We start from the raw sequence: 115,343 nt of genomic DNA, 5'->3' as shown, positions 1-115,343 counted from the left end.
ACCCGGTCGGGCATCCGCCGTTCGAGTTCTCGGGCGGCCGCGATCACGGCGTGCCGGACGTCGAGAAACTCGTGCTCGGGGGCGATCGGGGCGAACACGTGCAGACCGCGGTTGCCGCTCGTCTTGATCCACGCCGTCAGACCCGCTTCGTCCAGGACCTTCCGGAGTTCCTGCGCCACGGGCACCGTGTCCGAGAAGTCCGTGCCGGGCTGCGGGTCGAGGTCGATGCGGAGCTGGTCCGGGTGGTCGCTGTCCTCGGCGCGCGAGGCCCACGGGTGGAAGACGACGGTGTTCATCTGCGCGGCCCACACCGCGACGGCCGGCTCGTCGATCACGAGCTGCGGGTGCTTCCGGCCGCTCGGGTACGTCACCGTGACCGACCGCACGTAGTCGGGCGCACCCTTGGGCGGGTTCTTCGAGAAGAACTGCTCGCCGTCGACGCCGCCGGGGAACCGCTGCAGCGAGATGGGGCGGTCGCCGTTCGCGCGGACGAAGGCGCCGCCCACCGTCACCAGGTACTCGGCGAGGTCGGCCTTGGTGATCCCGGCGTCCGGCCAGAGCACGCGGGACGGGCTGCTGATCCGGACCTCGCGGTCCCCGTCGGGACCGGGCACCCGCACCGTCGTCGCTTCGCTCGCCATGCAGCGGAAGGTACTCGGTGCACGATGGACGGGTGAGCGCGTACCTCGGAGTGGACCTGGCGTGGGGGCTCGGCACCGCGAGCCGCGCCCCGAACGAGACCGGACTGGTCGCGATGGAGGCCGACGGCACGATCACCCACGCCGGATGGGCCCGCGGGGTCGACGACGTCACGACCTGGATCGCGGCGCACCTCGGGCCACAGTCGCTCATCGCCGTCGACGCCTCGCTCGTCGTGACGAACCCGACCGGCATCCGCGAATCCGAACGGCAGGTCGGGCAGCGCTACGGCCGGTGGAAGGTGGCGGCGAACCCGACGAACCAGGCCTCTGCGGCGAGCGCCGGCGCCCACCTGCTGGACCGGCTCACCGTGCTCGGCGTCGAGTACGTGTCCGACACGGCGTCGATGCGCGCCAGGACCGGGCCGGCGATGTTCGAGTGCTACCCGTACACGACCCTCGTCGGGGTGGAGGAACTCGGGTACGACGTCGAGCGCCCCCGCTACAAGCGCCTGGACCTCAGGGTGCCGGCCGCCGAAGCCCGGGCGCGCCGGGCCGAGGCCTTCGACGAGCTCGTCCGGCGCCTGCGCGAGACCCCGCTCGACCCGCCGTTGCAGCTCAACTCGCATCCGCTGACTGCCGGCCTCGCCGACCCGTCAGTGCTGCACGGTCCGACGCACAAACACCGCGAGGACCTGCTCGACGGTGCCCTGTGTGCCTGGACGGCGGCGTTCTGGGAGCGTCACGGCGACCAGCGCGTGCAGATCTTGGGAGGTGATCCGGGCCTCCCGTCCGACCCGGTGGACGAGGCGGGCCGCCGGCCCGCCGTCGTGGCGCCTGCGCGCCCGTCGCAGCGGGGCACGCGCGGCTAGGGTTGACCGGTGAGCACGACGAGCGAACCCCTGCACATCGGGCTGGTGTCGCTGCACACCTCCCCCGGAGACGAACCCGGCTCGGGCGAGGTCGGCGGCATGAACGTCGTCGTCCGACACCAGGCCGAGGCGCTGGCCGATCGTGGCCACCACGTCGACATCATCACGCGGCGTTCGGCGCCGACGCAGCCGGACTCGGTCTCGCTCGTGCCCGGTGTGTGCCTGCGGTTCCTGTCGGCGGGTCCGGCGGAGCCGGTGCCGAAGGGCGAGCACGACGCGTTCATCGAGCCGTTCCGCCACGAGCTCGAGCAGCTCGGGCCGTTCGACGTCCTGCACTCGCACCACTGGTTCTCCGGTGCCGCTGCCCTGCCGGTCGCCCGTGAGCGTGGCATCCCCCACGTGCAGTCCTTCCACTCGATCGCGGCCGACCCCGAGACACCGCTGTCCGAGGGTGAGCGGCCGGAGTCCGCCGGGCGCATCACGGGCGAGCAGCAGCTGGCGCGTGCGTCCGACGCGGTCGTCGTGGTGTCCGAGGCCGAGGCCTCGACGGTCCGGACGCGGCTCGGCGGTGCCGACGCGCGCATCTGGATCGTGCCGCCCGGGGTCGACGGGTCGGTCTTCCGTCCGGCGGCCGCCGGTGCGCGCCGGGCCGCCACCCCCTACGTCGTCGCAGCGGCTCGCGTGCAGCCGTTGAAGGGGCTCGACCTGGCCATCGAGGCGATCGCGGGCATCAGCCAGGAGGCCCGTCCCACCTTGGTCATCGCCGGAGACGCTTCGAGCGAGGCGGGTGACTACGTGGACGAACTGCGTCGGCTCGCCGCCGCGCGTGGCATCGCCGACCGCGTCACCTTCATCGGGCCGCAGTCGCGTGCCGACCTGGCGTTCCTGTTCCGTGGCGCGGCAGCCGTGCTGGTGCCGTCGCACTCCGAGACGTACGGCCTCGTGGCACTGGAGGGCTCGGCGTCCGGGGTGCCGGTCGTGGCCGCGGCTGCCGGGGGGCTGCGTGAGGCCGTGGTCGACGGTGAGACGGGTGTCGTGCTCGAGTCCCGTGAGCCGTCGGTGTGGGCTGCCGAGATCGAGCGGATCCTGACCGATTCCGGGTACGCGGCCGCACTGTCCTCGGCCGGGCGGGAGCACGCGGAGCGGCTGAGCTGGGAACGATCGGCTGCGGGGCTCGAGGACGTGTACCGCCGGGTGCTCGGCCGCTCGTGAGCCGCTTCGACGCGTCGAGTTTCTGGGCCGCGCTCGACGCCGTGCCCGTGGAGGCGGACGCCGAGGCGCTGTACGACCTCGGTTCGGCCGAGGGGCGGCTGCGGCGATCGAACCTGCAGCGGTACCTGGAGCAGTTCGGGCCGGCGGCGGACACCCTGCTCGTGGCCGAGGCACCCGGGTGGCGGGGCATGACGAACACGGGCATCCCGTTCACGAGCATGCGCGAGCTCGGGACGGACCGGTTCGGCGCCGACTACCTGGTGCCGCCGGACCCGACAGCCCTGTGGGAGGCCTCATCGCGCGTGGTGCAGGCGGCACTGTCGGACTGGGCCGGGCCGCTCCCCGTGGCGTGGGCGATCTTCCCGCACCACCCGTTCGTTGCACCGGACAGGCTGACGAACCGCACGCCCCGTCCGGCCGAGGTGCGGTGGGGAGCACCCGTCGCACTCGCGCTGCTCGAGGCACTCGGTGGCGTCGACCGGGTCCGGGTCGTCGCCGTGGGTCGGAAGGCCCAGGGTGCGCTCGCGCTGGCCGGCATCGAGGCGATCGCCGTCCGGCATCCTGCGCAGGGCGGCGCGAAGCAGTTCACCGAGCAGTTGCGAGCGTTGGACCGCTCGCTCTAGTTCCCTGAGCCGGCTCGTTCCTCGTGCCGGTTAGTTCCCCGTGCCGGTTCCTTCGCTCAGGCTGAGCGGACCTCGACGCCCTTCGCGCCCAGGGCCTCGGCGACGTGGGCGGGCAGCGGCGCTGCCGCGTACACGGTGCGGAGTGCCGGCAGGTCGAGGACGTCGTCCCAGTTCTGCGGGTCGAAGCGGTCGTCGGAGCCCTCCCACCCGGGGTGCACGTCCTGGAGTACCTCGAGGTCGGTGTCGACGGTGATCTCCGTGACGAGCGACAGGTGCGACGGCAGGAGTTCCAGGTCGTCGTAGTACTCACGGGCCCGGTCGTCCTGGCCGTCGACGTCGAGGTCCTCGTCCGTCTCGTCGGCCGTCTCCGGGTCGTAGGGGTCGAGCACGTCGAGGTCGTAGCAGAGGACGTCGAGCACCAGCAGCTTCGCGTTGAAGTCGGCGAACTCGACGGGCTCTTCGGTGGTGTTCGACTCGTGGTCCATGGCCCGGAGCGTATCCGCCAGGGCACGGGCATGTTGCGATCACCGGGGAGCTTCCTGTGAAACCGGACAGCGTGATGTCCCCCGGAAGAGGTTGTGTGCATGACCACCACCAACACGGACCGACCACAGCAGGAGCAGCCCGAGCTCCGCAGGGTCATCGGTCCCAAGCTCCTGCTGCTGTTCATCGTCGGCGACATCCTGGGAACGGGTGTCTACGCACTCACCGGTCAGGTCGCGGCAGAGGTCGGAGGAGCAGCGTGGCTCCCCTTCCTCATCGCCTTCGCGGTCGCCTTGCTGACGGCGTTCTCGTACCTGGAACTCGTGACGAAGTACCCGCAGACCGCGGGCGCTGCGCTCTACGTGCACAAGGCGTTCGGCGTCCACTTCATCACCTTCATCGTGACCTTCATCGTGATGTGTTCCGGCATCACTTCGGCGTCGACGGCGTCGCGGGCGTTCGCCGCCAACCTCGGCGTCGGGTTCGGCCTCGAGTTGCCGAACGCCGTCGTGATGCTCATCGCCATGGGCTTCATGCTCGCGGTGATGGCGATCAACTTCCGCGGGGTCAGTGAGAGCGTGAAGACGAACGTGGTTCTCACGCTGGTCGAGCTGTCCGGTCTCGTCATGGTGATCCTGATCGGCTTCTGGGCGATCGCGGGCGGCAACGCGGACTTCTCGCGGGTGGTGATGTTCGAGACCCCGGAGGACAAGACCCTGCTCATGTCGATCTCCACGGCGACGTCGCTGGCGTTCTTCGCGATGGTCGGCTTCGAGGACTCGGTGAACATGGCCGAGGAGACCAAGGACCCCTCTCGCATCTTCCCGAAGGTGATGCTCACCGGCCTCGGCATCACGGCCGTGATCTACACGCTCGTGTCGATCTGCGCCGTGGCCGTCGTGCCGATCGGTGAGCTCGCCGGCAACGAGACCCCGCTCGTGACCGTCGTGCAGACCGCCGCACCGGACTTCCCGATCGCCGACCTGCTGCCGTTCATCTCGATGTTCGCCGTGGCCAACACCGCCCTGATCAACATGATGATGGCGTCGCGACTGCTGTACGGCATGAGCAAGCAGGGCGTGCTGCCGGGCTTCCTGGCCCGCATCTCCCCCGCTCGTCGCACCCCGTCGAACGCGATCGTCTTCACCACCGCGATCTCTCTGCTGCTCATCGGTTGGGTCTCGCTCGACCCGGACTCCCCGATCGTGGTCGTCCTCGGTGGCACGACCTCGCTCCTGTTGCTCACCGTGTTCGCCGTCGTGAACCTGACGGTGCTCGTGCTCCGCCGCGACAAGGTCGACCACAAGCACTTCCGAGCCGGCGTGATCATCCCCGTCATCGGCATCATCACGTGTCTGTGGCTCGTGCTGCCGTTCTCGTCCGGACGTGACCCGCAGCAATACCAGATCGCCGGTGCACTGCTGGCCCTAGGTGTGCTGCTGTGGGTCCTGACCTGGTTCACGCACGGTCGCAAGCAGCCCGAGAAGGCTCCGACCGGTTTGGTCACCGAACCGACGAAGGTGCAGCACCCGCCGCACGACCACCGCGACGTCTGATGGACGCGACCGCCGTCATCTGGACGATCGGACGACGCTGACGCCGCGACGACGCTGACGTCGCGGCTGACGGTCCTGGTGCACGAACCCCGTGTTCGGCGCACCAGGACCGTCAGTGCGTCACGGCGGCCCCCAATCGGGCGGGTGCGGTTCCCAGGCGGCGCCCGTACGCTCGTCGTGCTCCGCCTGCCCCACCCCGTCCGTCGAGAGGTCCCGCCATGCGCCGTGTCGGCATCACGCTCGCGTCGGTGTTCGGCGCCAGCATCGTGGTCGTCGGGATCGGCGTCGTGGTGCTCGTCGTGATCGCGGTCAACTCGATCGCCGGCATCGCGAAGTCCAGCGCCGCCGACGCCACGCCCACGTGCCCGAAGGTCGCCGCGAAGACCGTCGGCGGCATGGTCGTCCCCGCCGGCCCCATCGCGGGCTTCTGCCAGGACCGCCTGGTGAACGCCGCGTCGGTGATCCAGGCAGCGAAGGCGGTCGGCATCGGTCCGCACACCCAGGCCGTCGGGGTCATGACGGCGATCGGCGAGTCGAGCCTGGTGAACCTGGACCACGGCGACGCCGCGGGGCCGGACAGCCGCGGCCTGTTCCAGCAGCGCGACAACGGCGCCTGGGGCACGTACGAGCAGCGGATGGACCCGTACACGGCGGCGTCGATGTTCTACGCGAAGCTCGTCAAGGTCCCCGGTTGGAAGACGATGACGCCGACGCAGATGGCGCACGCGGTGCAGATCAACTCGGACCCCGAGCACTACGCGAAGTCCTGGCCCGCTGCGAAGGCCGTCGTCGAGGGCCTGACGGGCGAGACCGTGCCGGACACCGCCCCGCAGGGCTGACCGGTCACGAGACCGCCGGGATCGACGGTCACGCGACTTCCTGGTCCTGGTCGTGCTCGTCGAACTCGATCATCGCGGCACCGCCCTCGTGGACGATCACCTGAGCGCGCAGCCGGATCGCGTGCTCGTCGAGGGCGCAGGCGCACGCGTCGACCCACTCCCAGTCGACCGGGTGCACGCGGTCGACACCGGGCCGCTCCCACGCGAGGACGACGTCGACCGCGCCGAGCTGCCCGACGATCTCGGAGATCAACGACGCGAAATCACTGACGTGCTCGTCCGGTTGGTAGGGCAGGTCCGCGATGGGCAGCAGGAACGGGATCGACATCCCGAGCTCGTCGAGGAACACCACCCAGCACTGCCGGCGCACCGGGCGGTCGACCAGGGCGGCGACGAGTTGGACGACGTCGTCGTCGGTACGGACAGGGGTTCGGATCAGGCGGTCGAGGGTGTCGGTGTCAGGCATGCCTCCAGCGTCGCGAACACCACCCGCTCACTGACGACCATCGTGTGCATCTGTGGACAACCTCGCCGCCGCAGCCTCCTGTGGAGGACGACCTTGAGGCCGCGAGCCGTCCGACTTCGGCGATCCCGACGCCGTGCGGTCGACGGGTGCGGGGATCGCGTACTGGCGTTCGACCAGCGCGAGAACGACGCCGGACGGGCCTCCAGTCCGAGCCCGACCGGCTTGGCCAGGTTCCACGACATGCCGCGCGTTGATCGCCGAGGTTCCAGACCTCGACGAACGGGGCGCCGACATCCCGAGATTTCGGAACCTCGGGACAACTCAGAACCTTGGGACAACTCGGAACCTCGGAACGGCAGCGCCGCTCAGATGCCGTGCGTCACCGAACTCTCGATGAGCAGCAGCGCCGCGAAGAATACGGCCACCACCGCCGCCATCCCCACGAGCACGACCGGCCACGCCAGCCGACGCCGCACCAGTCGCAGGATGCACACCACGATCGAGGCGACCAGCACCAGCGCGATCAGGATCGGCCCGACCGTCACGACCGAGTCACCGAGTCCCACGTTGCACGTGTTCCCCGGAGCAGCGCACGACACGAACGCCAACGACATGAGCTTGATGCCCCACCCCGCTGCCAACGCTTCGAGCGTCAGCACCACGAGCAGGGCGGTGGAGGCGACCATGTCCGCGACGCGGCGGCGCCCTGCCAGGGGGTGACGGGCCTCCCGTCCGAACCGTGCCGGAGCCGAACCGAGCGGATCGAGACGCGCCCCCGGGACCGACTCCGGACCCGAGCCGGGCACCGACTCCGGCCCGGACCCGGGAGCCGAACCGGCGTCAGCCGGACCGGACGACCGGGCGGGCGCGTCCATCAGGACCGCCGGCCGCGCGTGGACCAGAGGGCCGCGGCGATGAGCAGCGGCTGCCCGAACAAGCGCGCGACGCGCTTCTCGTCGGTGTCCAGGCCGAACGCGTCGCGGCGGTTGACCCACTGCGACAGGTTGCCCGGGAAGATCACCGTGAAGAACAGTGCAGCGACGGAACCGACGAAGCGCCGGGCCGGCTTCGGCGCGAGTACGAGCGCCGAACCGAGGGTGATCTCGGCCACACCGGAGGCCAGCACGGTCGTGTCCTCGGAGAGCGGCACGAACTCCGGCACCTGCGCCGTGAACTCCTTGCGCGCGAAGGTGAGGTGACTCGTGCCGGCGAACACGAGCGCCAGGCCGAGCAGGACGCGGAGGAAGGAACGCATGCCTCCATCGTGCCTGCTCCCGGGCAACGGTGCTCGCACGTGTACGGAACCCGACCGGCTCGGTACATTCAGACGTATGGCAGCACCCTCTCGGGACCACGAGCCGCCAGCAGCCCCCGCGACGTTCGCCGTGCTGCTCGGTCCGGTCGCGTTCTACCTCGGCATCATCGTGCCGGCGCAGGGCACGGTCCGGCACGTCCTGCTGGGTGCGGCGTTCGGCGTCGTCTGCGTGCTGAGCGGCTGGCGGGCGATCGCCATCGCCGGTCGCCGTCGCCGGGCGGTGCAGGTCTGGGCGTGGATCGGCATGGTGATCGGCGCGGCCGGCCTGGCCATGATCGTCTGGCAGCTGCTCGTCATCGCGACCGCCGGCGCGTTCCCGCCGCCGTTCTGGTCGCCCTACGCGAACCGCTGACGCGGGTCACCAGCCGAGCGTGCCGGGCGCTCCCTTGAACGGTCCGACGACGTCCGACGTGATCCAGCCGCCGTAGAAGTCGCCGTCCTGCGACTGCACGACCTCGCCGCCGACCTCGCACGAGTCCATCGCCGACGGGTAGATCGCGACGCGGTCCCGGAGCGACTCGTACCCCGGCTCCGGCGTCGGGTAGTTCCACGCGGCGCGGCTCGCGACGGTGCCGTCCCCGCCGACCACGTCGAAGTACCGCGCCCGGCCCTTGAACTCGCACATGCTCGACCCCTGGGCGGGGCGGAGGTCGAGGTCGGCCATCGGCAGGTAGTACACCGGCGGGTGCGAGGTCTCGAGGACCCGAACGGCATCGGTCGTGTCGGCCACGACGGTGCCGCCGAACCGGACGACGACGCGGGCGGTGACGGGCTCGACGGCGGGCGGGCGGGGGTAGTCCCAGACCGATTCTTGTCCGAGGCCGGGTTCGATCCGTGTGGGATGGCGCATGGGTCTTGTCTACGCCGCACGGCTGCGGTCGGGCTGGCGAGCCGGGCGGCCCCGAGTCTCGGCCGGGTGGCCCCGAGTCTCGGGGTGAGCGACACTCCACGGGCCAGGCGGCGCGAGAACTGTCGCTCAGCCCGAGTCTCGGCCCGCCGCCCGCCCGCCGCCCGCCCGCCCGCGCGCGCGAGCCGCCGCAAGGTGCACCATGGGCGGGTGACGACGACGACACGCACGCTCTTCCGACGGAAGCCCATCGAGACGATCGATGACGACACCGGAGCCGAGGGTGGCCTGAAACGGCACCTCGGCCTCTGGCAGCTCACCGCGATCGGCATCGGCGGCATCATCGGCGCGGGGATCTTCACCCTCGCCGGCACCGTGGCGAACGGCGTCGCCGGTCCAGCGGTCCTCATCAGCTTCCTGGTCGCCGGCGTCGCGAGTGCCGCCGCAGCGTTGTCGTACGCCGAGTTCGCCGGCCTCATCCCGAAGGCCGGCAGCGCGTACACGTACGGCTACGCGGTCCTCGGCGAGATCGTCGGGTGGTTCATCGGCTGGGACCTGCTGCTCGAGTACACCGCGATCGTGGCGGTGGTCGCGATCGGCATCTCCGGCTACGTCGGGTTCCTGGTGGGCCAGTTCGGCATCGACCTGCCCGCGTGGATGCTCGGCGCCCCCGGCACCGGCGACGGCCACGTGATCGACGTCTTCGCGATCATCCTGTGCCTCGTCACCGCGTTCGTGCTCACCCGCGGCATCCGCAGCGCCGCCCGGTTCGAGTTCGTCGCCGTCGGCATCAAGGTCGCGCTCGTCGTGCTCATCGTCGTGCTCGGCGTGTTCCACATCAACAGCGCGAACTACTCCCCCTACTTCCCGTTCGGCTTCGGTGGCGTGATGACCGGCGCCGCGACGGTGTTCTTCGCGGTGTTCGGCTACGACGCCATGTCCACCGCGGCCGAGGAGTCCGTCGACGCCCGCAAGCACATGCCGAAGGCGATCCTGCTGTCCCTCGGCATCTCGATGGTCCTGTACGTGCTGGCGACGCTGGTGCTGACGGGGATGCAGAAGTACACCGACATCGACCCGGCCTCGGGCTTCTCGTCGGCGTTCGCGTCGGTCGGCCTGGGTGGTGTCGCGAACGTGATCGCGATCGGCGCCATCGTCGGCATCGTCACGGTGCTCGTCACGTTCATGCTCGGCGCCAGCCGCGTCTGGTTCTCGATGAGCCGTGACGGCCTGATGCCGAAGTGGTTCTCGAAGACCGACCCGAAGCGCCACGTCCCGACCCGCGTCACGTGGATCCTCGGCATCGCGTCGGCGATCCTGGCGGGCGTCCTGCCGATCGGAGTCGTCGCGGAACTCACGAACATCGGGATCCTGCTCGCGTTCGTGGTGGTCTGCTCCGCGGTCATCGTGCTCCGCTACCGCCAGCCCGACCTCGACCGTCAGTTCCGGCTGCCGTTCATGCCGGTCATCCCGATCATCGGCGTCATCGCGTCCCTGTGGCTCGTGACGTTCCTGCAGTGGGAGACGTGGGTGCGGTTCGCGGTCTGGTTCGCGATCGGCTTGGGCGTGTACTTCGGGTACTCGCGGAAGCACAGCAAGCTGGCGGCAGCCGAGCCCACGGACACGGAGAAGCGGTCGGCCTAGCGTCCGCTCCAGCGGACCCAGCCCTGCACCTGCGCCGCAGCGCTCTCGAGCGACGAGTGCGCCCCGGCGATCGAGTTGTCGGGCGAACCGACGGTGAACTGGTCCGTCCGGGTGACGTCGCAGACGACCTCGGAGCCCAGCCACACGTTCCAGTGGTCTGCAGAATCGTGCACCCACCGCAAGCGGTCCGGCATGAGCGTGTCCAATCGAGTGGAGAGCGGCGAGCAGTCGTCGCCCGTCCACGCAGACGGTAGCCCTGTCCGATGTGTGCCGTTCGGGTCCGCTACGACAGGGGCTCGTAGTCCATGACCTGGCCGTCGTCGGTGCACACGGTCGAGGTCGCGCCGGAGTCGTCGATGACGGTGTACTTCGGCGACCACCAGGTCGGGGTGAGTGCGTCGTCCTTCGGGAACGTCCCGACGATCGTGTCCCCCGAAGTCTCGGGTTCACCGTCGATCGGGTCGACCTCGTTCGATCCCTGCGGCATGACGCCGTACGTGGTGCCGGTGACGGTGTCGTACTCGATGTACAGGTCGACGCCGCCCTGCATCTCGTCGTTGCCGAGCTGCACCTCGTAGGTGGTGCGGTTGTCGTCCGAGTCGACGGGGACACCCGACCACTCGATGCGGTACGCGTCGGCGGTCTCCTCGAGTGTCACGCTGCCGCGGCCGGTGACGAGGTCGCAGGCTGCGGTCCCCGGCGTCGTCGCCGCGGTGGTCTCGGTCGGTGTCGGTCCCGCGTCACCGGACCCGTCCGTCCCTCCGGACGCGCACCCCGCGAGCGCAGTGGTCACGAGCGCCGCTCCCGCGAGCAGCATGCCGATCCGTCGGTTCGTCCCCATGGTGTTCCCCCTGTCGTGGTGCGCCGCTCCGGCGCGGTTCCACCGTAGCAACGGACGTCGGTGGCACCTGGCACGATTGACCCGTGCCAGCAGCCCCGATGATCGACGCCGTCGACGTCATCCGTTTCGTCGGGCCGCAGACCTTCGGTCGCGCACGCGACGTCGTGCGCGCCGGTCTGGTCGACGATGCCGTCTGGAACGCCGACGACGGCACCGTCACGGCGACCGTCTCCGGCACCGCCGACGACCCCTACGAGTGCCGCATCGACATGACCGTGGCGCGCGGCGACTTCATCCGCCCGGTCCGCAGCACGTGCAGCTGCCCGCTCGGCGGCGACTGCAAGCACGTCGCCGCCGCGCTGCTCACCATCAACGCGCGTGCCCTGGCCGCCAACGCCGGCCCGCGACCGGAAGCGCCGGCTCCGCCGCCCTCGGACTGGAGGCACGACCTCGCCCGCCTCGCCGGTGACGACGTGCAGGCGGTCACCCCGCAGGGCACCCGGATGGGTCTGCAGTTCGAGTTGCGTGACGCGGTCCCCGCCGCCCTCGCGGCCCGTGCCCGCGCCGCCGGCCGCGCCCTGCCGGCGCCGTCCCGCACGGTCCGGCTCGGGGTCCGACCGGTGACCCGGAGCGACGCCGGCAACTGGGTGCGCGGGCAGCTCACCTGGGGCACGCTCCCCTACTCGCAGAACCGCCTGGGCCTCGGCGCCGAGCAGCACGGGTGGTTCATGCAGCTCGCGGCCCTGCACCGTGCCGGCCAGCTCGCGGGATTGCCCGGCGAGAGCGACTGGCTCCACCTCGACGACTTCCGCAGCCCGCTCCTGTGGCCGTTGCTCCGGCAGGCGTCGGGGCTCGACATCGCCTTCGTCACCGGCAAGCGCGAGGGCGGCGCGGTCCTCGGCGAGCAGGCCCAGGTGCTGCTCGACGTCGCCCGGCACGACGACGCCGTGGTGATCGGCGCGAGCGCGGTGCTCGACGGCCGCCCGGTGGTCCCCGGTGCCGCACGGATGGTCGGCGACCACGGTGTGTACGTGTTCCGCGAGAGCCCGGAGTTCACCGTCGGGCTCGCACCGACCCCGGCGCCCGTGCCCGAGGACCAACGGCGCATGCTCCTCGAGGGCACCCGCATCACGGTGCCGACGGCCGAGGTCGACGAGTTCCTGGCCGACTGGTCGCCCCGGCTGCGCGGTGCCCTCGGGCTCGTCAGCTCCGACGGGTCGGTCGAGCTGCCCGAGCGGACCCCGCCCGAGCTCGTGCTGACGGCGACGTTCGAGCCCGCCCGGGCGCCCCGCACCGACGACCGGGTGCACCTCCACTGGCGCTGGCACGTCGACGGCCGCAAGGACCCGGTGTCGCTGCACGGGCCACTCCCCGACCTGTCCGGGCTCCGCGCCGCGGACGATCCAGCCAGCACCGACGACCCCGCGAGCACCGACGACCCGGCCAGCACCGATGCGGCGACTGCCGACGCCGACGCACCCGCGGCCCTGGAACCCGCCACGTCGACAGCGCGAGCCGACGACGCGACCGCGGGCGAGCCTCCCGTCCGCCCTGCCGGACCCGGTGGCGGACTGGACTGGTTCCAGGACGGCACCATCGACGGGGCCGACGTCGCGGTGTTCGCGAACGAGTTCCTGCCGGAGTTGCCGGCGCTCGGCGTCCGGACCGTCGTGCAGGGCGAACGCCTCGACTACGAGCGGTTGAGCGGGCGGCCGCACATCCGCGTCACGACGATGCCGTCGGACAAGCACGACTGGTTCGACCTCGGCATCATCGTGAGCGTGAACGGCAAGCAGATCCCGTTCACGCCCCTGCTCACCGCGCTGGCCGGCCGGCAGCGACGCCTCAAGCTCGTCGACAACTCGTACCTGTCGCTCGCCGACCCCGCGTTCGACCGACTCAAGGAACTCATCGACGAGGCCCGCGACCTCGACGAGTGGGAGCCCGACCAGCCGATCCAGGTGACGCCGCTGCAGGCCGGGCTGTGGACCGAGTTCGACCTGCTCGCCGACGAGACCTCGCACGACGAACGCTGGCAGGCGATCACTGCGGGGCTGATGGGTGCGACTCCCCCGGGTGACGTCCCGGTGCCGGAGACCGTGCACGCCGAACTGCGGCCGTACCAGCACGCCGGGTACGCCTGGCTGTCGTTCCTGGCGTCGCACGGCATCGGCGGGGTGCTCGCCGACGACATGGGCCTCGGCAAGACCCTGCAGGTGCTCGCGATGGTCGCTGCCCGTCGTGCCGCCGAACCCGACGGGCCGCCGTTCCTCGTCGTCGCACCGACCTCGGTCGTCGGCAACTGGGTGGCCGAGGCGGCGAAGTTCACGCCGTCGCTGCGGGTCGCGGCCGTCACCTCGACGTCGCTGAAGGACCCCGGTCTCGTCGCCCGCACGGCATCGCAGGCAGACGTCGTCGTCACGTCGTACGCGCTGCTCCGGCTCGACTCGCCGGCGTGGACCGACCTGCCGTGGTCGGCGCTCGTGCTCGACGAGGCGCAGTTCGTGAAGAACCCGCAGTCGCAGACCCACCGGGTGGCGTCCGAGCTGCAGGCACCCGTGAAGTTCGCGATCACCGGGACCCCGCTCGAGAACGGGCTGACCGACCTGTGGGCGCTGTTCCACATCGTCGCGCCCGGGCTGCTGTCCACATGGACCCGGTTCGGTGACGACTACGTGAAGCCGCTCGCCTCGCCCGACCTGCGGGGCGAAGCCCGCCAGCAGCTCACCGCGAGGCTCCGGCGGCGGATCCGGCCGCTCATGCTCCGCCGGACGAAGCAGGCCGTCGCCGCCGACCTGCCGCCGAAGCAGGAGCAGGTCGTCCGGGTCACGCTCGACCCCGCGCACCGTGAGCTGTACGAGCGCACGCTCAACCGCGAGCGACTGAAGGTCCTCGACCTGATCGACGACCTGTCGAAGAACCGGATGATCGTGTTCCGGTCGCTGACGCTGCTGCGGATGCTCGCGCTGTCGCCGGCGTTGGTCTCGAGCGGGTCGGACTCGCCCCTGTCGCCGTCGACGCCGATCCCGTCCGCCAAGCTCGACCTGCTGCTCGACGAACTCGAGCAGCTCGCGGCAGAGGGCCGACGCGCCCTGGTGTTCAGCCAGTTCACGTCGTTCCTGCGGATGGTGTCCGATGCCCTCGACGAACGGGGCGTCGGCTACGAGTACCTCGACGGCTCGACGCGCAAACGCCCACAGGTCATCGAGCGCTTCCGGCAGGGCAGCGCGCCCGCGTTCCTCATCTCGCTGAAGGCCGGCGGCTTCGGGCTCACCCTGACCGAGGCCGACACCGTGTTCGTGCTCGACCCGTGGTGGAACCCCGCCGCCGAGTCGCAGGCCGTCGACCGCACCCACCGCATCGGGCAGACCCGGTCGGTCAGCGTGCAGCGCTTCATCGCCGAGGACACCATCGAGGAGAAGGTCCTGGCACTCGCCGCGCGCAAGGCCGAGCTGTTCGCCACGATGATCGACGACGACGCCCTGTTCGCCGACGACCTGACCGCCGACGACATCCGGTCGCTGCTCGCCTGACGCGCCGGAGCGGTCAGGCGAGCGCGAGCGCGCCTGTCAGCGCGCGCGAGCGTCGGCGGGCGAGCGCGTCAGCGTGCGAGCGCGTCAGCGTGCGAGCGCGTCGATCGCCGTGACCTCGTCCGCCGAGAGCTCGATGCGGGCACCGGCAGCGTTCGACCGGATGCGCTCCGGGTTCGACGACTTCGGGATGACGACGAAGCCGTGCGCGACGTGCCACGCGACGATGACCTGGGCGCTGTCCGCGTCGTGCTCGCCCGCGATGTCGAGCAGCGTCGGGTCCTGCAGGTTGCTCGCCTTGAAGGGGCTGTAGCCCTCGAGCACGACCCCGCGCTCGGCCAACCCGTCGGCGATCGTCTTGTCGTACTCGACCGGGCTCCACTTGATCTGGTTCACGGCCGGGGTCGTGCCGGTCGCGGTGACGAGCTCGTCGATCTGGTCGAGCGAGTAGTTGCTCACACCCACGGCTCGGGTCAGTCCGTCGGCCTGCGCCTGGACGACCTGCTCCCACACGTCCGGGCGGGCCTCGCCGTTCGGCGGCCAGTGCACGAGCCAGAGGTCCAGGTGGTCGAGGCCGAGCTGGTCGAGGCTCTCCTCGATCGTCTCGCGCACGCGGTCGGCGTTGTCCGGCGGCAACTTCGTCGTCACGAACACGTCGTCGCGGGCGAGTCCGGACTCGGTAAGGGCCTTGCCCACGCCACGCTGGTTGCTGTAGCCGGTGGCGGTGTCGATGTGGCGGTACCCGGCCGCCAGTGCTTCGCCGACGGCGGCGGGGGCCTCGCCGTCGGGGATCTGCCAGGTGCCGAAGCCCAGGAGCGGCATCGACCCACCGGTGACGGACACGGACGGATTCGCGTAATCGGTCATGCGGACCTGTCTACGCCGTGGTCCCGCATCGGTTCAGAGCGTGGCGGTCCACGGCCATGTCCGAGGTCTCCGCCATGATCGTCGAGGCCACCCCGGCCGGCACAACCGCATCACTGCACCGCCGCACCACCAGGAGTTCCACGCACCCATGACGTCCCGCCGACGCCGCCGCACCCGCATCAGCCTCACCTCCGTCCTCGTCGTCCTGGCCCTCGCGGTCGGGGGCTACGCGCTCGACGCCACCGGCGTCCTCGGACCGGACGCCGACGCGGCTGCCGGTCCGACGGCGGTCGCCACGGCCACCGTCGGCACGGACAGCGACGCACCGGAGCCGAGCCGGGCCTCCAGTCCGACGGGTCCGACGGGTCCGACGGATCCGACCGTCAGCACGTCGACCGACACCGACGCTGCGGACGCCCGCGCGCTCCTCGCCACGCTGCCCGTCAGGGGCAAGGCCGCCGGCACCGGATACGACCGCACGGGCGAGTTCGGCAGCGCGTGGATCGACGTCGACCACAACGGCTGCGACACCCGGAACGACGTGCTCGCGCGCGACCTCAGCGCCATCGTGCGCCAGGGGCCGTGCAAGGTGATGACCGGCACGCTCGTGTCGCCGTACACCGGGGCGACGATCGACTTCGTGCGCGGCAACACGACCTCGACCCTCGTGCAGATCGACCACGTCGTCGCGCTCGAGAACGCCTGGCGCACCGGTGCCCAGCAGCTCAGCCAGTCGGAGCGGGAGGCCCTGGCGAACGACCCGTCGAACCTGTTCGCCGTCGACGGCCGGTCGAACTCGCAGAAGCGCTCGGGTGACGCCGCGACCTGGCTGCCCGCGAACAAGGCCTTCCGCTGCACCTACATCGAACACCAGGTGTCCGTGAAGGCCAAGTACCGTCTGTGGGTCGCGCCGGCCGAGCGCGATGCGATGGAGCGGGTGCTCGGCGCCTGCTGACGTCAGGCGGGCTGCCGCCGCTGAGCGTCGACCTGGAGGCCCGGCGCACCTCCGCCCCGCGTGGCAGGCTGCGGACATGGCTGAGCAACTCACGGTCCCCCAGGCGTTCGCGCTCCTCCAGGTCGAGCCCGACGGCCGCAAGTCCCTCGACGGGCAGACGCTGGACACCGGTCTCGCGGGAGCGGTCCTCGCCGACCTCGCGCTCCGCGGTGCCGTCTCGCTGCAGAACGGCCTGGTCACCGTCGTCGACGGCGCCGCCACGGGCGACCCCGTGCTCGACGGCGTCGTCGGCTCGATCGCTGCGTCCGGCGCGCCGCGCAAGGCGAAGTGGTGGGTGAGCCGGCTCGGGAAGCAGCGGCTCCGCGACGACGTCCTCGCCGGACTCGTCGAGCGAGGGATCATCAGCGTCGAGCAGGGCAAGGTGCTCGGGCTCTTCCCCACCACGAAGCACCCGGAGCGCGACGGGGCCCCGGAGGCACTGCTGCGATCGGGCATCGCGGACGTCCTGGCCCGGCGGGCGACCCCGGCACCGTTCTCCGCTGCGGTCATCGGGCTGCTCGACGCGACGAACACGCTCCGCAAGCAGTTCGGCGCGGTCGACAAGGGACTGGTGAAGGAGATCACCTCGGGCACCTGGGCCAGCCCCGCCGTCAAGGCCGTGCTCGAGGAGATCCAGGCCGCGGCGATGATCGTCATCATTGCGGCGACCACCGCGACGACGACCACGGTCATCACGAGCTGAGGTCGGCACCACCGGGCAGCCCCTCGGCCACCCCTGACCAGCCTGCAAAACGACAGGTGTAGCCTAAAGGGAATTCATCGTCGAAGACCTCAGGAGGCCTCCCCATGCCCGAAACCAGCACCAGCACGTCCCGCTTCGCCGACCGCGTCGTTCTCATCACCGGCGGCGGCTCCGGCCTCGGCCGTGCGACCGCCGTCCGCCTGGCCGCGGAGGGCGCTGCGCTCTCCCTCGTCGACGTCTCCGAGCAGGGACTCGAGGCCTCGAAGGCCGCCGTGCTCGAGGCCACCCCCGACGCCCAGGTCCTGACCACCGTCGCCGACGTCTCCGACGAGGCCCAGGTCGACGCCTACGTCGCAGCCACCACCGAGCGCTTCGGCCGCATCGACGGCTTCTTCAACAACGCCGGCATCGAGGGCAAGCAGAACCCCACCGAGTCGTTCACCGCCGCCGAGTTCGACAAGGTCGTGTCGATCAACCTGCGCGGCGTGTTCCTCGGACTCGAGAAGGTCCTCAAGGTCATGCGCGAGCAGGGCTCCGGCATGGTCGTGAACACCGCCAGCGTCGGCGGCATCCGCGGCATCGGCAACCAGTCCGGCTACGCCGCCGCCAAGCACGGCGTCGTCGGCCTGACCCGCAACTCGGCGGTCGAGTACGGCCGCTACGGCATCCGCATCAACGCCATCGCCCCCGGAGCCATCTGGACGCCCATGGTCGAGAACTCGATGAAGCAGCTCGACGCGGAGAACCCGCGCAAGGCCGCCGAGGAGTTCATCCAGGTCAACCCGACGAAGCGCTACGGCGAAGCCCCCGAGATCGCCGCCGTCGTCGCGTTCCTGCTGTCCGACGACGCGTCCTACGTCAACGCGACGGTCGTCCCGATCGACGGCGGGCAGTCGGCCGCGTACTGAGCCGCCCCGTGACAGCATGGCTGGCGTGAGCAACGACGAGACGAACGGATCCGCCTTCGGCCGAGGCGTCGACAAGGCCCCGCCGTCCGCGGCCGCCGAACTCCGCCGCCGAATGGCAGCCTCGCCGGCGGGCTTCCTGCGCAGCGCGGCGTGGGTGCCGTGGAAGCCGGCGGGTACACCGGAGGCGGGCAGCGTCGCCCACGTCATGATCCGTGACAAGCCGTTCGTGCCCGTCTTCACCGACCCCGCCGAACTCGCCGCTGGCTTGCCCGACGCCGAGGGGCGTCCGGTTCCGATGTCCGAGCTCGTGACCGCGCTGCCCGAGGAGTTCGGCATCGTGGTCGACCCGACCAGTGCCGAGTCGGCGAACTTCCTGCACGCCGACGTCCTCGCCCAGATGCGGGTGCAGATGCAGGGTGGCGTCCCGACGGCCGACGACTGAGGCCTCTTCCGAGCGAGCGCGGGGGCAGATGCCGGCGGCATGCCGTCGCCACTCGACGAACGCTGGAATAGGCATACCAATCAAGCGCCGGGAACCCGTGATCGTACCGGCCCGCAGGGTTCAGTCGTGGCCAGCCCGTCAACCCAGTTCTGGGGATCGCTCACCTCCGCGTCGACCACGAGGATGGGTCCGTCGAACTGAACGGACGGGGGAACGACGATGCCGTTGGGCGGGCCTGGACCACGAGATTGGTCCCCTCCGGAGTACTCGTCAGGACCCTCGCGAAGTGGTGCGCGCAGGCTGCCGACACTCCACGCACCATCGCCGCTGCTGAACGCGACGCCACGCAGGCGGACGAGGCCCTGGGCCTTCGCGACGCTCTCCATGCTGCTCGGCGCCGGCAGCGTGGTCGTCGCACTCGTCGAGCCGCAACAGTCGGGGATCCAGACGGGGTTCATCGTGTCGACCATCGGCACCTCGGCGATCGTGTTCGGCGTGCAGGCCGTCAAGACCGCACGATGGGGATCGGCTGCTTCGCGGGCTTTCGGTCGCGGAGGGGCGATCCTCGGCAGCGTCGGCACGGCGCTCATGGCGTACGCCCTCATCGGGTCGGCCCTGACCGGTTCCGGCATCCACTTGCCGGCGCTCTCGCTCCCCCTCGACAGCCGGGGCACCTCCATCGACGCGGCGGCGGTTCCGCAACGGTCGGCATCCGCCGCACCGGCGGAGACCGCAGCGCCAGCAGTGGCACCAGCACCCGCCATGCCACCGGCGGCGACGACTGCCGAAACCGAGCGGTCGGCCGTCGTGCAGAGCGCCGGAACGCTCGCCTTCGTCATGAAGCAGTCGTTCGGGACCGGTCCGTTCCCACCGTCGCTGTCGGTCGGGATGAGTGCGCCGGAGCGGATCCTGCTGCCCGACGGCACCGGGCTCGCTGCCGTTCCGGACGGCGCCCGCGTGCTCTACTCGGTCGCGCCGGACGGCTCCGCGTGGTCGGTCACGATCATCGGCGCCGAGTTCGGTACCGTCGCGACCTACAGCTCCACGGTCGGCACGGTCGAATCGGGCTGACGCACGCCGGTCAGTGCCGGGGCTCGACCAGCTCGATGAAACGGGACAGCAGCGACAGGCCGGCGATCGAGGGTGGGAGTCCCGTGGTGAGCGCCGGCGAGTGCACGAGGTACGCCGCCCACTTCGCCCGCGAGATCGCCACGTTCAACCGGTTCGGCATGAGCAGGAAGTCCAGCCCGCGCGGGATGTCGGCTGCACTCGACGCGGCCAGGGACACGATCGACACCACGGCCTCGCGGCCCTGGAACAGGTCGACCGTGCCGACCTGGGTACCGGTGAAGCCTGCGCGATCGAGCTCCTGACGGATCAGGGCACCCTGCGCGTTGTACGGGGCGACGACGATGACGTCCTCGTCGGTCAACGACCTGGTGGAGTCGCCGTCGGTCCAGGTCCGCCCGACGACATCGCCGACGAGGGCAACCACGCGGGCGGCTTCCTCCGGTGACGAGGTCGTGTTGCCCGCGTGCACGACCGGCGCGGGGTGCACGCCCGCGTCGATGCCGTCGAGGTGCCGACCGGACACCATCGACGCGAGCTGCCCGTCGTAGGACAACACCGAGACGGACTCGGTGAGCGCCGGCTCCATGCGGCGGGTGCGGGCCAGGAAGTAGCCGAACTCCGGCGGCAGGACGTGCTCGCCGTCTGCCAGCCACCCGAGCGCGGACTCGTCGACGGGCTCCGGGTGGGATCCCTGGGACACCTGCGGGAGCTGCTGCGGGTCCCCGAGCAGCAGGAGTCGGGTCGCGGCGACCGAGGACGCGATGGTCGGCGCGAGCGAGAACTGCCCGGCTTCGTCGACGACGAGCAGGTCGAGGGAGCGGCGCTCGATCGTCGACGCGTTCGCGAACGTCCACGCGGTCCCGCCGACCACGCCGCCGGTGCCCGATGCCTCGCACGAGGACAGGAACGCGGCGACGGCAGCACCGTTCTTCACGGGCGTCCACGCGGCGGCATCGAGTTCGTCCTCGGTCGCACCGGACTTCGGCACCTTCACGACCCGGTCCGCGGGCACGCCGGCGTTCACGACCGAGGACAGGAAGTTCTCGGACGTCGCATGGGACTGCCCGACGACCCCGACGCGCCAGCCGTACTCGCGGACGAGCCGTGCGACGACGTTCGACCCGACGTAGGTCTTGCCCGTGCCGGGAGGCCCCTGGATCGCCAGGTACGAGTGGTCGAGGCCGAGCAGCGTCGCCACCACGGCGGACACCGTGTCGTCGCCCTGCACGGGCACGATCGCCCCGCGCGGCGGTACCCGGCGCAGCAGGTCGAGGGCCGGGTCCGACACCATCGAGGGCAGCGCGTCGAGGACCTGCTGCCCCCACTCGGCGATCGCCTCGGGCTGCGGCTTCGCTCGGGGCGGTGCCGACGGTGCGAGCGCGACCGGGAACTCGTGGTGCGGCTCCGCCCCGACGGGCAGCCCCTCCTTCACGAGCACCTCGACGGCGTCGCCGTTGTCCCACACGTCCACGATCACGGCGCGAGACGACGCGCCCTTCGACCCGGGGCCCGGAGACACGACCGACGGCGGGAGCGGGTCGTCGTAGACGAGGTGGGGCGTGCCTCCCGGCCGGAGCCGCGAACCGGGCGCGAGCGTCCCCGACAACCGGAGTGCCCGCGACTGCGAGCGGGCACGCGGCAGCGTGTCCCAGTCCCGCTCGACGGACGCGCGCTCCACGACGAGGACGTCGCGGGTGTCGGCCCAGTCGTCGATCGGGTTGCGCAGGCGGTCGAAGTGGTCCTGCCAGAAGGTCTTCGCCTCGCGCCGGTGGTAGTCGATCGCGGCTGCGGCGAGCGCCAACGCGGTCTCGTCGGGCGTGCGGTCGAGGGCGTCGACACCCTCGAGGTGCGACGCGAGCGCGACGTAGACCGGGTTGGGTTCGCGCTCGACGGGGATCGGCGGGACCTCGAGCTCGAGTGCCGGGTCGGCTGCGTCCGGGTCGTCGGCGCGCAGGGAGCGGAGCCAGTCACGCAGCCGCAGGGTCGATCGGCAGTCGTAGGCGTTGTAGTCGGCGACCTCGTCGAGCATGTGCTGACCGGCGACGGGGTCGCCGTTGCGGAGCTCCTCGATCGCGTCGACGTAGGCGGTGATGCTGTCGGCCGCGTTCGTCACATCGCTGAGCCGCAGGTCATCGCCCATGTACAGCGGCTCGAGCTTCTTGATCGAGTAGCTGTGGCTGCCGACGACCAGGGCCTTGCGGACGATCGGGTACAGGTCGACCAGGACGCCCGCGCGCAGGAGGTCGTCGACGGCCTCTTCGCCGACCCCGTGCCGGGCGGCGAGCGACAGGAGGTGCGTCCGCTCGTAGGCCGCGTAGTGGTAGATGTGCATGCCCGGGTACTGCTGCCGCCGGGCCTCGATGAACGCGAGGAACTGCTCCAGCGCAACCCGCTCGTCGCGGATCGTGTGCGCCCAGAACGCGGTGAACTCCGCGCGGTCGTCGACCAGGCCGAACAGGTAGTCGAGGCCCCAGTGCACGCCGTCCTCGGTGTGCAGCGGGTCGCCCTCGAAGTCGAAGAAGACGTCTCCGGGGTCGGGTGCCGGGATCGCGTCGAGCGCGCGGGCATCGAGGACCTCGAAGCGCGGCTTCACGGGCTGGTCCGGCCCGTCGGCGCCGTTCCGTCGGGCGGTCTCCGTCTCGATCTGGAGGCTCGCCTGCCGCACCAGCCGATCCTGCGTCGCGCGGGACAAGCCCGGCACTGCCCGGGTGCGGACCGCCAGGTCGTCGATCGTCCGCACCTCGTGCTTGATGAGCTTCGCCCGTTGGTCCAGGCGCATGCCCGCGACGAGGACGAGGTCGCGGTGCTCGGCCACCTGGGTCGAGCAGACGGCGCAGCGGCCGCAACTGGAGTACCGGGGGTCGCCCCACTGCAGTTCGGCGTCGGCGGTGATCCGCTCGGCGATGACCCGCTGCAGTTCGGCGCGCTGCGTGCGGTACACCGGCGCGATGTCGGCGAGGTCGTGCGTGGTCGTCGTCCGGTCGCCGAGCACCAGGTGCACCTGCGCCCCGGTGGGGATGCCGTGTGCCTGCATCTGCTCCGCGTAGGCGGCGAGCTGCAGCAAGGCGCTGATCTTGGCGTGCCGGGCGAGCTTGGTGTCGTAGACCTCGTACTCGCCTTGGTCGTTGCGGATGATGAAATCCGCGAAGCCGATGAAGCCCGGGCTGTCCGTCGAGGGCGCTGCGTGGAACGTCGGCTGGTACAGGACGTCGGCGCCGTCGGCGAAGGCCTGTCGCGCTTCGGCTGCGGCGCGTGCGTAGTCGGGCGGGGCGGGGCGGTCGAACTCGACGACGTCGCGGGTCTGCTTGAGGATGTCGAGGTAGTCGAGCTCGTGCTGGTCCCCCAGCCGGGCGGTGCGCTCGAGCATGTCGTCGTGCGCCTCGGGCAGGGGTTCCCCGCGACCGAGCTTGACGTCGAGCCGGCGCAGGAACGCCCACTCGCAGGCCGACCACGTGCTGAGGTCGCTCGGGCTGAGCAGCACGTGCCCGTCGACGCCGATCTGCATGCGTTCCCCCGTCTCTCTGGTGCCCTGCGAGCCTAGGGCCGCCCGCCGACACCGGCGCCGCGCGCGGTCAGACGGCGGCGGCCGGCGTCAGCGCACCTCCGCGGAGTCCCAAAGGCGGCGCGCCAGCCGACCGGCCTCAAGGACGGCAGGCCAAGCGACCACGGCGAGCAGACAGCCGTCCGTGACGGCGCGCGTCAGCGGAACGAGCATCAACGGAACCTGCGTCCAACTCGCGAGCGTCCAGCAGCCCGCGGCGATCCCGATGATGCACCCGAGACGCCGCAGTGCCGTGGAACCGGCCCGACGGGCGATCACCACGCCGATGGCGAGCGCGAGGACCGGCCCGAGCATGTGCGCAATCGACACCGACCAGTACACGGCCTTTGGTTCCACATCGACAGCCATGCGACCAACCACCTGAACAACCAGGGCACCGAGCGTCCAGCACACGATCCGGTCTCCACGCCAGCTGAGCACGCCCCCGATCAGCAGCAGCACGATGCTCGCACCCGCCACCACGGCGGACGAGCCGGCCATCGGACTCGCGAAGAAGGTGCGGGTGAAGTCATCGGCCGCCTGGATCGTCACTCCGAGAGCCCCCAGCGCCCCGGCGCTTCGTCCGATCGACACAACGCGCATCAGCCCTCCGCTCCAGACCGGAGCAGGTCGTCGTGCCGTGACATGGCTGTCAGACACACTCGTTTCCACGCGGGGCCGCGCTCGGACAGCATCGATGGCCATCGCGCCTCGTCGTCCTCCGCACGGAGGAGCGCGAGATCACGCTGGTCCAACGACGCTCGCACGGCTTCGCCGACGCCAGAGAACGCCCGGTCGTAGTACGCACCGTCCGTCTCCGTCACCCGCTCACCGCGGATCGCACGGACGGCTTCGTCGAACGTGTACTGGGAGCAGTTGGTCAGGAACTCCTCCTGCGCCGTCGGGGCAGGGGCGGATGTCGACGACGACCGCACCTCGGGATCCTCGCGAGGCGGATCGACCTGGGAGATCAGATCGCGCGGTCCGACGACGAACCAGTTCACGCCGCGCCGGGCTCCGCGTCCGTCCACGAGAGCGTCAGCCCATGACGGGAGGATCTGGTCGACGGACCGGCTGCTGCCGTACACACGAACGGAGACCGTGTCGGCCGCGTCCACGCAGTCGTAGCCACGCATCGAGTCCCAGAACGTCAAGTCGTCCTGGTAGTCGTCCCGGTCCTCACAGGGGAGCCCCGCAATGAGCACATCGGCAAGACGCTGCTGCGAAACGGTCTCGATGATCCGGGCACTTTCCGTCGCCGGGCGAACAGTTGTGGTGGTCCGGGGCGTTCGGGTCGTCGTCGGGTCGGGAGCGCCGCACCCGGTCGCGGCGACCGCGACGGCGCAAGCGCCCACCCAGATGAGCGAGCGCCTGCGCCGACGTGTCGCGATCAGCCCCACTGCACGCCCGCGACGCCCGAAGCAGTCATTCCCCGGATCTGCTTCGATGCCGCAACGTTGCCCCAGTTGATGACCACGCCACGGCGACCGGTCCCGCATCCCGACGCGGTCCACGTCGTCTGTGCACGAGCGTTGAAGCCCTTGCTCCACACGCAGACCCCGACCCGGCCTTGGTCGCGGTACCAGCTGTACGTGACCTTCGTCTTCGTGCTCGACCCGATGATGCTGCACCCCGACACGTCGGGTCGACCACCACGTTGTCGGGAACGGCCGACGATGGGTCAGGTTCGGCCGTGACCGCCGGGCCAGCTGCCAGCAACGGTGAGACCACCGCGGCGACCGCGGCGATGACCAGCATTTGCTTCATGGTGTGCTGCACTGCACACCCCCCCTCTCAGTCAGACAACCGCTCTGGTTGCCGCCGCAAGGTATATCAATGTTGTAACTGATATGACAAATCCAGCTGGTCCGCGCTTGGTGCCGGCATGAACCGCGGCCCGTCGTACCCGGCGCGTGTCACGTGCGCCGTGAAGTCAGCGAGCGTGCGGACCCAGTGCCCCCGCTCGCCGTACAGCGCCTGGTAGACGACCACCGGTTCCTCGGTCTCGACGTCACGGGCGACGAACAGCACCTCGTAGTCGTTGCCCTTGAAGTGGCGGTACCGGCCGGGAGTCACGTCGTCGCTCACGCCCCGACACTAAGCGCTCCTACACTCGGGCCATGACCGAGCACGCTCGAACGGACCGCGGCCTCGACCGACTCGTCAACTTCTCGGACGCCACGGTCGCCATCGCGATCACGCTCCTGATCCTGCCGCTGGTCGACATCGCGAGCGAGATGTCCTCGGGCGAGAGCGCCGGCGACCTCCTCCGGGAGCACTGGCCCGCCCTGCTCGAGTTCCTCATCACGTTCTGGCTGATCTCGCGGTTCTGGATCCTCCACCACCAGGTGTTCGAGCACGTCCGCTCGTACAACGCACGGCTGATGCAGCTGAACTTCGTGTGGCTCATCAGCATCGTGTTCCTGCCCTTCGCCGCGAACCTGCTCAACAGCGGCGAGAACGACGACCGGGTGGCACACGCGCTGTACCTCGGCAGCATGGTCGTGACGAGCCTGGCGCTCACCGGCATCGAACTCGTGCTCCGGCGGAACCCCGAGTTGCTCTCGACACCGCTGGGCGACTCGGCGCGGGGGCTCATCGCCGCCGGCCTGCTGTCGCTCGCCCTGATCCTGTCGGTGGTGTTCCCGAGCATCGGCTTGCTCTGGGCGTTGCTCCTCGTGCTGCAGGGCACGGTTGCCCGGCTGCTGCGCCGCGTCTGAGCACGGTACGGTCAGCGCATGGGCCTGGGGGACGCGGAGACCGTACTGGCACGCAAGAACGCGAACTTCGTCATCGACGAAGCGGCAGCGGAAGCCGGCCTCGTCCGTTCGATCGCAGCACCCGGCCCGTTCGGCATGCGCCGCCACGAAGCCGCGGGAGGCCGACTCACCCTGACCCCTGCGGTCCTCTGGTTCCGAGCGCACCCGTTCAACTTCGTCCGGCCGACGTTCGGCATCCCGCTCGACTCGATCGCCGAGCTCCACGACACCTCACGCAACGTCTCGCGGCAGATGCAGGTCGTCCTGCAGGACGGGCAGCGCCTGACCTTCGTCATCTGGGGCGTGCGGGCGTTCATCGAGCGGATCGACCAGGCGCGCGCCGCGCTCTGACGACACGCGAGGCCGCCCCCGTCACGTCTCCGGTCCGCCGCGTCCGGCGACCGCCGCGCGCCGCCCTGGGGGTCGGTCCAGGTGTCGGTCCCGGCCCCTTGAATGGTATGCCGAATCTAGGGGCCGGCGACCGGCCGGCCGGACCTCCGCACGCGAGCCCCTCCACGATCGTTCGACCCCACCGAGACCGTCACGTTCGGTCACGTTGGCGCCCTGCGCACGAGAACGACGTACCGTCACGGCATGACCGTCATCGTGGCCGTCGCCGTCCTGGTGGGAGTCCTCGCACTCGCCACCGTGATCGGCCTGCTCCTGCGCACGAGGACGGGCCGAGCGGTTCCCCAGACCGGCCGCGCGCGCTACACGCCGGCCAGCCCCGACAGCAGCGTCAACGACATCGCTCCCCCGACCGCCTTCGGCACGCGCGCCACCCTCGTCCAGTTCTCCACGCCGACCTGCGCCCGCTGCCCGGCGACGGCCCGCCAGCTCGACGCCCTCGCAGCGCAGCACGCCGGCGTGACCCGGCTCGAGATCGACCTCGCCGAGCACCCGCACCTCGCCACGCGCTTCAACGTCCTGCAGACCCCCACGGTCCTGCTCGTCGACGGTTCCCACGCCGTCCGAACCCGCTTCGGAGGCCCACCCCGCCCACCCGAACTCACCGCAGCGCTCGACACCGTCCTCACCGGCCCACAGGAGTCCCGATGACCACCACCCCCGACAATGCAGGCATCGACCCCCGCTCCCCGCGCTTCGGCGCCGCGATCACCACGGTCCTGCTCGCCCTGACGATCGTTCTGACGCTGATCCCCGCCACGTGGGTCGTCGGCATCGTCCTGCTCGCGGTCATCGTGGTGCTCTTCGCCATCGGCGGCATCGCCGGCATCCGCCGCCACCCCTACGGCGCGCTCTTCCGTCGCTTCGTCCGACCGAGGCTCGCCCCGCCCGCCGAGCTCGAGGCGCCCGAACCGCCGACCTTCGCCCAGCAGGTCGGCCTGTTCGTCACCGCTGTCGCGCTGCTCCTCGCCCTGCTCGGCGTGCCGTACGCAGCCCCGATCGGCGCCGCCGTCGCGCTGATCGCCGCGTTCCTCAACGCCGTCTTCGACGTGTGCATCGGATGCTTGCTCTACGTGTGGCTGGTCCGCGCGGGCGTCTTCCGTCCGCGACGCGGCATCGCCTGACGGCGGACGACCGGGAGGCCCGACCCGCCTCCGCCCCGCCACACGCGCTGCCGACATGGTCGATTCCAGAGCGGTGGGCCGGCCCCCCGAGCACGACCGGCCCGACGGCGGAGGCTCCCCCCACGGCAGCCTCCGACGCCCGGCCGGTCAGACGGCGAGCGCCTGCTCACTGAGCGCGACGAGATCGTCCGCCCGCAGGTTCGGCCAGCCGTGCAGCAGTTCGCGCCACTGGGCCGGCAGCGTCGATGCGCCGTACAGCGCACCCGCGAGCCCGCCGGCGATCGCGGCGACGGTGTCGGTGTCGTTGCCGGTTCGGACCGCACGGACCAGAGCGTCCTCGAGCGAGGAACTCTGGCGCACCGCGGCGTAGGCGGCCTGCAGCGCGGACACCACCCACCCGTTCGACTCCGTGAAGTCGACGGGCTGCGAGTGCTCGGCCGTGACGATCCGGTCCACCCACAGTCGGCGGCGGTCGAGGTCGAGCAGGTCGATGCCACGCAGGAGGTCGAGCTCGCCGGTCAGCACCGCGTGCCGGATCGCCCCGCACCAGAGCACGCACGCGTCCCCCGCGTCGGACTCGTAGTGCGTCAGGTCGCTGATCGCGCGAGCCGCCGAGGCGAGCCGTTCCTCCTCGCCGACGTCGCCGTGCAGGAATGCGAGCACCAGCGGTGCGGTCCGCATGAGCGATCCGTTACCGGCGGAGCGGCCCTTGAACTCGTGCTCCTGGCGGGCCGCAGCCCGCGCGACGGAGGCGATCCGCGCCTCCAGACCGGTCAACACGTTGCGCGTCTGGATGCCGACGTCGGGCGCGTTGACCGACCACGCTGCCCAGGCGGCCACCAGGCCGTCGAGGGCGGGCTCCGAGGCCGGGTCGCCGCCGCGGGCGACCGTGCGGAGGATCGGAACGGCCATGCTCGTGTCGTCGGTCCACTCCCCCGGCGCCCAGCCGAAGGAGCCGCCGCCGGTCATCGTGATCGGGGTCGGCTCGGGCACTGCCGGTCGGAACTCGTACCCGGCGCCGAGGGCGTCGCCGGCGGCGGAGCCGAGGACGGCACCGACTGCTCGGTCGTGGATCTGCGGGGTGGTCATGTGGACCTCCGGATCAGGTTTGCGCGAGATTGCGTAAAACCGATCCTGCACCACTCACCACGTTTGCGCAAGTGTGCGTAAACTCACGAACATGACCGACGAGTACCGCGACGCGAGCGGCCGACGCCTGACGGACTACCCGCGGCCCTCCGTCGCCGTGGACACCGCGGTGCTGACCGTCCCCGCGGGCGGACCACTGTCCGTCGTGCAGGTCCGCGATGCCACCGAGGGCGACTGGCGGCTCCCGGGAACGTTCGTGCACGAGGGTGAGCGGCTGGCTTCGGCCGTCTTGCGGTCGCTCGCCGCGAAGGCAGGGGTGACGGGGCTCGCACCGCAGCAGCTCCACGTGTTCGACGACCCGGCGCGCGACGATCGCGGATGGGTGCTGTCGGTGGCGCACCTCGACGTGGTGCCGGCCCATGCTCTGGATGTGGACGAGTCCCAGGTGCGACTCGCGCCGGTGATCAAGGCGCGCGGGATGGTGCACGGGCACGACGACATCCTCGAGTTCGCGGTCGCTCGACTCCGGTCCGTCCACAGCGATGCTCCGGATCCGCACGGGCTGCTCGACGAGCCGTTCACGATGTCGGAGTTGCGGCAGCTGCACGAGGCGGTCCTCGGCGAGCGCCTGCTGCCGGACTCGTTCCGGCGAGCGATGGTGCCGAAGCTGGTAGCGACGGACACGAAGCGGGCGCACGGGCCGGGGAAGCCGGCGACGCGATACCGGCGGGGATGACGGAGCCGGCCGGCCGCCGAGGGCGACCGACCGACGACGCCCGCTCAGTAGGCCTGGCGCACCGTCGACACCGACAGACGCAGCGTCGACTCGCGGGACGCACCATTGAGGGCCCAGATCCTCCAGTGGTACCGATCCGGCCTGGTCATCACACCCCAGTCGCTCCGGCCACACTTGTTGACCTTCGTGCCCATGCTCTTGTCCGGCAGCCATCCGCGCTCATCGATGAGCCGCACAGACGCCGACTTGAACCCGTTGAGATTGTCCGAGATACGGCAGCCCGCGAAGGTCGTGGCGAGGATGACTCCCCCGGAGACTGCTGCCACCGCTCGACGACTGAACTTGATCATCTGATTCCCCCCTCGAGGTGATGGCCCGGGAGATCCGAGCCGTAAGAACGCTAATGTACGGTGAAACATCAGTGCAAGGTTTCAGGGGGTTGTCTTGGCCGTACAGATCGATGAGCTCACGTTCGGGTACCGACGAGGCCACCAGGCCTTGACGTCCCTGTCGGCCGAGTTCCCGGACGGGGCCAGCGTCCTCCTCGGGCCGAACGGAGCCGGCAAGTCGACACTCTTGGGGCTCATCGCCGACACGCTCCGACCGCAGGCGGGCACGATCCGTGTGGAAAGCCTGGGCAGCGCAGGCGATCGCGGCAATCGGCGGCGGTACCGCCGAGGGGTCGCGTGGCTCCCGCAACGGAGTGGCGCCTTCCCCGGGCTCACCGCTCGGGAGCACGTCGCCTACTGCGGCTGGTTGAAGGGCCTCTCGCGCAGCGATGCCTGGGACGGCTCCACGGCAGCGCTCACGGCAGTCGATCTCGCCGCACGGGCCGATGTGCGGGCCACGACGCTGTCGGGCGGGCAGATCCGCCGTCTCGGCGTCGCCGGCGCGCTCGTCTCGGGAGCGCGGTGGATCCTGCTCGACGAACCCACGGCCGGACTGGACCCGGCACAACGGGCACGCTTCGCGCAGGTCATCCAGAACCTGCCGAGCGGGGTCTCCGTGATCGTCTCGACTCACCAGACGGAAGACGTCGCTGCGACGTACGACCACGTGACCGTGCTCGTGGACGGACACGTCCCGTTCTCCGGTTCCGTCGACGCCTTCACGGAACCGTTCGAGGGGCTCTCCCCCGCTGACGCGATCACCGCGTCGTACGCGCGCTTCACGAACGAGGACGACTGATGCGCCCGATCATCCCGTGGCGCAGTCGCGCAGCAGTGTGGCTCTTCGTGCCCGGGCTGCTCGGAGTGGTCGCGTACAGCGTGCAGTTCTCGTCCGAGACATCCGTTGCCGGGTATTGGCCTGCCGCGTTCGCCGGCTCCGCCATCTACCTGGTCTTCTCGTGCGGCGTCACTGCCACCGCTAGTGCCTGGGAAGGACGGCGGTACCGGTCCAGCGCCTCCGCTGTCCAGAGCAGCAGCAGATCGAGTGCAGCGGTCCTCACCGATCACCTGTGGACGCCGCTCGCCGCCGGCATCCTGCTCCAGGTCGTCGCCGTCGTGCTGATGAGCCGCGACACCTGGGGCGCTCCGGGTGGCCCGCCACTGCTCGTCGGACTGGCGTTCGCGAGCATCCTGTTCTTCCACACGTGCGTCGGGTTCGCGATCGGTCGCTGGCTCCCGCCGGTCGCGTCGCTGCCGCTCAGCCTGCTCGCGTCGTACAGCTGGCTCGGCTTCTCGTGGGCCGTCGACTACTTCCCGCCGCGCTACCTCGCCGGCCTCGTGATGTCCGACTGCTGCTCGGTCGAGACGTCACTCGACCTGCGAGCGCCGGTCATCGCGACCGCGTTCAGCGCACTCGCGGGAGTCGGCCTGCTGCTGATCGCGGCTGCGCGGCGCACGAGTGGCGATCGACTCCATCGGTTCGGCGCCCAGATCGGCGCAGCCTCGTTCGCAGTCGTCACGGTGATCGCGCTCGTGTCCGGTTCGAGCCTCGGAGCCGCGCCCATCACCGAGCGCCCGCAGTCGCAGTCGGTCTGCAGCGGGCACCGTCCGACGATCTGCTTGTTCCCGGAGCAGCGCGCCGACGGCGACCCAGAGGCCGTGATCCGGAGAGCCGCCGAGAACCTCAGCCGCTCGGGCATCACGATCCAGCCGACGCTCCGGGCGAGCAACGCGGCCTCGTCGTCGGACGACCTGAACATGATCGTGCAGGTGCGGATGACGGACGCCGACCTGGTGCACAGCCTCACCACCTCGGTCTTGGGCGACGCAGAGGTCGCGTACTGCGAGTCCGAACCCGACGACACCGAGCGACTCAACGACGCCGCCGTCGCGAACCGCTGGCTCATCGACGTGGCTGCCCACGGGATCGTCGATGCGGATCGAGTGGAACCGGCGCTCGAAATGGACGACCACTCGTTGCTGCGAGAACTGCGGAATGCCCCGGCGTCGGCGCAGGCAGCCTGGGTCACCGCGACGATCCACCGCCTGACCGACTGCTCGATCGGCCACATCGCAGTGCCGGCAGCATGACCTGGTGGCTGCGTGTGCACCGCACGGTGGCGCTCCTCGGGCTCACGACCGCCGTCACGGTGCTCTCGATCGGCCTCGGACCGATCGGCATGCTGTTCCCGTCGTTCGGCGGTGGCGCATCCTTCGTGATGATCCCCGTCGCTGCAGTCGGACCGCTGGTGCTCGCGATCGCGACGGGTGCATCGATCAGCCGAGCGCCGTTCCCCGCCCCGACCCGTCGGACCGACCTGCTCGAGCTGAGCACCGTCCTGGTGGTGATCGGACTGGTGTGCTCGATCGGTACCGTCGGCCTCGCCCTCGGCGCAGACTCGGCTGTCTCGCTCGCCACCATCCGGAACACCATCGCGTTCTGCGCGCTCGCGGTGGCCAGCCGCGCGGTGTTGGGTGATCGCTACCAGTCCGTGCCGGGCGTCCTGTACCTGCTCGTCGCAGGGCTGTTCGGACGCGGAACGCCGGATCGCCCTGCCGTCTGGGCCGGCGTCGTCACGACGAACACCGAGCTCACCTACTGGCTGTTCGTCGCACCGATCGTCATCGCCGCGGCCGTCGTCACGGTCTGGCGATCCGCTCGTAGGGTGGGGGCATGGGGGAACTCGAACTGACAGCACGGCGAGCCTGGCGACGGACGACCCTGCTCGCACTGATCGGAGCCGTCATCGGCGCCGTCATCGGCTGGCAGCTGGCCATGACCGAGTCGGGTGCCGTCGCAGTCCTCACCGTCGTCGGCTTCGGCGCGTCCGTTTGTGGCCTGACCGGCACCTTCTCGGTCCTCGCCTCGACGATCGGGATGTCGACCGCAATGCAGGCCACAACGGCGGGGCTCTCCCCTGCCGGCAAGCGCATGGTGACGCAAGCGATCAAGACCGGCAGCCCGATCCAGCCGCCCGAGTCCGACCTCGCCCTCCGAGCTCGCGAGCACGCACGACTGCTCTCCACCTACCAGCCGCTCGCCCTCGCCCAGTTCCTGCTGCTCTACCTCGGTATCGCGGGCATCCAGTTCCCGAGACTCGCGGACGACGACGTCTTCGGCTCGGCGTTCACCCGGTTCCTCTGCGCAGCACTGCTCATCACCGCACTGATCATGACGCCGATCCTGCTGCGAGCGGCACGTCGATCGCGGCGGTACCTGCGGGCGGCGTCCGTCGTGGCGTCCCAGGCCCCGCAGGCCTGACGAGCACGACCGCCCGGAACCGCAGCCACCGCATCACCCGTAACACGCAATTTACTTTCACCACTGGCGCTCGCGCACGAAAGCCGCTTTCATAGCGGGATGACGATCACCGACCGGGTCGAGCGCGCCGACGCCTTCGCCCTCGTCCGCACCCAGTCGGCCACGATGCCGTCCAGCATGCGCGCCATCGCCGATGCCGTCCTCGAGGACCCGGCAGCCGCAGCCACCACGAACGCCGCCGAACTCGCCGGCCGCGCGGGCGTCTCCCCCGCCACCGTCTCCCGCTTCGCCCAGCACCTCGGCTTCGCGAACTTCGCCGGCCTGCAGCGCAGCATGACCCGGGCCGTCGAACGGGGCATCCACGAGCGGGAGCACACCGAGATCCACGCCGGGGTCGCCGTCGACGACGACGTCGCCACCGTCATCGCGAAGGTCACCGAGGACGTCCGCGCCGTGATGGCCGACACCCGCGCTGCGCTCGACCCGCACGCGCTCGACGAATCAGCACGAAAACTCGCCAGTGCCCGCCGCGTCGTCCTGTACGGCGTCGGCGCGAGCGGCATCGTCGCGCGGGACCTGCACCTCAAGCTCGAACGCATCGGCATCGTGAGCTCGATCGCCGACGACCCGCACAACGCCCTGACTCTCGCGAGCGTCATCGGCGAGCACGACGTCCTGGTGCTCGTCAGCCACTCGGGCTCCACCACCGAGACGCTCGAGGTCGCGCACGCCGCTGCAGCCCAGCGGTCGACGATCGTCGCCATCACCGGCCACGCCAACGCCCCGCTCGCCACCGCGGCCCACCACGTCCTGCTCGGCGTCGCCGGTGCCGAGAGCGCCCTCCGCCCCGCCGCCATGGGCAGCCGCATGAGCCAACTCGCCATCGTCGACGCCCTGTTCATCGTCGTCGCGCAGCGCACCGACGAGCGGTCCCAGCCACTCCTCGCCCGCAGCCGCGACGCCGTCCGCACCCACCACCGGAACTGAGCACCACCATGACCACGAAGCACGACAGCCACGACGCCCTCCGCGACGAACTCGCCGCCCTCACCACCGAGGCGACCGACCACGCACTGGACGACATCGACACGATCTCCACGCTGGAAGCCGCCCAGCGCATGAACGCTGGCGACCGCAGCGTGCCTGCGGCACTGGAGCCGTGCCTCCCGGCCATCGCCCTGGCGGCAGACTCGATCGCCGCGGCGTTCGCGCGTGGCGGCAGACTCGTCTACGTCGGCGCCGGCACGCCGGGCCGGCTCGGCGTCCTCGACGCCAGCGAGTGCCCACCCACCTTCGGCACCGATCCCTCGCAGGTGGTCGGCGTGATCGCCGGCGGCGACATCGCCCTGACCACCGCCGTCGAGGGTGCGGAGGACGACGAAGCAGCGGCGGTCCGCGACCTCGACGCGCTCGGCCTGACGGCCGACGACGTGGTCGTCGGGATCAGCGCGTCCGGCAGGACGCCCTATGTCATCGCAGCCATCCTGGAGGCCCGGCGCCGGTCCGCCCTGTCGGTCTCCGTCGCGTGCAACCCCGACTCGGCCTTGGGGCGGGAGGCGGACATCGCCATCGACGTGGTCGTCGGCCCCGAGTTCATCGCCGGGTCGACCCGCCTGAAGGCGGGCACCGCGCAGAAGCTCGTGCTGAACATGCTCACCACGCTCGCGATGGTGCGCAGCCACAAGACCTACGGCAACCGCATGGTCGACGTGCGGGCCACGAACGCGAAGCTCGTCGCGCGGGCGTTCTCGCTCGTGCAGGACGTCACCGGCGCTGCTTCCGCCGAAGTCCAGGCGGCGCTGGATGCCTCGGACGGCGAAGTGAAGACCGCCATCGCCGTGATCCTGACCGGCGCCTCGGCTGCTTCGGCCCGTGAGCGCCTCGTCGCTGCTTCCGGCTCGTTGCGCGCCGTGCTGTAGACCCCGTTCCCCTTCTCCGCTTTCCTTCCGCTCGATTCCTTCCCCCGAGGAGCACAGCAATGCCCGATGCACAGCAACTCGCCCAGCAGATCCTCGACTCCGTCGGAGGCTCCGCGAACATCGCCGACGTCGAGAACTGCATGACCCGACTCCGGGTCGAGGTTTCGTCTCCCGCGTCGGTCGACCTGCCGGCGCTCCAGGCCACCGACGGCGTCATGGCCGCCATCGCGGCCGGCTCGAACCTGCAGATCGTGCTCGGCCCGGGTCTCGTCGACCGCGTGGCCGACGACCTGGAGGCCCTGCGCGCGGCCGCCCCGGCGGCTGCGGCTGGTGGGTCCTCACCTGAAGAACTTGCAGCTCGCGGCGCGTCGATCAAGGCCTCGGCGCGGGCTCGGTCCGACGGCCGCACCATGCGCGCGATCCGGAAGATCTCCGCGATCTTCATCCCGCTCATCCCCGCACTGATCGCCTGCGGACTCATCGCCGGGATCAACGGCATCCTGACGAACCTGGGGTGGGTGCCCGCGGTGACGCCCTTCCTCGGCGTGCTCTCGTCCGGCTTCCTGTCCCTCCTCGCCGTGTTCGTCGGGATGAACGCCGCGAAGGAGTTCGGCGGCACGCCCATCCTCGGCGGCGCGGTCGGCGGCATCATCGTCGCGGCCGGCGTCGCGAACGTCACCGTGTTCGGCGAGACCCTGGCTCCCGGGCAGGGCGGTGTGCTCGGGGCGTTGGCCGGCGGCATCCTCGCCGCCTACGTCGAGCGCTTCATGCGCAAGGTCACCCCCGACGTCATCGCGCTCATCGTCGTGCCGACCGTGACCGTGCTCGTCGCGGGGTCGGTAACGCTGGGGATCCTGATGTCCGTCGCCGGTGTCGTCTCCGTCGCGATCGGCACCGCTGCAACCTGGCTGCTCGCGAACGGTGGGGCCTTTGCCGGCTTCGTGCTCGGAGGCCTGTTCCTGCCGCTCGTCATGACCGGCATGCACCAGGGGCTCATCCCGATCCACACGACCCTGATCGACCAGACCGGGTGGACCGTATTGCTGCCCGTGTTGGCGATGGGTGGTGCCGGGCAGATCGGTGCGTGCATCGCGCTGTGGGTGCGGTTCCGCTCGAACGCCTCGCTGGTGCGGACGATCCGTGGTGCGCTTCCGGCTGGGTTCCTCGGCGTCGGCGAGCCTCTGATCTACGGCGTGACGCTCCCCCTCGGTCGGCCGTTCATCACCGCGTGCATCGGTGGGGCGTTCGGTGGCGGGGTCGTCGGGCTGTTCGACCAGCTCGGGCACTCCGTCGGAGCGATCGCCATCGGGGCATCGGACCTGTCGCTGATCCCTCTGTTGAACGGCTCGTCCGGCTACGGGTGGGCGCTGCTCGGGTACGGGTCGGGGCTCGTCGTGGCGTACGTCGTCGGGTTCGTGGCGACGCTGCTGTTCGGGGTGTCCGACTCGGTGCGGGCTGACCTCGAGGCGCAGGCGGCTGCTGCGCCCGGCGACCCCGTCGCTCCGGACGCCCCGCTCGACGTGCAGGTCACGCCGGCTGACTCCGTGGGAGCTGCACGCTGATGCGGTTGGGCGCGAGCGCGTACCTGGCGCATGGTCCGCTGGCTGGTCCGACGTTCGAGGCCGCCGCGGCCGCGGGTGCGACGCTCGCGTTCACCTCGTTGCACATCCCGGAGGACTCGCCCGCGGGTGCCCGGGCCGCTGCGACCGCGATCGTGTCGGCTGCTGCGTCCTCGGGGTTGTCCGTGGTCGCCGATGTCTCCCCCAGCACCGCGCGGTTGCTCGGTGATTCGCCGTGGGAGTTCCTGCTGTCGATCGGGGTGGCTCGGGCGCGGATCGACTTCGGGTTCTCGGTCCCTGAGATCCTCTCGATCAGTGCCGTCCTGCCGATCGCCCTCAACGCGAGCACGCTGCGGGCTGCCGACCTGGCGCCGTTCGCTGACCTGGACGTCGAGCTGATCCACAACTTCTACCCGCGGGAGTGGACCGGGCTGGCGTTGTCCTCGGTGGCGTCGTCCGTCGCTGTCGCCCGGTCCTCCGGCTGGCGCATCGGGGCGTTCATCGCCGGGGACTCCGTGCGGCGTGGGCCGCTCGGCGAAGGACTGCCCACCGTCGAGGAGCACCGGACCATGCCGCCATTGTTCCAGGCAGTCGCGCTCTACGACGCCGGCGTGGACGATGTGTACGTCGGGGATCCGGCGCTGACCGATCACTCGTGGTCGAGGTTGGGGTCGTTCGTCCGTGATGACCTCGTCGCCCTCGATGGCACGGCTGCGCCGGGTGTGCATCCGTTGGTCATCGAAGCGCTGGCGATCCCTGATCGGAACCGGCCCGATGCAGCCGAGGCGATGATCCGGCTCGAGCACTCACGGGAGCGGTTCGCAGGGCTGCCGTTACCCGAGGTCGGTGGGCAGCCGAGGCCTGCGGGCTCGGTCACCGTGCAGTTGGCGTCGGCGGGGAGGTACTGCGGCGAGGTTGCGATCACGCTTCGCGACCTGCCTGCGGACGATCGAGTTACTGTGCTCGCGACCACTCCAGTCCTTACGGCATGCTCAAACGGCAGGGAAGGCCCCGGCTCCCGAGCGGTTTCTATCTCCATTCGGAGTAGCGTTCGGACCTGAACCCAAAGGCCGAGCAGCGGAAGCAGGGGCCAAGCGGCGAAATCCCCGTCCTGGCGGGGAAAGTGAACGCGGTTGCTCTCGCCTTCGCCCGCCTTGAAACCGGTGGTCCGTTACTGCTCGGTCACCGCAGCACCGACGGCGAACCAAATCCAGGCCCGGCTGAGCAATGGACGCGGTGAAGCTCGATCACGGCCACGGTTAGGCCGACGTCATCTTCGGATCTAGCCTCGCGCGATCTGACGTCGCGGAATCCCAAGCGCGGAACTTCGACGAGCTCGCGACTATCTGCGAGTAGGCCAGCACGAACGGCCACGAGATGTCGGGCTACGGCAGCCCGAGCCAGGCATTCGGCACTTGCGACACCCTAGGGCGCCCTCTCCTTACGCGCTGACGTCATCGACTCCTGACAGCGCATCTTCGAGGGCTTGCGGACTCGCGATCCCAGCCAGACGTGCAGAGCGCCCTGGTCGCCGTGCGACTTCGCCCTGGAGTACGACAGTCGTCCCTTGGCTCATCCAGAGATGGATCTGATCCAGCCGCTCGCGCCGGACCACGGCCTCGACGCGTCCATGCCGCGAGCTTGTCCCGGACGGGGACTGGACAGCGATTTCTCCAAAAGGGTCACCAGGACTGTGTTCGATGCGGATGATTGGACCGGTGATGACGCGCACTGCGTCGCTCCTCGACGTCGACAGCAACTGCACTGCGCGAGAGATCAGGTGGCGGGCATCGGCGTCAGCCGGGATGCTGATCCGGCTCGGCGGGTCGGCCGAAATGCCCTCAACTGGCGCCCAGGTGAATCCGGTCTCGAGCCATCCGACGTCGGGCTCCGACACAGCACGACTGAGGTTGGTGAACATTTCCTTCGTACCGCCGGCGATGATCACGGGTGTGAGGTCTCGCATGCGCGGATCGGTGGCGGGCTGCACGACATGCTTGTCAAACGCTGCCATCGCCTGCGCGAGAGTGCGCGTGACACGACGCTCCGCAGACTCTGAAGGCGCGGACGAGAACACTTCATCATCAAGCTGTGTTTCGGGTTCAGGCTCCGGCGGATTGACTTTGAGCGCCACCGGAAAGACGAACGATCCCTCCTCGGTGTGGGCGAGCCGAGCCTCCCGAACGATCTGGTCGGCGAGCTTGGAGTAGTTGCTGCCAATCGACTGGCGTGGACGACGAGCTGCTGTCGCCGCTGCACGTATCATGCCGAAAGCTGAGCTGATCACGGTGGCGCCGGTTTCTAGCGGAACGGTGTGGCGACCGTCGATACGAAACCGCGTGACGTCGAATCGCACCATCTCGAGAGCCCGCTCTAACTGCGGTCGCTGCTCTTCGTGAGCTGCGGCGACGCGCTCAAGCAAATCGGTCCAAAGGAAAGTGCCGAGCCTAACTTCGTGCGGGACGTACATCTCGGCTCGATACGCGACGCGCTGTGCCGCGTCGGGGTGATCGTGCGCGACGTAGTCCGACGGCAACTGGTTGGCTCCAAAGGCCCAAAGATCCGATCCACTCGGATTCTCCTCGATCTTCGACCATCCGCGGGACCGCAGCAACGCGACGAGGTCTTCGGCGACGTTCGCGTTCATGTCGCACCTCCCCGTCCGCTCTTATGGAATGCGTAGACCTCGTCCCGCCAGTCATAAAGCGTTTCCGCCTTGAGCTGATCCGCACGCGTGAACTTCATCGCCGTGGCGTGGACAGCCGGATCGAACCGTTTTCCGAAGGCCACAGTCCGATGCACCGTCGATGCTGTCCTGCCATCGATCCAATCACTGACCACCGACGGCACCTTCACGAGCACCACGAAGACCGGCACCAGACTGTCGGTCCACTTCTCGACCCAGGCAGGATCGAGGTGCAGGCTCGCAACGCCCAGCCCCACTTTGAACTTGCTCGTGCACTTAATCTGAACCTCGGCGCTCGCCCGCCCGAACTTCAAGGTGACGTCGACGGCGTCAATATCCTCATCAGGGGACGCTTCCTGAAGCGCAACACCCGCGTGGGCGGCGAGCGAACGTAGATACGCCACTCCGTAGCGACCTTTGCGTCCGTTGTCCGTGAAATGACTGCCTGCCGGGATCGCAAGACGCGACGACACCGAAGGGCTCTTCGGAGTCCGTGCGCCTGTCCTGACGGTCGCCATCAGGACCAGCATAGCGAGGAGTTGTCATACCTTGCTTGACATGGAGCAGTTCCGTTCCGGCAGGAACCACGTCGCGTGCAGGCTCTTGCTCGAACGCGGCCTGAGCGACGACTGCCATCTCAGCCCCCGGGTGCCTGCGGAGCAGCAAGCGGGCCCGGCCGTCTACGCAGCGACCTCGACAGCGGCCGCCTCGTCCGCCGTCACGACCCCGCGAGGATCAGTAGACCAGTATAAGAAGCTAGTGAACGGCCAGCTTTTACAGGGGGCCAGACCACGTCGGTACGTTAGTCCCGAGAGCGTCCGGCCACGTGTTCTGCGGGGAGGCAGGGCAGTATTCGATCTGAACTGACGTAAAGCGGCATCTCTGGCAGGCACGACGACTCTGGACTACGACAGGATCGTGATCCGGCCCGACGATGGTTGCGTCACATCCCAGCCGACCATCGTGCAGTTCTGCCTCGCGACCGGACGAACAGCGACAAGAACGCGGGGGGCCGACGTTGCCCTAGCGCAGATGAGGTCGGTAGGTCGATAGATCCACTTGGCTCGGCTCCAACGAACTGGTGGGGTGGGTGTGCGTCGCACCGATCCATTGAGAACGATCTCGGCCCCACACCTCGTCCTCCAGTTTGAAGGCACAGAGCGTGTCTCGATAAAACCCGATGGCGGTCGCCCGGGGCATCGGCGTGCCCCACGAGAACGGGCAATTCGTCCGTCAGAACTGCCACTGCCTCGTGCCATGATGAGAGTTCGGCCACGGGCTGCCGTTCCGCTAGCGTGATGAAGCGTGCACTGCTCCCTGGCAGTCGCACCGGGGTGAGAGGTACCACGACGTGTCCCAGAGTGAAGCCGTGCCGGTGAGCGAGAGTCACCCCTTCCCGAACGTGGCTCCTGGTAGCGTCGTCGTGGTTCGCGACGCAGAGTGGCTAGTCCTTTCGACAGAGGCCACAGCGTCCGGGCTCCTCATCACCGTGCAGGGCCTGTCCGAACTCGTTCGGGACACCACGGCGACGTTCTACAGCGACATCGACGACATTGGGGTCCTCGACCCTGCAGCAGCGCGAGTCGTCGGCGATGACTCCTCTGGCTATCGAAGAGCGAAACTCTGGCTCGAGGCGACGGTCCGCAAGACGCCGGTCCCGTTGCACGACACGGCCCTGGGCGTCTCGACACAGATGCTCGCGGACCCGCTCGAGTACCAGCGCGAGGCCGTCCGCAAGGCGCTCGACCCCGCCAACCTGCGTCCGCGCATCCTCATTGCGGACGCCGTCGGCTTGGGCAAAACCATCGAGATCGGGATGATCCTCGCTGAGCTGATCCGTCGCGGTCGTGGTGAGCGTATCCTCGTTGTCACCCCGAAGCACGTCCTCGAGCAGATGCAGCAGGAGATGTGGACGAAGTTCGCGCTGCCGTTCGTCCGCCTCGACTCGGTCGGCATCCAGCGCGTGCGTCAGAAACTCCCGGCCACCCGCAATCCGTTCAGCTTCTACAAGCGAGCGATCATCTCCGTCGACACGCTCAAGCAGGACCGGTATCGCAGCCACCTCGCGAAGCAGCGATGGGACGCGGTGGTCATCGACGAATCTCACAACGTGATGAACAACGCAACGCTGAACGGTCAGCTCGCTCGGATCCTCGCACCGAACACCGAGGCGCTCATCCTCGCCTCGGCGACGCCCCACAACGGCAAGAGAGAGTCGTTCGCTGAGCTCATTAGGATGCTTGAGCCCACCGCGGTGACGCCGGATGGCGAGATCATCAAGTCCGAGCTCGATCGACTCGTGATCCGCCGCCACCGGCATAGCGCGACGGTCGCGAAAGAGGTGGGCTCGGACTGGGCCGAACGCCAGGCTCCGAACAATGTCCTCGTGGCCGCGTCTCCCGCGGAGAACGCGATCGCAGACGAGCTGGCCGACGTCTGGCTGCACCCTCGACCCGGTGTGTCCGATCCGCATTCCGGGGAGAAGTCTTCCCTCTTCGCGTGGACGCTCGCGAAGGCCTTCCTGTCGTCCCCAAAGGCGCTCGAAGAGTCGCTCACCGAGCGCTTGAAGCGAGTCCATCGTGGTGAGCCGTCGCCGGCCCGTGAACGCGAGATCGAAGCGCTCGAACGTCTGCACGCACTCACCGTGACCGCCCTCGATGCCAGGTCGGCGAAGTACGAGGCGCTCCTTGCTCACGCTCGTGAGATCGGAATCGGCCCGTCGTCGGACGAACGTCTCGTCGTGTTCTCAGAACGCGTGGTCACCCTTCACTGGCTCCGCACGAAGCTGCGCCACGACCTCAGGCTGCGGGAGAACCAGATCGCAGTCATGCACGGCGGGCTCACGGACGAGGAGCAGCAGCGACTCGTCGACTCCTTCAAGCAGTCATCCTCGCCCATCCGCGTCCTCGTTACCGGCGATGTGGCAAGCGAAGGCGTCAACCTGCACTCGCAGTGTCACGAGCTGGTGCACTTCGACATCCCCTGGAGCCTGATCCGGATCGAGCAGCGCAACGGACGCATCGACCGCTACGGGCAGAAGCACGCGCCGCGCATCACGACGCTCCTGCTCGACCCGAGTAACGACCGCTTCGCCGGGGACGTGAAGGTGTTGAAGAACCTTCTCGAACGCGAGAACGAAGCGCATGGCGCACTCGGGGACGTGGCCTCACTGATGGGCAAGTACAGCGCGAGCGCCGAAGAAGACGCCATCCGCGACGTCCTTCGCGGCAAAGCGACGCTCGACGACACGGTCCGGACCGCGGAGGCCTTGCTGCACGACGACTCGAACAGCCTTGAGGCGCTGTTCGCGCAGATGGACGCCACACCAGCATCGAACGCCACGACCAAAGCGACAACGTTCATCCCGGGAGCCCTGAGCGCGAGCACGTCCGGCACGGGACTCTTCCCCGACCTCGTGACGTTCCTCGACACCGCGCTCGACGAGCGCTCCGAGGTCCCGACGGACCCACCGGAGCGCGGCGGGTTCTTGTGGAAGCGGAGCACCGGCATCGCGCAGCTTGTCCCCCCAAAGGACCTTAAGCAGCGCCTCGACGTCCTCCCTCAATCCTACCTGCGCGAACGGAAGGTGACGGAGAACCTGGTGCTCGCGACCACCCCCCCACAGGCCAAGCAAAGTGCCGACGACGCCATCAATAACAAGGCGCAGAGTTCCACGTGGCCCGAGGCGCACTACCTCGGTCCACTGCACCCGGTGCTCGAGTGGGCGAGTGACCACGCGCTGTCGCGCCTCGGACGCAACACGGTGTTCGCGGTTCGTGGAGACGTCGAGAGCCCGATGGTCCTCGTCCATGCAACGCTGACGAATCGGCGCGGCCAGGTCGTCGCGAGTTCGTACTGCACAGTGGAGTTCCCCACACCGTCGCTCCATGCCGTGCAGTCCCACGCCGATGCTCGCGCGGCCCTGACGGCAATGGGATTCTCAGCATCGGTGACGACCAACCCCGGCAGGGTGGCGACGCGGGACCTGCAGCGCCTGATCCCGCTCGCGGTGGACGCGACGCGGGCCACGGCGGAGCAGTTGCTTGCGGCGTCGGGCGCGGACATCCAGCGCCGCATCGAGACGTGGGCTGAACGCGCCACGGAGTGGCAGACGAGCGCCTCTGGGCAGACGCAACTCCCGGGTCTGACGCGTCACCGGATCACAGTCGAGAAGGAGCTGCAGATGGCCGAGGAGATGTCGCCGAACCAGCATTTCGTCCGGCCGCTCCTGGTCGTCCTGCCGGTGGACGAACCGGTGGGCACCGCCCCACTGAACGAGAACGAGGTCTGACCCGTGGCGAACCTGACATCCGAAGCGATCATCGTCGGCGAGGACTGGATCAGCGAGCATTACCTGACGACCGACGCGCCCTCGCAGTCCTTCCAGGCACGCGTGCGAGCACGCCGGTCTGAGTGGGACGAGACCGATGCGGACCACGACGAGTCCACCCGCGCTCGTTTCAGCGCCCACCGTTCAGAGCTCCTGTCCAGTCTCACGACGATCAGCCCGGATACCGACGATGACGGCTCGGTGAGCGAAGCCGGACTGGAGGCGGTGCGCACTTTCCTGACGCGCCTCAGGTCCGTCCTCGGGTACGCGGACGGCGCCTACGACATCCGTCACGCGGGCCCGCTGCGGTTCGTCGCGCTCCACGGCGTCTCTGGCGGCGCACCGCTCGTGCTTCTCGACGCCAAACCGTTCTCACAGCTCGAGAGCCTGATGGAGAAGAACGCCGAGACGCTTCTCGAACCGTGGTCCCTCGACGACGAGGCCACGGGCGAGACCTCCGTGGTGCGGGCTCTCTCGACCGTGTTCGCGAGCGAGGCGCCGCCAACGTTCGCGCTCGTCATGGCCGGGCGCTGGATGCTCGTCGCTGAGCGGGAGCGGTGGTTCGAGGGCCGTTACCTCGCTATCGACCTGCAGCTCGTCTGCGAACGGAACGACACCAAGCGCGGCGGTGAGATTGACCGCATGCTGACGAGCGTGGAGGCTGCATCGCTCGCGCCTGACCCCGACGGTGAGATCTGGTGGTCAGCGACACTCGATGATGCCGTCAAGCACACCGTGGGCGTCTCAGAGGACCTGCGGGAGGGCGTCCGCGAGTCCATCGAGATTATCGCGAACGACGTGGTCACACGCAGGGCCGCCGTCGGGCTGCCGCAGCTCCCGCCGTCCGAGGCGCAGCCCCTGGCAAAGCAGTCGCTCCGCTACCTCTATCGGATCCTCTTCCTGCTGTACGCCGAGGCATCCCCCCAACTCGAGATCCTGCCGGTCGGCTCCCCGCAGTACGAGAACGGCTACAGCCTCGATCGTCTGCGTGAACTCACGCTGGTGGAACTGGCCTCGCCCGTGGCGCAGACTGGCACGCACTTCTACGAGTCGCTCGCGGTACTGTTCCGCATGGTGCACCACGGCCACCGTCCGGAACGGCACACGCGTGACGGACTGCAAGAGGGCCTCCCGTTCGAGAGCATCCGGGCGGATCTGTTCGAACCGGCGGCGGTGGCGCACATCGATGCGGTGCAGCTCAGTGACGATGCGATGCAGCAAGTCCTTGCGCGGTTGCTGCTCAGCCGGGAGAGCCGCAGCCGAGACCGCGGCTTCATCAGCTACGCCGACCTTGGGATCAACCAGCTCGGCGCAGTGTACGAAGGTTTGATGTCCTACACCGGCTTCTTCGCCGAGGAGGACCTGTTTGAGGTTGCGCCCGACAGCAACCCCGCGAAGGGTTCTTGGGTATTGCCGGTCACGCAGGACAGCGACATCGAGGAACGGCACTTCCTGATGCGCACCGATGCCATCACAGGCGAGCCCAAGCGTGTCCGACACGAGAAGGGATCGTTCGTCTACCGGCTCGCGGGCCGCGAGCGACAGCAGTCCGCGTCGTACTACACGCCAGAGGCCCTCACCCAGTTCACGGTGAGCCAGGCGCTCGAGGAACTCCTCGACCAGGACGGTTCAACAACGTCGGCGGAGGAGATCCTCACGCTGACCGTGTGCGAGCCCGCGTTGGGCTCCGGAGCGTTCGCTATCGAAGCCGTCCGGCAGCTGGCGGATCAGTACCTCACCCGCAAGCAAAGCGAGCTCGACCAGCGGATCGATCCGGACGAGTACCCGGCCGAGCTGCAGCGCGTCAAGGCGTCGATCGCTCTGCACCAGGTCTACGGCGTCGACCTCAACGCCACGGCCGTGGAGTTCGCCGAGATCACTCTGTGGCTCGACACCATGTCGGAGGGGCTGCAGGCGCCGTGGTTCGGTCTACACCTGCGTCGCGGCAACTCGCTCATCGGCGCGCGTCGCGCTGTGTACGACCGCGCGGCCATCGCATCGAAAGCCTGGCTCAAGACAGTTCCCCGAGATGCTCCGCTGTTCACAGGGGTGTCCGAGACTGACGCCCCCCGTGCCGGCGTCGATGGCACGGTGCACCACTTCCTGCTCCCTGCGGAAGGCTGGGGCAGCGCGGTCGATGCGAAGGAGGCGAAGGAGCTCGCTACCGAAGCACTCGCAGCACTGAAGGGATGGCGACGCCAGGTCCTCGCTAAGCCGACCAAGCAGCAGACAGACACGCTCGTCGCTCTCGGGTATCGCGTCGAGCGTCTCTGGGACATTGCGCGTCGTCGACTCGAGATCGCTGAGCACGAGATCCGCCGCGACATCCCCCTCTGGGGCAGCGACAGCAAGCCAGACGCGGGCGGGGCGATCTCGCGCGAGGAGATCGAGCACAAGCTCAGTGACCCGAACGGCGCGTACCAACGCCTCCACAGAGCGATGGATGCGTGGTGCGCGATGTGGTTCTGGCCGCTCACGGACACGTTGACCGAAGGCGCGACGCCGCCGACCCTCGACGAGTGGATCGCGACGCTCCGCCAGCTGCTTGGGGAGCACACGACAGCTCGACCGGCTGCGGCTCGCCACGGCCAGGTCACGCTAGGTGCGCGGCAGACCGGCTGGGAGGCGCTCAATGACGAGGAAGCAGACGATCTCGCGTTCGCGAGCGTAACCGATCTCGACGTCCTCCTCGTCGAGCGCCCTTGGTTGGGCGCTGCGGAGCGGATCACGCAACAGCAAGGCTTCTTCCACTGGGAACTCGACTTCGCCCCGGTGTTCGCCCGGGGTGGATTCGACCTGCAGGTCGGTAACCCCCCGTGGGTGCGCCCCGATTGGGACGAAGCCGCGTCGCTCGGGGAGCATGACCCCTGGTGGACGCTGACCGCCAAGCCCCCCGCTGCCGAAGTGATTCGACGACGTCAGCTCGCGCTGACACACCCGCTGGTCCGTCGTGCTTACCTCGACGATCTGAGTTCCGTCGTCGCGACACGCTCCTCCGTTGGAGACACCATCAACTACCCGTTGCTTGCCGGGCTTCGACCGGACCTCTATCGGTGCTTCATGGAGCAGACCTGGCGACACGCTAGTCAGCGCGGTGCAACCGGGCTAATTCATCCGGAGACGCATTTTACGGACGAGAAGGCGCGTGAACTCCGCAGGTCCACTTATGCGCGGCTCCGTCAGCACTGGCATTTTATCAATGAGAAGATGCTATTCGAAATCGACGACAAGGCGTCATTCGGCGTCCATATATATGGCAGCATCCTCGCGGATACGCAGTTCGAAATGGCAACCTACCTATACCACCCGGATGTTGCTCGCCGATCGCGCGTCATTCGATCCTCTGCGGAAGAGCCGGGCCTGAAGGATCCGGATGGGAATTGGGACATTCGTCCCCATCAAGGCCGAATCCTCCGTGTCGACGACTCAGTACTACGCACCTGGCATGCGATCCTCGAAGATAGCGATGTGCCGGTTCGACAAACACGGATGGTGTATGCAGTGAACAAGGCGACCGCCGTGGTCCTCGAAAAGATTGCTGGCGCTCCGCGACTCGATTCACTCGGATTGGAATTCTCGCAGGGGTGGAACGAGACCACCGACTTCAAGCGGGGCATGTTTGACAAGCGGTGGGGCCAGGTGGGCTCCTGGGACGACGCGATCCTCCAAGGGCCGCACATCTTCGTCGGCAATCCGTTCTACAAATCGCCGAACAGCACGATGTTGCACAACCAAGACTGGTCCTCGATCGACCTCGAGACACTCGCGCCCGATGCCCTCCCGGTGACCGCCTACAAGCCAGCCGCCGAGCAGTCCCTCTACGATGCGGCCTACACACATTGGGGCGCTGACCACCGTCCAGCCCGGAACAGCTACCGCGTCGCGTGGCGGAACATGGCAGCCAATAAGAACGAGCGCACGTTGATCAGTTCCATCATTCCTCCAGGCCCGGCACACGTAAACGCCGTCATGAGTGCGTCCGCCTCATCAGAATCAATTGGCCTGATCGCCGCAGTCATGTCGTCGTTAGTTTCGGACTTTCTGGTACGTGCCGTTGGTCCGTCGACGGTAAATCGTAGCGTCGTCAGAAGGTTGCCAATTCCTGAGAGCGCTTCGCTGATCGCAGACGCAATGGCTTGGCGCGGGTTGACCCTCAATTGCGTCACGAGCGCTTGGGCGCCGCTTTGGCAGAATTCCTACTCACAACAACCTTCGAACGATCTCTCAAATTGGGCGGGTGGGCATGAGTATGCGGAGCGCCGGACCCTTGGCGACCGAGAACACGATTGGTCGGATACGACGCCGCTTCGACGAGCATCAGATCGCCGGCAGGCGCACATCGAGATCGACGCGCTTTTCGCTCTGTCTCTCGGCTTGACGGCGGATGAACTCTGCACCATCTACCGCACCCAGTTCGCGGTCCTCTACGGCTACGACCACAACGTCTACTTCTACGACTCGAACGGCCGCCTCGTCCCGAATGAAGTGCTCAAGGTCTGGCGGCAGAAGCAGGAGGGGATGAGTGCTGAGGAACGCACGGCCACGAACGCTTCGGGCAACACGTACACGTACGAGCTCCCGTTCCGGACGCTGGACCGCGAGGCCGACATGCGGCAGGCGTACGCGCACTTCGAGAAGCTCCTGGAGGAGCAGTCATGAGTGAGCTCATGCCCACGCTGCAGGCCGACGACATCCGGAAGGGGCTCCTCGACTACCTGACCACGACGTTCGCGCTCGCGGACCCCGAGACCAAGCAGTCACTCTCGCGGTTCCTCGAGGATCCTGAGATGGGCATCTTCCGCGGCCCGTACGTGCGGCTCCGTTTGCCGTTCGAGCCAGCCGCCACAGGTTGGGAGAACTCGCTGGAATGGCAACCGCCACGGCGGCCGTACGGACACCAGGCGGCCGCGTACGAACGGCTCAGCTCACTCTCCCGCCCTGGTCACAGGGAACCACAGCCGACGCTCGTGACAACCGGCACCGGATCGGGCAAGACGGAGGCGTTCCTCCATCCGATCGTCGATCACGTGCTCCGCGCCAAGCGGGATGGTGTGCAGGGCGTCAAGGCACTGATCCTCTACCCGATGAACGCGCTCGCAAACGACCAGGCTCGTCGAATCGCGGAGCTCATCACGACCGATACGGCGCTCGGCGGCATCCGTGCCGCGCTCTACACCGGCCAGACCGGGCCGACACAGCGGACCGTGACGGCTGGCAACCTCATCACCGAGCGCGACGAGATCCGGTCGCTCGCACCGGACATCCTGCTCACCAACTACAAGATGCTCGACCAGCTCCTCCTGCGTCCGGGCGACCGGGCGCTGTGGGACCAGAGTGCGCTGAGCCTTCGGTACCTCGTCCTCGACGAGTTCCACATCTACGACGGGGCACAGGGCACCGACGTCGCGATGCTGCTCCGGCGGCTCGGTCTCGCGCTCAAGTCCAGGTGGCCGTCCGATGCCGACGTCCCAGACGTCGCGCGGGATAGGCCCCTCGGTCTGCTCACACCCGTAGCGACGTCTGCGACGCTCGGTGACGGCGGTGATCCCACCGCGATGGTCAACTTCGCGAACACCGTGTTCGGTGGCGGGTTCGATGCGGACAGTGTCGTGACGGAGACCCGGCAAACGGTCGAGGACTGGGTCGACCAGTCCGAGGAACTTCTCGCCGAGATCGACCTCATCGCGGCGGAGGTGACTGACTTCCGAGTGCACGGGCTGCTCGAGCTCATCGATGCAGACGCCAAGACGGGGCCTCGGGATGCAGACCGGCTCACGGAGCGCGTCGTCGACTGGCTGTACGCCACACAGGACGAACAGTACGCCGAGGATGACGGCCAACGAGCGCGTGACCGTCTCCACCTGGCGCTCGACTCTGCACCGAATCGAGCAGATCGATTCGCCCTGCTCCTCCATCTCCTGCAGGCGCACCCGTTCGTGCAAGAGCTGGTCCGACGAGCAGCCGCCTCGGTTCCGCTCTCCGCGCTCAGCGCGGAGGTGTTCCCGAACGAGCTCGCCGCGTCACAGACGGCAACGGATCGTGACTCCGACCGGTCTCGTACGCTCATCGCCGTCTTCGGTGCGCTGAGCCATGTGCGGAAAGAGGCCGGACGCGAAGCGGTCTCTGTCGACCTCCACCTCTGGATCCGAGCGTTGTCGCGCGTTGATCGCTTCGCACAGGCGTCGCCTGCGTTCGCATGGACCGACGACGGCGATGTGCCGTCGGCCGAGCAACTTGACGTCGCTCAAGCACCCGATTCACACGCCTTCCCAGCCGTGTTTTGCCGCCACTGTGGCCGGAGCGGATGGGGTGTGGAGCTTGGACCGATCGGCTTCTCTCTGTCGACCGATGACGACTCGATCCGGCGCAACCACGCCGCGCGGTCGAAGAAGAGTCGCTTCCGTGCCTTGATCCACGCTCCGCGAGAAGGTGAAATGGCGCTCGAGGGGACGGGTGAGAGCGCCGAGCAGCTGCGGTGGCTCCACGTCGAGAACCGCGAGCTCCGCATCGAGCTCCCGTCGGCTGCCGAGCGTGATGCGAACACCATCGTCCCCATACTCACGCTGACCGACACGGATGCCGATGAAGAGTCGGGGCGGGACACCTGCCCGAACTGTGGCAAGCGTGAGGGCATCCGCTTCCTCGGATCAGCGATCGCAACGCAGCTCTCGGTGGTCGTAACGACGCTCTTCGGCGACCGAGACCTCGACCAAGGCGAGAAGAAAGCGCTCGTCTTCACCGACAGTGTGCAGGACGCAGCGCACCGGGCGGGATTCATCCAGAGCCGCGCGCACGTGTTCAACCTGCGGAACGCGGTCCGGTCGGTCGTCGACGCTCCGATGAGCCTGGACGACGTCGCCGACGCCATGATCCAGGCAGCGACGACCCCGGCCGAGCGGTACCGACTGCTCCCGCCGGACCTCGTGGATCGCGCCGGGTTCGGCGCGTTCTGGGACCCACGCAGGAAGCCCTCCCCTGCCGTCAAGAACCGGGTCAAGGAGCGGGTCCGCTTCGACCTTGCGCTCGAGTTCGGCCTCCAGTCAAGGGTGGGTCGGACGCTGGAGGAGACGGGCAGCCTAGTTGCCTCCGTCGACGCGGGCACCGCCTCCAGGTTGGAAGCGATCGGTCGCGCAGCGATCGACGGGATCGAGACTGCAGATCGACTCGATGACGACTCCGACGGCACGATCACGTCCGATGCGCTGGTGCGATGGGTCCGGGGCACGCTTGAAAGGCTGCGGGAGCGCGGCGCCATCGAGCACGACTGGCTTCGTCGGTACATCGAGGAGAACGGCGAGCGGTGGTGGGTCTGGGGCGGTCGGCCCGCCAGGCGGCAGGGCATGCCGGCCTTCCCGAATGGCCGTGAGGCACCCGCGTTTGCGCGGTTCGGCCCGAGGACACAGGGTGGGCGGGAGTCAAACCTCGACCAAGCGTCCTCCTCGCAGAGCTGGTACGCCCGGTGGACCCGGAAGAACCTCGATGTGACCGCCGCGGTCAGCGCCAATTTGGTTCAACGGCTCTTCGAACGACTCGATCACGAAGAGATCATCGTCAGCTGGCCGATAAAGGGAAGCGAGGCCCGCGCATATGGTCTTCGCCCGAGCTCGGTGATCGTCGCGCCCGCGGACGACGCCGCGCTGATTAGCGGCGACCTGATCATGGTCTGCGACACGTGCGAGACCACCACCCCGGTCGCGACAGCGGTGGCGTCGCAGCTCGTCGGCGGACCGTGCACCGCCGACCGATGCCGTGGGCACCTCCTTCCCTCAGAGGGAGACGCAGACAACTACTACAGGCGACAGTACGACACCGGCATGATGCGTCGCGTGGTCGCTCGCGAGCACACGGGTCTGCTCGACGACAAGACCCGCCTGGAGTACGAGAACGCGTTCAAGGCGTCAGACACCAGGCCCGACGCGCCGAACGTCCTCGTCGCGACGCCCACGCTCGAGATGGGTATCGACATCGGCGACCTGTCGACGGTGTTCCTCGCGGGCCTCCCCCGCTCCGTCTCCTCGTACCTGCAGCGCGTGGGGCGTGCGGGACGCCTCACCGGTAACGCACTGATAACCGCGTTCGTGCTCGGCCGCGGGGCACAGCTTCCGAAGATCGGGGACCCGCTCTCGGTGATCAACGGTTCGGTCCGCCCGCCGGCCACGTACCTGAACGCGGTGGAGATCATCCGGCGCCAGTACACGGCGTTCGTCGTCGACCAGCTCGCTACGGCGGACGACCTTGGGCTGTTGAAGGACGCGATGAGCGTCCTGCGCAAGACCGAGGGGACGTCGTTCATCGCGAAGGTCATCGCGACGGCGGAATCGCGGTCCGAGGAGCTCCTCGACGCGTTCCTCGGCTCGATGGAAGGGGTGAGCGACGGGTCCAAGGCAGCGCTCCGCGACTGGGCGACCATGGTCGTCGACGTCGCAGGCTCGAGCGGGCTTGCGCAGACGATGGTGCGGGCCAGCGCGGACTGGAACCACGACGCAGAGACCCTGCGACTCCGCATGAAGCAGATCGAGGAATCGCTACCGGAACTCGAGCAGCAGGCGGCGGTGTCTAAGGAGGACAGTGCCGTCACCGCGCTTCGCTCCGCGCGTGCGTCGCTTCGGCTCGTGCGGAAACAGCTCCAGGAACTGCGCGGTGAGTTCTGGATTGCCGCACTCGAACGGTTCGGTGTGCTCCCCAACTACACGCTCCTCGACGACCGTGTGCAGCTCAACGTCGGCCTGAGCTGGGTCGACCCCGAGAGCGGGGAGTTCGAGACCGACGACCGGACCTACGAGCGCGGACGCAGCATTGCGATCAGCGAACTCGCGCCGGGTAGCCGCTTCTACGCACAAGGACTCGAGATCGACATCGATGCCGTCGACCTCGGGCAGGATGGCGAACGGATCCACACGACGGTGTTCTGCCCGGCCTGCGGATTTGCGGCCGACATCGACGTCGAGCACCCCGCGCCGTCGGTCTGCCCCCGCTGCGGAACGACCGCCATCGCGGACACGAACCAGCGGTACTCCACCGTCGAGATGGAGCAGGTCTCGGCGGAGGTCCGGCGAGACGAGTCGACCATCAACGATGCCGACGACGACCGCACGCGAACGCCGTTCACCGTCCAGCTCGCAGCGGACATCGACCCGGCCAGCATCCTCCACCCCTGGTTCGTCGACGAAGTCGGGCTGGGGGTCAAATACTCCCGGTCGATGACGATCCGCTGGCTCAACCTCGGCAAGGCCAGCTCCGGCGGGAACCGTGTCATCGCCGGATCTGATTATGCCGCGCCGCTCTTCCGCCTGTGCCGTGCGTGCGGAAAACTCGACCGTGATGGGGGGAAGAACGCGGCGAACGAGCATCGCGCTTGGTGCCCGCACCGCAATTCTGTCGAAGAACACGCCGAGTCGATCGTGCTGACCCGGACGCTCCGGACCCAGGCCATCCTGCTGCGTGTCCCGACGTCCATGACGATCGGCGACAGCCTCAGTCTGCCGAGCCTGTCCGCGGCGATCCAGCTCGGTCTCCGCGAGGTCATCGGAGGGGATCCGGACCACCTGCACATCGCGACGTGCGTCGAGCCGCTACTCGGGCACGAAGTGAACAACGAGGCGCTCCTCATCCACGACACTGTTCCCGGCGGCACCGGGTACCTCGCCGACCTGGCGGAACCGGCTCGTATCCGTGAAGTACTCGAACGCGCTCGCACGGCCCTCCAGGCCTGCCGATGCGCGACGGACGACCGCCGCTCCGCGTGCGATCAGTGTCTGCTTCCGTATGCGCCCGGCGGCAACGCCGACGCCGTCTCGCGCGCCAGTGCCCTGCGCAACCTCGAGAAGCTCCTACAGGTCCAGAACGGCGAGCCGCAGGACTGGGTCGTCGACTCGGTCGACAACCCGATCGAAGACCCCGAGTCACACCTAGAACAGTGGTTTCGGAAGGTGTTCAAGGAGCGGGTCATCACGCTGGGTGCCTCGATCAAGGAGACTGACACCGCATGGGGTTCTAAGGTGCAGGTCACGCTGCCGAACCAGCACCGGACGTGGACGCTCCGTCCGCAGCCCCTGATCGGCGGTACCCGGCCTGACTTCGTCCTCGAGACGACCGGTTCCCCGATCCCGCCGATCGCGATCTACGCCGACGGGTACGCCTACCACGCGTCGCCAGCGCACAACCGTCTGGCGGACGACGCTGCGAAGCGGCGCGGTCTGCGCGAGCTCGGTTACAACGTCCTGTCGATCACGTGGCAGGACATGCAGCGAGCCGCCGATGGTGTCGACGGACAGATGCCCGAGTGGTACGACGCTTCGCGAACAGGCGGTGTCGAGGCGGCGTACCTTCTCGCGCCAGCTGCCCTCGAGATGCTTCGACGCGACCCCATGCGGTTGCTGATGGGGTGGGTCGCCGACCCGGAGACGACCCAGGGACACTGGCGACGTGTCGCACATGCGCTTCCGATGTTGTCGTATGCGGCAAGCGCTCCGGCGCACTTCGACACGACGCCGTTCGCGCCGATTGCGTCGTCGTTCGCGGACCTCGCGGCGCGCGACGGCGGCCTGACCTGGACCTTTGCTCGGCCCGGTCTCACCCTGTTGTCGCGGAGTTCCGCCGGCGACGTGGCTCCTGTTCCGGCCTGGGCCGCAGCCATGATCGACGACTCGCCAGAACGCGCGGCCCAGCATGACTTCGTAGACGTTTGGGCGGAGTGGCTCCATCTCGGGAACCTGCTGGGTGCCGGCGATGTGCGAACCGCGCTCATCGGGACCACGTCGGAGTGCGAGGCGTTCGTGGTGGCCCCCGCGCCTGGTGCCGCCGTCGATGCCTCGACCACGGCGCACACTGTGCCCGCGGAATGGCAGGACGCGCTCGACCTCGCCGACGTGAGCGAACGCGAGCTACTCCTCCGTCTCGCGCTGGAAGCGGAGATCGACCGGGTTCCCGAGGTCGGCGTGGAGGTCGAGGACGGCATCCCGCTGTCGATCGGGTGGTCGTCGATGAAGCTCGCCGTGGACGTCGCGATGAGCGCCGTTGACCGGACCGATCTCGAGGCCGCGGGCTGGAACGTCCTGCCCGCTGCGTACGACAACATCCGCGAGGCGTTCCTCGCGCAATTCCCGCTCAATGACGGGCCCGAAGCATGAGGAGGGATGGCTGATGCCACAGATCTCGTGGATGAACGCCAAGCAGAAGCTCGAGAAGCCGACGAAGGTCAAGGTCTTCAACTTCCTCGAGAAGCTGCAGGAGAACGACGCCATTCCGGGCCTGCACATCGAGCCCATGCAGAACGCGGTGGATGCACGCGCCCGAACCGGACGGGTCGATGGCTCACTTCGTGCTGTCCTCTACCGGATCGAGGTCGAGCCGGGTGGCCCCTTGTACGTGTACATCGGCACGTACGAGCACGACGAGGCGATCGAGATCGCCCGAACACGCGTCCTCCGAGTCAACCCGATCAATGGGGTGACCGAGCTCATCAACGCCAGCGCCAGCACCCCGGAGCCGCTACTCGCTGTTGCGCGGGACGGTGCTGATCGGGTGTCCGTGCAGGCCGAGCCTGCTTCCGCACCCGCGGTGCCGCTCCTCGTCGACCGCGGCTACGTCGTCGACGACCTCACGTCGGAGCTCGGCTTCGACGGAACGACCGCGGCGGCGTTGATGGTTGCGCCGAACGAGGAGGCGCTGCTGCTACTCGGCGAACGCTTGCCGAACCAGTGGCAGCAGAACGCCGTACTCGGACTTGCGGTGGGCGACTCCGTCGAGACGATCAAGACGTCCCTCGGCCTGGGTGCGCCGGTCGCGCCGGAGACCACCGACGACACCGTTGGCGAGGTCGTTCGAGACGTCGTCACAGATGACGGTATCTCAGCGCCGTTGCCTCCAGCCCGACCGCAATCGATCACGTCCGCCGATGACGAACTCGTCGCATCGCTTCAGCGACCCGCGTCGCGCATGCAGTTCACCCTCATCGAGGACAACGCGGAGCTCCGTCGCGTGATCGACGGTGGTGACTTCGGAGCGTGGCGCGTCTTCCTCCACCCCGAGCAGCGCGCCTACGCCAGCAGGTCGTACAACGGGCCGTTCCGGCTCAGTGGCGGTGCCGGAACCGGCAAGACCGTCGTGCTGCTGCACCGCGCTCGCGCGCTCGCGGCGCGTTACCCCCGCTCTCGGATCGCGCTCACCACGTTCACCCGGGCCCTGTCGACAGCGCTCGATCGCGATGTCCAACGGCTCGATCCATCGCTCGAACGCTCGACGCGACTAGGCTCGCCAGGAGTGCTGACGTCTGGGGTGGATCAGCTCGCAGTAGCTGTACGCGACAGCGCGTCCAAGGACGATTGGGCGACGGCGATGACCGCCACGATCGGCCACGCCGTGGAAGGGAACGTCGAGCTAGTCTCCAATGATTTCGGATGGCTGGAGGCGCTCGAGGATGCCGGTGTCGTGCTGCCCGAGGAACTCGCGACCACCTCGTTCCTCGAGGCCGAGTACCTGCAGGTCATCCTGCCGAACCGGGTCACGACCGGAGACGGGTACCGCGCCGTTCGACGAGCCGGACGCGGCATCGCGCTCGATCGTGCGAGGCGGAACGCTGTCTGGGGGGTCGTCGAGCGATTCCGAGCGAACGCTCGCTCGCTCGGACGGCTGAGCTGGGCCGAGCTTGCCTCAGTGGCTGCAGCGCACCTGGGCGCTCACCCCGGCGAGAGGCCGATCGACCATCTCCTGATCGACGAAGCACAGGATCTAACGCCGAGCCAGTGGCAGCTCCTCCGCGAGCTCGTTCCCGTGGGCAAGGACGACCTGTTCATGGCCGAGGACACACACCAGCGGATCTACGGGCAGCACGTCGTGCTATCCCGCTACGGGATCAAGATCACTGGGCGCTCGAGACGGCTCACGTTGAACTACCGGACAACCCAACAGAATCTCCAGTGGGCGCTCGGCGTGCTTGAAGGCGGATCCTTCGAGGATAGCGAAGGGACCGTCGAGTCCGCCCACGGGTACCGCTCGGCGAGACGCGGCCCCGCCCCTGAGTTGCACGGAGCTGCGACGCCAGGCGAGCAGTTCGACTTCGTTGCGGATCGAGTTCGGTCATGGCTCGACGCCGGGGTCGCCCCCGAGACGATCGCAGTCCTCGTGCGAGGGAAGAAGCAGGCAAGTGCGGTCGTGCAGCAGCTCTACGCGAAGGGAGTGTCCGTCAGCGACATGGACGCGGCGCGCGGGATGCCGCAGGTCATGACCATGCACAAGGCGAAGGGAATGGAGTTCTCGCGGGTCGTCGTGTTCGACGTGACCGACGGCGTCATTCCCAGCCCATGGGCGCTCCGCGACAAGACCGGCGGCGACCTCGACGACGCGATGCTGCGGGAGCGGTCGCTCCTGTACGTGGCGGCGAGTCGCGCACGCGACGAACTCGTCGTGTCGTGGCGGGGAGAGCGGTCACCGCTGCTGCGCTAGTTCCCACGGGCGCCGCCAGCGATCCACATGCCAAACCGCAACTGTCACGCCACGAATACCCCATCATGTGAGAAGGAACCGGACCATGACTAAGAGCAGCGCACTTCATGGCACGACGCCAGCGGAGGCGTTGACGGTTCCCGATCGCGGCCGACCCGATGCTGCCGAGGCGATGATCCGGCTGGAGCCTTCGCGGGACCGGTTCGCCGCATTGCCGCTGCCCGAGGTGGGTGGGCAGCCGAGGCCGGCCGGGTCGGTCACTTTGCAGTTGCCGTCGGCGGGGAGGTATTGCGTCGAGGTCGCGATCCCGTTGCGAGAGCTGCCCGCTGACGAGCGCGTGGCGGTGGTCGGGACGCTTGACGGTGGCTGGAGGGTGTTGGCTCAGGCCAGCGCGCTCAACGGGCGGACGAGTCGCTTGGCAATCGCCCTCATCTGATCGTCGAGTACTGCGGGGGTGGTGTCCGTGCGGATCGCATGCCGACGAATTGACGGACCATTGACGAGCTGAACGCCCCCTTCGGTCGCATTGCCCGCCGCGTAGACGAGGTGCCCGACGTCCAATCCGAACCGCCGACAGTACGCCGCCATCTGGTAGAGATCAGCGTTTGGGTACTGACCGTGCTTCTCGACCTTGTACTTCACGTCGATGCACGCGCGCACCTCCCCGTCCACGAGCCACACGAGGTCCGGCGCGATCTTCACCGTCCCCTCGACATCGAGCGTCGACGTGTACTGCGACACGAGCACTCCCCCATAGGGCTTGAACGCTTCGCGCAGTGCCGCCGACACGAAGTCCTCGAACACTGACCACATGTCACCGAGGAACCCCGACGCCACAACCGCCCCAGCACGCTGCTCGAGCGACGACCCCGACAGCACGAGCGATGCCAGCGCCAGCGCAGACGAGTACCGCGCGTTCCGTCGATCCGGCCGGACGACCGGCATCGGAGCCCCGACCGGGATCACCGATACCCCATCGAGCACTCGAACGGTCCGCCGCAGCGCCCCGAGCGCGTCCGCTGGCACACCCGGCAGCCGTAACAACCGCGTCGCAGCGGTCAGCAGCACCTGGTTCTCTGCGATGTCCTCGACGTAGTCGTCGAACGACACCTCGACCGGCAGCGGCTGCCCGCCTCGACGCGTCAGCTGGTCTCCGATTCGCCACCGACCACGCACGAGCGGCAGCGCGTCCTCGCGCGTGACGTACCCGCGGAGCGGTCCTCCGGCCAACGCCCGCGAGGCCTGCCGCACGAACGCGTGCGCCAACGCCGGCACGAGGTCATCGTCCTCCTCGAACCCGAAGTCGTCCTCGGTCCAGATTGCACTCCCAGCACGCGCGTACCCGAGCATCGCGAACAGCCGCCGCACCGGCGTCTTCGGCTTCAGCCACACCGTGTGCCCGGCGATCCGCACGACACCGACCTTCCGGACACCGCTCACGCGGTACTCGTCAGCACCGAGCGTGGGCGCGACGGTCGCGATGTTCGCCGAGGCAAGACCGACCGCCACCGCGCGCGGCAGCCGGTGCACCACCGGCTGGTCCGCCTCCCGCAGCTCAATCGTCGACGGAAGCACCTTCGGCCCCGTCCGCAACGGAGGGCACCGCTTGGCGACGCAGCGTTGCCAGGCCGTACCGAGCCTCCAGGTCGACGCCCTCGCCGTAGTGATGCTCCGCCAGGAGCGGCAAGATCTCGTACCGCCACACGTCCTGCAGACCGGTGCCGCCGAGATCGCGCATCAGGAACGACGGGCCCACCTTGGCATCGTGGTCCTGGATCTGCGCGTTGAGACGCGTCAGTAGCTCGGCACGGTCGTCTTGGAGGCCCTTGGTCGCCGCCCAGCGCGACAGCACGTTCTGCACGGGCGCGCGTTCCGGGTGCAGCTCGATGAACGCGAAGCGGCGCCGCATGGCGGCGTCGAGCATTGCGATCGAGCGATCCGCGGTGTTCATCGTGCCGATGACGAAGATGTTGCTCGGCAGGGTGAATGGCTCGTCACTGTAGAGCAGGGAGATCTCGCTGTCCCGGTACTCGAGCAGGAAGTACAGCTCGCCGAACACCTTCGCGATGTTGCCGCGGTTGATCTCATCGATGACCAGGAAGTAGTTCGCCTCCGGGTTGGCGGCGGCCGCGTCGGCGAGGCGCCGGAGTGGTCCCTTCCGAAGAGTGAAGGCGAGGTTGCCGCTGTCGTCGTTCGCGACGGGGCGGAAGCCCTCGAAGAAGTCCTCGTACGAGTAAGTCGGGTGGAACTGCACGATGGTCGTCTCGCCGTCGGTGCCGTCCGTCACGTGCTTCGACAGGGCCAGGGCGAGAAACGTCTTGCCGGTGCCCGGAGGGCCGTAGAGGATGACCTGCTTGCGCCGCTCGATGAGGTCAAGGGTGTCCTGCAGCCAGCGCTCGGGCATGTGCAGGGCGGTGGCGAGTTCGTTGTCAATAAGGGTGAAGGGTGTCCGTCCGTCTCTTGTTGCGGGGTCGACCGGCGGCAGCACCTTGACCATATCGTCCGGTCCTGTTCGAGGGTCGAGGGCTCCTGCCCACTTCGACTTCAGCGGTTCGCGGTAGTAGACCGCCGGACCGTTCTCCTTTGTCTGCAGTGCGAGTGTGATCTCGAGGAACTCACGATCGGGATCGTCAGCCACCGCCCTGGCATCGGCATCGCCAGCGACCTCGCCGCGGAACACCGAGCGGATGCGTTCACGATCGACAGCTGAAACGACCTCGCCGAATGAATCCGGGTGCACGAGGTACAACAGCTCGTTGCGCAGCGTCGGGAACGGCGTCCCAGGCACCGCGGCGACGAAGTCGCGCCATGCCCACGGGTCGTCGAGGAGCACTTCCCGCTCGTCGTCCGGCAGGGAGACCCACTGGTCGACGAGCCGCACAACGATGGAGAGCGCGTTGTGGATCCCTTGTGCCATGCCCTGGCCGGGGTTGAACGACACTGAACGGAAGGTCTGGTCGACTTCTGCTGGGATCACGATCGGCTCGCGCATCAGGTCCAGCAGCACTTGCACACGTTCGCGCTTCTTCCGCTCACCCGGGATCTGCAACGGGAGGAGTTGCCAGGCGACCAGTTCTGCCATGAGGAGTCGTGCGTCATCACTCGCTTCCACGAACTGCTCGCGGACCTTGTCGAGGAAGCTGTCCCCCGCGACTTCCCCACGCTCGACGAAGCACCGGATCAGCTCCGCGGTGACGTCCGGTCGCCAGACCGAGCGGTGCTCGGCGAAGACCGACGACAGTTGGCGGAGCCCCCGCTCTCGGAAGCGTTGGGATGCTTCTCGAACCCGCTCCGCACCTGTATCGGGTGGCAGGATCGCGACGCCCTGTCGAGCCACACGATCGGCCATCAGCGTCTTGGTGATCTCGCGCGCTGAGCGAGTGGCCTCCTTCCGGAACTCGGTCGGATCGGTTTCCTCCGCAAGAACCTGCCGTCCCGAATCGGTGATCGACCAGAGCCCGTCGCCTGACTTCTGCAACAGACCCGCGCGACCGAGCGTCGACGTCCCGAACCAGAAGGCGTTGCGGCCCCGAGGTTCCGGGCGGGAGGGGACGAAGGTCGACTCCGTCTCGTTCATGGGGACCTGCGCGGACGCTGCTTCCCAGACGTCCTTTCGGGGTGCTGGTTCTGACTGATCTGCGAGGAACCGGAGGCCAGCCAGGAGCCGTTCATCCTGCCGTCGTTGGTCTGTCACGAAGTGCTCCTGATCCGCGGACCTTAGGGAGGGGTCCTCACGTCCCAGATACTAGGGCGATCAGAGTTCCTCGGACACCGGACACCGGGCGGCGAGTGTCCTTGGCCGCAAAGACGTGCGCCATCCCGCAACACCCCCGAAGGGGCACTGGTCACAGGTGAGCGGTCCTCGTACGCTTCCCGAGGAACGAGAGGGGTGCCTGATGGCGAATCGAGTCGAGACAGGCTGCCGCGACTGCAAGAAGTGCACGAACAGCGCTGCAGCAAACTTGGGCAGGAACAGCGTTCGTGCGAGCACCGCCGTGATGACCGTCGGGATCTCGGAGCTCGCAATGGGCTTCACGAAGACCTGCCGAGGGTGCGGGCACAAACTGTCGCTCCACCTCGGTGCGCAGGCGACGACGCCACAGCCGACCATGACTCTGCAGCAGCCGATTCCCGGGCAGTCGGCACCGCAGGGCCCGCCTCCCGGTTGGTACGCGGACGCGCAGTGCCCGAACCGCTGGTGGGATGGTCTTCAGTGGACCGAGCACGTGCAGCAGTTGATGCCGCCTGCGCCCCCAACGGCCCCGTCGTTCTAACCGGCGTCCCGTGCGATCGCTCGGGATGTCTGGAAAATCCGGGATTAGTCAGTTGACACGCATCGCCGATCACCCGGCAGATCATGAGGAGCACGATGGCTGACGAGATCGAGGTCGTCCGCGACGACGAAGGAGTCGCAATCATCGGCGACCCAACTGCGGTGGAGCGCTTTTTGTCTTCGAACGGCCTTCCTTCTCGCGAACTCACCCTTCCTCGGTGGAGCGAAGTCTCGAGTAGTGGATCAATGGCAGCCCAGGCTGGCGCCGGACTGGCAGCGTCGGGGCGATGGGTGAAGCTCACCAAAGACTCCGCCAAAGCGCTGAAGGACTTTCCCGCGATGAAGGGCCCCAATCCCTCCGTCAGCCGTGCGGTGGTGACGGACGGCGGGAAGATCAAGGGCATCCTGCAATTCGTCAAGACACCGGGCTCGGTCCTCACGAACCCCGCCATCCTGACCGGCGCTGCGGGCGTCATGGCGCAGCTTGCGATGCAGCAGGCCATGGACGAGATCACGGACTACCTGGCAAAGATCGACGCGAAGCTCGACGACGTCCTCCGTGCTCAGAAGGACCAGGTCTTCTCCGACATGATCGGCGTCGATTTGCTCCTGAGCGAGGCGCTGACGATCCGCGAGCAGGTCGGGGGCGTCAACGACGTCACCTGGTCGAAGATCCAGGGTGCGAGCCAGACGATCTTGACGGTGCAGTCGTACGCGCTCAGAGCGCTGGACGCACTCGCGGTCAAGCTCGAGAAGACCACGAAGGTCGGCGATCTCGCTGAGCTCACCTCCGACGCTGAGTCGGCCGCGAGTGAATGGCTGGCGGTGCTCGCACGCTGCTTCCAACTGCACGACGGTCTCGCCGTGTTGGAGCTCGACCGGGTCCTTCGGACATCTCCCGACGAACTGGACAGTCACCGCGCCGGTGTGCACGTCGCTCGGTCGCAGCGACGCGAAGCCATCGCCGCCACGACGAAGCGCCTCATCGACCGGATGGACGCGGCCGCCGGGATGAGTGACGTGAAGGTGCTGCTCAATCCGATCGACTCGCGACGGGTCGTCGAGGGTACGAACCGCGTCGCAGCCGGACTAGTCGATTTCCACGGCACACTTGGCATCGAGCACGACCGTTCGACGCTGCACTCGAAGAAGTGGCGCGATGCAGTCGACGACGTCGCGATGGACGCGCGCGATCGTGCCTTCGATGTGAGCGCCGACTCGGTTGACGTCGCAAAACGGCTCGGCGGGGATGCCATCGGGCACGCTGCAAATGCGGCGGGCGCGCTGTCGAACCGCTTGGCGGGGCTGCAGAACCGGATGCGTCGGAAGGCGGAGGAGCCCGTCGATGAATGACGCAGGCCGGCGGCGCTCCGAGGTCCATCGTCGACCCACCCGTCCCGCTCAGCGCGATCGGCACCCGCCGTGCAGCGCTCGCCTTGCTCGCTCCGCTGTCTCCGGGTCCTTGAATGCGACCACGAACGTCCGCTGATCCCGTATCAGCACCCGCAAGGCGGTCTCCCCGCCGACCGAGTACAGGCGCCCCTTCGAGCTTCGGGCCGAGCCCTTGATGCCCCAGCCTCCGTAGTCGCCGTAGGTGTCGATATGCACTATCGCGACATCTGCGATCTCACGTCGAGGCAGCCGCGTCCTCCAGAACGGCGCCAACCCGACCGTGACGCGCTCGGTTGACAACTCGATGAACGCAGCCGCCCGCGCAGTGACCACCATCGCCCAGACAAGCCCGCCAAAAACCAGAGCGAGAACGAGAAGAGACGGGCCATCGAAGCCCTTCGCCGCAGCCCCGGCGACTGCGATTACGGCGATGGGGACCAGGATGAAGAGTGCCCCGACCGCCGCTCCGCGATCCGCTGGGCTTCGGAAGGACTCGTCAGGCGCTGACATGGTTCAACTGCCGTTCGTTTCGTGAGCCCATGTGAAGGGCACGAGCAACGCTCTCGGATTCGTGGGGGCGGAGGAGCAACAGCAGGTCCGCCGCGATCATGATGATCGAGAAGCTCCACAGGCCCATCAGCACGGCGATCGCCAGGTGGAACGCGACAGCGAGGCCCAGGAACAGATGCCGAGGCCTGCGCGGCATGAAGACAGCGCCGACCAGAGCGAGCTGCAGCGCGAGCGTGCCGTACGTCGCGATGACGGTGAGTGGTAAACACTGGAGCGTGTTCCGAACAAGGTCGCCGACGGCTCCGGCCGGGGCGAAGACCGGGTTCTGCATCCAGTACCAGAGCGCCGTCCCGTCCGACCACTCGAGGACGGAGAACTTGGCCACGCTGGCCTGGAAGTACACCCCCATCATCTGGAGAGTCCAGAGCCCGAGGGTGGTGTACCCGATCACGGCTACCCACGAAGAACGGCCCACGTACCGCCTGTCAAGTGTCCAGTGCCAGCGACGGCGGTCGAGCAGTACGAGCGGAACGAGGATGAGGGTCAGGTTCGCGGCGAGGTGTTCGCCGCCGTCGACGGCCGTACTCGAGGTCATGAGGCTCCACGTCACCCACCAGTGTGGAAGGGCAGTGATCGCCGGCAGTAATCCGGTGACGACGATGGCGAGAAGGGATACCGCGATCCACTTCGTGAGTTCGAGGTGCCCGCTGGAGGACCCGATGCAGAACAAGGACATCCACGATGTGCTGTTCCCGCAGTTCGCACCGGACGGGAACGTCGAGCTCCGGAAGAAGAGCTGATCGGTCGGAGTGAAGACGAGCGTGAGCAAGGCCGCCGCTGCGATCGCTGATCGCGCGAGCCCGAGTACCGGCGTGAACGGACTGACGGTCGACACATAACGCTCAAGGCCAACTCTTCCGCAGTTCCCTACGCCGTAGTGACGTTGCAGTGTGGCGGCAGAGGTCATCACTGATCCTCCAGATCATCGCATCGGACAGTCGCGCGGATAGCCTTCGTCGAGGCGTCGTACTGCAGGCCCGCGAAGTCGATCGGAATCGGATCCACAGCGAGCAAGAGGACCTCCCCGCAGAGCCGGAGGTCGTAGCCTTCGGCCGTCCAATCCTGAACACCGCGCTCTGACGCAGCACGCTGGGCGCACTCAGCGATCGAGTTTCCGGTGCAGTCCGACCAAAGTTCATCGATGTCGTGTGGCCCGGTGACCTGGGACACGTCGTACTCGTCGAGTCGCGACGACCGGTTCAACCCGAACGCGTTCCGTGGGGTCGCATTCGGACCCCGAGTCACGGTCTTCCACTCTCCTTCCGCGGTGCGGACGCGGGCTTGCGTAATCGGAGAGCGCGGGTCACGGGTAAAGAAGCCCCATCCTTGCGGCGTGATCTCGCTGACAGCACGCAGACCGTCAGCAACGAATCCCGACGCATGGGTACTGATCGGGAGTGATGCGAAGCCGACCATGGCCACGGCAAGAGTCGCCACCGTGACCACGGTCGTCTCGGCGAGCTTCAGCCTCACGCGGGCAGCGTCTGACCGACGCGGGTTGCGTTCGCCAGGAACTTTTCCTGCTTCACCCGGTCATTGCCGGTTGCTTGGCCGCTGCGCCCGCAACCGGTCCAGGCTCCGCACCACGCATACACGGACACGAGGACAGCAGCGGCCGCTGTGAGGACCGCAGCATTGTGAACGGCAGCTGCTGCGTAGACGGCGAAGGCAACTGCTGCGACACAGGCGGCGACTGCTCCACACATCGATACGGCCGACGTCGAGTTGTACTCCTCCTTGGCTGCGTTCAACTCTTCCTCGGTGTACGTCTCGCTGATGTAGGAGTTGAAGGCTCCTCCGAGCTGTTCGAAGCCCTTCGCGACGGAGTTCACCGATCCCGACCGAATGTTGGCCACAGCGCGCTCGACCGCATCGGGGTTCGATGCGACGAGTCCTTCGCGGGATTCACGCGCGTAAGCCGTGACTCGCTCCAACTCATCGCCGGAGAAGACGGGTTCGATGCTCGTGCCGAGCTGCTTCGCTACGGGGCCGACACCGAACAGCGCCCCGTCGACGAGCAGCAGATCCTGTTCTGAGAGGCCCGACGTGCTGCTCGCAGCCGCCACCTGTTCGACGGCCGTCGCCACGGCTGGCGAGCCGACGAGCGATGCCGCGAGCAGCAGGATGGCAGTCACGAATCCGAGCACGGCAACCCGCGGACGGTGGAGCTTCTGGATGTTCAAGTTTGTCCCTCCCGACACAGCCACTGTGCTGCGTACGGGAGCAACCTACCGATATTTGATACCTCATGCAACGACATTCGAAAGCGTGCCGCCCAGCGACGGAAGGCACGGCACCAACCGGCACCGCGCCTCCCGTCCAAGACCACGTCAGCAACTCACCACGTCAACACGAACCGCCCCCGCGTCCCCCCAGCCTCCAACCGCTCGTGCGCCTCCGCAGCCCGAGCAGCCGGCAGCACCTCGGCCACCCGCGGCGTCAACGTGCCACTCTCCACCGCATGCCGCAGCTGCTCGAGCTTGTCGAACGACCGGTACTCCGAGAACACCATCACCTGCACGAATTCGATCCCCCGAGCCCCGTCGCCCTGCCACCCACGCACGTCGAAGAACACTCCGCCGTCGCGAACCGCATCCACCACCGAGGACCGTTGCACCGCAGCATCGGCGAGCGCATCGACACCCTCCGGCACGAGCTCGCGCACCGCGGCAGCGAACCCATCACCGCGCGGCACGATGTGGTCCGGTCCGAGCGACCGGACCAGCGCCTCGTCCTTCTCAGCTGCGTCCGCGATCACGGTCAGCCCGGCGGCCTTCGCCAGCTGCACCACGTAGTTCCCGAGCAGCCCCGCGGCCCCGGTCACGGCGAGCGTCTGTCCCGGCGCGAGCGAGGCGTGCGACAGGATCTGCAACGCCGTCAGCCCGTTCATCGGCACCGTCGACGCGAGCGGAAGCGACGTCCCACGAGGAATCCGCGTGAACGACCCCACCGGCGCGACGAGCTCCTGCACGTACGCACCACCGTGGGCGGTGAGCGGCAGCGCCATCGCCATGACCTCGTCGCCGACCTCCCATCCGGTCACGTCGGGCCCGACCTCGTCGATGACACCGGCGGCGTCCATCCCGGGCACGTACGGCGGTGAGGCCTGCGAGCTGTCCCGCTGCCCGGCACGCACACCCGTGTCGGTCGGGTTCACGGCGAACGCCTGCACCCGAATCCGCACGGACCCCGCACCGGCGTGCGGCTCGGGCACCTCGTGGACGGCGAGGGCCTCCGGCCCTCCGAACTGTTCGACTCCGACGACCTGCATCCTCCCGGTCTACGCGCGCGTTGCTTGACGCAACCCGACGCGACCCACGATCGGACGGGAGGCACGACGCCAGGCCGCCACGGGCCTCCAGTCCGTCACGGGGTGACGTCCACTGCACGTGGTGCGCCATGCTGGGACCGTGCGTTTCGACGAACTCCTCACCCGGTCCGACGGCCCCGCGATCGCCGAGGACCTCGCCGCCCTCCGCCGATCCGCCCGGTACGTCCTCGAGGGCATCCACCAGGAGTCCCGGCAGAAGTACTGGCAGTTCCGCGTCGACATCGACGAGGCCGCGGAGACCTGGACGCTCGTCCGTCAGCGCGCCAAGCCGGTCTCCTACCGCGAGGGCGTGCTGCACGAGCCGGACGACGGCCCGATCGAGGTGTCGTTCGCCCGGAGCATGGTCTCGTCTCCGGTGGTCCGGATGGCCGTGCCCGACCTGATGCTCCGATGGGGTCGCGGCCCCGAGAGCTTCCATCCGATCCTAATCCAGCACATCGGCGAGCACTCGATCCTGGTGACGTTCGAGCACGGCGAGGACCCGGCGTTCCGCACGTCGCTGGTGATCGACGAGCGCGCCGGCATCGCCCGCCGTTCGTACGAGCACGGCGAGGCCACGATCATCACGAGCGTGCGGACAGCCGCGCCGGACGAGGTCCTTCCCCGAGCACGGTTCGTGCAACCGACGGACTGGATCCGGCCGCAGTACTGAGACGGTGACGGTTCTGGTTCACGATCCCCGGCGATCGCGAACCAGAACCGTCATCGCCCCGGAACGAGAACACCACCGCTCACCGATCCGACCGTGCTTGACCTCCAACTCGTAGGGCCGTTGGTAGAGCGGGACGAGGTCCTCCGGGCGCGGTCGCCTGTCGACGATTCCTTCATTCGGACGGGAGGCCCGGTGCCAGCTCGCTACGCGCCTGGCGTCCGTCAGGCGGTCGCGTCGACTGCCAGCGCGAGTTCCGCGCCGGCCCACGCGATGAGCGCAGGGTCGTGGGTCGCCACGACGACGGCGCTGCCGGATGCACGCAGCGCGTCCAGACCGGCGCGGACACGGGTCGCGCTCTCGCTGTCGAGCGACGCGGTGGGCTCATCGGCCAGGACGAGCCGTGGTCGCTGCGCCAAGACCCGTGCGACAGCGACCCGCTGCTGTTCTCCGCCACTCATCGTCCCCGCACGAGCCGTACGGCGACCACCAAGCCCGACGATCTGCAGCGCCTCGTCGATCCGGTCGCCGAGCTCGGCACTGGCGACGCCGCTCGGACGCAACACCCGCAAGTTCTGCGTGACCGTCCACTCCGGCACGACGGCGTGGTCTTGCATGACCAGGCCGACGGTGTCCCGGCGCAGCGCCCGACGTTCTCCCTCTCCTGCCGTCTGCAGGACGTTGCCATCGACGGTGATCTGCCCCCGTGTCGGTTGTTCGAGTCCCCCGAAGCAGCGGAGCATCGTGCTCTTGCCCTGCCCGGAAGGCCCGCGGAGGGCGAGGGCTTCCCCGGCGCGGAGTTGGAACGAGACACCGTCCCAGAGGGTCCGACCGGCGATGTCGTACCCGATCGCCTCGGCGCGGAGTCGCAGTTGCTCGGTCATCGTCGGATCCCTTCTCGGTGGTGTGTGGCGGCGAGCAGGAGGGAGAGGGCCACAGCGGCGAGCACAGCGGTGGCGCCAGCCGTCCCGGCAACGTGGATCACATCGACGGTCCCACCACCGAGCAGCACGACGACGGTGGTTCCGGCGACGATCCCGCTCGCGGTGCACACGAACCGTCTGTGCTGCACGGCTGGATGGCGACCGACCAGGAAGCGCAGGCGTCCCGCGCGTCGACGTCGCATCCGGTGGTCGGCGACCAGGGCGGCGGCAGCGAACAGGCTTGCGAGTACGGCGCCGAGCGATGCCCCGATGACGACCACTCGCTCGGTGCGGACGGCAGCGAGCTCACGCTCGAGCACGGCACCGACCCGGTTGATCTGGGTGACGACGTCGAGCAGGTCAGCGGCGCGGAGTTCACGGACGAGCGTCGACCGGTCGGCGAACCGCACCTCGCCGTTGCGAGCCGCCGTCCCGAGCCGGTTGGGCGGGAGGTCTCGCAGATCTGCCACCACGATCACGGGGACGTCCAGCGAGTCGGTGGTTCGTGGCGTCACCCAGTCGACCCATCGATCGGCGGACTCGACGATCGGAACGGTCGTGCCCACCACCTCGGGGCGGATCGGAACCGTTCGGGGCGGACGATCACTGTCCACTTCCCAGCCGTCTTCGAAGGCCGCACGGACGTGATCGACGATGGCGTCAGCGTCGCCTGCCATGCTGCGCGGCACCAGCACGGTCACGCCGTCGCGGTTCGGAGCGGTCAGCTGCCCAGCGGAGTCGCCGGCGACCAGGAGGGCCTCCTGCATGAAGGTCGTCTGCGCCAACTCCGCGGTACCGACGTCGAGGGCTCGACGGGCGATCTGCCCGAACGTTCGCTCCTGTTCGATGGTGTCATTGCCGACACCCAGCACGACGTCATCGCCGTGCGGAGCCTCGCGGCTCAGCGACCGCTCGAGTGCAGTCGCCCGTCGTGCGTTCTCTGCGACAGCGCCGGCGTTCACGGTCAGGATGCCGACGAGTGCGACGCCACACAGCGAGACGACGATCGGGCGCCAGACCGGGGCCGCGAGGCTCCCGAACCTGCGACGGCCCGCGATCGAGCAGACCACGTGCACTCCGACGACGCTGACGAGGGTGATGGGGAACATCACCGCGGCGAGCCCGGAGCTGAACGACCAGATCGTCGGCGATGCCCCGCGGACGAGCAGGTACACGGCGAGTGTTCCGCACACCAGCACGGAACAGGCGACGAGCAGCCCCGCGATCTCGAGAGACTCACGAGCTGCGATCCGCTTCGGCGACCACCCGGCGAGTTCACGAAGGCGCTGTCGACTCGCGCGCCGGTCCGACTCAGCGACGAGCGCGATGACGATCCCGAGCACGACGCACGCCGCGATCGCCAGCACGCCGGGTTGCTGGATCACCGCGGGCACCAGAACACTGGCAGTCGGAGTCGCATCCACGAACCTGAACTCCGCGGTGTGCAACGCGTCGAGGAACGACCGCACTTGGTCAGGAGTCCCGTCGACGGCGTACGACCACACGATCACGGCATCACCGATGTCGCTCGCGGGGCGCTCGACGACCGTCCCCCAGAACACCGGCTCGGCGACCGAGCCGGTGAACGAGTACGCGTCGACCGAGTTCGGTGCACCGGAGCGGTCGGGCACCACGAGGGCCAGCGAGACGTCGTGTTCCTCGGCCAGTTCGGTGAGCTGCTCGACGTGCTGCTGCTTCGTCGGTCCGAACGGCAAGTCGACGACGTCGATCATCGTCCGTGCGGAGAGGTACCCGCTCGCCTCGCCACTCCCGACCACGAACACGATGAGGCCGGCTACCAGCACGGGTACGGCCGCCACCGCGAGGACGGTGGCGGCCGCGAAGCTCCGGATCAGTAGATGCCCCAGAACGCCTGGTTCCCGAACAGCGCCTTCGGGCGAACGGCGCTGGCGAGCCGCCCCTTCGCGACGAGCCCAGAAGACTTCGTCTTGCCCGATGACTTGACCGCCGTGCTGTGGATGAAGCGGTGGTTCTCGAACGCCGAGACGACGTTGTCGCGGGTCACGGTGTACGACCAGAGACCACCACCGACAGCCTGGGTCCCGTTCGTGCTGACGCCATCGACGGATGCGCTTCCGCTCGTCACGGAGGAGACCTCGGCCGGTGCTGCGTGCGCGACGCCGGTCGAGAGCGCCCCCACGAGCGACACCCCGGCGATGACAGCGGACAGCTTTCCGAATCGGTTCATGGTTCGGCCTTTCTGGTTGCGACAGCGAGCTCGGATCGGCTCGTCAAGAGCCAATCAGAAGACCGTCGAAATCTGAAGTTGCAGATATCCGGGATACAACATGCCCTTTCCCTGCGCGAGCGTCCGAAAGCGCGTCCACCGACGCGCCCGCGCCATCCCCCGATCGGAGGATGCAGCACCACCGCCCCCACCGATCCCCCGCGGCGCCCCACCGGCCAGGCTGGACCCATGCCCGAGTCCCCCGCCATCGAGGTCCAGCACCTCAGCAAGCAGTACGCCACCGGCAAGGTCGCCGTCGATGACGTCAGCTTCGTCATCCAGCCCGGCGAGACCTTCGCCCTCCTCGGCCCGAACGGCGCCGGCAAGTCCACGACGGTCGAGATCCTCGAGGGCTACCGCTCCCGCACCGCCGGCGAGGTCCGCGTCCTCGGCCACGACCCCGCCCGGACCAGCCGCAGCCACAACGCACGAATCGGCATCGTCCTGCAGACCAGCGCCGAGTCCCCGAACGTCACCGTCGCCGAGCAGCTGAACCACTTCGCGACGCTCTACCCCAAGCACCGCAGCACCGAGGAACTCCTCGGGGCCGTCGGGCTCACGGACCAGCGCAACACCCGCATCGCCCGACTCTCCGGTGGCCAGCGCCGTCGCGTGGACGTCGCCCTCGGCATCATCGGCCGCCCCGAAGTGCTGTTCCTCGACGAACCGACCACGGGCTTCGACCCCGAGGCACGCCGGCAGTTCTGGGAGCTCCTGCGCCAGGTGCAGTCCGAGGGCACGACGATCCTGCTCACCACGCACTACCTCGACGAAGCCGCGCAGCTCGCCGACCGGGCAGCGGTGATCGCCGACGGGAGACTGCTCGACATCGCCCCGATCGACGAGATCGGCGGCGCCGCAGCCCGCACACCACGGGTCCGCTGGCGCGACGACGCCGGCGACCTGCACGACGAGCGGACGACCGACCCGACCGCGCTCGTCCGCAGCAGCACCTCGGCCATGCACGACCTCGAAGTCATCCGCCCGTCCCTCGAGGACGTCTACCTCGGAATGGTGGGCCAGCAGTGAACACCGCGACCAGCCGCATCTCGTACGAGATCCGCTCCTACTTCCGTGCCCCCGATGCCGTCTTCTTCACGTTCCTCTTCCCGATCATCATGTTGGCGCTCTTCTCGGTGGCGTTCAGCAGCGCCCCTGACATCCAGGCAGGCCAGGGCGTCAGCGTCGACTACGCCACCTACTACCTGCCCGGCCTGGTCGCGACGGGCATCCTGCTCTCCGGCACGCAGTCCCTCGGCGTCGACATCGCGACCGAACGCAGCGACGGCACACTCAAGCGCCTCGGCGGCACACCCTTGCCGGTCCTGAGCTACTTCGTCGGCAAGATCGGCATGGTCCTCGTCACGACCATCGTGCAGACGGCGCTGCTGCTGGGCATCGCGAGCCTGGTGTTCGGCGTCGACCTGCCGACCGCCGCGAGCAACTGGGGCGTCTTCGCCGGCGTGATGGTCCTCGGCATCGCCACCAGCTGTGTCCTCGGCATCGCGATCTCGGCGCTCCCCCGCGAGGGCCGCCGCGCCACCGCCACGATCGTTCCTATCGTCCTGGTGCTGCAGTTCATCTCCGGCGTCTACCTGCCCTTCACGCAGTTGCCCGACTGGCTGCAGAACGTCGGGTCCGTCTTCCCCCTGCGCTGGATGGCGTCCGGCATGCGGTCCGTCTTCCTGCCCGACGCGTTCGCGGCTGCCGAGCCGGGAGGCGCGTGGCACCTCGCCGTCGGAACGCTCGTCCTGGTCGCGTGGCTGGTCGGGGGCACGGTGGCCTGCGCCCTCACCTTCCGCTGGAACCGCAAGGACTCCTGATGGGCCCTGTGGAGAACCGCTCCGCGGTGCTGCATCGATGGGATGCTGTCGTCATGAGCGGTGAGACGTGGGCGCGCAACCGGTGGTTGCACGTGTTCTTCGCGGGCACGATGCTCCTCACCGCCGTGATCACCGCGCTCGGCTGGTCCCCGTGGTCGACCCGCTGGCCCGCGTACCTCGCTGTGGTGGTCCTCGTCGTGGCGTACATCGCGTTCGGGCACCGCGGCTACGACAGCCCCCGAGCCGCCGTCGCGTTCCTGCCGGTCGTCATCGTCGCCGCTCTGGTGTTGCCGGCCGTCGTCCCGAGCACCGCGTTCGTGCAGTGCATCGTGTTCCCGCTCGTGTGGGTGCAGTCCGAGCGGGTCCGCACCGCGGTCCTGTTGTCCATCGCGGTCGGCGTCGCGAGCGGCATCGGCCTGCAGGTCTCCGAGGGACCGGACGCGCTGGTCAGCACCCTGCTCATCGAGGGCATCAGCGTCATCGGTGCCTGCGCGATGGGCGTGTGGATCTCGAGCGTCGCCGGTCTGTCCGAGGAGCGCCGCCAGCTCGTCGACGAACTCCGCGCCACCCAGCAGTCCCTCGCCGACGCGAACCGCACGGCGGGCATCGCGAGCGAACGGGAGCGCCTGGCCCGTGAGATCCACGACACCGTCGCGCAGAACCTGGCCGGCATCGTCATGCTCACCGAACGGGCCCGCGGGGACCTGGCGAACGACCGCTCCGATGCGCTGGAAGAACGACTCACCGTCCTCGAGGAGTCCGCCCGCGCCGCCCTCGAGGAATCCCGCACCCTCGTCGCAGCCGGTGCCGCCGGCATGACCCGCGACAGCCTCGCCGGCGCCCTCCACCGCCTCGCCGAACGGCACACCCGCGAGACCGGCGCAGCCGTGACTGTCGATGCGTCCGAGTGCGCACTGGATCGCGACGCGCAGGTGGTCCTGCTCCGCGTCGCGCAGGAGGCCCTGTCCAACGTCCGCGCGCACGCCGGCTCCGCCTCCGTGCAGGTCCGTCTGTTCCGCGAAGAAGAGCAGACCGTGCTGCGGGTCACCGACGACGGCGCCGGGTTCGACCCCGAGCAGCCCACCGCCGGGCACGGCCTGCGCGGACTCCGCGAGCGCCTCGCCCTCGCCGGCGGTACCTGCACGATCACGAGCGCCCTGGGCCGGGGCACCGTCGTCGAGGCGACCCTGCCCACCGGAGCCGAACCGGGCCTCCCGTCCGCCGTTCGTCACCCCGTGGCGGAGGTGACCCGGTGATCCGCGTCGTGGTCGCCGACGATCACCCGATCGTCCGCTCGGGCATCGTCGCGCTGCTGCAGGACGCCGACGACATCGACGTGGTGGGCCAGGCCAGCGACGGCCGAGCCGCGGTGTCCGTCGTGCTGGCGGAGCGCCCCGACGTCGTGCTGATGGACCTCCGGATGCCGGAGCTCGACGGTGATGCGGCGACGGCGGAGATCCTCGCGGCGGAACCGGACGTCCGCGTCCTGATCCTGACGACGTACGAGTCCGACGACCAGATCCTCGCCGCCATCGAGGCCGGTGCCACCGGGTACCTGCTCAAGGCGGCCCCGGAGTCCGAGATCCTCGCCGGGGTGCGGGCGACGGCGCGGGGCGAGACCGCCCTTGCCCCCTCTGCCGCGGCTGCGCTCGTCAGGCGGGCCACCGGTGGGATCCCGACGGGCCCGTCCCTGACCCCGCGCGAACTCGAGGTGCTGCAGCTCGTCGCCCAGGGCAACTCGAACCCGGCGATCGGCCGCGCCCTGTTCCTCAGCGAGACGACGGTGAAGACGCACCTCGGGCACGTGTTCGAGAAGCTCGGCGTCAACGACCGCACCCGTGCCGTGACCCGCGCGATGGAGCTCCGCCTGTTCCCCTGAACCCTCGGTGCGCTTCGTGAGCAGAAATGGTCGGGTGCACCAGAGCCACCCGACCATTTCTGCTCACCATGCGACGCGCGCCCTGCCATCGACGCGCGCCCCGCTCAGTGCTCCGCGTCCGCCCCCTCCGGTCGGACGCGGAGCACCCGCGCTGTGGGGGTCGCCCCGCCGTTGGCGACCTCGAGCGAGCCCGAGGCGGCATCCCACGCCACGGACCACGACCCGAGCGCCGTGGGGAACAGCGGCTCGACGACGACCACCCGCCCGGCGAAGCCCGGCAGCGGCAACGACACCGTTCCCGACGCACCGGGCAGCGACCACACCGACAAATACAGATCGCCCGACACAGCGCGCAAGCCGAGCGCGAGCCACGGGTCCTCCCACGCCGGCAACCCGAGCGGCCACACCGGCACCGACGACTCGATGACCTCGAGCACTGTCCGGTGTGCCTCGATCGCAGAACGCACGACCGCCCGCTGCGATGCGCTCATCGAGTTGAGGTAGCCCGACAGGTACATCCGCCCGAGCACCCCGTTCACGAGCGACAGGTCGAACAGGTCGGGCGACATCGACGGCGCCGGGTACGCCCAGTTCCCCGCCTGCTCGGGCAGCATCGCGGCGGGGGCAGCGGCGGCGATCGACGCCGACAGCACCGGGTCCTGCTGGTCCGAGGTCGACTGCATGTGCAACCGGGACAGCATCGCGGAGTCGGCGCGCATCGCTCCCGAGGCGCAGTTCTCGATGAGCAGCGACGGGTACCGGGCCTGCACGGTGTCGAGCCAGTCGAGCAGCGCCCGCTGGTGGTCGAGCATCCCGGCGAACGCCCCCGTCATCGTGTTGTTGTCCATCTTGAAGAACGTCACCCCGAGCTCCCCGACCAGCCGGTCGACGACCGCGTCCAGGTGCGCCCGAGCCTCCGGCGTACGGAGGTCGAGCAGGTGCCGTCCGTGCTCCGCGACCCGCACACCGTGGTGGTGCACGAAGGCCGACGACGGCAGCGAGATCGCCAGCGGCGAGTGGATGCCGATGACCTCGGGCTCGAGCCACAGCCCGGCCTGCATACCCTGCGACCGGATGTGGTCGATGACGGACCCGAGCCCCGTCGGGAACCGCGACGCAGCCTCCTCCCACGCTCCGACGGTGTCCCACCAGTGCCCCTCGGCGTACCAGCCGGCGTCGATGCAGAACAGGTCCGCTCCGGCGTCGGCAGCGGCGTCGATCAGCGGGAGCAGCTTCTCGGTGGTCGGGTCGCCCATGAGCGTGTTCATGTAGTCGTTGAACACGAGCGGCAGGGCTCGATCGGCCTCGCGCTCGTGCCGGAACGCCCGACGCTGCGCCGTGAGCACCTCGAACGCGCCACCGACCGAGCCGGCGATCCCCACCGACACCGGGACGGACACGAACGGCTGCCACGGAGCGACGACGGCCGTCCACTGGTGTTCCTGGTCGGTCGGTCCGCTCAGCAGCACGTACGCGTGCCGCCGGGTCTCGCCGAGTTCGTACAGCCACGGCCCGTTGTGCTCGATCTGCCACACGAGCGCGTACGGAGCCGGCACAGCGCCGTCCGCCTGCAGCACCCCGATCGGCAGGGCCTCTCCCGTCGACCACGACCCCCGGTTCTGCACGACCGCGCGGCTGCGGGGCGGGTGGTGCTGCGCCTCGCGGTCGATCGCCGCGAGTCCGATCGACCGCAGCGGATCGGTCCGCCACCGGCTCTCGGCCGCCCAGTCGTTGTCCGAGTGCACGAGGGCCAGGTCGTCGACGCCGACCCCGGAGTCCGTCAGGAACGCCCCGGTCGCGAACGACGACACGAAGTCCACGACGTGCTCGCCGTCGTCGGCGGACACCTCGGTCCAGGTCTGGAACCCCGGGACGTCGGCGCGCGCCCAGAACACCGACTCGACCTGGAGGCCCGTGGCCGCGTCCGCCTGCACGATCCGGAACCACGGATCGGTCACGTCGTCGGACACACGCCACGACACGGGTCGCAGTCGCGCCCCGATCGTGGAGTCCACGTGCCGGTACCCGCCCGGGAACCGCCCGTGCCCGACGGTGGTCAGCTCGACCAGCGGCTGCGGATCGTCGGGTCCGTCGGCGAGCGCTCCGCCGGCAGCCACGAACGACACGAGCGCGGCGGGCTGGTCGTCGCCGATCCGGAACCGTGCCGAGAACCCGGGGGTGACCCACTCGGCGAAGGCTCCGCTCACCGTGCGCCGACCGGTGCCGGCTCGCTCGACACCCACGCGCCGACACCGTGGTCGTAGCAGGTGGTGTTGTCGATCTTCGAGCGGTCGAGGGCGCTGCCCGAGGTCACCTTGCGGTCGATGCGCTCCGGGTCGGGGGCGGCCTCGGCGAGCAGTCGGGTGTAGTCGTGCTGCGGGTCGAGGATCACGGCGTCGGAGGGCCCGCGTTCGACGACCCGGCCGCGGTAGAGCACCAGGATCTCGTCGGAGAAGTGGCGTGCGGTCGCCAGGTCGTGCGTGATGTACAGCACGGCGAGGTGGTCCTCGCGCTGCAGGCGTCCCATCAGGTTGAGCACGCTGAGCCGGATCGACACGTCGAGCATCGACACCGGTTCGTCGGCGATGAGCACCTGGGCACCCGGGGCGAGTGCGCGGGCGATGGCGACGCGCTGCCGCTGCCCGCCGGAGAGCTCGTGCGGTCGGCGGCTCGCGAAGTCCTCGTCGAGGTTGACGCGGCCGAGCAGTTCCCGCACCTTCGCGGCGGTCTCGTCGGCGCCCCGAGCGCGGTGGTGCAGCTGGAGCGGCCGGGCGATGTGGTGCTCGATCGAGTGGAACGGGTTGAGCGACGCGAAGGGGTCCTGGAACACCATCTGCACGTGCCGGCGGTACATGCTGCCGACGACGGGGGTGCCGTCCTCGAGCCGCACGTCGATCGAGCCGCGGGTGGTGCTCTCGAGCTTGGCGAGCATCCGGGCGATGGTGGACTTGCCCGAGCCGGACTCCCCCACCAACGCCACGGTCTTCCCGGGCAGCAGCTCGAACGACACGTCGTCGACGGCGTGCAGGGTGGTGCGCTTCAGACCCTTGCGGGTGTGGAAGTCCTTGCCGAGGTGGCTGACGGTCACACTGGTCATCGGATCTCCTCGTGGACGGCGGCCGCGTGGTCGTCGACGCCGGAGCGGATGAATGCGCCGCGCTCCCCGGACAGGCTCGGGAACGACTGCAGCAGCTTCTGCGTGTACGGGTGCTTCGGGTCGTGCTGGATGACCGAGGCCCGGTCGCACTCGACGACCTCGCCGCGCAGCATGATCGCGATGCGGTCGCTGATCTCGAGCAGCAGCGGCAGGTCGTGCGTGATGAACACGACGGCGAACCCGAGCTCGTCGCGCAGGCGGACGATCTCGCGCAGGATCTCGCGCTGCACCACGACGTCGAGCGCGGTGGTGGGCTCGTCCATGATCATGATCTGCGGTTCGAGCAGCATGGCCATCGCGATCATCACGCGCTGCCGCATGCCGCCGGACAGCTCGTGCGGGTACGCGGTGATGCGGGACGGGTCGACGCCGACACGGCTCAGGGCGTCCTCGGCGATCGCGCGCCGCTCCTTGCGGCCCAGGTCGCGCCGGTGTTCCTTCAGGGCGTCGTCGAGCTGCGCCCGGATGGTGGTGACCGGGTTGAGGGCGTTCATCGCGCCCTGGAACACCATCGACAGCTTCGACCAGCGCACGGCCCGTAGCTGCTCGTGCGGCAGCCCGAGCAGGTCGATGTCGGTGCCGTCGCGGTCGTGGAACGTGATGCTGCCCGAGGCGACCTTCGCCGGCGGCCGGTGCAGCCGGGTGATCGCGTAGGCCAGGGTCGTCTTGCCGCAGCCGGACTCCCCCGCGAGCCCGAGGATCTCGCCGGGCGCCAGGGTGAGCGACACGTCCTTGACGGCGTGCACGGGGTGTTCGGTCTCGTAGACGACGTCGAGGTGGTCGATCGTCAGCACGGCTTCGGCACTCATCGGACGAACTCCTTCGTGGTGCGTGCGGAACGCGAGGCGCGGGCGGCCCGCTTGGCGCGACGTTCGCGTCGCCGCTGGGCACGTACGTTCGCCAGTCGCGGGTTGATGACCTCGTCGATCGAGAAGTTCACCAGGGACAGCCCCATGCCGAGCAGGGCGATGAGCAGGCCGGGCGGCACGAACCACCACCAGGCCCCGTTCGCCAGCGCGAAGCCGTTCTGGGCGTAGAAGAGCATGGTGCCGAGCGTCGACGAGTTCGACGCCCCGAGGCCGAGGAACGACAATCCCGCTTCCCCGAGGATCGCGGCGATCACCGCGAACACGAACTGCGACGCCAGGACGGGCAGCAGGTTCGGCAGGATCTCGACGGCGATGACCCGCCAGGGTCGTTCGCCGGCGACACGGGCGGCGGAGACGTAGTCGCGGTTGCGGATCGACATCGTCTGCGCGCGCAGGACCCGGGCGGACCCGGCCCACGAGGTGATCGCGAGGACGACGGCGATGGTCCAGAGCCCGCGGGCCTCGCGCGGGACCAGGCCCGAGATGACGATGACGAGCGGCAGGCCGGGGATGACGAGGAACACGTTCGAGAACAGCGAGAACGCTTCGTCCATGATCCCGCCCAGGTAGGCGCCCAGGATCCCGAAGAACGCGGACAGCACCGTGGCGAGGACGCCGACGATCAGGCCGATCTGCAGGCTGCCGCGGGTGGCGTAGGCGAGCTGGGCGAGGACGTCCTGCCCGGTCTGGGTCGTCCCGAGCAGGTTCTCGCCGCTCGGTCCCTGCAGCCCGGAGCCGCGGATGGTGGTCGGGTCGCCGACGAGCAGCGGCCCGAGGACGCCGAACAGCGTGACGCCGGCGACGAGGGCGATGCCCGTGATCAGCCACGGGGTCAGGGTCGGCAGGAAACGGCGGATGCCGCCCTTCGGTCGTGTCGCGCGGGCCGTGGCGATGCTCCGCGTCGACCCGGCGTCGGCTTCCTCGGCGAGTGCGCCGATGGTGGGTTCGGTGTCCTGCTGGATGTTGGTCATGGCGTGTCCTCCCTAGCTCCGCGCCCGCGTCCGCGGGTCGATGAGCCCGTACAGCAGGTCGACGACGAGGTTCGCGCCGAGGACCGCCAGGGTGATGAACAGGAAGATCCCCTGCATGAGCGCGTAGTCGTTGTTGGTCACCGCGGACAGCAGCTTCGACCCGATGCCCGGGTACGAGAACACCTGCTCGGTGACGACGGAGCCGGACACGATGAACCCGAGGGAGATCGCGAAGCCGGCGACCGAGGGCAGCACGGCGTTCCGGGCGGCGTAGTTCCGCAGGATCTTGCCGTCGGACAGCCCCTTGGCCTGGGCGGTGGTGATGTAGTCCTCGGACAGCGTCGACACCATCATGTTGCGCATGCCGAGCAGCCAGCCGCCCAGCGATGCGAGCACGATCGTCACGGCCGGCAGCACCCCGTACTGGATCGCCGAGGCGATGAAGTCCCAGTTGAACCCGGGGGTCAGGATGACGTCGTAGCCGCCCTGGGCCGGGAACAGGTGGATGCCGGTGGCGAAGAAGTACACCAGGATCAGCGCGAGCCAGAAGTACGGCACCGCGGCGAGCAGGGTGGTGGCCGGCACGAACGAGTCGAGCCAGGTGCCCGGACGCCAGCCGACGAAGGCGCCGAGACCGACGCCGATGATGGCGGCCAGGATGGTGGCGATGCCGACCAGGGCGATGGTCCACGGCAGCGAGCTCGCGATGACCTCGGTGACGGGGGCCGGGAAGTAGCTGACGGACACCCCGAGGTCACCGCGGAACACGTTGACCAGGTAGTGGCCGTACTGGGAGATCAGCGGCTCCGAGGAATCGCCACCGAGGAGCAGCTCGTACGCCTGCCGTGTCGCCGGGGTCACCTGCCCGCCGCGCTGCTGGAGCTTGGCGAGCAGGATGTCCACCGGGTTCCCGGGCAGCAGCCGCGGGATGATGAAGTTCAGCGTCAGCGCTGCCCACAGGGCGACGATGTAGAAGCCGATCTTGCGCAGGAAGTAGGTCATCGTCGAGTGCTCCTCGGTCGCGATCCCATCGTGGTCAGCCCTTCGCCGGCTTCAGCGCCTTGAAGATCTCGGCGTTGTCCGGGCTCGCCCAGACCGCCGGGAAGGCGTAGAGGTCGTCCGTCGTGGGCCAGCCGGTGAACTTCGCCGCGTGGAACTCACTCGTCGTGCCGCCGGTCATCACCGGGATGTACGGCAGGTCCTCGACGATGTGCTGCTGGATCGTGTCGATCTCCGGCTGCGTCGCAGCGGCGTCGGACGGGTCGATCGTCGCGAGCTTCGCGATGGCCTTGTCCACGTCGGGGTTGCTGTACCGCGAGATGTTCATCGGGGCTGCTGCGCCGACCTTCGCGGTGTTCGCCGTCGTGAAGTAGTTGTTGTACAGGTAGTACGGGTTCGCCGTCGGGCCCTGGCCGAGCGAGTCGATCGCGAGCTCGAAGTTGCCCTTGGTCTTCTTGTCGGTCCACTCGTTCCACGACGACTGCTGCGCCTTGAGCTCGATGCCCGCGGCCTTGAGCTGCTGCGTCATCGTGTCGATCGCGGTGATGTAGTCGGTCCAGCCGGTGACGACCTCGACGGTCAGGGAAAGCTTCTTGCCGTCCTTGGCGTAGATGCCGTCCGAGCCCTTCTTCCACCCGGCGTCCTCGAGTGTCGACGCGGCGGCGGCCTTGTCGGCCGTCTCCGGCATCACGGCCGGCTCGATGTCCTTCGAGATGGTGTCCTTCTGCGTCGTGGTGAGCGCGAAGGTCGGCGAGATCTCGCTCGCGGTGTTCTCGAACGCCAGCGAGTTGAGCTGCTTGCGGTTGATCGCGTCGGCGATGGCGTGACGCACGGCCGGGTCGGTCTGCGGGCCGGTGCAGCCGAGGTCGGTGTTCGCGCAGGTGAGCAGCGCCATCTGGTTCTGGCCGACGGTGATGCCGTCGTAGCCGTTGTAGTTGCCGGCGATGTCGTCCATGTTCGGCACCGGGCCGGTCTGCCAGTCGATCGAGCCCTGCTTGAGCGCGTCGGCGCCAGCGGTGTTGCCGGAGAGCGACAGGTAGCGGATGGTCTTCACGGCCGGGGCACCGTCCCAGTACTTCTTGTTCGCCTCGAGGGTGAATGCCTGCGCCTTGAAGGTGCCGAGCGTGTACGGACCGGTACCGACGGGCTCGCGCACGACGTCGGTGGTCGGGTCGATGTCCTTCCACAGGTGCTCGGGCACGATCCAGGTCTTGCCGAGCAGGTTCGGGCCGAGCACGAACGACGGCTTGTCGAACGTCACGACGACCGTGGAGTCGCCGTCGGCCTTCGCAGTGCCGTCGTAGCCGATCGAGTTCAGGGCCTTCTGCTTCTTGAGCATGTCGAGCGTGAACACGACGTCCTTCGAGGTGAAGGGCTCGCCGTCGCTCCAGGTCGCCCCGTCGCGCAGCGTGATGGTGAGCTGCGTACCGTCGGTGTTCCACTCGTACGACTTGCCGAGCAGCGGCTTCGGGTCGTTCGTGTTGACGTTGGTGATGAAGAACAGCGACTCGTAGATCGTGCCGACGCCGCCGATGTTCGACGGTGACCACGGGTTGAAGTTGATCTGGTAGTCGCCGGACTGTCCGGTGTAGGCGACCAGGGTCGAGGCGGCGTCGTCCTTCGTGCTGGCGTTGCCGCTCGCGCTGCAGCCGCTCAGCGCGAGGCCGGCGGCGAGGAGGACGGCGGCGCCGATGGCGAGCCGTGAACGGGTTGGGTTGAACATCGTTGTCCTCTCGGTCTGCGTCGTCGCAGGATCCACGTTGTGAGCGTGATTGTTACACGCGTAAACTAAGGCGGTCAAGGGGTCGGGTCACGGCCCCGTCACGATTGAGGAGACGCAATGGAGCGGACCACCCTGGACGGCACGTGGACGGTCGAGGCGGTGCACGGACCGGCGCAGGCCGATGCACACCGGGAACCGATCGCCGCGATCGTGCCCGGCTGCGTGCACACCGACCTGCTGCGGGCGGGCCGGATCCCCGACCCGTTCGACGGCGACAACGAGGCCGCGACCCAGTGGATCAGCGACACGGTGTGGCGGTACCGCCGCACCTTCGCGTGGTCGGGCGAGACCGGCACGGGCCCGACCACGCACGCCCGCCACGACCTGGTCGCCGAGGGTCTCGACACCCTCGCGACGATCGAGCTGAACGGCATCGTCGTCGCCACCACCGCGAACCAGCACCGCGCGTACCGGTTCCCCGTCGGGCACCTGCTGCGCCGCGGCACGAACGAGCTCGTGATCACCTTCGACGCCCCGGTCCCCGCGGCCGAACGGCTGTCCGCCCTGCACGGCGGCGAACTCCCCCACGTCAACCACCACCCGTACAACGCGCTCCGCAAGAACGCGTCGAACTTCGGCTGGGACTGGGGCATCGACGTCGCCACGAGCGGCATCTGGAAGTCGATCGGCATCGAGTCGTGGAGCGGCGCCCGCATCGCGGCCGTCCGCCCCCTCGTCGACGTCGACGGCACCACCGGCGTGCTCACCGCGCACGTCGACGTCGAGTTCGCGGGCTCCTCGGGCGCCTTCTCGCAGGCCATCGGCAGCGCGCCCGTCGCGTCCGCAGGCGGTGACGCGGGTGCCGGACTGGAGGCCCGGATCACCCTGGCCCCGCACCACGCGTCCGCAGCGCGCCCCGGTTCCGACACCGAGCCTCCCGTCCGCCCCGCCGACACCGCGGACACCGCCGGCCGGGTCGTCGGCGCGCGCCCCGTCGTGACCGGCCCGGCCCGCACGACCGGCTCCGCCGTCGTGCGGCTCGAGGTCCCCGACGTCGGCGTCTGGTGGCCGCGCGGCGAGGGCGACCAGCCGTTGTACGACGTCCGGGTCGAGGTCGGCGACGACGTCTGGACCGGCCGCGTCGGGTTCCGCACCGTGACGCTCGACACGGCCGCCGACGCCGGCGGAGCCCCGTTCCTGCTCCGGGTGAACGACCGGCCGGTGATCGTGCGGGGCGCGAACTGGATCCCCGACCACGCGTACCTGACCGAGATGACGCCCGAGCGCTACGCCGACCGGATCGACGACGCGATCGACGCGAACGTCAACCTGCTCCGCGTCTGGGGCGGCGGGATCTACGAGTCCGACGACCTGTACGACCGCTGCGACGAGCTCGGCGTGCTCGTCTGGCAGGACTTCCTGTTCGCCTGCGCCGCCTACGCCGAGGAGTCCTGGCTCGCCGACGAGGTCGAGCCCGAGGTCCGCGAAGCCGTCACCCGGCTCAGCCCGCACCCGTCGCTCGTGGTGTGGAACGGCAACAACGAGAACCTCGTCGCGTACGCCGAGTGGGGCTGGCGGCCGTCGCTCGTCGGCCGGACCTGGGGCAACGGCTACTACCGCTCGCTCCTGCCCTCGATCGTCGCCGAGCTCGACCCGACCCGTCCGTACACGCCGGGCAGCCCGTTCTCGTTCGACGAGTACCTGACGCCGAACGACGAGCGCAACGGCAGCGTGCACATCTGGGACGTCTGGAACCGGCTCGGCTACCGGGCCTACGCCGACTGGAACCCGCGGTTCGTGGCGGAGTTCGGGTTCCAGGGCCCGCCCGCCTGGTCGACCCTCACCGCGGTGGTGCACGACGACCCGCTCGACCCCGACGGCCACGAGATGCTCGTGCACCAGAAGGCCGACCAGGGCAACCGGAAGCTCGCCGACGGCATGCGCGGGCACCTGCCCGCACCGACGAGCATCGAGGACTGGCACTTCGCCGCGCAGCTCAACCAGGCGCACGCGATCCGCTTCGGCATGGAGTGGTTCCGGTCCCGCACGCCCGACAACACCGGGATGATCGTCTGGCAGCTCAACGACGACTGGCCCGTGGTGTCCTGGGCGCTCGTCGACCACGCGGGCATCCGGAAGCCGGTCTGGTACGCGGTGCGGCAGGCGTACCAGCCGGTGTTGCTCACGGTGCAGCCGTCTGCGGTCGGGGCTGCGGGCGCCGCCGGCGCTGCTGGTGGGCTCGACGTCGTGCTCGTGAACGCGTCCGGGGCGCCGGTCGCCGACGAGGTCACGGTCTCCCGCGTCGCGTTCGACGGCACGGTGCTCGACTCGTCGTCGTTCTCGCTCGCCGCTGCGCCCGCCGAAGCCGACCGGGTCACGCTGCCGGCCTCGCTCGCCGTGCCCGGGGACGCCGGATCCGAGGTGCTCGTCGTCACCGGAGCAGGAACCCGCACGGTGTTCGACTTCGCCGAGGTCGTCGACCAGGTGCTCGCCCGCTCGCCGCTGTCCACGTCGGTCACGGGGACGGATGACGGGGCGGTCGTGACGGTGACGGCGACGTCCTACGCGCGGGACGTCTCGCTGTTCCCGGACCGTGTGGACCCGGCCGCTCGGGTCGACGACGGACTGGTGTCCCTGCTGGCCGGCGAGTCGGTGACCTTCACGGTGACGGGTGCGCCGAGCATCGACGCCGAGGCGCTCGTCGGCCCGTTCGTCCTCCGCCACGCGGGCTCGCTCCTCCCCTGACGCGGGCCGCCCGCCGCGCTCGGCGCGGGCCATCCGCGAGCGGGCGAAAGGCCCGGGTTCCCACGCCGAGCACCCGGATGTATCGCCCGCGCGGCATGCACGGACCGCGAGCGGGCGAAATGCCCGGGTTCCCACGTCAGGCACCCGGGCATTTCGCCCGCTCGGCTGGGCCGCGCCTGCACCACCGCGGCGGCCGGCAGGGCGGGTCAGTCGAGCGCGGCCAACTCGAACACGATCGCGGTCGCGGGGGCCAGCAGCGGCAGCCGCGCCCCGACGTCCTCGAGCACCGCGCCCGACAGCTCCAGGTGCCCGCGCACGAGCCACGCCGGCGGCACCATGTCGAGCCCGTGCGGCACCCGCAGCCCGGTGACGGGGGCGAGCCGGTAGCGCCGAGCCCGGTCGAGCCCCCGCATCCGCAACGGCACCGGCAGCGACCGCGGCCCGGTCTCGGTCCGTGCGACCCGCACCAGTGCCCGCGACCGGTCGACGGCCACGACCGAGGTCGCCACGAGCCCGGGGTCGCCGAGCTCCAGGTGCCGCAGGCGCCCGGTGTGCAGCAGCCCGCGCTCCCGCTTGTACAACGCCGTCCACGCCCGCAGCCGGTCGAGCTCCGGCGGGGACAGCCGGGTGACGTCGGTCTCGATGCCGGCGGACCCGAACAGCGACACCGCCATCCGGAAGTCCAGGTCGAGGTGCCGCCCGGTGGTGTGCGAGACCTCGGGGCCGACGTGCGAGCCGATCAGCTCGAGCGGCAGCAGTGCCTCGGTCCACCGCTGGATCGGCAGGCGTTCGAACGCGTCGTTCGAGTCCGACGGCCACACCCGGTCGGTGCGCTCCAGCACGCCGAGGTCCACCCGGGCACCGCCGCTCGCGCACGCCTCGATCTCGAGCCACGGGTGCCGGGCGCGCAGGGCGTCCATCAGCGTCCAGACCCCGCGGGTGTGCGCGTCGATGCCGGCACGTCCGGCGTGGACCGCGTGCACGATGTCGCGGTTCTGGTCCCACTTCACGAAGTCGACGTGGTGCGCCCCGATCACGGCGGACATCGCCTCGAGCACGTACGCCCGCGCGAGCGGGTTCGCCATGTCGAGCACGTACTGGTTCCGCCAGGTGCGGACGTCGTCCTCGGGGCGCTGCAGCAGCCACTCGGGGTGCGCCCCCGCGAGCTCGGACACCGGGCTCACCATCTCGGGTTCGAACCACAGCCCGAACTCCATGCCGAGTCCGCGGACCCGGTCGACGAGCGGCCCGAGGCCGTCCGGCCACACCGTCGGGTCGACGCGCCAGTCCCCCAGCGACGTCGAGTCCGAGCGCCGTCCGAGGAACCAGCCGTCGTCGAGCACGAACCGCTCGACGCCGATGTCCGCGGCGGTCTCCGCCAGGGCGACCAGGGGCGCGAGGCCCTGCCGGTAGTAGACGGCCTCCCACGTGTTGAGCACCACCGGCCGGGAGCGCTTCGGGTGACCGGGGCGGCTGCGGAGCGAGTCGTGCAGCCGGTCGGACAGCCCGTCGAGCCCGGCGTCGCTCCAGACGAAGACGGCGTCGGGCGCGGCGAAGGACTCCCCCTGCCCGAGGACGACCTCGCCGGCGCGCAGGAGTTCCCCGGCACCGAGCAGCGGTCGCGCTTCGGCGAGCACGTCGTACCGGTGCACCGAGTCGGCGCTCCAGGCCAGGTGCACGCCCCAGACCGCACCGGAAGCATCCGAGAACCCGGGCGTCCCGAGCACGAGCAGCGTCGGGGCGTCGTGGCCGGTGCGACCGCGGCGGCTCTCCCGCGCGTGGCTGCCGGCGGTCAGGGTCCGACGCTGCGGGGTGCGCTCCCGGGTCCAGCGTCCGGCCAGGTCGAGCACCTCACCGACCCGTTCGTCCACGGGCAGCGTCGCCTCGAGCGCCTGCAGGTGCACGGGCACGGCGGCCCCGTTCGTCACGGTGTGCCCGACGCGCAGCACCCCCGCGGCGTCGAGCCGGAAGGCACTCCGCAGCAGCAGTTCGTCGGACACCGCGGTCACGACCAGTGCGCCCGGCTCCGCGGTCACCTCGACGTCGCGCCACCGCGGCACGAGCGGCAGCCCGTCGACGTGCCCGGCGATCGCTGGTCGCCCCTCCCACCCGTCGCGTTCGGTCGGCAGCACGGTCAGCGGCCAGGCCGCGTCGAGGGCGCTCGGTCCGAGCGGCCGTCCGACCGCGAGCCGGAGGTCGTCGCCGTCGCCGTCCGCGACGGGTCCGACGTCGCGGCCCCAGTGCAGCACCTCCGGCAGCCCGTCGTCGGCGGTCGCCAGCACGAGTGACACTCCGCCGCCGCGCAGGGCGTGCACCTGCCGTCCGTCGCGTGCGCGCGACGGCGCCGGGTCGCGGTCGACGACGGTCACGACGCACGCTCCTCACGCAGGACGCGGACGCGACCGGCGGGCACGACGGTCTCCGGCCCGTGGCCGGAACCGTCGAGCAGGTCCGTACCGGACGCGACGACCGTCACGTCGTCCGCGTGGTGGTTGACGAGGAACAGGAACACGGATCCGTCGTCGTGGACGCGGCGCACCGCCTCCAGGCCGGGAGGCGCGGTGACCGTCCGCGGGAGCGCGCGCTCCTCGATGACCCGGTCCACGAGCCGCTGGGTGCTCTGGGCAGGCAGCATCGCGGACACGTACCAGGCGCCGCCGCCGACGGCGCGGCGGGTGACCGCTGCGCGGTCGGCGAGCGGCCCGTCCGTGTACCGGAGCACGACGTCGGCGTCGTCGACCACGACGGCCTCGGCCCAGTCGGTGACGGTCCCGCCGTCGTCGAGCGTGCGGGTCTCGTCGCGCTGCAGTGGGGTGAACTCCTCGCTCCAGGCGCCGAGCACCTGCCGGAACGCGCCCGGGTAACCGCCGGCGCGGATGCGGGCGGTCTCGTCGGCGACGCCGGACAGGTAGGTGACGATGAGCGTCGCGCCGCGGTCGACCACCGCGGCGATCCGTGCGGCGGTGGCGTCGTCGGCGATGAGCATCGTGGGGACGACGACCACGTCGTAGCCGTCGAGGTCCGCGTCCGAGGCCACGACGTCGGTGAGCACCTGCCGGTCGTGGAACGCGGCGTACCAGGCACGGAGCTCTCGCGAGTACCGCAGTGCTCGGTGCGGCTTCAGCCCGGACTGCAGCGCCCAGCCGGACGGCTCGTCGACGACGATCGCGACCCGGGCCGGTTCGACGCGGCTGCCCTGCACGGGGGCGAGGTCGCGGAGTGCCCGGCCGAGCGCGACGACCTCGCGCCAGATCCGGGTGCGGGTGCCGGCGTGCGGGACCATCGCGGAGTGGAACTGCTCGGCCCCCGCGGTGGAGGCCCGCCACTGGAAGAACAGTGCGCCGTCAGACCCGCGGGCGACGTGCACGAGCGAGTTGCGCAGGATCTCGCCCGGTTCCTTCGCCCGGTTGCGCTGCTGCCAGCTCGGGCCGCCCGTCGAGTGCTCCATGAGCAACCACGGGGTGCGGTCGACGGTGACGCCGCGCATCCGGTCGGCGGCGAGGGCGAGGTCCTGCTCACGGTGCGGGTCGTCGACGAGCGTGTAGTGGTCGTTCGCCGGGATCGCGACGTGCTTCGCCCACTCGGCGTAGTCGACGACCTGCGATCCCGCACCGACCATGAAGTTCGTCGTGACGGGGACGTCCGAGTGCTGCTCGATGACGGCCTTCTCGGCGTCGAAGTGCCGGAGGAGGGCGTCGGACGAGTACCGCTCGAAGTCCAGGAAGAGGCCGGGGTTCGGCGCACCGCCGACACCACGCGGGGGTGAGACCTCGTCGAAGGACGTGTAGGTGTGTCCCCAGAAGGCCGTCCCCCACGCGGCGTTCGCGGTGTCGACGTCCCCGTACCGGTCGGCGAGCCAGCGCCGGAAATCCGCTGCCGACTCCTCGCAGTAGCAGCGGCCGTTCCCGCCACCGAGCTCGTTGCTCACGTGCCAGAGCCGCACCGCGGGGTGGTGCCCGTACCGTTCGGCCAGGGCACCGACGATCCGCAGGGCGTGCTCGCGGAAGACCGTCGACGCCGCACACCACCCGAGGCGTCCGCCCGGACGCTCACGACGTTCCGTGGCGTCCACCGGCAGTACCTCGGGGTGGGCGGTCAGCAGCCAGTTCGGCGGGGCAGCGGTCGGCGTCGCGAGGTCCACGGCGATGCCGTTGTCGTGGAGCAGGGCGATGACGTCGTCGAGCCAGTCGAAGGTGTACTCCCCCGGCGACCGCTCGAGCAGCGCCCACGAGAAGACCCCGATCGTGACCAGGTTCACCCCGGCCTCGCGCATCAGGCGGACGTCCTCGAGCCAGACCTCGCGCGGCCACTGTTCAGGGCTGTAGTCGCCGCCGAACGACAGGCCGTCGGTCGGCCACGGGACGGTGGGGGCAGCGGTCACGGCATCTCCTTCGATGGGTGGACCGCACCAGCCTCCCGTCTCCGGCAGTGTTTGTCAACGTGTGTAACTAACGCGCTGTCAGTGGTGCCGCATCAGGTCTCGAGCAGCTGCCGGATCGCGAGGACCGCCCCCGCTCGCGCCCACTCCGAGAACTCGAACGGCTGCACCTCGACGGTCACCGGCTGCCGGTACGGAGCCAGGGCCGCACGGAGCGACTCGTCCACCGTCGTCCGCGCCAGGTCGTACACCGGCAGCCCGTCGCCGGTCAGGACGATCGCGGCAGGGTCGGCGATGTGCACCGCGGTGGCCAGGATGACCCCGAGTGCTCGCCCGGCGTCCTCGAAGGCGGCCACGGCCTGCTCGTCACCGTTCCGCGCGAGCTCGACGACCTGCTCGTACGACGATCCGTCGCGCCCGGCGTTCCGCACGATCACCGGACTCGGCAGGTAGCTCGAGGCACACCCCGCGTGCCCGATGCCGCAGTCGGGCCCACCACCGAGGACCGGAAGGTGCCCGATCCGACCGAGTCGCCCGTGCTCGCCGGTGGAGACCTGCCCGTTCACGATGAGCCCGAGGCCGAGTCCCTCACCCACGGTGACCAGGGCCATGGACCCGCGGCCGGCGCCGGCACCGAACCAGTGCTCCTTGACGGTCAGGGCGTGGACGTCGTTCGCCGTGAAGGCTGCGAGCCCGGTTCGCTCCCGGACCATCCGTGCGAACGGGACGTCGGTCCACCCGAGGAACGGCGACGCGGCCACGACGGCCTCTCCGCCCCGGGTGAGGACGTCACCGGGCAGGGACACCCCGACGGCACAGATCGCGGGGTGTGCGGCACGGAGGCGCTCGTGCACGGTGCTGATCTGGTCGGCCAGGACTTCTGGAACGGTCGACGGGACGGTCTCCTCGTGCAGGGCGAGGACGCGCCCGCCCAGGTCGGTCACCGCGGCGTACAGGCGCTCCCGGGTCAGCTTGACGCCGAGGAACTCCCACTGCCCCGTACTCGACTGCAGCAGCTCCGACGGCCGACCGGTGGCGCCACGAACGTCGGTGCCCACCTCGACCACGAGCCGGTGTGCCACGAGTATCCGCATCGCCCGGGTCAAACTCGCGCGCGACAGCCCGAGCGACCGGGCGATCTCGGCCCGCGAGAGCGTCCCGTGGATGAGGATCTCCCGCAGTGCCAAGCGGGAACCCTCGGGCAGTGCCGGCCAGGCTTCGGTCATCGTTCCTCCGTCGTCGGCTGATCCTACGGCTCAGCCCGGAAACGCAGAAAACCCCTGACCAGTGCTGGTCAGGGGTTCCCTGGTGTTGCAACGTTAAGTCCGGCGGCGTCCTACTCTCCCACAAGGTCCCCCTTGCAGTACCATCGGCGCTGAGAGGCTTAGCTTCCGGGTTCGGAATGTGACCGGGCGTTTCCCTCTCGCTATGACCACCGGAACACTGTCGACCATGAATCACGGTCTCAAACATGTCCCAGCTGTAGCTGAGCTATTCAGTTTGATTCCCGATCGTCTGTCGGGAACCACAAAGTGGACGCGAGCCCCACACGCAAAGGTGCGGGAAATCAGTGTGTTATCAAGTCTTCGGCTTATTAGTACCGGTCAGCTCCACGGGTCGTTAGTCCCCGCTTCCACATCCGGCCTATCAACCCAGTAGTCTGCTGGGAGCCTCTCACACTCAAGGTGCATGGAAATCTCATCTCGAAGACGGCTTCCCGCTTAGATGCTTTCAGCGGTTATCCGGTCCGAACGTAGCTAATCAGCGGTGCCCTTGGCAGAACAACTGACACACCAGAGGTTCGTCCATCCCGGTCCTCTCGTACTAGGGATAGATCTTCTCAAATTTCCAACGCGCGCAGCGGATAGGGACCGAACTGTCTCACGACGTTCTAAACCCAGCTCGCGTACCGCTTTAATGGGCGAACAGCCCAACCCTTGGGACCTACTCCAGCCCCAGGATGCGACGAGCCGACATCGAGGTGCCAAACCATGCCGTCGATATGGACTCTTGGGCAAGATCAGCCTGTTATCCCCGAGGTACCTTTTATCCGTTGAGCGACAGCGCTTCCACAAGCCACTGCCGGATCACTAGTCCCGACTTTCGTCCCTGCTCGACCTGTCAGTCTCACAGTCAAGCTCCCTTGTGCACTTACACTCGCCACCTGATTGCCAACCAGGTTGAGGGAACCTTTGGGCGCCTCCGTTACTCTTTGGGAGGCAACCGCCCCAGTTAAACTACCCATCAGGCACTGTCCATGAACCCGATCAGGGTCCTACGTTAGACATCCAGAGTGACCAGAGTGGTATTTCAACAATGACTCCACGAACACTAGCGTGCCCGCTTCACAGTCTCCCACCTATCCTACACAAGCCACACCGAACACCAATACCAAACTGTAGTAAAGGTCACGGGGTCTTTCCGTCCTGCTGCGCGTAACGAGCATCTTTACTCGTAGTGCAATTTCGCCGAGTTCGCGGTTGAGACAGCTGGGAAGTCGTTACGCCATTCGTGCAGGTCGGAACTTACCCGACAAGGAATTTCGCTACCTTAGGATGGTTATAGTTACCACCGCCGTTTACTGGGGCTTAAATTCAGAGCTTCGCCCAAAGGCTAACCCTTCCTCTTAACCTTCCAGCACCGGGCAGGCGTCAGTCCGTATACATCGTCTTGCGACTTCGCACGGACCTGTGTTTTTAGTAAACAGTCGCTTCCCACTGGTCTCTGCGGCCTTCAACGCTCACGGAGTAAATCCGGTCACGTGTCCGGCCCCCCTTCTCCCGAAGTTACGGGGGCATTTTGCCGAGTTCCTTAACCACGATTCTCTCGATCTCCTTGGTATTCTCTACCTGACCACCTGAGTCGGTTTCGGGTACGGGCGGCTGCAACCTCGCGTCGATGCTTTTCTCGGCAGCATAGGATCACTGATTTCCCCTTACGGGTACGCGTCGGATCTCAGGCACACAGACGACGGATTTGCCTATCGTCAGCCCTACATCCTTACACCAGGTTCACCTTACGGATACCATCGCCTGGCTCAGCTACCTTCCTGCGTCACACCTGTTCATACGCTAACCGCACCAGCATGGGGTCGAGCGTTAGACCGGCCACCATCACCCCGAAGGGATCCGGACGTCCGGGTTAGGACTCTTAGCACCACTGGATTAGCTTGGGCGGTTGTTCGCCGGTACGGGAATATCAACCCGTTGTCCATCGACTACGCCTGTCGGCCTCGCCTTAGGTCCCGACTTACCCAGGGCGGATTAACCTGGCCCTGGAACCCTTGGTCTTTCGGAGGACGGGTTTCTCACCCGTCTTTCGCTACTCATGCCTGCATTCTCACTCGTGTAGCGTCCACGGCTGGATCACTCCGCCGCTTCACTCGCCACACGACGCTCTCCTACCACTCCGCACGACTGAACCACGAAGGCTTGTCTAGTGTGCGAAATCTACAACTTCGGTGGTGTGCTTGAGCCCCGTTACATTGTCGGCGCGGAATCACTTGACCAGTGAGCTATTACGCACTCTTTCAAGGGTGGCTGCTTCTAAGCCAACCTCCTGGTTGTCTATGCAACTCCACATCCTTTCCCACTTAGCACACGCTTAGGGACCTTAGTTGGTAGTCTGGGTTGTTTCCCTCTCGACGATGAAGCTTATCCCCCACCGTCTCACTGCTGCGCTCTCACTCACCGGCATTCGGAGTTTGGCTGACGTCAGTAACCTGTTGAGGCCCATCGGCCATCCAGTAGCTCTACCTCCGGCGAGAAACACGCAACGCTGCACCTAAATGCATTTCGGAGAGAACCAGCTATCACGAAGTTTGATTGGCCTTTCACCCCTATCCACAGCTCATCCCCTCCATTTTCAACTGAAGTGGGTTCGGTCCTCCACGACGTCTTACCGTCGCTTCAACCTGGCCATGGATAGATCACTTCGCTTCGGGTCTAGAACATGCGACTCAAACGCCCTATTCAGACTCGCTTTCGCTACGGCTGCCCCACACGGGTTAACCTCGCCACATATCACTAACTCGCAGGCTCATTCTTCAAAAGGCACGCCGTCACCCCTACTAAGGAGGCTCCGACGGTTTGTAAGCAAACGGTTTCAGGTACTATTTCACTCCCCTCCCGGGGTACTTTTCACCTTTCCCTCACGGTACTTGTCCGCTATCGGTCATCTGGGAGTATTTAGGCTTATCAGGTGGTCCTGACAGATTCACACGGGATTTCTCGGGCCCCGTGCTACTTGGGATACACATCCGGCCATAACACCATTTCGTCTACGGGGCTGGCACCCACTACGGCCCGGCTTTCAAACCGGTTCGACTATGATGCGCTGTAACCGCCCCAGTCCGGCAGAACTGAGTGACGTGTCCCACAACCCCGACCATGCAACGCCCGCCGGCTATCACACATGATCGGTTTAGCCTCATCCGCTTTCGCTCGCCACTACTCACGGAATCACATGTTGTTTTCTCTTCCTGTGGGTACTGAGATGTTTCACTTCCCCACGTTCCCTCTACCCGCCCTATATATTCAGGCGGGAGTCACCAGGTCACAAAAGCGCCCAGCGGGGTTTCCCCATTCGGAAATCCTCGGATCAGGGCTCGATTATCAGCTCCCCGAGGCTTATCGCAGATTTCTACGTCCTTCTTCGGCTCCAGATGCCAAGGCATCCACCGTTTGCTCTTAGAAACTTGACCACAAAGATTAAAATTGCGATCCGTCATCACCCACAACACGAACACCAAAAGTGCCCGGTCGATTGGATGACGCGAATCAAAGATGCTCGCGTCCACTGTGTAGTTCTCAACATACGATCGGCACCACACTCCCCACCGTCCAATGACAGTGCTTCATGCGGCCCAACGAAGGACCCGTAGGCCCAACCCCCACCAGACACTCTCATGTCAGCAGGAAGCCTGGTCCCTCAGGACCCAACAACGTGCACCAGCAGGCAACTCCACCCCGACCCGTCCCAACCCTGCAAGCAGAGCGTACTGAGGTCGGAAGCATCACTCCCAACTGCACTGTCAATGTTCCACCCATGAGCTACCGGCAACCACGTTCGGGTTACTCGGCGCCTGGACCACGCCCACCCCGAAGGGCACACGAGGCCAGATGCTCCTTAGAAAGGAGGTGATCCAGCCGCACCTTCCGGTACGGCTACCTTGTTACGACTTAGTCCTAATCACCGATCCCACCTTCGACGGCTCCTTCCACAAGGGTTAGGCCACCGGCTTCGGGTGTTACCGACTTTCATGACTTGACGGGCGGTGTGTACAAGGCCCGGGAACGTATTCACCGCAGCGTTGCTGATCTGCGATTACTAGCGACTCCGACTTCATGAGGTCGAGTTGCAGACCTCAATCCGAACTGAGACCGGCTTTTTGGGATTCGCTCCACCTTACGGTATCGCAGCCCTTTGTACCGGCCATTGTAGCATGCGTGAAGCCCAAGACATAAGGGGCATGATGATTTGACGTCATCCCCACCTTCCTCCGAGTTGACCCCGGCAGTCTCCTATGAGTCCCCGGCATAACCCGCTGGCAACATAGAACGAGGGTTGCGCTCGTTGCGGGACTTAACCCAACATCTCACGACACGAGCTGACGACAACCATGCACCACCTGTACACCGACCACAAGGGGGCGACCATCTCTGGCCGTTTCCGGTGTATGTCAAGCCTTGGTAAGGTTCTTCGCGTTGCATCGAATTAATCCGCATGCTCCGCCGCTTGTGCGGGCCCCCGTCAATTCCTTTGAGTTTTAGCCTTGCGGCCGTACTCCCCAGGCGGGGCGCTTAATGCGTTAGCTACGACACAGAAACCGTGGAAAGGTCCCTACATCTAGCGCCCAACGTTTACGGCATGGACTACCAGGGTATCTAATCCTGTTCGCTCCCCATGCTTTCGCTCCTCAGCGTCAGTTACGGCCCAGAGATCTGCCTTCGCCATCGGTGTTCCTCCTGATATCTGCGCATTCCACCGCTACACCAGGAATTCCAATCTCCCCTACCGCACTCTAGTCTGCCCGTACCCACTGCAAGCCCGAGGTTGAGCCTCGGGATTTCACAGCAGACGCGACAAACCGCCTACGAGCTCTTTACGCCCAATAATTCCGGACAACGCTTGCACCCTACGTATTACCGCGGCTGCTGGCACGTAGTTAGCCGGTGCTTTTTCTGCAGGTACCGTCACTTTCGCTTCTTCCCTACTAAAAGAGGTTTACAACCCGAAGGCCGTCATCCCTCACGCGGCGTTGCTGCATCAGGCTTTCGCCCATTGTGCAATATTCCCCACTGCTGCCTCCCGTAGGAGTCTGGGCCGTGTCTCAGTCCCAGTGTGGCCGGTCACCCTCTCAGGCCGGCTACCCGTCGTCGCCTTGGTGAGCCATTACCTCACCAACAAGCTGATAGGCCGCGAGTCCATCCCCAACCAAAAAATCTTTCCACCACCAGACCATGCGGCCAGTGATCATATCCAGTATTAGACGTCGTTTCCAACGCTTATCCCAGAGTCAGGGGCAGGTTACTCACGTGTTACTCACCCGTTCGCCACTAATCCACCCAGCAAGCTGGGCATCATCGTTCGACTTGCATGTGTTAAGCACGCCGCCAGCGTTCGTCCTGAGCCAGGATCAAACTCTCCGTAAAAAAATACAGACCCAACACCCCAAAAGGCATCAGACCGAGTTGATTCTGACTGTTGACTGTCTACTGACAATCTTCAATCCAAAAGGAATTGTCTCAAACCCAACCAACCCGAAGGAAGGCCAGGCACGAGGTCAATCAATAAATTGGCATTGACAATGTGCACGCTGTTGAGTTCTCAAGGACCAGACGCACTCCCCCGCTCGACACCCGAAGATGCTCCGCCAGAGAGGCTGGTGAATCCGCTGCCCGGGGAAGAACCGTGGCGGACAAGATCCCCGGGTAAACCCAGTGACCGTCTCAGCCGTTCCGTTCTCCGCCGCCGTGGCAACGAGAGGTAACACTACACAGGCTCCGGGGGCCTCGCCAACCGTGGTTCCTCCCGGGCGTGTCGGGCCGGGAGGACCCATCGGCGGCGGGCTACTCCGCTGCCGCGAGCTGCCCGCAGGCCCCGTCGATCTCCTTGCCGCGGGTGTCGCGCAGGGTCGTCGGGATGCCCGCGGCGTTGAGTCGGCGGACGAACTCGTCCTGCACGTGCACCTCGGACGAGGTCCACACGGAGCCCGGCGTCGGGTTGAGCGGGATCGGGTTGACGTGCACCCAGCCCTTGCCTCGCTTGTTGAGCTTCTCGGCGAGCAGGTCCGCACGCCAGGCGTGGTCGTTCATGTCCTTGATGAGCGCGTACTCGATCGAGACACGGCGCCCGGTCTTGACGTAGTAGTTGTGCGCGGCGTCGATCGCCTCGTCGGCCTTCCAGCGCGAGTTCACCGGGATGAGCTCGTCGCGGAGTTCGTCGTCGGGGGCGTGCAGCGACAGAGCGAAGGTCACCGGGATGTTCTCGTCCGCCAGCTTGAGGATCGCGGGGACCAGCCCGACGGTCGAGATCGTGATGCCACGGGCGCTCATGCCGAGGCCGTTCGGCTGCGGCGCGACCATGAGTCGGACGGCGTCCATCACCCGCTTGTAGTTGGCGAGCGGCTCCCCCATGCCCATGAACACGATGTTCGTCACACGCTCGGCGTCGACGCGGTCCTTGCCGCCCTTGCGGGGATCGCCCCCGAGTTCCCCCGCGGCGATGGCCGCGTTGGCCCGGACGATCTGCTCGATGATCTCGGCGGTGGACATGTTGCGGGTCAGTCCCGCCTGGCCGGTGGCGCAGAACGGGCAGTTCATGCCGCACCCGGCCTGCGACGAGACGCAGAGCGTGATGCGACCCGGGTACCGCATGAGCACCGACTCGACCAGGGCGCCGTCGTGCAGCTTCCACAGGAACTTGATCGTGTCGCCGTTGTCCGTCGCCAGCCGCCGGGTCTCGGTCAGCAGGGGCGGCAGCATCCCGGCGACGAGCTGCTCACGCTGGGCTGCGGGCAGGTCCGTCATCTTGTCCGGGTCGGACGTGTAGTGCGTGAAGTAGTGGGTTGCGAGCTGCTTCGCGCGGAAGCCCGGCAGCCCGAGTTCCTTGACGCGGGCCTCGCGCTCCTCGGCCGTCAGGTCGGCGAGGTGGACGGGCGGCTTGCCGCGCTTCGGCGATGCGAACTGCAGCAGCGGACGGCCGTCGGTGTCGGTCGCCTGCTTCCAGCCCTCGGTGCGCGGGCGCACCTGCGGACGAGCAGACTGCTGCTGTTCGAACGGGGTACGGGTGTCGGAAGCCATCAGGCCAGGATACGGGAGGCCCGTGACACGTCTGTGCCGGACCCTCCGCTGGCCGCACTGGTCACCGTCGACGGCCCCGCCTGCGTCGGGTCAGCTGCCGGCGGGCAGCAGGCGCGCGAAGTGGTGCGCGGCCGAGTACATCGGCACGATGTCGACGACCTCGCCCGGGTGCGGTGCCTGCAGCACGAGTCCCTGGCCGAGGTACAGGCCGACGTGGTCCTCGTCGTCGTAGACGACCAGGTCGCCGGGCAGCGCCTCGGACTCCGGGATCGTCGTCGCCGCGGCGTCCTGCGTCGGGACGTAGTGCACGAGCGGGATGCCGACTGCCGCGTACGCGACCATCGTCAGGCCGGAGCAGTCGATGCCCTCGTGGCTCGCGCCGCCCTCGACGTACGGGTCCCCCATGTACTGCAGAGCGGTCTCGACGATGGTGGCGCGGTCGCCGCCGGCGGACAACGCCGCCGACAGGGCCGACTGCGCCTGGGCCGTCGTCACCCCGAAGCGCAGGTCGAGCGTCGGGTACGACACGACCGTGGTCGTGGTGGTCATGCCGTCGGTCGTGACGACGGGGACCTTGACGTCGTGTGCCACGGTGAAGGTCTGCGCGGCCTGCGAGGTCGTCGTGCCCTGCTGCGTCTCGGCCGGGGTCGCCGCGTTCGCCGGCACGGCCAGGGTCAGGCTCGAGGTCACGGCGATCGCCGGTGCGAGCAGGATCGCGGCACGCTTGGCGTTCGCGGTGCGGCGGATGTGCCGCGGGTCGACGGCCCGCTCGGCACGCAGGACGGCCTTCCGGCTCAGGACGGCCGCACCGGCGCTCGAAGCGACTGGGAGCGGACGCGGCTGCATCCGGACGGTGCGGGTCGGCTTCGGGTGCTCCACGAACGTGGCCCGGGCAGCAGCGGGACCGAGGGCCGAGCGACGACCACGGGGACGGGACGGCTGCGGCTGCGGTGACGCCGGAGCGGGTTCCACCGCGGTGTGCGGGGTCCCTCGCGAGGGCTGTCGGTCTTCGGCTGCTGCAGGCAGGGCGTGGCGTCCCATGGGTCCTTCCGGGTCGGGACCGCTGGGCGATCCGGAAAGTAACGTATTGGTCACGGGGCGGACCGAGGCTGGGCAGTCCCGGAGTGTTCCTGCGGCTCGTCACAGGAACGGGCGATCCTCGCAGGTCGCTCAGATGCGGCGGATCCGCGCCCAGGTGCCCGAGGACCCGGCCTCAGGCGGACGCGACCCGCATGACGGCGGCGATCCGGGCCTCCCGGTCGGACGACAGGCGGTCGAGGCGAGCCGCCAGCGCCACGACGGACGCGTCGACCGGGGCGTCCCCCGAGATGTCCCCCGACACCGGGACGCCGGCACGGACCGCGAGCGGCAGCACGCCGGCCCAGACCGTGTGGTCCTCGCCGTCGTCCGCGGCCTCGCCGTTGCCCTGGAACCGGACCTTCACGCTCGCCCGGTCGAGGGGCAGCTGCAGGACCTGGGTGGCGCGGACCTCCTTCGGGGTCATCTCGCGGACCTCGTCGCGGCGGCCGGGCATGAGGTGGTCGGAGACCTGCCAGAGCGCCTCGGTGCGGAGTTCAGGCGGCACGACCGTCGCGGCGCCCGCGATCATCGCGCTGCGGTAGTTCGCCGAGCTGTCGAAGGTCGAACGGGCGAACACGAGCCCGTCCAGGTGCGTGACCGTCGCTGCGACCCGGACACCGGTGGCACCTGCTTCGAGGAAGAGGCCGCCGCCGGTCGATCCGTGCAGCAGCAGGACCGGGCCGGCGCCGAGGTCGCCGACGCCGCACAGGAAGGGCAGGACGATCGGGTGGCCACCGCGGACGAACCCGACGTGGGCGAGGTGTGCCTCGTCGAGGATCGCCCGCAGGACGGCGGGGTCGTCGGACTGGCGCTCGCGGATGCGTCGGACGCGCAGGTCGGGGCCGTCGGTGGCGTTCGGGGTGCTCATGCGGGCAACGCTAGGTTCGACAGTGGTCCAGTGCGTGGACCAGATCGAGGTGATCGTGGTGGACCAGTCCGGCAAGACCGCAGGGGTCGTCGAGCGCATCCGGCGGATGGTCCACGACGGCACGCTGCGCGAGGGCGATCCGCTGCCCTCGACCCGGGCGTTGGCCGCCGAGCTCGGCGTCGCACGCGGCACGGTCGTCGCCGCCTACGACCAGCTCGACGGTGAGGGCTGGATCCGGACGCGGCACGGTGCGGTGGCGCGGGTCGTCGCGTCGGCCGGCATGGGCGTCAGGGACGTGCTGCCCGCGCCGGACCCGGTTGCGACGGCGTCAGCGTCCACCGCACCGATGACCACCTCTGCCCGGCTCATCGACTGCCGCCCCGGCATCCCCGCCGTCACGGCGATCGCGCAGCGGGACTGGCGCGCAGCCTGGCGGGCGGCGGCCGACGCCCCGCTGCGGAACGCCGTCGCGGACCCCCTCGGCACGGTGGAGCTCCGCGCGCAGGTGGTCGCGCAGCTCGGCCTGAGCCGCGGGTTCGCCCCGTCGGTCGACCGGGTGCTGCTGACCGCGGGGACATCGGAGGCGCTGTCGCTCGTCACCGAGGCGCTCCGCGTGCACCTCGGTCGCGCCCCCGTGTTCGCGGTCGAGGACCCGGGGTACCGGACCGGTCAGCGTGCGGTGCTCAGCGCGGGCGGGACCGTGCTCGGCATCCCGCTCGACGACGACGGGATGGACCTCGACGCCCTGACGGCAGCCCCGCCGGTCGACGTCGTGCTCGTCACGCCGACGCACCAGTACCCGCTCGGCTCGGTGATGCCGGTGACACGACGGCAGCGGCTGCTCGCCTGGGCTGCGGCGACGGGCACGCTCGTGGTCGAGGACGACTACGACTCCGAGTTCCGGCACCGCGGCAGCCCCGTGCCCGCACTCGCGGCGCTCGACGCCGACGGGGCGGTGCTGCACGTCGGCGGGTTCTCGAAGACGCTCGACCCGCGGCTGCGCTGCTCGTACGTCGTGCTGCCCCGGGCGGCAGGCGAGCCGGTCGGGGCCGGGTCCGTGGCAGGGGTCGCCGACGCGGTGCTCGCTGCCCGTCGTGCCCGCGGCGCGGTCGTCGCCGAGCCCGTGCAGATCGCGCTCGCGCACCTGCTCCGGACCGGCGCGCTCCGCCGGCACCTCGGCCGGGTCCGGCGGGACTACACGCACCGTCGCGCCCGGATCGCGGCTCGGCTCGACGGCGTCGCCGGGCTGGAGGCCCGTGCGCTGACCGGCGGACTGCACGCCGTGGTCGTGTGGTCGGGTCCGGCGACGGGGCGGGAGGTCGCCGCGCGGATGGCCGGTGCCGGCGCGCTCGTCTCGACGCTCGAGGAGTACGGGCTGGCTCCGGGCAGCACGCCGGCCGGGGTCGTGCTGGGGTACGGGGCGGTGACGGTGCCGGAGCTGGACCGTGCGCTGGACGCGCTGGTCGCGGCGGTCGAGCGGGCCGAGATCGTTGCGTGACCCTCGTGGCCGTGGTGCCTCGGTGCGCTCTGGCCGCCGGACGAGTCGCGATCAGCCGCCGGACTGAGCGGTCGCGACCACGTTCGAACCGGCCTGCTGGCACGCTGTGTTCAGGGTGCGCCCGACGAGCTCCCACTCGGGGCTGTCCTCGAGCGCCGGCCCCGACGCGGGTGCCGGGTGGGCGTCCAGGTACTCGAGTGCGTAGTCGATGGCGTTGTCGAGCCGCTCGTCGCTGCTCGACAGGTGCTCGTACCCGAAGCGTTCTGCCGCGATCAGCGCCTCGTACTGCGCGTCGGTCAGGGCACCGCGGGAACGACCGTCCGAGGCGTTCAGGGCAATCGTCGACAGCGCGCTGATCTGCCCGCAGACGGCCGCGGCGCTCCCGTCCTCCTCCATCGGGTCCACCGTGGGGGACGCCGCCGGTGCGTCCACCGCTGCGTCCGCCGACCGAGCGCTCGACGAGGTCGGCGTCGGTGTCGACGAGGCGTCGGCTGAGCACGACGACAGGGCGAGGGACGCGAGCAGCGCACCGGCGACGACGGTCAGCGCGAGTCGGAGGGAAGCCATACCCGCCATCGTGGCAGCGCCGTGGTCACGTACGGGGCGTCGTGTCGAGATCGAGACCTCGTCGATACCGGATCGTGAGCAGGCGGGGCGCGCCGATGGTCAGTGCTGCTGCAGGTGTGCGCGCACCTGTGCTTGCACCGCGGCGGCGTCGCGGTGGTCCCAGAGCGCGAAGTGCGTGCCACCCGGCAGCGTGACGAGCTCCGCGCCGGAGATCGCTGCGGCGGCGCGGGTGCTGTCGTCCGGTCGGACCTCGGTGTCGGCGTCGCCGTGCACCAGGAGTGTCGGGGCCCGGACGGCAACGAGGTCGAGCGACTCGACGGCCGCGAGCTGCCGCACGTCGTTGGCCCAGCCCTCTCGTCGGGGCCCGGACGCGTTGCCGGTGCGTGCGAGCCCGAGCAGGAACGCCCGCCGCTCCGGGTCGGCCAGGACGCCGGCGACGTGTTCCCGCAGGACTCCACCACGCAGGGTGCTCACGCCGGCCACCGCAGCGCGTGCCGCGGCAGCCGGGGCGACGCGTGCTGCGATCGCTGCCAGACGGGCACCGAACGCAGTGTCGGTCACGAGTCGTTCGGCAGGTCCCGCCGACCCGGGGACCCAGCGACCGGACACTCCGGAGGCGACGGCGAGCGCACTGACCCGGTCCGGGTGTCGGACCGCCAGGCGGTACGCGGCCGGGGCGCCACCGGACCAGGCCAGTACACCGACCCGATCGATGCCGAGGTCGTCGAGGACCCCGGCGAGCTGGTCGGCCTCGTCGTCCATCGTGGGGTGCTCGGCGTCGAGCCGGGTACCGAGGTAGCCCGGTCGCGAGACCGCGACCACCCGGAAGTCCTCGGACGGCAGGAACGCCGCCATCAGCTCGGCGACGTCGATCCCGCCGGGACTGCCGTGCAGGACGAGCACGGGGACGCCGGTGGCGGAGCCTCGGGTCCCGACCTCGACGCCACGGGTGACCGCTCGGGCCGAAGGGGGCATGGCCCGACGATACTGCGGGCTCGGGCTCGGGTTCGGCGTCGGCGTGCGGGTCAGCGGGCCTCGGGGCGCGCGGAGCCGCGGGTGCTCACGAGGTCGGCGAGGGACGGCTCGGCCTCGTCGGTCGGCACAGCCCAACCACGTCGGGCGGCCTTGCGGACGAGACGGTAGGTGGTGACCTGGACGGGCTCGACCCCGTCGGCGGATTCGTAGTTCGTCATCGTGGTTTCTCCCTGAATAGCGAGTGGTTCGCTGCAGCCGAAAGTACCCGGACGCCGTACCCCCGGACGGGGGCCTGCGTTCCATGGCCAAAGGCCGGAGAGCGCGACACGAGAACCCTCGCCACGGCGGGATTGTTCGCATACAATGCAAACATGTTGATAACCGTCGACCCGACCGCGCGGGCCACCCTCGCCGAACAGGTCGCGTCGCAGATCCGGTACGCGATCGCACGCGGAGACCTCGCGAGCGGGGAACGCCTGCCGTCGGCGCGCGACCTCGCCGCCGCGGTAGACGTCAACATGCACACGGTGCTGCGCGCCTACGCACAGCTGCAGGACGACGGACTGATCGAGCTGCGGCGGGGTCGCGGAGCCACCGTCCTGCGATCGGGCAACGCCTCGTTCGACCGGCTGCGCACGCTCGTGGACGAGCTGCGCGACCAGGCCGACACGCTCGGGGTGCCGCTCGACGACCTGTTCACGATGATCAAGGGGGCACGATGACGAACCGACCGATGCGTTCGAGGACCCGTGTGGCAGTGGTGGCGCCCGGGCTGGTGGTGTTGCTGACCCTGGTGGTCGCGGCACTCGTCGCCGCACCGAGCCTGCCGGACCGCATGGCCGTGCACTTCGGGGCCGACGGCACCGCGGACGGCTGGAGTTCGCCCTGGCCGGTGTTCTGGATCACGCTCGCGGTGACCGCCGGCGCGGTGGCTCTGGCGTTCGCGGCACTGCGGCTGCCCGACCGCCGGACCGCCGCCACCCTGGTGCTCGTGGCCAACCTGTTCGCCGGCAGCCTGGGCACCGCCTGGATCGTGCTCGCCGCGACGAACACCGTCGGCGACGGGACGCTGTCCGGCTGGTGGACCGTACCGTTCCTGGTCGTCAGCGCGGTCATCGCCGCGGTGCCGGTCGTCGCGCTCGTCCGGACGGCTCCCCCGGTGCCCGCGCACGACGTCGAACCGCTGCGCATCGGGTCGGACACGCGGGTCGCGTGGCGCGCCCACATCGGCAGTCGCTGGTTCGCGGCGCTCGGGGCCGTCGTGGTCGGACTCGGGATCGGCACGGGGCTCGCGATGGCTCCGTCCGACATCGGTACGGCCGTCGCGTCCGGAGCGGTGTCGGTCGTCGCCGGGCTCGCCGTGCTGGTGCTCGCCCGGGTCGAGCTCACCGTGGACCGTCGCGGGATGCGGCTGACCTCGACGTGGACCCGCATCCCGCTCATGCGCGTCCCGCTCGAGCGGATCGAGTCCTGCGGGTGGGAGGACGTCTCGCCCGGACAGTGGGGCGGCTGGGGCTACCGGTTCTCCGGCCGTGGGGTCGCCTACGTGGTGCGGTCCGGGCCGGGCCTCGTGGCACGGCTCCGCGGCGGGCAGGCACGGATGGTGACCGTGCCGGACGCTGCGGGCGGGGCCGCGGCCCTGGGCGCACTGCTCGCGCACCGCACGCCGGCCTGACGGGGCCGCGCCGGGCCTCCCGGTCGCGGTGGTGATGCCACGAGTCTCGGGTGAGGCGACAGTCCTCGCGCTGCGGAGCCCGAGAGGTGTCGCTCAGCCCGAGACTCGGGGCGAGCTCGCGCCGCAGGCGGTCAGAGGCTCGTCATGCCGCCGTCGACGCGGAACTCGGCGCCCGTCGCGTAGGACGACTCCGCGCTGGCCAGGTAGACCATGATCCCGGTGACGTCGTCGGGGGTGCCGGGGCGGCCGAGCGGTGTGCGGGAGACGATCGCCGCACGTGCTTCGGGGTCGCCGGAGATCGCCGAGACGAGCCCCGTCTCGGTGTAGCCCGGCACGACGGTGTTCACCCGGATGCCGTCCCGCGCGTAGGCCATCGCGGTCGCGCGGACGAGCGCGTGGATGCCGCCCTTGGTCGACGAGTAGGCCGCGAAGTCCGCACCCTCGCCGTTCAGCCCGGTGGGTGAGCCCGTCGCGATGATCGACCCCCCGCCGCCGGCCGCGAGCATCGCCCGGACGGCGTGCTTCACGGTCAGGAACGTGCCCGTCAGGTTCACCGCGACCGTGCGGTTCCAGGTGTCGAGCGAGACGTCCGCGATCGCAGCGTCGTGGCCGAACAGTTGCACGCCGGCGTTCGCGACCACCACGTTCGGCGTCAGGTCGCGCTCCGCGAGGGCGGCGAACCCGGCCGCGACGCTGGTCTCGTCGGCGATGTCCATGGTGAGCGGCAGCGCGAGCGCGCCGGCTGCCGCTGCTGCGGTGCCCGCCGCCGTCGCGTCCCGGTCGGCGTAGACCACGCGAGCGCCCTCGGCGACGAACCGGTCCGCGATCGCACGGCCGATGCCGGAGCCCGCCCCGGTGACGAGTGCGGTCCTGTGGTCGAGTCGTGCGGTCATGCGGGCGCTCCGTCCTGGGAGCGTCGTCGCTCCACGGACCCATCATTGCCCAACCGGTTGACCGGTGGTAGTCATGAGCCATGACTGCGGTGTCGATCGGTGCGTGGCGGTTCACGCTGCGCGGCGCCGAGCTCGCCGACCTGGCGTACGACGGCGAACCGGTCCTGCGGTCGATCCGGTTCGTGACGCGCGACCACGACTGGCGCACCGCCGACGACGTCGTGCTCGCGCGGACGCCGCCCTCCGGCCCGGGCAGCAGCGGGCGCCTGCGCATCGAGGCCAGCGCCCGCTACGACGGCGCCGAGGTGCTGCGGTACGTCCTCGAGGTCACGGTCGACGGCCCCACCCTGCAGGTCGACGCGGTCGGCACCACGACGACGCCGTTCCGCCGCAACCGCATCGGCTTGGTCGTGCTCCACCCGCCGACCCTCGCCGGCGTGCCCGTCACCGCGCGCCACCCGTCCGGCACCGCGACCTCGGCCGTGTTCCCGACCTGGATCGCGCCACACCAGCCGGCCGCCGACCTGTCGGGGCTGGACTGGTCGACGGGTCGGGTCGCGCTGACGCTCGACCTGGCCGGCGACGTGTTCGAGGCCGAGGACCAGCGCAACTGGACCGATGCCTCGTTCAAGACCTACTCGACGCCGCTGTCCGAGCCGTTCCCCGTCGCGCTCGACGCGGGTTCCGTGGTCCACCAGTCGCTCACGCTGCACGCGACGACGGACGATCGACCGGGAGGCACGGCCTCCCCCGCCCCGGACCTCACGTTCCTGGACGGGCCGGCTGCCTCCGCCGCGGTCGCCCCGCCGCCGACGCTCCAGCTGCTCGCCGCCTCGGCACCGGCGGCTGCGCGCCCGGCCGACGTGCGCCCGGCCGCGGTGCCGCTCGACGTGCCGGTCCTGGTGGAGCCCGTCGTGCTGGTCGAACCCTTCCTCGGCGATCCGAACGTCGGGGCCGTGCTGGCGTCAGCTCGGCGCGATGCGGGTGGCGGGCCGCTCGACGTCCGGTTCGTCACCGACGACCCGGATCGGCTGCGCGCCGCGATCGACGACGTGCTCGACTCGGGCGCGGTCGTGCGGATCGGCGCGTTCGACCCGACCTCGCACGTGACGACCTCGGCGCTGCAGCAGGCCCTGCGTGACGCCGCGGCTGCTGCCGGCGACCTCGAGGTCGTGGCGGGTACCCGCGCGCACTTCACGGAGCTGAACCGGACCGTCGACCTGTTCCGCGACTGGGACGGGCCCCTGACGTTCAGCGTGACGCCGCAGATGCACGACCGGTCGCCCGAACAGGTGACCGAGTCGATCCGGATGCAGCGCTGGGTGGTGATGAGCGCCTCCCGGCTGGCCGCCGGCAGGGCGCTCCACGTCGGACCGGTGACGCTGCGGCCACGGTTCAACGCCGTGGCGACGTCAGCGCGCCCCGTCGTGACCGACGCGGGGATCGAGGCCGGGTACGGGCCGCAGTTCGTGCCGGACGCGACGGATCCGCAGCAGCACTCGGCGGCAGCGCGGGCGTGGTTCCGGGCGTCCTGGGACGCACTGCGGGCCCCGGGCGTCGCGAGCATCACGCTCGCCGAAGCCTGGGGCCCGCGGGGACTCAGTGTCGATCTGTGGCGGACGCTCAGCGACGGACGGCGTCGATCTTGAGCATCTTGGCGATGACCGAGTCGAGCTCGCTGTCGTCGAAGACCTGCTTCCAGTCCTCCTTGATGAGCTTCTCGCGGCCGTAGCCCATGGCGATGTGGCAGGCGTCCGAGAACGGGTTCGAGCCGCGCAGGCCGTTGGTCAGCGCGATCCAGGTGTGGCCGTAGAGCATGGCGCGGGCGGCCTCGCGGGGCACGCCGACACCGGTGACGGTCTCCTCGAGGGCGTCGTTGAGGAAGTCGCCGATCATGCAGGCGATGGTCTCGACCAGGGTCGGCTCGAGCACGGCGAGCTGCTTCACGGTGACCCAGTGGACCTGGATGACGGGTGCGTACATGGTGGTGATGACGGCCTCGGCGATCGCCTTGGCGCTGTCGTCCGGGTCGCCGAGGGACTCGGACGCGTCGAAGGCCGCGATGACCTCCTGCGGGGCGGCGATGCCACCGAAGGTGTCGTCCCACTCGGCCTTGGTGGTGCGCTCGAGGAACACCGAGGGGTGGCACGGGTGCGCCACGGCGTAGTGGATGTCCTCGCGCTTGGCGAGCAGTCCGGCGTAGGCGGCGGCCGGGTCGAGCGTCAGGATCGTCGCGCCCGGCTGCATGACCGGGACGAGCTGCTCCGAGATGGTGCCGAGCAGGACGTCCGGCACGGCGAGGATGACCACGTCAGCGACCTTGGCGGCCTCGAGGCTGTCGGTGAGTGACCGGCCGAGGGCCTGGATGCGCTCCTGTCCGGCGGGCGAGGCCTCGCTGTAGAGCGTCGTGTACTCGCTCTTCGCGAAGTTGTTCGAGACGCGGGTGCCCATCTTGCCGCCGGCACCGATCACGGCGACGGTGACGTCGGCCGTGCCGGATCCGGCAGCGACGGTGTGGGGGGTGGTGACGGTGTCGGTCATGATTCCTTGCTCCTGATGTGCTCGATGGTGTGTTCGGTCCACGCCGCCTCGATGCGGGTGGTGGTCTGTGCGGGCGTCTCGCCCGGTCGTGGTTCGGTGCCCGCGTGCTCGTCCTGCCAGGGCAGCCAGAACTCGATGACGCGGTTGATCCCGCGGGCGTCGGGGTCGATCGCAGCGCGGACGGCGTCGTGGTCGACGACCCCGGTGCCCATCGGGACGCCGGTGTACTGGAACCCGACCCACCCCGGCGACCGGGTGAACCCGGAGTCCTTGACGTGCCAGTTGACGACGTGCGGGGCGGTCATCGCGACGACGTCGGCGGGGTGTTCGAGCCGTGCGACGGTGTTCGCCGGATCCAGGCAGATGCCGAGGTGGTCGGAGCCGATCGCCTGCACGACCGCGACGAGGTCGGCGGTGGCGACGACCTCGTAGGTCTCGAGGGCGAGCGTCACCCCGGCCGCCTCGTAGGCGGGGAGTGCCTGGCGCAGACGGCGTTCGGTCTCGGTGGCGTCCGGCTGGTCGTCGCCGCTCGTCCACATCGACCGGACGAGCGTCGCGCCGAGCACCTGCGCGATGTGCAGGTACCGGGCGAGGTGCGCCGGGTCGGTGCCGCGGGTGCCGACCTCGAGCGTGAGCCCGAGGTCGTCGGCCAGCGTCCGGATCGCGGCCAGCCGGTCGTCCGACGCGGTGTCGAGCGGCAGGTGGTCGCAGATCTGGAACAGGTCGACGCCGTCGTGGGCCGCGGTGTCGCGCAGGGCGTCGTCGAGGGACAGCGGTGCCGGCACACGGTCGGACATGCGCCAGAAGTAGGCGTAGGTGGAGAGGCCGAGCAGGGAGGTCATGCGGTCGCCCCCAGCGCCTCGGCTTCGTCGAGGATCGTGCGGATCGCCTCGGGGTCGTGGGCGAAGCGGCCGAGGAACAGGCCACCGATGCCGCCCCGTCCCCGGGTGAGCAGGCCCGGCCCGGCGCTGCCGCCGTAGATGACGACCGACCCGGCGAGCTCCGGACGGGTCGCCAGGTGCTGCTCGATGCCCGCGAGCACCGCGACGATGTGCTCGTCGGGCGCCGGCTCCGGTGCGCCGATCGCCCAGACCGGCTCGTAGGCGGCGATGACCGGCCCGGCGAGTCCGTCGGCGACGGCCGTCGCGACGAAGCGGTCGAGCTGCGCGGTGACCTCGGCGACGGCAGCGGACGGGTCGCCGTCGGCCGCGCGGTCGGTCTCGCCGATGCAGATGAGGGGACGCAGGCCGTTGCGGAAGGCGGCGTGCACCTTGCCGGCGATGTCCTGATCGGACTCGTGGAACAGGGAGCGACGCTCGGCGTGGGCGATCTCGACCAGGTCGACCCCGACCTCGCGGAGTTCGCGGCCGGACACTTCACCGGTGAAGGCGCCCTCGTCTGCCCATGCCAGGTCCTGCGCGCCGAGGAGCACCGGGGTGCGCTCGAGCACGGCGTGCACCGGCACCAGCGAGGGGAACGTCGGGATGACGAAGAGTTCGACCGCACCGGACTGCACCGCCGGGTGGGTTCGGGCGATGTCGGCCACGGCGGCCGCCCACTCGAGCGTCCGGGCGTGCCCGAAGTACATTTTGAGCGACACCCCGATCGTCAGGGGGGCGGCCGCCGTGGTCGCCGGCATCAGGCGTCGGTCCCGACCGGGGCCGAGCCGTCGTATGCGCAGATCGCGGCGACCTTCGATGCACTGGCACTCGAAGCGTCGAACGTGTAGCCGAGCCACTCCTTCGCCATCCGGCGTGCGACCTCGACGCCGACGACGCGCTGGCCCATGCAGAGGACCTGCGCGTCGTTCGACAGGACCGAACGCTCGACGCTGAACGAGTCGTGCGCGGTGACGGCACGGATGCCGGGGACCTTGTTCGCCGCGATCGCGACACCGAGTCCGGTGCCGCAGATCAGGATCGCGCGGTCGGCCTCGCCGTTCGCCACGAGTCGTGCTGCGTCGACGGCCACGTGCGGGTACGCGGTGTGCCCGTCCGCGTCCACACCGACATCGACCACGGAGACGACCCGCGGATCGGCCTGCAGGTCCTGCTTGATGATCTCCTTGTAGTCGAACCCGGCGTCGTCCGAGCCGACGACGATGCGGAACTGCTGGTCACTCATGCGGGTGCCTTTCGTGGTGGTGTGGGTCAGGCTGGGACGGAGACGGTCGACAGGACCGCCGCGGTGATCAGGGCGAACGAGATCGCACCCGCGTCGGGGGTGCCGACCGCGTCCTCGCCGTGCGTGCGGGCGCGGCCCATCTTCGGCAGCAGGTCGGCGGTTGCGTCGGCGGCGGCCGTCGCCGCGGCGGACGCGGCCGACCAGGCACGGACCAGGTCGTCGCCGGCCGCGACGCGGTCGGTGAGGACCTGGTCGAAGGGGACGATCGCGTCGACCATGGTCTTGTCGCCGGGGACGGCGCCGAACGCGAGGACCGCCTCGGTGGCGGCGTGCACCGCGCTCTGGACCGTGGCGGCGGTCGGACGTGACGCGTCGCCGAGGACGCGACCCAGTGCCTCCAGGGCGGCTCCCCAGATCGCGCCGGACGTGCCACCGGCCTTGTCGGACCAGGCATCTCCGGCGATCGCCAGGACGCTGCCGGCGCCGGCGCCCCGTGCGGCCGCGTCCTGCGCGGCGCGGTCTGCGGCGGTGGCGCCGCGCTGCATGCCGATGCCGTGGTCGCCGTCGCCGGCGACGGCGTCGATGCGACCGAGTTCGTCGGCGTGGTCGTCGATGGTGGTGCGGATGGCCGTGATCGCCTCGGCGACCCGGGCGGCGGACGCCTGCGACGCCTCGGTGCCCGGCGTGACCGGTGCCTGCTCGTCCGCGGCGAGGGCCTCGGGTGCGACCGGCTGTTGCGGGACGGCACCGCCCTTGCGGTACGCGGGGCTGTCGGCGGGCGCTGCCCAGAGCTGCTCGAGTTCGTCGTCGAGCCAGAACAGCGTGAGCGAGACGCCGGCCATGTCGAAGCTCGTGACGAGTTCGCCGACCTCGGGCTCGACGACGACGACGCCGGCCGCCGCGAGCCCGCGCTGCACGGCCCCGAAGACGACGAAGAGCTCCTCGTACTTGACGCTGCCGAGACCGTTGAGGATCGGGACGACGCGTGTTCCGTCGACGACGACACCGGATGGCAGCTCGGTCAGCAGCTTGTCGACGAGCAGGTCGGCCAGTCCGGACGCGGTGGGGACGTCGGCCTCGGCGATGCCGCGTTCGCCGTGGATGCCCATCCCGATGGCCATCCGACCCTCGGGGACGGTGAAGAGCGGCTCGTCCGCGCCGGGGAGCGAGCAGCCGGAGAACGCGACGCCGAAGCTGCGGGTGCGGTCGTTGGCACGGGTCGCGATCGCGGTGACCGTGTCGAGGTCGTCCCCGCGTTCCGCGGCGGCACCGGCGACCTTGAAGACGCAGAGGTCACCGGCGATGCCGCGGCGCTTGTGGGCTTCGGCGCTCGGGGCGCTCGCGACGTCGTCGGTCACCCGCACCGTGCGGACGTCGATCCCGCTGTCGGCCAGTGCCCGCGCCGCGGCGTCGAAGTTGAGCACGTCGCCGGCGTAGTTGCCGTAGCTCAGCAGCACCCCGCCGCCGTGCTCGGACGCCTTCGCGACCGCCGCGACCTGCTGGGCGCTCGGGCTGGCGAACAGGTTGCCCATCGCGGCGCCGGCGGCCAGGCCGTGCCCGACGAGTCCGCCGAAGGCCGGGTAGTGGCCGGAACCGCCGCCGACGACGAGCGCGACGGTCCCCTCGGGGCTGGTGGTCGAGCGGGCGACGCCGCCGTGGACCTTGCGGACCCGGGCCTGGTTCGCGGCCACGAAGCCGTCGACCATCTCGTCGGCGAAGTCGGCGGGGTCGTTGAACAGGCGGGTCATGCGTGGCTCTCCTGGGTCGTGGTCGTCGTGGCCTGCGCCGCAGCGTCGGCGTCCCGTCGTTCGTTCCGCTTCGTGTTCCGACCGAGCACGAACATCAGCACGCTCGACAGCACCATGAAGAAGCCGACGATGAACATCGGGACCTGGTAGCCGCCGGTCCACCCGCTGACGACACCTGTGATGTACGGGGCGGCGAAGCCACCGAGGTTGCCGATCGTGTTGATGAGCGCGACCCCCGCGGCTGCGGCGGCACCGGTCAGGAACTGCGTCGGCACGGTCCAGAAGTTCGGCAGCGCGGCGAAGATCGCGCAGGCGGTGACCGCGATGACGGCGATCGTGGCGGCCGGGCTGTTCATGTAGAGCGCGACCGGGATGCTCAGGCCACCGACGAGCGCAGGGACGGCGATGTGCCAGACCCGGACGCCACGGCGGAAGGCGTCACGCGACCAGAAGTACAGGACGACCGCGGCGGGGACGTACGGGATCGCCGTGATCATGCCCTTCTGGAACAGGTCGAACGTGGTGCCGAACTGCTCCTGGAAGCCGTCGATGATGGTCGGCAGGAAGAAGCTCAGTGCGTAGAGGCCGTAGATGAAGCCGAAGTAGACCGCGGCGAGCATCCAGACGCGACCGGAACCGAAGGCCGCACGGAGACCGCCCTTGGCGTGCCCGTCTCCCCCTCCCTTGGCCTTGTTCTCGGCTGCGAGGGCACCCTCGAGCCACAGCTTCTCGTCCTCGTCGAGCCACTTCGCCTGCGACGGCTTGTCCTTGAGCACGAAGAGGCACAGGATGCCGACGATGATCGCCGGGATCGAGACGCACAGGAACATGAAGCGCCACCCGGCCAGGCCGCCGAGCATGCCCTCGTGGGTCATCAGCCAGCCGGCGAGCGGGGAGCCGATGACGCTCGTCAGGGGCTGGGCCAGGTAGAACAGCGCGAGCATCTTGCCGCGGTGCCGGGCGGGCACCCACGTCGACAGGAACAGGATCGCGCCGGGGAAGAACCCGGCCTCGGCGATGCCGAGCAGGAAGCGCAGCCCGACGAGCTGCGGGTAGTTCTGCACCCACGTGAAGAGCAGCGAGACGATGCCCCACGTGATCATGATGCGCGCGAGCCAGATGCGCGCGCCGAACTTGTGGAGCGCCAGGTTGGAGGGCACCTCGAGCACGAGGTAGCCGATGAAGAACACGCCGGAGGCGAACCCGAACTGGGCGGCGGTCAGACCGAGGTCCGCCTCCATGCCGTTCGGGGCCGCGAAGGAGATCGCGGTGCGGTCGAGGAAGTTGATGAAGAACATCAGTGCCACGAACGGCACGATGCGGATCGCGATCTTGCGGATGGCCGTCTTCTCGACGACCGAGGTGGGGATGCCTCGCGTGGCGGGGATGTCCACGATGACTCCTGCTCGGTGGGGGTGGTACGACTCCGACCCGTGCTGCTGCGCCCGGATGGAGCGGGCGCATCGGTGCGCCTGGTCCAGTGTGCGGACTCGAATCCGACTTGTCAACCGGTTGACCAAACCGGCCCGAGCCCCTCGGAGCCCAACCGGTTGACCGAACGGTACGCTCACTGCATGCCCGCGTTCAGCCCGGACGACCCCCTCAACATCCGACTCGAACTCGAGTCCGTGCCCGCGGGGTCGCCCGCCTCCGAGGTCGCCCGACAGCTCGTGTCCCTGCTCACCGCGGGCGAGCTGGCGCCCGGTTCGCGGCTGCCGTCCGAGCGGATCCTGGCCGAGCGGCTCGGGGTCGGACGCTCCGCCGTGCGCGAGGCCCTGGCCGCCCTCGAGATCCTGGGCATCGTGCAGATCCGGCCCGGCTCGGGCACGTACCTGCAGGGCGGCACCTCGGACCTGCTGCCGACGACGCTGTCGTGGGGCCTCATGCTCGCCTCGAACCGCACCCGCGAGCTGCTCGAGGTCCGGTCGTCGCTCGAGCGCACGGTCGCGATCCTCGCCGCGCAGCGCGCCACGCCCGAGCAGGTCGCGGAGCTCGGCGAGTACCTCGTCCGGCAAGAGGCCACCCTCGACGACCCCGAGGCCTTCATCGACGCCGACGTGCGCTTCCACGTCCTGCTCGCCCGGGCCGCGGGGAACGACGTGCTCGGCGACCTGCTGCAGAGCCTGCGGTCGATGCTCAGCGTGTGGGTCGGCCGCCGTGTGCAGACCCGCCAGGCCACCGAGGCGGCCTACGACGAACACCGCGCGATCTACGAGGCGCTCCGGGCCGGCGACGTGCCCGCCGTGCAGCGGGCGATGGACGAGCACATGGCGACGGCGAGCGCCCGCATCGAGAACGCGGAGCCCATCCCTCCCGCCGAGTAGCGGCCGGCGCGCGCGGGCGCGCGGCGCGTGCGCTTCGTGAGCAGGAATGGTCGGGTCCGTGACGGCGACCCGACATCTCCTGCTCACGATCGGGCGGCCGGGAGGCGCGGCGCAGGTCCGCCTCGCACCGTGCGACGTTGCCCGGGCGGCAACAGGGCTTGGGTCGGGCCCGGCAGGTGCGCTGGAGTGGGCGGATGCATGCACACGAGACCACCACCGACGGCGTCGGCTCGGCCCGCGGCTGGTGGGAGCAGCGGTACGCCGAGCGCGACGGGATCTGGTCTGGCCGCGTGAACGCGGTGCTGGCCGACGTCGCCGGGGCGCTGCCGACGGCGCCGGGCGGCGGTGTGCGCCGCGCGCTCGACCTCGGCTGCGGTGAGGGCGGGGACGTCGTCTGGCTCGCCGAGCAGGGTTGGGACGTACTGGGGATCGACCTGTCGGTGACGGCGATCAAGCGCGGTTCGCGGGCGTCCGTGTCGGCCGGGGTCGAGGAACAGACGGCGTTCGTCGCCGCCGACCTCGCCACGTGGGAGACGGCTGCGCGCTTCGACCTGGTGACGGCGTCGTTCCTGCAGTCGTGGCCGGTGGAGATCCCGCGCGCGGAGATCCTGCGGCGGGCGACCGGGTTCGTCGCGGTCGGCGGGCACCTGCTCGTGACCGCGCACGCTGCCCCACCGCACGACGACCTGCCGGCAGCGATGCGGGAGTACCGGTTCCCGACGCCCGACGAGGACCTGTCGGCCCTGCAGCTCGACGGCTCGTGGGACGTCGTCGCCGCCGAGCTCCGGCCGCGCACCGCGACGACGCCCGACGGCGATCCGCACGAGGTGCTCGACAGCGTGGTGCTGGTCCGCCGCGGGCGCTGACTCCGGCTGCAGCGCGGGACGGTTCAGCGCCGGACGGTGCAGCGCCGGACGGTCAGCGCGGGAGCGGGACCGCGGTGTCGAACGCCTGCACGACGCGCGCCACCACCCGGGCGGGCGGGGTGTCCCAGATCGTCTGGTTGAAGAGCTCGACCTCGACGTCACCGGTGTACCCGGCAGCGACCACCGCGTCCGTCACCGGCCCGAAGTCGACGTGGCCGTCCCCCGGGTAGCCCCGCGACAGCAGCGGGTCCGCCGCGATGGGGGTGAGCCAGTCGCACACCTGGTACGACGCGATCCGCCCGGCTGCCCCGGCTCGGGCGATCGACCCCGCGAGCGCCGGGTCCCACCACACGTGGAACGTGTCGACCACGACCCCCACGGCAGCGGCCGGGAACGGCGCCGCCAGGTCGATCGCCTGCGCGAGCGTGGACACCACGGCACGGTCGGCGGCGTACATCGGGTGCAGCGGCTCGACGGCGAGCTGGACGCCGGCGTCGAGGGCGTGCGGCACGAGGTCGGCGAGCGCGTCGGCCACCCGGCCGCGGGCGTCGACCAGGTCGCGCGACCCCTCGGGCAGTCCCCCGGCGACGAGCACGAGCACGGGCGCCGAACCGGGTGCTCCGGCCGCGGCGAGGGCAGCGGTCTCGTCGATCGCGCGGCGGTTGTCGTCGAGCGCCTGCTGCCGCGCGGTTCCTGGCGGGAGCGTGAAGAAACCTCCGCGGCAGTGCGACGACACCCGGAGTCCGGAGTCCGCGACCATCCGGACGGCCTCGGCCAGTCCGACCTCGGCCACGGGCTCCCGCCAGGTGCCGATGGCTCCGACGCCGGCCCCCGCCACGGTGTCGAGCGCCCGCC

The 115,343-nt window shown here is 69.1% G+C and carries 95 protein-coding genes, 3 rRNA genes and 1 pseudogene (2 of these 99 cut by a window edge); 45 read left to right on the top strand and 54 right to left on the bottom strand.

What is annotated here, in order from left to right:
- Positions 1–641, bottom strand: the 5' portion of a protein-coding gene (gene ligD, locus DEJ14_RS07290; protein WP_111086853.1) for a non-homologous end-joining DNA ligase. Its footprint begins 379 nt before the window's first position; 641 of the gene's 1,020 nt are visible here — the first part of the coding sequence; its start codon is at positions 639–641; its stop codon lies beyond the left edge, outside the window.
- A 32-nt stretch (positions 642–673) separates the two neighbouring features.
- Between ligD and DEJ14_RS07285 the strand changes: the two genes are divergently transcribed.
- Genes DEJ14_RS07285 through DEJ14_RS07275 form a run of 3 tightly spaced genes read left to right on the top strand, consistent with a single transcriptional unit; the run spans position 674 to position 3,345 of the window.
- On the top strand, positions 674–1,510 hold the full coding sequence (locus DEJ14_RS07285; RefSeq protein WP_111086852.1) for a DUF429 domain-containing protein: 837 nt from the start codon (positions 674–676) through the stop codon (positions 1,508–1,510).
- A gap of 9 nt (positions 1,511–1,519) precedes the next feature.
- Positions 1,520–2,722 carry a glycosyltransferase gene (locus DEJ14_RS07280; protein WP_111086851.1) on the top strand — a complete coding sequence of 401 codons (1,203 nt, stop codon included), beginning with the start codon at positions 1,520–1,522 and terminating at the stop codon, positions 2,720–2,722.
- Positions 2,719–3,345: a uracil-DNA glycosylase gene (locus tag DEJ14_RS07275; protein WP_111086850.1), complete on the top strand. Its 627-nt coding sequence runs from the start codon at positions 2,719–2,721 to the stop codon at positions 3,343–3,345. The genes DEJ14_RS07280 and DEJ14_RS07275 overlap by 4 nt, the downstream gene beginning before the upstream one ends.
- Positions 3,346–3,401: 56 nt before the next feature.
- Here the strand turns inward: DEJ14_RS07275 and DEJ14_RS07270 are convergent, their stop codons facing one another.
- Entirely contained in the window at positions 3,402–3,830 is a 429-nt protein-coding gene (locus DEJ14_RS07270; protein WP_111086849.1) for a DUF6892 domain-containing protein, read from the bottom strand.
- Between the two features lie 99 nt (positions 3,831–3,929).
- On the opposite strand from DEJ14_RS07270, the gene DEJ14_RS07265 reads away from it, so the two are divergent.
- Together DEJ14_RS07265 and DEJ14_RS07260 are read left to right on the top strand one after the other, a co-directional pair.
- Entirely contained in the window at positions 3,930–5,384 is a 1,455-nt protein-coding gene (locus DEJ14_RS07265) for an APC family permease (RefSeq protein ID WP_111086848.1), read from the top strand.
- Positions 5,385–5,602: 218 nt separating this feature from the next.
- Entirely contained in the window at positions 5,603–6,223 is a 621-nt protein-coding gene (locus DEJ14_RS07260) for a hypothetical protein (protein ID WP_111086847.1), read from the top strand.
- A 28-nt stretch (positions 6,224–6,251) separates the two neighbouring features.
- Here DEJ14_RS07260 and DEJ14_RS07255 read toward each other — a convergent pair whose 3' ends face one another.
- The 3 genes from DEJ14_RS07255 to DEJ14_RS07245 all read right to left on the bottom strand — a co-directional run bounded on the left by DEJ14_RS07255 (position 6,252) and on the right by DEJ14_RS07245 (position 7,944).
- Positions 6,252–6,689 carry a hypothetical protein gene (locus DEJ14_RS07255; RefSeq protein ID WP_111086846.1) on the bottom strand — a complete coding sequence of 146 codons (438 nt, stop codon included), beginning with the start codon at positions 6,687–6,689 and terminating at the stop codon, positions 6,252–6,254.
- 365 nt (positions 6,690–7,054) lie between these two features.
- On the bottom strand, positions 7,055–7,375 hold the full coding sequence (locus DEJ14_RS19500) for a hypothetical protein (RefSeq protein ID WP_146249851.1): 321 nt from the start codon (positions 7,373–7,375) through the stop codon (positions 7,055–7,057).
- A gap of 188 nt (positions 7,376–7,563) precedes the next feature.
- Positions 7,564–7,944, bottom strand: a complete 381-nt coding sequence (locus tag DEJ14_RS07245) for a DoxX family protein (RefSeq protein WP_111086844.1) — start codon at positions 7,942–7,944, stop codon at positions 7,564–7,566.
- A gap of 76 nt (positions 7,945–8,020) precedes the next feature.
- On the opposite strand from DEJ14_RS07245, the gene DEJ14_RS07240 reads away from it, so the two are divergent.
- A complete protein-coding gene (locus DEJ14_RS07240) occupies positions 8,021–8,356 on the top strand; it encodes a hypothetical protein (RefSeq protein WP_111086843.1) in 336 nt (111 codons plus the stop codon).
- Positions 8,357–8,362: 6 nt separating this feature from the next.
- On the opposite strand, the gene DEJ14_RS07235 is transcribed toward DEJ14_RS07240, so the two are convergent.
- A complete protein-coding gene (locus DEJ14_RS07235) occupies positions 8,363–8,854 on the bottom strand; it encodes a DUF427 domain-containing protein (protein WP_111086842.1) in 492 nt (163 codons plus the stop codon).
- A 207-nt stretch (positions 8,855–9,061) separates the two neighbouring features.
- Between DEJ14_RS07235 and DEJ14_RS07230 the strand changes: the two genes are divergently transcribed.
- Positions 9,062–10,495 carry an amino acid permease gene (locus tag DEJ14_RS07230; RefSeq protein WP_111086990.1) on the top strand — a complete coding sequence of 478 codons (1,434 nt, stop codon included), beginning with the start codon at positions 9,062–9,064 and terminating at the stop codon, positions 10,493–10,495.
- On the opposite strand, the gene DEJ14_RS07225 is transcribed toward DEJ14_RS07230, so the two are convergent.
- On the bottom strand, positions 10,492–10,689 hold the full coding sequence (locus DEJ14_RS07225; RefSeq protein ID WP_111086991.1) for a hypothetical protein: 198 nt from the start codon (positions 10,687–10,689) through the stop codon (positions 10,492–10,494). The genes DEJ14_RS07230 and DEJ14_RS07225 overlap by 4 nt on opposite strands.
- An 89-nt stretch (positions 10,690–10,778) precedes the next feature.
- Complete coding sequence (locus DEJ14_RS07220) at positions 10,779–11,336, bottom strand: hypothetical protein (protein ID WP_111086992.1); 558 nt, start codon at positions 11,334–11,336, stop codon at positions 10,779–10,781.
- Positions 11,337–11,419: 83 nt separating this feature from the next.
- Between DEJ14_RS07220 and DEJ14_RS07215 the strand changes: the two genes are divergently transcribed.
- Positions 11,420–14,869, top strand: coding sequence for a DEAD/DEAH box helicase (locus DEJ14_RS07215; protein ID WP_181437680.1), 3,450 nt, complete (start codon positions 11,420–11,422; stop codon positions 14,867–14,869).
- Positions 14,870–14,953: 84 nt separating this feature from the next.
- Here the strand turns inward: DEJ14_RS07215 and DEJ14_RS07210 are convergent, their stop codons facing one another.
- Entirely contained in the window at positions 14,954–15,733 is a 780-nt protein-coding gene (locus DEJ14_RS07210) for an aldo/keto reductase (RefSeq protein WP_220036478.1), read from the bottom strand.
- Between the two features lie 148 nt (positions 15,734–15,881).
- Between DEJ14_RS07210 and DEJ14_RS07205 the strand changes: the two genes are divergently transcribed.
- From DEJ14_RS07205 to DEJ14_RS07185, 5 genes are all read left to right on the top strand, one after another.
- Positions 15,882–16,688, top strand: a complete 807-nt coding sequence (locus DEJ14_RS07205; RefSeq protein WP_258373409.1) for an HNH endonuclease family protein — start codon at positions 15,882–15,884, stop codon at positions 16,686–16,688.
- A gap of 76 nt (positions 16,689–16,764) precedes the next feature.
- A complete protein-coding gene (locus DEJ14_RS07200) occupies positions 16,765–17,430 on the top strand; it encodes a GOLPH3/VPS74 family protein (protein WP_181437681.1) in 666 nt (221 codons plus the stop codon).
- Between the two features lie 104 nt (positions 17,431–17,534).
- Positions 17,535–18,338: an SDR family oxidoreductase gene (locus DEJ14_RS07195; RefSeq protein ID WP_111086996.1), complete on the top strand. Its 804-nt coding sequence runs from the start codon at positions 17,535–17,537 to the stop codon at positions 18,336–18,338.
- Positions 18,339–18,363: 25 nt separating this feature from the next.
- Positions 18,364–18,780, top strand: coding sequence for an SseB family protein (locus tag DEJ14_RS07190; protein WP_181437682.1), 417 nt, complete (start codon positions 18,364–18,366; stop codon positions 18,778–18,780).
- 384 nt (positions 18,781–19,164) lie between these two features.
- Positions 19,165–19,851: a hypothetical protein gene (locus DEJ14_RS07185; RefSeq protein ID WP_111086998.1), complete on the top strand. Its 687-nt coding sequence runs from the start codon at positions 19,165–19,167 to the stop codon at positions 19,849–19,851.
- Positions 19,852–19,861: 10 nt separating this feature from the next.
- Here the strand turns inward: DEJ14_RS07185 and DEJ14_RS07180 are convergent, their stop codons facing one another.
- The 4 genes from DEJ14_RS07180 to DEJ14_RS07165 all read right to left on the bottom strand — a co-directional run bounded on the left by DEJ14_RS07180 (position 19,862) and on the right by DEJ14_RS07165 (position 25,480).
- Positions 19,862–23,356 (bottom strand): TM0106 family RecB-like putative nuclease, encoded by a 3,495-nt coding sequence (locus DEJ14_RS07180; protein WP_111086999.1) that lies wholly within the window; start codon positions 23,354–23,356, stop codon positions 19,862–19,864.
- Positions 23,357–23,443: 87 nt separating this feature from the next.
- Positions 23,444–23,944: a hypothetical protein gene (locus DEJ14_RS07175; RefSeq protein WP_146249862.1), complete on the bottom strand. Its 501-nt coding sequence runs from the start codon at positions 23,942–23,944 to the stop codon at positions 23,444–23,446.
- A gap of 50 nt (positions 23,945–23,994) precedes the next feature.
- On the bottom strand, positions 23,995–24,792 hold the full coding sequence (locus DEJ14_RS07170) for a hypothetical protein (protein WP_181437683.1): 798 nt from the start codon (positions 24,790–24,792) through the stop codon (positions 23,995–23,997).
- Positions 24,793–25,225: 433 nt separating this feature from the next.
- Complete coding sequence (locus DEJ14_RS07165) at positions 25,226–25,480, bottom strand: DUF1653 domain-containing protein (RefSeq protein ID WP_181437684.1); 255 nt, start codon at positions 25,478–25,480, stop codon at positions 25,226–25,228.
- 32 nt (positions 25,481–25,512) lie between these two features.
- Between DEJ14_RS07165 and DEJ14_RS07160 the strand changes: the two genes are divergently transcribed.
- The 4 genes from DEJ14_RS07160 (at position 25,513) to DEJ14_RS07145 (ending at position 27,683) form a co-directional block, all read left to right on the top strand.
- Positions 25,513–26,112 (top strand): TMEM175 family protein, encoded by a 600-nt coding sequence (locus DEJ14_RS07160; RefSeq protein WP_111087003.1) that lies wholly within the window; start codon positions 25,513–25,515, stop codon positions 26,110–26,112.
- An 18-nt stretch (positions 26,113–26,130) separates the two neighbouring features.
- Entirely contained in the window at positions 26,131–26,502 is a 372-nt protein-coding gene (locus DEJ14_RS07155) for a hypothetical protein (RefSeq protein ID WP_111087004.1), read from the top strand.
- Between the two features lie 243 nt (positions 26,503–26,745).
- Positions 26,746–27,210, top strand: coding sequence for a thioredoxin family protein (locus tag DEJ14_RS07150; protein WP_284180438.1), 465 nt, complete (start codon positions 26,746–26,748; stop codon positions 27,208–27,210).
- Complete coding sequence (locus tag DEJ14_RS07145) at positions 27,207–27,683, top strand: DUF4395 domain-containing protein (RefSeq protein WP_111086769.1); 477 nt, start codon at positions 27,207–27,209, stop codon at positions 27,681–27,683. The genes DEJ14_RS07150 and DEJ14_RS07145 overlap by 4 nt, the downstream gene beginning before the upstream one ends.
- 147 nt (positions 27,684–27,830) lie before the next feature.
- Here the strand turns inward: DEJ14_RS07145 and DEJ14_RS07140 are convergent, their stop codons facing one another.
- Positions 27,831–28,772: an ADP-ribosylglycohydrolase family protein gene (locus DEJ14_RS07140; protein ID WP_111086768.1), complete on the bottom strand. Its 942-nt coding sequence runs from the start codon at positions 28,770–28,772 to the stop codon at positions 27,831–27,833.
- Positions 28,773–28,863: 91 nt separating this feature from the next.
- Between DEJ14_RS07140 and DEJ14_RS07135 the strand changes: the two genes are divergently transcribed.
- Entirely contained in the window at positions 28,864–29,508 is a 645-nt protein-coding gene (locus DEJ14_RS07135) for an NUDIX hydrolase (RefSeq protein ID WP_111086767.1), read from the top strand.
- Positions 29,509–29,552: 44 nt separating this feature from the next.
- On the opposite strand, the gene DEJ14_RS07130 is transcribed toward DEJ14_RS07135, so the two are convergent.
- Positions 29,553–29,834 carry a hypothetical protein gene (locus DEJ14_RS07130; RefSeq protein ID WP_146249845.1) on the bottom strand — a complete coding sequence of 94 codons (282 nt, stop codon included), beginning with the start codon at positions 29,832–29,834 and terminating at the stop codon, positions 29,553–29,555.
- A 118-nt stretch (positions 29,835–29,952) separates the two neighbouring features.
- On the opposite strand from DEJ14_RS07130, the gene DEJ14_RS07125 reads away from it, so the two are divergent.
- The 8 genes from DEJ14_RS07125 (at position 29,953) to DEJ14_RS07090 (ending at position 37,698) form a co-directional block, all read left to right on the top strand.
- Entirely contained in the window at positions 29,953–30,696 is a 744-nt protein-coding gene (locus tag DEJ14_RS07125; RefSeq protein ID WP_111086765.1) for an ATP-binding cassette domain-containing protein, read from the top strand.
- Positions 30,696–31,988 (top strand): DUF7224 domain-containing protein, encoded by a 1,293-nt coding sequence (locus DEJ14_RS07120; protein WP_111086764.1) that lies wholly within the window; start codon positions 30,696–30,698, stop codon positions 31,986–31,988. The genes DEJ14_RS07125 and DEJ14_RS07120 overlap by 1 nt, the downstream gene beginning before the upstream one ends.
- On the top strand, positions 31,985–32,590 hold the full coding sequence (locus tag DEJ14_RS07115) for a hypothetical protein (RefSeq protein ID WP_111086763.1): 606 nt from the start codon (positions 31,985–31,987) through the stop codon (positions 32,588–32,590). Before DEJ14_RS07120 ends, DEJ14_RS07115 begins: the two co-directional genes overlap by 4 nt.
- A complete protein-coding gene (locus DEJ14_RS07110; RefSeq protein WP_111086762.1) occupies positions 32,572–33,159 on the top strand; it encodes a hypothetical protein in 588 nt (195 codons plus the stop codon). The genes DEJ14_RS07115 and DEJ14_RS07110 overlap by 19 nt, the downstream gene beginning before the upstream one ends.
- Positions 33,160–33,258: 99 nt before the next feature.
- Positions 33,259–34,146 carry a MurR/RpiR family transcriptional regulator gene (locus DEJ14_RS07105; protein ID WP_111086761.1) on the top strand — a complete coding sequence of 296 codons (888 nt, stop codon included), beginning with the start codon at positions 33,259–33,261 and terminating at the stop codon, positions 34,144–34,146.
- An 8-nt stretch (positions 34,147–34,154) separates the two neighbouring features.
- Positions 34,155–35,078 (top strand): N-acetylmuramic acid 6-phosphate etherase, encoded by a 924-nt coding sequence (gene murQ, locus DEJ14_RS07100; RefSeq protein WP_111086760.1) that lies wholly within the window; start codon positions 34,155–34,157, stop codon positions 35,076–35,078.
- A 59-nt stretch (positions 35,079–35,137) separates the two neighbouring features.
- Entirely contained in the window at positions 35,138–36,640 is a 1,503-nt protein-coding gene (locus DEJ14_RS07095; RefSeq protein ID WP_111086759.1) for a PTS transporter subunit EIIC, read from the top strand.
- The gene (locus DEJ14_RS07090; protein WP_111086758.1) at positions 36,640–37,698 is read left to right on the top strand and encodes a MupG family TIM beta-alpha barrel fold protein; all 1,059 of its coding nucleotides are present in this window, start codon (positions 36,640–36,642) and stop codon (positions 37,696–37,698) included. The genes DEJ14_RS07095 and DEJ14_RS07090 overlap by 1 nt, the downstream gene beginning before the upstream one ends.
- Before the next feature lie 380 nt (positions 37,699–38,078).
- Here DEJ14_RS07090 and DEJ14_RS07085 read toward each other — a convergent pair whose 3' ends face one another.
- Both DEJ14_RS07085 and DEJ14_RS07080 read right to left on the bottom strand, forming a co-directional pair.
- Entirely contained in the window at positions 38,079–39,284 is a 1,206-nt protein-coding gene (locus DEJ14_RS07085; protein WP_111086757.1) for a hypothetical protein, read from the bottom strand.
- The gene (locus DEJ14_RS07080; RefSeq protein WP_181437656.1) at positions 39,281–39,841 is read right to left on the bottom strand and encodes a DUF4365 domain-containing protein; all 561 of its coding nucleotides are present in this window, start codon (positions 39,839–39,841) and stop codon (positions 39,281–39,283) included. Before DEJ14_RS07080 ends, DEJ14_RS07085 begins: the two co-directional genes overlap by 4 nt.
- Positions 39,842–40,692: 851 nt before the next feature.
- Between DEJ14_RS07080 and DEJ14_RS07075 the strand changes: the two genes are divergently transcribed.
- From DEJ14_RS07075 to DEJ14_RS07055, 5 genes are all read left to right on the top strand, one after another.
- On the top strand, positions 40,693–43,614 hold the full coding sequence (locus DEJ14_RS07075; protein ID WP_220036471.1) for a helicase-related protein: 2,922 nt from the start codon (positions 40,693–40,695) through the stop codon (positions 43,612–43,614).
- 3 nt (positions 43,615–43,617) lie between these two features.
- A complete protein-coding gene (locus tag DEJ14_RS07070; RefSeq protein ID WP_258373385.1) occupies positions 43,618–48,312 on the top strand; it encodes an Eco57I restriction-modification methylase domain-containing protein in 4,695 nt (1,564 codons plus the stop codon).
- Complete coding sequence (locus DEJ14_RS07065; RefSeq protein ID WP_111086754.1) at positions 48,309–54,782, top strand: DEAD/DEAH box helicase; 6,474 nt, start codon at positions 48,309–48,311, stop codon at positions 54,780–54,782. The genes DEJ14_RS07070 and DEJ14_RS07065 overlap by 4 nt, the downstream gene beginning before the upstream one ends.
- A 13-nt stretch (positions 54,783–54,795) precedes the next feature.
- Positions 54,796–57,096: a 3'-5' exonuclease gene (locus DEJ14_RS07060; RefSeq protein ID WP_181437655.1), complete on the top strand. Its 2,301-nt coding sequence runs from the start codon at positions 54,796–54,798 to the stop codon at positions 57,094–57,096.
- Between the two features lie 85 nt (positions 57,097–57,181).
- Positions 57,182–57,532, top strand: coding sequence for a phospho-sugar glycosidase domain-containing protein (locus tag DEJ14_RS07055; protein WP_111086752.1), 351 nt, complete (start codon positions 57,182–57,184; stop codon positions 57,530–57,532).
- On the opposite strand, the gene DEJ14_RS07050 is transcribed toward DEJ14_RS07055, so the two are convergent.
- The 3 genes and pseudogenes from DEJ14_RS07050 to DEJ14_RS19495 form a co-directional block, all read right to left on the bottom strand.
- Entirely contained in the window at positions 57,478–58,509 is a 1,032-nt protein-coding gene (locus DEJ14_RS07050) for an McrC family protein (RefSeq protein ID WP_258373387.1), read from the bottom strand. The genes DEJ14_RS07055 and DEJ14_RS07050 overlap by 55 nt on opposite strands.
- 142 nt (positions 58,510–58,651) lie before the next feature.
- The gene (locus DEJ14_RS07045) at positions 58,652–60,445 is read right to left on the bottom strand and encodes an McrB family protein (RefSeq protein WP_284180437.1); all 1,794 of its coding nucleotides are present in this window, start codon (positions 60,443–60,445) and stop codon (positions 58,652–58,654) included.
- An 81-nt stretch (positions 60,446–60,526) separates the two neighbouring features.
- Positions 60,527–60,790 (bottom strand): annotated as a pseudogene (locus DEJ14_RS19495) (winged helix-turn-helix domain-containing protein); the annotation flags it as partial.
- A 202-nt stretch (positions 60,791–60,992) separates the two neighbouring features.
- Here DEJ14_RS19495 and DEJ14_RS19490 point away from each other — a divergent pair.
- Together DEJ14_RS19490 and DEJ14_RS07040 are read left to right on the top strand one after the other, a co-directional pair.
- Complete coding sequence (locus DEJ14_RS19490; protein WP_502868815.1) at positions 60,993–61,370, top strand: DUF2510 domain-containing protein; 378 nt, start codon at positions 60,993–60,995, stop codon at positions 61,368–61,370.
- A 95-nt stretch (positions 61,371–61,465) separates the two neighbouring features.
- Positions 61,466–62,722, top strand: coding sequence for a hypothetical protein (locus DEJ14_RS07040; RefSeq protein ID WP_111086770.1), 1,257 nt, complete (start codon positions 61,466–61,468; stop codon positions 62,720–62,722).
- A gap of 48 nt (positions 62,723–62,770) precedes the next feature.
- On the opposite strand, the gene DEJ14_RS07035 is transcribed toward DEJ14_RS07040, so the two are convergent.
- The 5 genes from DEJ14_RS07035 to DEJ14_RS07015 all read right to left on the bottom strand — a co-directional run bounded on the left by DEJ14_RS07035 (position 62,771) and on the right by DEJ14_RS07015 (position 66,602).
- Positions 62,771–63,271, bottom strand: a complete 501-nt coding sequence (locus tag DEJ14_RS07035; RefSeq protein WP_111086749.1) for a hypothetical protein — start codon at positions 63,269–63,271, stop codon at positions 62,771–62,773.
- A complete protein-coding gene (locus DEJ14_RS07030; RefSeq protein WP_111086748.1) occupies positions 63,258–64,238 on the bottom strand; it encodes a sporulation-delaying protein SdpB family protein in 981 nt (326 codons plus the stop codon). Before DEJ14_RS07030 ends, DEJ14_RS07035 begins: the two co-directional genes overlap by 14 nt.
- A complete protein-coding gene (locus tag DEJ14_RS07025; RefSeq protein WP_111086747.1) occupies positions 64,238–64,804 on the bottom strand; it encodes an SdpA family antimicrobial peptide system protein in 567 nt (188 codons plus the stop codon). Before DEJ14_RS07025 ends, DEJ14_RS07030 begins: the two co-directional genes overlap by 1 nt.
- Positions 64,801–65,514, bottom strand: coding sequence for a sporulation delaying protein family toxin (locus tag DEJ14_RS07020; RefSeq protein ID WP_146249842.1), 714 nt, complete (start codon positions 65,512–65,514; stop codon positions 64,801–64,803). Before DEJ14_RS07020 ends, DEJ14_RS07025 begins: the two co-directional genes overlap by 4 nt.
- A gap of 155 nt (positions 65,515–65,669) precedes the next feature.
- Complete coding sequence (locus tag DEJ14_RS07015) at positions 65,670–66,602, bottom strand: NADP-dependent oxidoreductase (protein ID WP_111086745.1); 933 nt, start codon at positions 66,600–66,602, stop codon at positions 65,670–65,672.
- A gap of 139 nt (positions 66,603–66,741) precedes the next feature.
- Between DEJ14_RS07015 and DEJ14_RS07010 the strand changes: the two genes are divergently transcribed.
- A complete protein-coding gene (locus tag DEJ14_RS07010; protein WP_111086744.1) occupies positions 66,742–67,314 on the top strand; it encodes a hypothetical protein in 573 nt (190 codons plus the stop codon).
- 221 nt (positions 67,315–67,535) lie between these two features.
- Here DEJ14_RS07010 and DEJ14_RS07005 read toward each other — a convergent pair whose 3' ends face one another.
- From DEJ14_RS07005 to DEJ14_RS06995, 3 genes are read right to left on the bottom strand one after another with little or no spacing between them, the layout of a single operon-like run.
- Positions 67,536–68,195, bottom strand: coding sequence for an ABC transporter ATP-binding protein (locus DEJ14_RS07005; protein ID WP_111086743.1), 660 nt, complete (start codon positions 68,193–68,195; stop codon positions 67,536–67,538).
- Entirely contained in the window at positions 68,192–70,054 is a 1,863-nt protein-coding gene (locus tag DEJ14_RS07000) for a hypothetical protein (RefSeq protein WP_111086742.1), read from the bottom strand. Before DEJ14_RS07000 ends, DEJ14_RS07005 begins: the two co-directional genes overlap by 4 nt.
- 32 nt (positions 70,055–70,086) lie before the next feature.
- Positions 70,087–70,443 carry a lactococcin 972 family bacteriocin gene (locus DEJ14_RS06995; RefSeq protein WP_111086741.1) on the bottom strand — a complete coding sequence of 119 codons (357 nt, stop codon included), beginning with the start codon at positions 70,441–70,443 and terminating at the stop codon, positions 70,087–70,089.
- Between the two features lie 228 nt (positions 70,444–70,671).
- Between DEJ14_RS06995 and DEJ14_RS06990 the strand changes: the two genes are divergently transcribed.
- The 4 genes from DEJ14_RS06990 to DEJ14_RS06975 are packed head-to-tail and all read left to right on the top strand — an operon-like array spanning position 70,672 to position 74,184.
- Entirely contained in the window at positions 70,672–71,511 is an 840-nt protein-coding gene (locus DEJ14_RS06990; RefSeq protein ID WP_111086978.1) for an ABC transporter ATP-binding protein, read from the top strand.
- The gene (locus DEJ14_RS06985; protein ID WP_111086979.1) at positions 71,508–72,305 is read left to right on the top strand and encodes an ABC transporter permease; all 798 of its coding nucleotides are present in this window, start codon (positions 71,508–71,510) and stop codon (positions 72,303–72,305) included. The genes DEJ14_RS06990 and DEJ14_RS06985 overlap by 4 nt, the downstream gene beginning before the upstream one ends.
- 53 nt (positions 72,306–72,358) lie before the next feature.
- Positions 72,359–73,561, top strand: a complete 1,203-nt coding sequence (locus DEJ14_RS06980; RefSeq protein WP_181437677.1) for a sensor histidine kinase — start codon at positions 72,359–72,361, stop codon at positions 73,559–73,561.
- The gene (locus DEJ14_RS06975; RefSeq protein ID WP_111086981.1) at positions 73,558–74,184 is read left to right on the top strand and encodes a response regulator transcription factor; all 627 of its coding nucleotides are present in this window, start codon (positions 73,558–73,560) and stop codon (positions 74,182–74,184) included. The genes DEJ14_RS06980 and DEJ14_RS06975 overlap by 4 nt, the downstream gene beginning before the upstream one ends.
- A gap of 104 nt (positions 74,185–74,288) precedes the next feature.
- On the opposite strand, the gene DEJ14_RS06970 is transcribed toward DEJ14_RS06975, so the two are convergent.
- Genes DEJ14_RS06970 through DEJ14_RS06945 form a run of 6 tightly spaced genes read right to left on the bottom strand, consistent with a single transcriptional unit; the run spans position 74,289 to position 81,903 of the window.
- Positions 74,289–76,427 carry a glycoside hydrolase family 36 protein gene (locus DEJ14_RS06970; RefSeq protein WP_111086982.1) on the bottom strand — a complete coding sequence of 713 codons (2,139 nt, stop codon included), beginning with the start codon at positions 76,425–76,427 and terminating at the stop codon, positions 74,289–74,291.
- The gene (locus DEJ14_RS06965; RefSeq protein WP_111086983.1) at positions 76,388–77,281 is read right to left on the bottom strand and encodes an ABC transporter ATP-binding protein; all 894 of its coding nucleotides are present in this window, start codon (positions 77,279–77,281) and stop codon (positions 76,388–76,390) included. The genes DEJ14_RS06970 and DEJ14_RS06965 overlap by 40 nt, the downstream gene beginning before the upstream one ends.
- On the bottom strand, positions 77,278–78,150 hold the full coding sequence (locus DEJ14_RS06960) for an ABC transporter ATP-binding protein (protein WP_181437678.1): 873 nt from the start codon (positions 78,148–78,150) through the stop codon (positions 77,278–77,280). The genes DEJ14_RS06965 and DEJ14_RS06960 overlap by 4 nt, the downstream gene beginning before the upstream one ends.
- The gene (locus DEJ14_RS06955) at positions 78,147–79,181 is read right to left on the bottom strand and encodes an ABC transporter permease (RefSeq protein WP_181437679.1); all 1,035 of its coding nucleotides are present in this window, start codon (positions 79,179–79,181) and stop codon (positions 78,147–78,149) included. Before DEJ14_RS06955 ends, DEJ14_RS06960 begins: the two co-directional genes overlap by 4 nt.
- A 12-nt stretch (positions 79,182–79,193) precedes the next feature.
- Positions 79,194–80,183, bottom strand: a complete 990-nt coding sequence (locus tag DEJ14_RS06950) for an ABC transporter permease (protein WP_111086984.1) — start codon at positions 80,181–80,183, stop codon at positions 79,194–79,196.
- A 34-nt stretch (positions 80,184–80,217) separates the two neighbouring features.
- On the bottom strand, positions 80,218–81,903 hold the full coding sequence (locus DEJ14_RS06945; RefSeq protein ID WP_111086985.1) for an ABC transporter substrate-binding protein: 1,686 nt from the start codon (positions 81,901–81,903) through the stop codon (positions 80,218–80,220).
- Between the two features lie 117 nt (positions 81,904–82,020).
- Here DEJ14_RS06945 and DEJ14_RS06940 point away from each other — a divergent pair, with 117 nt between their 5' ends.
- On the top strand, positions 82,021–84,648 hold the full coding sequence (locus DEJ14_RS06940) for a glycoside hydrolase family 2 protein (protein ID WP_111086986.1): 2,628 nt from the start codon (positions 82,021–82,023) through the stop codon (positions 84,646–84,648).
- Between the two features lie 206 nt (positions 84,649–84,854).
- Here the strand turns inward: DEJ14_RS06940 and DEJ14_RS06935 are convergent, their stop codons facing one another.
- The 9 genes from DEJ14_RS06935 to DEJ14_RS06895 all read right to left on the bottom strand — a co-directional run bounded on the left by DEJ14_RS06935 (position 84,855) and on the right by DEJ14_RS06895 (position 99,277).
- Positions 84,855–87,017 carry an alpha-galactosidase gene (locus tag DEJ14_RS06935; protein WP_258373408.1) on the bottom strand — a complete coding sequence of 721 codons (2,163 nt, stop codon included), beginning with the start codon at positions 87,015–87,017 and terminating at the stop codon, positions 84,855–84,857.
- Positions 87,014–89,029, bottom strand: coding sequence for a beta-galactosidase (locus DEJ14_RS06930; RefSeq protein ID WP_111086987.1), 2,016 nt, complete (start codon positions 89,027–89,029; stop codon positions 87,014–87,016). The genes DEJ14_RS06935 and DEJ14_RS06930 overlap by 4 nt, the downstream gene beginning before the upstream one ends.
- A 92-nt stretch (positions 89,030–89,121) precedes the next feature.
- The gene (locus DEJ14_RS06925; protein ID WP_111086988.1) at positions 89,122–90,252 is read right to left on the bottom strand and encodes an ROK family transcriptional regulator; all 1,131 of its coding nucleotides are present in this window, start codon (positions 90,250–90,252) and stop codon (positions 89,122–89,124) included.
- 97 nt (positions 90,253–90,349) lie between these two features.
- Positions 90,350–90,466, bottom strand: a 5S ribosomal RNA gene (rrf, locus tag DEJ14_RS06920).
- Positions 90,467–90,600: 134 nt separating this feature from the next.
- Positions 90,601–93,728, bottom strand: a 23S ribosomal RNA gene (locus DEJ14_RS06915).
- A 429-nt stretch (positions 93,729–94,157) separates the two neighbouring features.
- Positions 94,158–95,679, bottom strand: a 16S ribosomal RNA gene (locus tag DEJ14_RS06910).
- The 16S, 23S and 5S rRNA genes sit together here, the layout of an rRNA operon.
- Positions 95,680–96,096: 417 nt before the next feature.
- Positions 96,097–97,329, bottom strand: coding sequence for a dual-specificity RNA methyltransferase RlmN (gene rlmN, locus DEJ14_RS06905; RefSeq protein WP_111086542.1), 1,233 nt, complete (start codon positions 97,327–97,329; stop codon positions 96,097–96,099).
- A gap of 90 nt (positions 97,330–97,419) precedes the next feature.
- Entirely contained in the window at positions 97,420–98,370 is a 951-nt protein-coding gene (locus tag DEJ14_RS06900; protein WP_146249823.1) for a C40 family peptidase, read from the bottom strand.
- A gap of 172 nt (positions 98,371–98,542) precedes the next feature.
- Positions 98,543–99,277 carry a pyridoxamine 5'-phosphate oxidase family protein gene (locus tag DEJ14_RS06895; RefSeq protein ID WP_111086540.1) on the bottom strand — a complete coding sequence of 245 codons (735 nt, stop codon included), beginning with the start codon at positions 99,275–99,277 and terminating at the stop codon, positions 98,543–98,545.
- A gap of 34 nt (positions 99,278–99,311) precedes the next feature.
- Between DEJ14_RS06895 and pdxR the strand changes: the two genes are divergently transcribed.
- Positions 99,312–100,775 (top strand): MocR-like pyridoxine biosynthesis transcription factor PdxR, encoded by a 1,464-nt coding sequence (pdxR, locus tag DEJ14_RS06890; protein WP_181437638.1) that lies wholly within the window; start codon positions 99,312–99,314, stop codon positions 100,773–100,775.
- A gap of 51 nt (positions 100,776–100,826) precedes the next feature.
- Here the strand turns inward: pdxR and DEJ14_RS06885 are convergent, their stop codons facing one another.
- The 3 genes from DEJ14_RS06885 to DEJ14_RS06875 form a co-directional block, all read right to left on the bottom strand.
- Positions 100,827–101,342, bottom strand: a complete 516-nt coding sequence (locus tag DEJ14_RS06885) for a hypothetical protein (RefSeq protein ID WP_111086538.1) — start codon at positions 101,340–101,342, stop codon at positions 100,827–100,829.
- Positions 101,343–101,441: 99 nt separating this feature from the next.
- Positions 101,442–102,317 carry an alpha/beta fold hydrolase gene (locus tag DEJ14_RS06880; RefSeq protein WP_181437637.1) on the bottom strand — a complete coding sequence of 292 codons (876 nt, stop codon included), beginning with the start codon at positions 102,315–102,317 and terminating at the stop codon, positions 101,442–101,444.
- A gap of 50 nt (positions 102,318–102,367) precedes the next feature.
- On the bottom strand, positions 102,368–102,535 hold the full coding sequence (locus DEJ14_RS06875; protein ID WP_159572230.1) for a hypothetical protein: 168 nt from the start codon (positions 102,533–102,535) through the stop codon (positions 102,368–102,370).
- A gap of 153 nt (positions 102,536–102,688) precedes the next feature.
- Here DEJ14_RS06875 and DEJ14_RS06870 point away from each other — a divergent pair, with 153 nt between their 5' ends.
- Complete coding sequence (locus tag DEJ14_RS06870) at positions 102,689–103,039, top strand: GntR family transcriptional regulator (protein ID WP_111086536.1); 351 nt, start codon at positions 102,689–102,691, stop codon at positions 103,037–103,039.
- Positions 103,036–103,992 carry a DUF1648 domain-containing protein gene (locus DEJ14_RS06865; protein ID WP_258373360.1) on the top strand — a complete coding sequence of 319 codons (957 nt, stop codon included), beginning with the start codon at positions 103,036–103,038 and terminating at the stop codon, positions 103,990–103,992. The genes DEJ14_RS06870 and DEJ14_RS06865 overlap by 4 nt, the downstream gene beginning before the upstream one ends.
- A 131-nt stretch (positions 103,993–104,123) precedes the next feature.
- On the opposite strand, the gene DEJ14_RS06860 is transcribed toward DEJ14_RS06865, so the two are convergent.
- Complete coding sequence (locus tag DEJ14_RS06860) at positions 104,124–104,885, bottom strand: SDR family NAD(P)-dependent oxidoreductase (protein ID WP_111086535.1); 762 nt, start codon at positions 104,883–104,885, stop codon at positions 104,124–104,126.
- A gap of 80 nt (positions 104,886–104,965) precedes the next feature.
- Here DEJ14_RS06860 and DEJ14_RS06855 point away from each other — a divergent pair, with 80 nt between their 5' ends.
- A complete protein-coding gene (locus DEJ14_RS06855; protein WP_111086534.1) occupies positions 104,966–106,534 on the top strand; it encodes a D-apionate lactonase family protein in 1,569 nt (522 codons plus the stop codon).
- On the opposite strand, the gene DEJ14_RS06850 is transcribed toward DEJ14_RS06855, so the two are convergent.
- The 6 genes from DEJ14_RS06850 to DEJ14_RS06825 are packed head-to-tail and all read right to left on the bottom strand — an operon-like array spanning position 106,509 to position 112,692.
- Positions 106,509–107,426 carry a phosphogluconate dehydrogenase C-terminal domain-containing protein gene (locus tag DEJ14_RS06850; protein WP_111086533.1) on the bottom strand — a complete coding sequence of 306 codons (918 nt, stop codon included), beginning with the start codon at positions 107,424–107,426 and terminating at the stop codon, positions 106,509–106,511. The two genes, DEJ14_RS06855 and DEJ14_RS06850, sit on opposite strands and share 26 nt — an antisense overlap.
- Positions 107,423–108,268 (bottom strand): sugar phosphate isomerase/epimerase family protein, encoded by an 846-nt coding sequence (locus DEJ14_RS06845; RefSeq protein WP_111086532.1) that lies wholly within the window; start codon positions 108,266–108,268, stop codon positions 107,423–107,425. Before DEJ14_RS06845 ends, DEJ14_RS06850 begins: the two co-directional genes overlap by 4 nt.
- Positions 108,265–109,065 (bottom strand): triose-phosphate isomerase family protein, encoded by an 801-nt coding sequence (locus tag DEJ14_RS06840; RefSeq protein ID WP_111086531.1) that lies wholly within the window; start codon positions 109,063–109,065, stop codon positions 108,265–108,267. Before DEJ14_RS06840 ends, DEJ14_RS06845 begins: the two co-directional genes overlap by 4 nt.
- Entirely contained in the window at positions 109,065–109,550 is a 486-nt protein-coding gene (locus tag DEJ14_RS06835) for a ribose-5-phosphate isomerase (protein ID WP_111086530.1), read from the bottom strand. The genes DEJ14_RS06840 and DEJ14_RS06835 overlap by 1 nt, the downstream gene beginning before the upstream one ends.
- A gap of 26 nt (positions 109,551–109,576) precedes the next feature.
- A complete protein-coding gene (locus DEJ14_RS06830; RefSeq protein WP_111086529.1) occupies positions 109,577–111,298 on the bottom strand; it encodes a dihydroxyacetone kinase family protein in 1,722 nt (573 codons plus the stop codon).
- Entirely contained in the window at positions 111,295–112,692 is a 1,398-nt protein-coding gene (locus DEJ14_RS06825; protein WP_111086528.1) for an MFS transporter, read from the bottom strand. Before DEJ14_RS06825 ends, DEJ14_RS06830 begins: the two co-directional genes overlap by 4 nt.
- 180 nt (positions 112,693–112,872) lie before the next feature.
- Here DEJ14_RS06825 and DEJ14_RS06820 point away from each other — a divergent pair, with 180 nt between their 5' ends.
- Complete coding sequence (locus DEJ14_RS06820) at positions 112,873–113,622, top strand: FadR/GntR family transcriptional regulator (protein WP_111086527.1); 750 nt, start codon at positions 112,873–112,875, stop codon at positions 113,620–113,622.
- Between the two features lie 194 nt (positions 113,623–113,816).
- Entirely contained in the window at positions 113,817–114,488 is a 672-nt protein-coding gene (locus tag DEJ14_RS06815; RefSeq protein WP_111086526.1) for a class I SAM-dependent methyltransferase, read from the top strand.
- Positions 114,489–114,540: 52 nt separating this feature from the next.
- Here DEJ14_RS06815 and DEJ14_RS06810 read toward each other — a convergent pair whose 3' ends face one another.
- Positions 114,541–115,343, bottom strand: the 3' portion of a protein-coding gene (locus DEJ14_RS06810; RefSeq protein WP_258373358.1) for a sugar phosphate isomerase/epimerase family protein. The gene runs 103 nt beyond the window's last position; only the last 803 of its 906 coding nucleotides appear in the window; its start codon lies beyond the right edge, outside the window; it ends in the stop codon at positions 114,541–114,543.

Source organism: Curtobacterium sp. MCJR17_020, assembly GCF_003234365.2.
Lineage (GTDB): Bacteria > Actinomycetota > Actinomycetes > Actinomycetales > Microbacteriaceae > Curtobacterium.
Note: the sequence above shows the minus strand (reverse complement) of the source record. Positions and strands in the feature narration are given on the sequence as shown.

Coding starts and splice junctions, on each gene's coding strand:
- DEJ14_RS07270 (WP_111086849.1), bottom strand. CDS start 3,830: ATGGACCACGAGTCGAACACCACCGAAGAGCCCGTCGAGTTCGCCGAC.
- DEJ14_RS07265 (WP_111086848.1), top strand. CDS start 3,930: ATGACCACCACCAACACGGACCGACCACAGCAGGAGCAGCCCGAGCTC.
- DEJ14_RS07260 (WP_111086847.1), top strand. CDS start 5,603: ATGCGCCGTGTCGGCATCACGCTCGCGTCGGTGTTCGGCGCCAGCATC.
- DEJ14_RS07255 (WP_111086846.1), bottom strand. CDS start 6,689: ATGCCTGACACCGACACCCTCGACCGCCTGATCCGAACCCCTGTCCGT.
- DEJ14_RS19500 (WP_146249851.1), bottom strand. CDS start 7,375: ATGGTCGCCTCCACCGCCCTGCTCGTGGTGCTGACGCTCGAAGCGTTG.
- DEJ14_RS07245 (WP_111086844.1), bottom strand. CDS start 7,944: ATGCGTTCCTTCCTCCGCGTCCTGCTCGGCCTGGCGCTCGTGTTCGCC.
- DEJ14_RS07240 (WP_111086843.1), top strand. CDS start 8,021: ATGGCAGCACCCTCTCGGGACCACGAGCCGCCAGCAGCCCCCGCGACG.
- DEJ14_RS07235 (WP_111086842.1), bottom strand. CDS start 8,854: ATGCGCCATCCCACACGGATCGAACCCGGCCTCGGACAAGAATCGGTC.
- DEJ14_RS07225 (WP_111086991.1), bottom strand. CDS start 10,689: ATGCCGGACCGCTTGCGGTGGGTGCACGATTCTGCAGACCACTGGAAC.
- DEJ14_RS07220 (WP_111086992.1), bottom strand. CDS start 11,336: ATGGGGACGAACCGACGGATCGGCATGCTGCTCGCGGGAGCGGCGCTC.
- DEJ14_RS07210 (WP_220036478.1), bottom strand. CDS start 15,733: ATGACCGATTACGCGAATCCGTCCGTGTCCGTCACCGGTGGGTCGATG.
- DEJ14_RS07205 (WP_258373409.1), top strand. CDS start 15,882: ATGACGTCCCGCCGACGCCGCCGCACCCGCATCAGCCTCACCTCCGTC.
- DEJ14_RS07200 (WP_181437681.1), top strand. CDS start 16,765: ATGGCTGAGCAACTCACGGTCCCCCAGGCGTTCGCGCTCCTCCAGGTC.
- DEJ14_RS07195 (WP_111086996.1), top strand. CDS start 17,535: ATGCCCGAAACCAGCACCAGCACGTCCCGCTTCGCCGACCGCGTCGTT.
- DEJ14_RS07185 (WP_111086998.1), top strand. CDS start 19,165: ATGCTGCTCGGCGCCGGCAGCGTGGTCGTCGCACTCGTCGAGCCGCAA.
- DEJ14_RS07180 (WP_111086999.1), bottom strand. CDS start 23,356: ATGCAGATCGGCGTCGACGGGCACGTGCTGCTCAGCCCGAGCGACCTC.
- DEJ14_RS07160 (WP_111087003.1), top strand. CDS start 25,513: ATGACCGAGCACGCTCGAACGGACCGCGGCCTCGACCGACTCGTCAAC.
- DEJ14_RS07155 (WP_111087004.1), top strand. CDS start 26,131: ATGGGCCTGGGGGACGCGGAGACCGTACTGGCACGCAAGAACGCGAAC.
- DEJ14_RS07150 (WP_284180438.1), top strand. CDS start 26,746: ATGACCGTCATCGTGGCCGTCGCCGTCCTGGTGGGAGTCCTCGCACTC.
- DEJ14_RS07145 (WP_111086769.1), top strand. CDS start 27,207: ATGACCACCACCCCCGACAATGCAGGCATCGACCCCCGCTCCCCGCGC.
- DEJ14_RS07140 (WP_111086768.1), bottom strand. CDS start 28,772: ATGACCACCCCGCAGATCCACGACCGAGCAGTCGGTGCCGTCCTCGGC.
- DEJ14_RS07135 (WP_111086767.1), top strand. CDS start 28,864: ATGACCGACGAGTACCGCGACGCGAGCGGCCGACGCCTGACGGACTAC.
- DEJ14_RS07120 (WP_111086764.1), top strand. CDS start 30,696: ATGCGCCCGATCATCCCGTGGCGCAGTCGCGCAGCAGTGTGGCTCTTC.
- DEJ14_RS07115 (WP_111086763.1), top strand. CDS start 31,985: ATGACCTGGTGGCTGCGTGTGCACCGCACGGTGGCGCTCCTCGGGCTC.
- DEJ14_RS07110 (WP_111086762.1), top strand. CDS start 32,572: ATGGGGGAACTCGAACTGACAGCACGGCGAGCCTGGCGACGGACGACC.
- DEJ14_RS07105 (WP_111086761.1), top strand. CDS start 33,259: ATGACGATCACCGACCGGGTCGAGCGCGCCGACGCCTTCGCCCTCGTC.
- murQ (WP_111086760.1), top strand. CDS start 34,155: ATGACCACGAAGCACGACAGCCACGACGCCCTCCGCGACGAACTCGCC.
- DEJ14_RS07095 (WP_111086759.1), top strand. CDS start 35,138: ATGCCCGATGCACAGCAACTCGCCCAGCAGATCCTCGACTCCGTCGGA.
- DEJ14_RS07090 (WP_111086758.1), top strand. CDS start 36,640: ATGCGGTTGGGCGCGAGCGCGTACCTGGCGCATGGTCCGCTGGCTGGT.
- DEJ14_RS07085 (WP_111086757.1), bottom strand. CDS start 39,284: ATGAACGCGAACGTCGCCGAAGACCTCGTCGCGTTGCTGCGGTCCCGC.
- DEJ14_RS07080 (WP_181437656.1), bottom strand. CDS start 39,841: ATGGCGACCGTCAGGACAGGCGCACGGACTCCGAAGAGCCCTTCGGTG.
- DEJ14_RS07065 (WP_111086754.1), top strand. CDS start 48,309: ATGAGTGAGCTCATGCCCACGCTGCAGGCCGACGACATCCGGAAGGGG.
- DEJ14_RS07060 (WP_181437655.1), top strand. CDS start 54,796: ATGCCACAGATCTCGTGGATGAACGCCAAGCAGAAGCTCGAGAAGCCG.
- DEJ14_RS07055 (WP_111086752.1), top strand. CDS start 57,182: ATGACTAAGAGCAGCGCACTTCATGGCACGACGCCAGCGGAGGCGTTG.
- DEJ14_RS07045 (WP_284180437.1), bottom strand. CDS start 60,445: ATGGCCGATCGTGTGGCTCGACAGGGCGTCGCGATCCTGCCACCCGAT.
- DEJ14_RS19490 (WP_502868815.1), top strand. CDS start 60,993: ATGGCGAATCGAGTCGAGACAGGCTGCCGCGACTGCAAGAAGTGCACG.
- DEJ14_RS07040 (WP_111086770.1), top strand. CDS start 61,466: ATGGCTGACGAGATCGAGGTCGTCCGCGACGACGAAGGAGTCGCAATC.
- DEJ14_RS07035 (WP_111086749.1), bottom strand. CDS start 63,271: ATGTCAGCGCCTGACGAGTCCTTCCGAAGCCCAGCGGATCGCGGAGCG.
- DEJ14_RS07030 (WP_111086748.1), bottom strand. CDS start 64,238: ATGACCTCTGCCGCCACACTGCAACGTCACTACGGCGTAGGGAACTGC.
- DEJ14_RS07015 (WP_111086745.1), bottom strand. CDS start 66,602: ATGCAGGTCGTCGGAGTCGAACAGTTCGGAGGGCCGGAGGCCCTCGCC.
- DEJ14_RS07005 (WP_111086743.1), bottom strand. CDS start 68,195: ATGACCGAGCAACTGCGACTCCGCGCCGAGGCGATCGGGTACGACATC.
- DEJ14_RS06995 (WP_111086741.1), bottom strand. CDS start 70,443: ATGAACCGATTCGGAAAGCTGTCCGCTGTCATCGCCGGGGTGTCGCTC.
- DEJ14_RS06990 (WP_111086978.1), top strand. CDS start 70,672: ATGCCCGAGTCCCCCGCCATCGAGGTCCAGCACCTCAGCAAGCAGTAC.
- DEJ14_RS06980 (WP_181437677.1), top strand. CDS start 72,359: ATGAGCGGTGAGACGTGGGCGCGCAACCGGTGGTTGCACGTGTTCTTC.
- DEJ14_RS06965 (WP_111086983.1), bottom strand. CDS start 77,281: ATGACCAGTGTGACCGTCAGCCACCTCGGCAAGGACTTCCACACCCGC.
- DEJ14_RS06960 (WP_181437678.1), bottom strand. CDS start 78,150: ATGAGTGCCGAAGCCGTGCTGACGATCGACCACCTCGACGTCGTCTAC.
- DEJ14_RS06955 (WP_181437679.1), bottom strand. CDS start 79,181: ATGACCAACATCCAGCAGGACACCGAACCCACCATCGGCGCACTCGCC.
- DEJ14_RS06950 (WP_111086984.1), bottom strand. CDS start 80,183: ATGACCTACTTCCTGCGCAAGATCGGCTTCTACATCGTCGCCCTGTGG.
- DEJ14_RS06945 (WP_111086985.1), bottom strand. CDS start 81,903: ATGTTCAACCCAACCCGTTCACGGCTCGCCATCGGCGCCGCCGTCCTC.
- DEJ14_RS06940 (WP_111086986.1), top strand. CDS start 82,021: ATGGAGCGGACCACCCTGGACGGCACGTGGACGGTCGAGGCGGTGCAC.
- DEJ14_RS06925 (WP_111086988.1), bottom strand. CDS start 90,252: ATGACCGAAGCCTGGCCGGCACTGCCCGAGGGTTCCCGCTTGGCACTG.
- rlmN (WP_111086542.1), bottom strand. CDS start 97,329: ATGGCTTCCGACACCCGTACCCCGTTCGAACAGCAGCAGTCTGCTCGT.
- DEJ14_RS06900 (WP_146249823.1), bottom strand. CDS start 98,370: ATGGGACGCCACGCCCTGCCTGCAGCAGCCGAAGACCGACAGCCCTCG.
- DEJ14_RS06895 (WP_111086540.1), bottom strand. CDS start 99,277: ATGAGCACCCCGAACGCCACCGACGGCCCCGACCTGCGCGTCCGACGC.
- DEJ14_RS06885 (WP_111086538.1), bottom strand. CDS start 101,342: ATGGCTTCCCTCCGACTCGCGCTGACCGTCGTCGCCGGTGCGCTGCTC.
- DEJ14_RS06880 (WP_181437637.1), bottom strand. CDS start 102,317: ATGCCCCCTTCGGCCCGAGCGGTCACCCGTGGCGTCGAGGTCGGGACC.
- DEJ14_RS06875 (WP_159572230.1), bottom strand. CDS start 102,535: ATGACGAACTACGAATCCGCCGACGGGGTCGAGCCCGTCCAGGTCACC.
- DEJ14_RS06870 (WP_111086536.1), top strand. CDS start 102,689: ATGTTGATAACCGTCGACCCGACCGCGCGGGCCACCCTCGCCGAACAG.
- DEJ14_RS06865 (WP_258373360.1), top strand. CDS start 103,036: ATGACGAACCGACCGATGCGTTCGAGGACCCGTGTGGCAGTGGTGGCG.
- DEJ14_RS06860 (WP_111086535.1), bottom strand. CDS start 104,885: ATGACCGCACGACTCGACCACAGGACCGCACTCGTCACCGGGGCGGGC.
- DEJ14_RS06855 (WP_111086534.1), top strand. CDS start 104,966: ATGACTGCGGTGTCGATCGGTGCGTGGCGGTTCACGCTGCGCGGCGCC.
- DEJ14_RS06850 (WP_111086533.1), bottom strand. CDS start 107,426: ATGACCGACACCGTCACCACCCCCCACACCGTCGCTGCCGGATCCGGC.
- DEJ14_RS06845 (WP_111086532.1), bottom strand. CDS start 108,268: ATGACCTCCCTGCTCGGCCTCTCCACCTACGCCTACTTCTGGCGCATG.
- DEJ14_RS06840 (WP_111086531.1), bottom strand. CDS start 109,065: ATGCCGGCGACCACGGCGGCCGCCCCCCTGACGATCGGGGTGTCGCTC.
- DEJ14_RS06835 (WP_111086530.1), bottom strand. CDS start 109,550: ATGAGTGACCAGCAGTTCCGCATCGTCGTCGGCTCGGACGACGCCGGG.
- DEJ14_RS06830 (WP_111086529.1), bottom strand. CDS start 111,298: ATGACCCGCCTGTTCAACGACCCCGCCGACTTCGCCGACGAGATGGTC.
- DEJ14_RS06820 (WP_111086527.1), top strand. CDS start 112,873: ATGCCCGCGTTCAGCCCGGACGACCCCCTCAACATCCGACTCGAACTC.
- DEJ14_RS06815 (WP_111086526.1), top strand. CDS start 113,817: ATGCATGCACACGAGACCACCACCGACGGCGTCGGCTCGGCCCGCGGC.